Consider the following 114,255-nt stretch of genomic DNA (forward strand, 5'->3'; position numbering starts at 1 on the left):
GGAATGCGGGCGCCGAGCGAGTGGAAGCGTTCGGGGTTTTTGAGGAACTCCACGACTTCCACCAAGTCCGCTTTGGCTTCGTCGCATCCCGCCACGTCCGAAAACGAGAGCTTGATAGAGCCTTCGGCGAGCATGTGCGCGCGAGACTTGCCGAAGTTGCCCGCGGCGTCGCCCGCACCGCCGCCTCGATTGCCGCGCAGCAAGTAGATCAGCAGCACGCCGATGAGCGCGATGGTGAGCAGGGTGGACAGAATGGAAACCCACGAGAATTGCGAGATTCTCGCGACGTTGACCGAGCCGTCTTGCGGAATCTTGGCGTTGAGGTTGTCGAGGTCGATGAGGGGATCTCCGGCGAAGGTACGCGTCTCGAAGCGCGCGCCGTTTCGAAGTTCGGTCGTGAAGTTGCCCGTGAGGGCGACGGTCGCTCCCTCGTTCGTGAGGGTGACGACTTGGACTTGACGTTTGTCGAGGGCGTTCGCGAAGGTGGACAAGCTGACGGCGTCGCTGTCGGGTCGGGGAGCGGCGACGGTGACGATGACAATGACGGCGACGACTGCGCCGAGCAGCCACCACACCCATGTTCCCTGCTTCATGCCCTCAGTGTAGGCCTTGGCGCCGAGGCGCCATGAGAACTCCACGACGAAATTCGTGAAGATAGGGGTTTGGCGCACGTCCTGTGGAGCATTCCTTAACTTGATACGACCACGCTCAAGTCTGTTGACAGAGTGTAACTGTATGCTTATGATGGATGCGTTTCAGAACTGTTTCCACGTCGGGAACAGAAATTCAGCACCAGGAGAACACTTCATGCCTAAAGCTGTCGGAATCGACCTCGGAACCACCAACTCCGTCATCGCCGTGATGGAAGGCGGTCAGCCTGACGTCATTGTCAACGCCGAAGGTGCTCGCACCACCCCGTCCGTCGTGGCGTACAAAGGCGAAGACCGCCTCGTCGGTCAAATCGCCAAGCGCCAAGCGGCGCTCAACCCCAAGGCGACGCTCTTCGAAGTCAAGCGTTTCATCGGACGCCGCTGGGACGAAGTCAGCGAAGAAGCCGCGCGCGCACCCTTCACCGTCAAGGAAGGCCCCGGCGGTTCCGTTCGCATCGAGGCGAACGGCAAGGACCTCGCGCCGGAAGCCGTGAGCGCCGAAGTGCTGCGCAAGCTCGTGAACGACGCGTCCGCCAAGATCGGCGAGTCGATTCGCGACGTCGTCATCACCGTGCCCGCCTACTTCGACAACTCGCAGCGCGAAGCGACTCGCCAAGCCGGTGAAATCGCCGGGCTCAACGTTCTGCGCGTCATCAACGAGCCCACCGCCGCTGCGCTCGCGTACGGTTTGAACAAGAAGGGCAACGAGACGGTGCTCGTGTTCGACCTCGGGGGCGGTACGTTCGACGTCACGATCCTCGAGCTCGGCGAAGGCGTCTTCGAAGTCAAGTCCACCGCGGGCGACACGCACCTCGGCGGCGCGGACTTCGACCAGCGCATCGTGAAATGGCTCGCCGAAGAATTCCAAAGGGAACACAACTTCGACCTTCGCAAAGATCCGCAAGCGCTGCAGCGTCTCATCGAAGCGTCCGAGCGCGCCAAGATCGAGCTCAGCCAAGCGACCGAGACGACCATCAGCCTTCCGTTCATCACCTTCGATCCCGAGACCCGCACGCCGCTGCACCTCGAGCGCGCCCTCACGCGCGCCAAGTTCGAAGAGCTCATCGGCGACCTCCTGCGCCGCGTGCGCGAGCCTGTCACGACGGCCTTGAACGACGCGAAGCTCAACGCCTCGCAGATCGACGAAGTGATCCTCGTCGGCGGTTCCACGCGCGTTCCGGCCGTGAAGCGCATCGTTCGCGACCTCACGGGCAAGGAACCCAACGAGAGCGTCAACCCCGACGAAGCCGTCGCGCTCGGCGCGGCCGTGCAAGCGGGCATCATCCAAGGTGATGCCACCCTCGGCGACATCGTGCTCGTCGACGTCACGCCCCTCACGCTCGGCGTGGAAGTCAAGGGCGGCATGGTCGCGCCCCTCATCACGCGCAACACCACCGTTCCTGCCAAGAAGACCGAGATCTTCACGACGGCCGAGAACAACCAACCCGGCGTCGAGATCAACGTGCTGCAAGGCGAGCGCCCCATGGCCGCCGACAACAAGAGCCTCGGACGCTTCAAGCTCGAAGGCATTCCGCCCATGCGCGCGGGCACCCCGCAAATCGAGGTGACCTTCGACATCGACGCGAACGGCATTTTGCACGTCACGGCGCGTGAGAAGACCAGCAGCAAGGAAGCCAGCATCCGCATCGAGAACACCACGACGCTCGACAAGACCGAAGTCGACCGTCTCGTGCGCGAAGCCGAGCAGAACGCCGCCGCCGACAAGGCGCGCCGCGAAAAGGTCGAAGCGCGCAACAACCTCGACTCGCTGCGCGTCCAAGCTCTGCAGCAACTCGAAGAGAAGGCCGACGCGCCGCAAGAACTCAAGGACCGCGTCAAGGCCCTCGCCGACGAAGCCGAATCGGCGGTGCGCGACGAAGACGACGCCAAGATCGCCGACGTTCAAAAGCGGCTCGAGGACGCCTTGCGCGAACTTATGACCGCGCAAGGCAGCGGCGGACAAGGCGGCGCGGCGGGCCAGCCTCAGCAGGACGACGTGATCGACGCGGACTTCAAGCCCGCCGACTGATCGCGCACCGCGACGGCCCTCAGGGGCGGGTTTGATACCCGCCCTTTCTCATAGGTCCCGTGCCGTAGGCTAGGACGATGTTTCGACGCAGGAGAAAAGACATGACGCAAGACGAGAAGAACAACACCGACCTCAGCCCTGAGCAGGAGGCGCAGGTCGTCGAGGTCGAGCAGGAGCAGGCGACGAGCGTGGAAGACGAGGACGACGCGTTCGACCCGGCGATGTTCGCGCAGGTGCAGGAAATGATGGAGAAGTTGCAGCGCGCCGAGGAACTCGAGCGGGAACTGGGCGACCTCAAGGGCCGCTACGCGCGCCTCTTGGCCGACTTCGAGAACTACCGCCGCCGCACGAACCAAGACGTTCTCGACGCGCAAGGCGTCGGCGTCGCCAAGGCCGCCGAGGAGATGATGCCGATCTACGACGACCTCACGCGGGCGTTGGAATTCGGCAAGAACGATCCTTCCAAGATCGTGTCGGGGCTCGAGAGCGTCTCCGCGCTCATTCTCCGGACCTTCGAGAAGCTCGGCCTCTCGCCGACCGGCAAAGAAGGCGAAGCCTTCGATCCCGCCTTCCACGAAGCCCTCAGCGTCGTGCCGGGCGAACAGGACGGCGTGATCCTGCAAGTGTACCAAGTGGGATTTCGCATGGGCGACCGACTCGTGCGTCCCGCGCGCGTCGTGGTGAGCCAAGGCAGCAACTGAGAATTCGAGGGGCGGCGGTCGCTGTTCGGCAACGAGCAGGGCCGCCGCGTCGTACTAAGGAAAGGAGAGGCGACGAGGTCACTATGGCTTACAAGGACTACTACGAAATTCTCGGAGTGCCCAAGAGCGCGTCCGAGGCCGACATCAAGAGCGCGTACCGCAAGCTCGCCAAGCAATACCATCCCGACAAGAACCAAGGCGACGAGGCCGCCGCCGAGAAGTTCAAGGAGATCGGCGAGGCGTACGCCGTGCTGTCCGATGCCGAGAAGCGCAAGCTCTACGATCAATACGGCCACACGGGCTCCATTCCGGGCGGAGCGTACGGAGGCGGCACGGGTGACTTCGGCGGCTTCGACCCCAGCCAGTTCAGCGACTTCTTCCAAGGGCTGTTCGGAGGGCGTGGCAGCGGATTTCGCAGCGGCAACATCGACCTCGACGAGTTGCTCGGCGGCCTCGGCGGAGGGCGGCGCTTCGTGCAGAACGTCGAGGGCGAGCTCAACATCACCCTCAAGGAAGCCTTCTCGGGCACCGAGCAGACCATTCAAGTCGGGGACCGCCGCATTCACGTGCGCATCCCGGCAGGCACGCGCGACGGCGCACGGCTACGCCTCGCGGGGCAGGCGCCGGGCAACGGCGACGTGCTGCTGACGGTGCGCGTCCTCGACGACGCGCGCTTCGAGCTGAACGGCGACGACGTCACGACCGTCGTGGACGTTCCCGTGACGACCGCCGCCCTCGGCGGGAAAGTGAAAGTGCCGACCTTGCGAGGCAACGTCGAGATCACCGTTCCGGCGGGCAGCAGCGGCGGACGGACGCTGCGCCTCCGCGGTCAAGGCTGGCCGCGCGCGGGCGGCGCGGGCGACTTGTACGTCAAGCTCAATCTCACGCTGCCCGCCGCGTTGACGCCCGAGGAACGGGAATTGTACGAACGGCTCGCGCAACTTCGTTCCAACGCCGCCGCGAGTTGACGCTGCCCTACGTTCGGGCCGTGTCGAGGCTCAAAGCGTGAGGCGTGAGATGTCGAGCCGGAAAGGACGCAAGGGCGACGGGCCGCCGTGCACCAACGTTGCACGGCGGCCCGCGCGTGCTTCGAGCGGAGACTCTTCGTGACCGCCCCACCGGAAACGCGACTTGAAACTCGCGCGGGGAATCCACTGCACGATCCGCTCGGCTCGCGACAACGACATCACGGCTTCCCGCGTCTCGGCTCGACGTCGGCTTGAGTCACACTTCTTCCTGGGCGAACGCCGCAGTCACGCCGAAAGGCCTTTGGTAAGGTGCGCGGTATGCGCCTCGTTTTCGCCGCGATCCTCACGCTCTCGCTCGCCGCCTGCGCGCCCCGAGCGACCGCGCCCTTCGATCCGAACCGTGCCTTGAATCCTGATGATTTCGGACCTCAGCCCGCGCGCGTGGAATGGTGGTACGTCAGCGGCTACCTGCCCGACGACGCCATCGCCTTTCACTGGGCCCAATTCAAGGTGACGGCGCGCGGCATTCCTTACACAGCGTCACACGTCGCCGTGACGGACTTGCGAACCGATCGCCTCTCCTTCCAAGAGCAAAATCGCGGACTCGTCACGTACCGCTTTCCTCCGCTCGAGATCGGGCAGGGACGATGGAAGCTTCGGCAAGAGGGAAGCGCCTACACGTTGAAGGCCGAATCGATCGACGTTCGCCTCACGCCCACGAAGCCCAACGTCATCCACCCGCCCGGTTACTCGGGAACCGCCGAGGTCGGACGCCTCTACTATCAATCGAACACCCGCATGACGCTCGAAGGAACCATCGCGGGCCGACCCGTGAAGGGTCTCGCGTGGCTCGATCACCAGTGGGGCGACCAACTCGCCGGGACGGCCGCGCTGTGGGACTGGTTCGGACTGCACCTCTCGAACGGCGTGGACCTCATGGTGTACCGCGTGAAGGATGGTCGGGGCCGAGTCGTTCAGCAGTTCGGTTCGTTCGTGGATCCGTCGGGCGTCGCGCGCAATCCCACGAACGTGCAACTCACGCCGATGAGAACGTGGACTTCGTCCTCGAGCCACACGTACGGCACCGCCTGGACCTTGAGCGCCGACGAGTTCGAACTGCAAGTCGAAGCCGTCCGAGAAGACCAGGAGTTGCGGTCACGCACGACGTACGTCGCGTACTGGGAAGGTCCCATGAAAGGACGTGGCCGTTGGCGCGGCGAACCGGTCGAGGTCGTCGGCATGGGCGAGTTCGTAGGGGGTGCCCTGCCGGGCTCGCCGATCGCGCCGCGCTGAAATTTTCACGTGCGGCCGCAAGGAACTTGCTAGCTTTTGCTTCATGCGCTTCGCCGCCATCGCCATGACATTTCTCTTCGGCGGCGCGCTCGCCGCGCCGAACCTTCCCGCCCCCCTCGCCCACGAAGAAGTCCGCGTGCCCAATCCGTTCGGTGACGCGTACCTTCTGCGGCCCACCTCCTGCCCCGTCACGGGCTGTCCGCTCATCATCGTCGCCAACTCACGCGGCCTGAGCGCCGAGAAGGCGCTCGAGCGTCCCAACTTGCAAAGCATCTTCTCGGAACTCACCCGCGCCCGCTTCGCGGTCCTCGTGTCGAACGATCCGACCGGTCGCGCGTGGGGCCGTCCGGACTTTCTGCGCTACCTCGGCGAAATTCGCACCGACGCCAGCAAGCTCTTCGAGTTCAACGGCCACACCTACACGCTCGGGTACTCCATGGGCGGCATCGCGGCTCTGATGGCCGCTTACAAGAACGTCTTTCCGGTCTCGGGCGTCGTCCTGCTCGACGGCCGAGTGAATCTTCTCGACGCGTGGCAAGGTTCCGACGCGGCGCGCGTGCGAGAAATCGCCGACGCGTACGGAATTCGTACCAACGATCCGCTGCCCGTCGCGGACGATCCGCTGCACGGCTACAAGGGGCCGCGCGAGGCGAGCCTTCCGATCCTCATAGCGGGCAGTCCGGACGACAAGACGGTGTCACTGTTGCACAACGGGGAGGCGTTGTTCGCCCGGACGACCTCGCGGGAAAGTCGATTCGTGCGCTTGACTGGCCCGCACTTGGGGGCGTCGCACTTCGGGCCGGAGTTCACGAAGCCGATGCTGGCCTTTTTGGAGAGGTTGGAGCATTTGGCCCGAGCGTCGAAGAGAGAGGTCGGGCAGCCTTGAGGAGCGTGGAGGGCCCGGAAAGGCTCTCCACGCTCAAGGCGCCACGGCTCGTCTCAAGGCGTGAGTCGTTCGATCTTCCACCCTTCGGCCTGCCGGGTGTACTGAAAGCGGTCGTGCACCCGACTCGGTCGCCCTTGCCAAAACTCGAAGGTGTCGGGCACTACGCGGTAGCCACCCCAGTGACCGGGTCGCGATACGTCCTGTACGAATTGCGTTCGCAGTTCCTCGAAGCGAGCTTCGAGCGCGTCGCGGTCTGCGATAGGGTGGCTTTGGCGTCCGCTGGCGTGGGCTCCAATCTGCGAGTCGCGCGGACGGGAGCGCCAGTACGCGTCGGACTCCTCGGAACTGACTTGTTCGACGCGTCCCTCGACGCGCACTTGGCGCTCCAAGCCGGGCCAATAGAACAACAGGGCCGCTTGGGGATTTTCGGCGAGGTCCTGGCCTTTGCGCGACGTGTAGTTCGTGTAGAACACGAAGCCGCGAGCGTCGAAGCCGCGCAGCAGGACGGTGCGGGCGCTCGGCCGGCCGCTCGCGCTCGCCGTGGCGACGGTGGTGGCGTACGGTTCGGGCAAGTCGGACGCGAGGGCTTCGTCGAGCCATGCGCGAAACTGCTCGACGGGATCGCCGTGAAGGTCGGCGCGGCGCAATTCGCCCTTGGCGTAGGTCAAGCGGAGCTTCGTGAGGTCCGTCATGCCTTCAATCTTGCCTCAGGACTTGGCAGGTGGGGCAGTGGTGCGTGCCGCGCTGTCCGACGACGCTCTTCTCGATGGAGGTGCCGCACCTCGGGCAAGGTTGGCCGTCCTTGCCGTAGGCGTTGTGATGAAACTGGAAGCCGCCCGCTTCACCGCTCGGCTGCGCGTAGTCTCGCAAGGTGGAGCCTCCGGACTCGATGGCGGCGGTCATGACGGCGCGAAGGGCGGCGTGCAGGCGCCTGGCTTCGTCGGGCTCGAGTCGCGTTTGCTTGGGATGAACGCCCGCCATCCACAAGGCTTCGTCGGCGTAGATGTTGCCGACGCCCGCGACGGGCAGTTGCGAAAGCAGCCACGGCTTCACGGCGGGCGCGGCGGCGGCGGCGCGGGCGAACGCGTCGGCGTCGAAGTCGTCGGACAGAGGTTCGGGGCCCATCTTCTGCAAGGTCGGCATGCTTCGGTAATTCCCGGCGGGCACGACCGCGACCTTGCCGAAGCGGCGAGCGTCCTGAAAGTACGCGGCGGTGCCGTCGTCGAAGTGGAAGGTGACGCGCGTGTGCGGCGTGTGGGTGGGGCGAAAGCTTCCTGTCATGCCGAGGTGCACCACGAGTTCCAAGGCGGGCTCTCCCGACAAGCGAGCGATGAGGTACTTGCCGCGCCGATCGAGGTGCTCGACGGTGCGTCCGTGCGCGAGATGCGTGTCGCGGTAGCGATGCGGCGCGTCGTGCTCGACGCGAACGATCGTGCGCCCGACGAAGCTCGGGGCCAACAGGCGGCGCGTGGTTTCGACTTCGGGTAGTTCGGGCATCGAAGCCAGCCTAGCAATCCTCACGAAAAACGATTGTATACAGGATGCACTCACGCGCGTGAAGCCGTGTCGTCTACCCTGAACTCGTGGGTTCTTCCCCTCGCTTCGCTTGGTGGCGCCTCGGGGGCTTCGCGGTCTTGGCGGTGTTCGTCGCAATCGGGCTTGTGCGGCCCGAAACGACGATGAACCGCGCGAATCCCCTGAGCGCCATCGACCTCGTGATCCACGAGGCGGGGCACGTCTTGTTCGGCTCGTTCGGAAACGAGTTGATCATGTTCCTCGGCGGAAGCGCGCTCCAAGTGCTGGTTCCCGTGGGGTTCGCCGCGTCGTTCGCGCTTCGCCGCGATTCCTTCGCCGCCGCCGTGATGGGCTTGTGGGCGGCGTACAACCTCGCCGACGTCGCCGTGTACGTCGCGGACGCTCCGCTTCGCGCCCTTCCCCTGCTGACGGACGATCCGGACACGCACGACTGGTACAACATCTTCTCGAGTGTCGGCCACCTGGAGTTCGCCGCGCCGACGGCGCGCGCCCTGTTCGCTTTGGCTTGGGTGACGCTCGCGATCGCGACGTTCGCGGTCCTTTGGAGCCATCTGCCGCGCGACGAAGGATGACGAAGGCGCGGGCCGCGCTATACCCTGAGCCATGACGACGATTCTTCTCACGGGCTTCGAGCCGTTCGGTGGCGACCACGTCAATCCGTCTCAACTCGCCGCGCACGCCCTCGACGGTCGTGTCTTCGGAAGCGTGCACGTCCGCTCGAAGTTGCTGCCCGTCGAAGCGAGCCGAGCGCCGAGCGCGTTGGTTCAAGCGATTCGGGACACGCGACCGAGCGCCGTCCTGCTGACGGGCCTCGCGGCGGGCCGTCCCTGGTTGACGGTAGAGCGCGTGGCCGTGAACGTCCTCGACTTCCGAATTCCCGACAACGGCGGCGTGACCCGCACCGACGACCCCATCGTCGAGAGCGGACCCGCCGCGTACCTCACGACCCTGCCTGCGCGCGCCCTCGTGGACGCTTGGCGCGCCGCGCGCGTTCCGGCGGCGATCAGCGACACGGCGGGCTTGTACCTGTGCAACATGGTGATGTACCTCGCGCGGCACGAACTCGGCGAAGGCGTGCCGTGCGGCTTCGTGCACCTGCCCGCCAACGAGGACGTGGCCCTCAACGCCAAGACGATCCTCCCCTACCTGCCGCAAAGCGAAATCGAGCGTGGCATCGGCGTCGCCCTCGCGCTCCTCGCGCGTCACGTGGCCGGCGAGGAAAGCGTGTCGCGCGTGAGCCGATCGCCTCGAACGAGCTTCGAGGTCTAGAACGCGGTTCTCAGGGAAACCGCGCCTTTCCGGGCCGCCAAGCACCATTCGGACCTCCCGACCAGTGCCAATCGCCGGGAGGTCTCGACGTGAGGCGGGCCACGACTTCGTGCAGGGGAACGCGGCGCGCGAAGCGTGTGCGGGCGTGCCACTCGCGCAAAGCCGCGTCTTCGTCCGTGGGCCGCGCGCCACGCAAAAGCGTGGCCGCGCGGTTCACGGCGAGGTCGAACAGGGCGTCGGGAGCGCTCACGGAAGGGCGCTCAGGGCAGGCGGTACGTGTCGCCGTCGCGGCGCACTTGACCGCTTTCCAGCAGACGGTCGACGGCATGACGCGCTTGGGGTTCGCCGAGCGGAGACCGCGACAAGACGTCTTGGAAGGTGAACGTCCCGCCTTGGCGGTGCGCGACGCGCAAAACCATGCGGTCGGCGATGTCGGAGCGCGGCTCGCCTTGCTGCCGACGCTTGAAAGCGCGGAAGGTGAAGAGGCCCACGACGAGGCCCACGACGAGTTCCAACGGTAGGAGGGTGAAGGCGAGGTCGGGATCGGGCGCGTTCGGGTGGGGGTTGCCGTGCGTGTACGCGATCGCGTACGCGACGAGCGCCGCCCCGGCGCCCGCCACGAGGGACAGCAGGAGACGAAGGACATCCACGCGGTCATGATAAGGCGTGCGGAAAGACGCGACCGTCGACTACGGCAGTTTCGTCGCGCCCGACGCGTTCACCAGCCGTCCGGGAACCGAGTGGCCGGAAAGATCGCCCGCGCCTCTTGCAAAAGCGCGGCGCGCTCGGCACCGTCGTAGCGATCCGAGACGTGGAACAACACGAGCTCGCGAACGTCCGCGTCACGCGCGAGCCGCGCCGCCTGAACGCTCGTGACGTGATGGTTGAGGGCAGCGAGATCCGCGTCGTCGTGGCGGTACTGGCTTTCGCACACAAGGGTCGTGACGCCCGACAGCCACGGCGTGAGGGCCGCGTGCGCGTCGTCGTCGAGACGCAGGTCGGTCAGATACGCGACGCTCGCGCCGGGCGTCTGCGTGAGGAGGGCGGTTCGCAACGCGGCGAGGTCGTGTCCTTCGTGAAGCCCGCTTTCGCCGTTCTTGAGGCGGGCGAGCCACGGGCCGGGCGCGAGGTTCATGGCCGCGAGGCGATGGGCGTCCACGTTGACGCGGGGAGCTTCGCGAACGAGGTACGCGGCGCTCGGCGTTCGGTGGTCCAGCAGGCGCACCTCGACGGTGAAGTCGGCGTGCGAGACGAGCGGCCCGTCGAGCAGACGCTCGCCGAGATCGTGACGCGTCTCGAAGCGCTCGGGCAAGGCGAAGCGGGCGGCGCGGACCCTCGGCGGGTCGACGTCCGACACGAGCCAGTCGCCGCCCGAAGTCGGCGCCAGGTTCCACATCACGCCGCGCAGCCGGTGATGCACGAACTCGCTCGTGCGCGGCGGACCCCACACGTGCACGGGCCGTTCTCGCGCCGCGTTGACGCGCAAGAACGCGTCGAAGCCCGCGACGTGATCCATGTGGAAGTGCGAGAAGAACAAGTGGTCGGTCGCCGTCACCTCGGGCCTCGCGACACCGTCGAGGACGCCTTGCCCGACATCGAAGAGCAGGCGGTGGGTGGCGCGGCCCGTGTTGACGCGGACGAACAGGGCGTTGTCGCTCGACGGGCCGCCCAGGACTTGCACGTCGAGCCCCATCAGGTGAGCCTCGAGAACACGACGGGCGCGGCGGCGTGCAAGGCGAGCGGATGCTCGCTCGGAACGCTCGTACGAACTTCGCCGCCGCCGAGTTCGCACGCGGCGTTCAGCAATGGAAGCAAGGCCGCCTCGTTCGTCACGCCCCACAAGTGGGCCCGCCCGCCTCTTTCCAGCAAGGCGCCGACGGGTCGGTCTTCGTAGGCGAGGTAGAGGGTGACGTCCGAGCGACCCTCCAGAGCGGCGGCGAGCGCCCGCGCGACGTCTTCTTCCCAGTCGGGCACGTTCCACGCGTCGCACAACACCTCCGCGAAGATCGCGACTTGCAAGCGCGAAACTTGCTCGGCGACGATGGTCGACGCGAGCGGCAAGGCTCGGAACGTTCCGACGCGCAGCGACAGGACCTCGTCGCCGTCGGGATGGGACGACGCGGACGCGAGCACCGTCGGAGCGCCCTGAGCGCGGTACCAGGTGTCGGCGCGTACGGCGCCTTGCTCGTCGAAGACGTACGCGGCGTTCGCGCCCAAGACCGGGTGGGCGGGCGCGTGCAAAACGGCGGCGCCGCGAAGCACGCGCCGCACCTTGGCGAGCGGCGTGAAGAAGTCGAGGAGTTCGCGCAGGACCTCGGGCGTGCCGATCGTCATGCGCCGATTGTAGGTGACCGCGTGCCCCGAGGCGGTGGCAAGCGGCGCGTTATTCGGGCTCGAGTTCGAAGTCCTCGAGTTCGAAGGTGTCGGGCAAGTTGTCGCTCGCCGAATCGATGGAGGGCGTGTCGAGGAAGTGCGTGCGCCAAAACGCGCGAGCTTCCTCGTCGCTCTTGAAATTCGGTACGTCGTCGAGGGACCGCACGGGCAGGAAGATCAAAGTGCTTTTCGCGTCCACACTAAAATTGAAAAACTTCACATCTCACAGTATTCTTACAAGCTTCTCCGGACACAGCGTCTCCTCAAGAAGGGTCGTGTTCGGGAACCTCGACGTCGAACAACGCCTTGATGAACTCACGGGCGTCGAAGGGCTGCAAATCGTCGGGTCCCTCGCCGACTCCGATGAATTTGATGGGCACGCCGAGCTCGCGCACGATCGGTACGACGATGCCGCCCTTGGCAGTTCCGTCGAGCTTCGTGACGACGACGCCCGTGAGACCGATCGTCTCGTGGAACTTCTTGGCTTGCGCGAGACCGTTTTGGCCCGTCACGGCGTCGAGGACGAGCCACACCTCAGCGGGTTCGCCCGGATCCGCCTTGTCGATGACGCGCTTGACCTTCTTGAGCTCTTCCATGAGGTTGTGCTTCGTGTGCAAACGCCCCGCCGTATCCACCATCAGAAGATCGAAGCCGCGCGATTTTCGCGCGGACGCTCCGTCGAAGGCGACGGCGGCGGGATCTCCCCCGTCCGCGCCTTGCACGACCGGAATGCCGAGCCGTTCGCCCCACACGCCGAGTTGCGCGCCCGCCGCCGCCCGGAAAGTGTCTCCGGCGGCGAACATCACGCGCTTGCCTCTCGAGGCGTAGTACCGGCCCAGCTTCGCAATGGTCGTCGTCTTGCCGACGCCGTTCACGCCGATCATCATGATGACGCTGCCGCGCGGCTCGACCGTGGCCCGCCGAGCGTCGGGCGTGAAGCCGAGCTTGCGCAACTGCGCGCGTCGCGCGTCGGGCTCGAGTTGCAACGTCATCGCCTCCATGAGGGCTTCTTGGAGGTCCTTCTTGCCCGAGTTCTTGACGTCCTCCAGAATCTCGGCGGTCGCGGCGCTCCCGACGTCGGCGGCGATCAGGGCGTACTCGAGGTCTTCGAGGGTCTCCAAGCGGTTGGTGAAGACGTCTTTGACGTCCACGCCAAGGGGACCCGCCATTTCATTGAGTTGCTGACGCGTCTTGGACAAGCCTTGACGCAAGCGATCGAACCAGGACATGTGCTCAGAATACTTGATGGACAAACGCGCAATGGTGCGCGTCAGGGAAGGAAAACGCGAACGCGCTACGCTGAAGGAATGACTCGCCTTCTCGTTTCCCTCACGTTGCTGTTGCTGAGCGACGTCTGTGCGCAGTCCGTCCAGGGCGTCACGTGGACACTGACGCGCATCGGCAATCTCAGCGAGCCCAAGTCCACGGTGGAAGTGGAGCGCGAAGACCCGCCCACCTTGCGCCTCGAAAACGGGCGCGCGAGCGGCTTCGCGGGCTGCAACTCCTTCACGAGTACGTACACGATGCACGGCCGCGACCTCTCGATCGCGGCGCTCGCCACGACGAAAAAGGCGTGCGAATCCAGCGTGAGGACGATTCTCGAAAGCCGGTTTCTACGAGACCTTCAGCGCGTCAACACCGCGACGATTTCCGGCAGCGTCCTCGTCCTCACGACGGACGACGGAACGATCTTGGCGTTTCGCCGCGCTCCTTAAGACGCGGCGCGACCTTCGATCGCTCGGTTCAGGCGAGCGACGACACGCCCGCGCCCGAGGGTCTCGAGCAATTCGAACATCCCCGGGCTTTCCATCGTTCCGGCGACTGCCGCGCGAAGCGGCTGCATCACCTTGCCGATCTTGAGACCCGCCGAGTCCGCGAACGCCCGCAGCGTCGCCTCGAGCGTGCCCGCGTCGAACGCGGGCGCGTCCGCGAGGGCGTCGCGCAACTCGCCGAGAACGTTCGCGCCGTCCGCGAGGGCCTTTTGCGCCTTGGCGTCGTACGTGAAGGCGTCGTCGAAGAAGTAGCTTCCCCGCTCCATGAACTCCGAGAAGGTCTCGATGCGCGGCGTCATGAGCACGACGACCGCTCGGAAGTACTCGTCGTTCGGCAAGGCGTACCCGCCCGCCGCGAGAAAGGCGTGGAGACGCTCGGCGACGTCGGCGGCGCTCAACACCTCGCGCAAGTACTTGCCGTTGAGCCACTTGAGCTTGGCGAGGTCGAACACCGGACCGCCCAGGGACACGCGATCCCACGAAAACAGGCGAACCATGTCGTCCACCCCGAACACCTCGGCTCCGTCCGGGTGGCTCCAACCCATCATGCCGAGGTAATTCAAAAGCGCCTCGGGCAAGACGCCCATCTCGCGGTACGACTGCACGGACGTGTTGCTTTTGCGTTTGCTGAGCTTGGACTTGTCCGGATTGCGCAGCAGCGGCGTGTGAATCCACGTCGGCTCGTCCCACTCCAGCGCGCGCAGGATCAGGACGTGAATGGGCGTGCTCGTGAGCCACTCCTCGGCTCGGATAACGTGCGTGACGCCCATGAGATGATCGTCCACCATCGCCGCGAGGTGGTACGTCGGAAAGCCGTCGGCCTTGAGCAGCACCTTGTCGTCGAGTTGGCGGTTGTCGAAGCGCACCTCGCCGCGCAGTTCGTCGTTCACGATCGTCTCGCCGTCGAGCGGAACTTTGAGGCGAATCACGAACGTTTCGCCGCTCGCGGCGCGGCGCTCGGATTCTTCTTGGGGCAAGTCGCGGTCGCGGCGGTCGTAGCCACGGTAATCCTCGCCGCGCTCGATCGCCGCCTTGCGGCGCGCCTCGAGCTCCTCGGGCGTGTCGAAGGCGCGGTAGGCGTGCCCGCTTTCCACGAGCTTCACGGCGTGCTCGCGGTGAAGCTCGGCGCGAAGGCTTTGCGTGTAGGGCCCGAGGTCGTCTTCACGAGCGGGCGAGGCGTCGGGCGTGAGGCCCAACCAGTCGAGCATGGCCAAGATCTGCCCTTCGGACGCCGCGTTGTAACGCGTGCGGTCGGTGTCTTCGATGCGTACGACGAACTTGCCGCCGTGCTGACGGGCAAAGACGAAGTTGTACAGCGCTTGGTACGCCGTTCCGACGTGAGGATCGCCCGTCGGGGACGGCGCGATGCGAGTGGTGACCCTGCGGGACGTGACGAACGACATGAGGCTCAGCCTAGCGGGGAACGCGAACGCGAACAAGATGAGCGAAGCGGCGTACCAGAAGCGGAAGGCGGGTGGCGTGCCGCGCTGATGAACGCGCCCGTCCTACGAAGCTCATGAATCACCTTTAGCATGCCGTGGTGACTGTGCCTCTCCGCGTTCTGACGCTGCCCATCCTGCTCGCCTCCACCTTGGCCGCCGCTCAATTGCCGCCACAAGCGGTGGCGAACGCTGCCGTCGAGGTGAGCGGGGCGATCGGCGGTCGCATCGTCGACTGCCCGAAAACCCTCAACGTGTCCAGCAGCGCCGTTTGTCTCGTCGCCAAAGGAACCTTGGACACCACGAAACCCAAGATCAAGGCGAAGCTCGCCAACCGGGTCGTGGAGGACTGGGCCTCGCGGCCCGGCTCTACGAGCGCCAACTTGCTGTTCCGCACGGGAGACGCGATCACCTACGTCCTCGTCGCTTCCGCCGGCAAGGACGCTGTGGTCGCCGTGATCGACGCACCGGCGGCCAAGGCCGCCGCCACGCCCGTCGTCTACGCCAGCGCGCAAAGCCTCAAGGGAGTCTTGACCGTCACGCCGAGTACGAACGCCGTGACGCTCGCCCGGACGGGCCAAAGCCTCGCGTTGACGGTCGGGGCGACGAGCGCGCGGCTCAACGGCGGCGCCGTCACGCTCGCGAGCGCGCCTTACGCGCAAGGCGGGAACGTGTTCGTGCCCGTCACGGCCCTGCGGTCGTTGCAGTGCACCGTGGCGACGGGCGCCAAGAACGAAGCGACGGTTACCTGCGGCGACAAGAGCGCCAAGGTCGCCACCGTGACCCGCTGAACTCGCGTCTATACTGCGCGGCGTGACGAAACTTCGCACGCCGCGCTTTTTCGGCTACTATCCCGGCACCGTCGCCCTCGTGACGGCGCGGCACCAAGACGACCGCAACGTGATGAGCGCGGGTTGGCACACCGCCTTGTCGGTCGACCCGCCGTTGTACGGCGTCCTGATCGGACGCGAGCGCGCCACCCACCCTCTCGTGACGGCGTCGGGGCGCTTCGGCGTGAACTTTCTGAACGCCTCGCACGCCCGCGTGGTGCAAGGCGCGGGCGTGCTGAGCCTCGCGGACGGCGCCGACAAGTTCGAGACGTTCGGCCTTCGAGAGGACGCGGACGAGACGTTGGTACTGGAGGCCGCGTACCTCACGTTCGTGTGCGACGTGGCGGACATCGTCACGACGGGCGACCACGACTTGTTCGTGGGTCGGGTGCGCGACGTCGTGTACGATCCACGCGCGTACGACGAGCAGTTTTTGTTGCGCGACGAGGCGCCCGTGTACCTCGGTCGGGGAACGTACGTGAAGCTCGACACACGCGCCGAGCGCGTAACCTTCGCGCCAGAGTCGTTCGTGAAGGTGACGGAACGCTAGACTGGCCGTCATGCGCCTTTCGATCCTTCTCGCCACGCTCGCCCTCGGTTCGGCGAGCGCCGCGCCCCTCAAGGTTCCGTTCTGGCATTCCATGGAGAGCGTCGCGAACCTCGTGAAGTCGTACGCCGACGACTTCAACAAGTCCCAAGACGAGTTCGAAATCGTGCCAGTCGTGGCCGGGAATTACCGCGAGGCGCTCGCGAAGCTCGACGCGGCCTTCAAGACGAAGTCGGAGCCCGTGCTGTTCCAGGCGGAGCTCACGGATTTCCCCAAGCTCGCCGCCGACGGTCGCCTCGCCGTTCTCGACCGCTTCGAGCGAACGCTGCCCGACGACCTCGTGAAGGATTTCTACCCGGCCGTGTGGAATTACGGCGAGCTCGGCGGCAAGCGCTACGGTCTGCCGTGGAACGTGTCGCTTCCCGCGCTGTACTTCAACGCGTCGAGCCTCTCGCGGGCGGGCGTGAATCCGCCCAAGACCTACGCGGAACTCGAAACGGTCGCGGCGAAACTCAGCGGACGCGGACGGCGCTCGCTGCTGAGCGTGGCCGATGCCTGGACGTTCGAAAGCATGGTCGCCGCGCGCGGCGGCAGCGTCGTCGCGAACGGCGCTCCGAACTTCACGTCGCCCGAAGTCGTGGACGCCCTCGAAAGCCTCGCGAGAATGGTCTCGAATGGCTCGGCGGTGGGGCGCAGCCTTTCGGAAGCGCCGCGCGCCGCGTTCGACTTCGTGCGCGGCGCGAACAACATGGCCCTCGCGAGCGTCGCCAATTGGCCCGATTTCCAAAAGCTCGCGCTGCTCTTTCCGCTCGGCGCGGCTCCCTTACCGTGCGCCAAGACGTGTGCCGTCGCGATCGGCGGCGCGCAACTCGTCGTTTTGAACTCGGCGTCCGAGCGCGAGCAGCAAGGCGCGGTGGCCTTCTGGCGCTTTCTGATGGACCGCGAGCGCTTGCGCGGCTGGGTGGAGCAGACCTTCTACGTTCCGCCGAGGAAAAGCGTGATGGGGCTCCTCAAGCCGTTTTTGAGCGCCAATCCGTACCGCTCGGCGGTCTTCGGCCAGCTTGACGACGCGGTCGCGCGTCCGAAGGTGGCGGGCTACGCGGCGTGGCGGGCCTTTCTGGAGGAAGCGATCGAACGAACGATCAAGAACGGCGTGCCCGCACGCACCGCCTTGCAGGACGCACAACGCAAAGCGCTCGCCGAGCGGTGACACACGGCGCGTCACCCCGAATCGCTCGGATCGGCGGTCATGACGCCCTTCGTCCCGGCCCGTGTCCGACACGGCGCTTCCGACAAGCTCGTCATTGAAAGCGCCTCGTCGACGGGGCCGAGCACGCGAACCACGCCGGTTCTTCGATCAGAACAGACGACGGAAGAAGTCGCCGAGACGTTCGAACACGCTCGGCGGCTCGCGGTTGGCCGTGAGGTACGCCTCGGCGACACGCCACATTCGAGGCGTGGACGTGTGCCACAAGTCGTCGTAGATCAACAGGACGTCACGGCGTCGCAAATTCGGCAGCGTGCCCGACGAGCGCTCGCCGTCGCAGCGGCGCCACGCTTGCGGTGGAAGCGCGGCGGGCGTGCCGTCCTTCTTCTGGCGCACTTGCGCGACGTCGCGCCCCGCCGCCGTGCGAGCGTCGCGCACTTGACAGCTTTGCGCGAGGGGAATCAGCGGGTCTTGCGCGGCGGCGACGGTGAGCAGCGACGCTCGCACGCGGCCCACGACGTTCAACGGTCGGCGCGCCTCGTACGCGCCCGGCACCTCGCTCGGCGATCCGCCGAAGATCGCCGTTCGGGCGGACACCGCGTCGGGACGGGTGCGTTTCAGAAGGTCGAGTTGCTGCGCGAAGTCCGTCGGGGTGACGAAGGTCACGACGGCGGTCGCGTTCGGATCGCGCGCCGCCGCCTTCAGCGCGACGCATCCGCCGAGGGACACGCCGAGGTACGACACGCGCCGAACGTCCGTGTCGTACTTCTCTCGGGCGACCCGTGCGAGGGCGAGCACGTCATCGACTTCGCCGAGGCACAGCTCGGGGTGTCCCTCGCTGCCGTTTTGCCCACGCAAGCCGCTCTGAGCGACGACCCAACCGAGGCGCGCGAAGCGAGTACAGTTCGCGACGTCGTACTTCGTGTCCAGCCCGCCGTGCACGAAGTTCAGCAGCGGCCTCTTGGCGCGGCCGTCGGGACGGCACACGAGGGCGTTGACGTCGAGGGTTCCGACGCGGTACGAGAAGCGGTCGAGCAAGACCGCCGGAGCGCCGAGCGCCGGTTGACTCAACAGCGCGCTCAGCGCGAGGAGACGCTTTAGGTGCACGCTCCGCCGCTCACTTTCCGACGCAGAAGTTCGCGAAGACCGCGTCGAGCACGTCCTCGGACACGTCGCGTCCTGTCAATTCGGCGAGGGCGCGCAAGGCCGCCTCCAACTCCCACGCGGCGAGATCGTCGGGAAGGTCGCGCGCGGCCCGCACGGACTCCAGGGCGCGGCGAGCCGCGTCCGTCTGGCGTTCGTTCGAAAGCCACACTTCGCTGCGCGCCGCGTCGCCCAGCAATTTGGCGCGAATCGCCTCGCGAAGCTCAGGAAGCCCTTCACCGCTGAACACGGAGACGCTCAGGGTGTCGTCGTCACTCCACGCGGGCGTCAAGTCGGCTTTCGTCCGTACTCGCAGGGTGCGGTCCGCCGGAGGATCGAAGCCGAGGGCCTCGCGGGGCGCGCTTCCGTCCTCCAAGGCGAGCACGAGGTCGGCGTCGGCGGCGAGGTCGAGAGCGCGACGCACGCCCGCTGCCTCGATCTCGTCGGGCGTGTCGCGCAAACCGGCCGTGTCCACCAGGGTGATCGGCACGCCGGCGAGTTCCAAGGTCGCCTCCAGGTAATCGCGGGTCGTGCCGGGAATCGGCGTGACGATGGACCGCTCGTAACCCAACAGGGCGTTGAGCAAGCTGGACTTGCCTGCGTTCGGCTTGCCGAGCAGGGCGAGCCGCGCGCCTTTCGTCGCGACGCGGCCCGCGTCGGCGGTGCTCAGCAAGGCGAGCAGTTCGCGCTCGACGTCGCCGAGGGGCTCGTCACGCTCCTCGGGCGGCACGCCCTCCTCGGGGTAGTCGAGGAAGGCGGTGAGGCCCGCCAGAACTCGCGTGATGCGCGTCGAGATCGCGTCGACGCGCTTGGCGAGCGCTCCGGCGAGACCGAGGGCGGCTTGGCGGCGCGACGTGTCCGTGGCGGCGTGCACGAGGCCGAGGACGGATTCGGCTTGCGCGAGGTCCATGCGCCCGCCGAGGTAGGCGCGCAACGTGAATTCGCCGGGCCGTGCGAGGCGCGCGCCGAGCTCCACCGCGCGGCCCAGCAGTCGTCGCAGCACGGCGGGCGAGCCGTGGCATTGAAGTTCCACGACGTCCTCGCCCGTGTACGATTTCGGCGCGCGGAACACGAGGGCGAGTCCCTCGTCGATCGTCTCCTCTGCGCCGTCCACGAAGCGGCCGAAGAGAAATCGGCCGCCCTTGGTGGCGCTCGGCCGTCCTCGTCCTTGAAAGAGGCCGTCGGCGACGTCGAGTGCGCGCGCCCCCGAGAGGCGCACGACGCCGATGCCGCCCGCTCCCGGAGCGGTACTGATCGCGACGATGGTATCGGTGAGGCCGAGGCGGTACGTCATCGGGACGCAGGATACGGCACGCCGCGCTAAGCGAACGCGAGCGGCGTCACGGCCAGGGAAAGGGCCGGGGAGCGCCAGCGCGAGCGTTTCTGGCCGCCGGGCTTCAGGTGCCGCTGGCGGGCGCTTCGTGAACGAACGCGGCCGAGTCGTAGTACGTGCGGAACTTCTTGACCTTGCCGCCTTCCACTTCGATCACGCTGATTCCCTTGTATTCGATGGGCTTGCCGCTTTTGAGGTGGCCGCGCGCCACCCACTCCATCGTTCCGGTTCGCTCGTCGTCGCTTTGATGAAAGAATTCGCTGCGGATGTCTTGAAAGACGTCGAGGTAGCGGCGCCAGAAGTCGCGCGCGCCTTCGAGGCCGTGCAAGGGACCCACCGAGAGGTTTTCGGTGGAAGAGTCCTCGGCGTAGAGTGCGACGAGCGGCGAGGGATCGTTGCTGGTTTCGGCTTCTTGCAGGGCCCGCATGAACGCGGCCGTCACTTCGCTCGGCATGCGCACAGCTTACCCGGGCTGCCTCGAACCGTTCGGGGCTCGCTTCTTGCGCGAATCTTGAGGCTGCGAAGGTGAGCTTCAGACGGGCACGATGTCGACGTCGCTCGTGAAGAGTTGGAAGTGCGCCTCGGCGGCGTGCGCGGTGTCGCACGGTGGCGCGACGTCCACCCACTCGCCGGTGATGAGCTGGGCTTGCGGTACCCACGCTGCGAGGCCTTGCTTCTTGACGCGCAGTTGCACGACGAGGTCGACGTTGAGAAGTTGGTGGCGGCCGATGCGGCGAAAGTCAGCCATGGCAGTTCCTCTATGGAGTCCGCGCCGCGTCAGTCGGCGGCGAGGGAATGCAAGGCGGCGAACTCGGCGGCGGGCTTGGCCGAGTGCAGCTCGCAGGTGTGCGCGCTGCTGGGCGGATGGTACGACCAGGAAGTCCCGGAAAGGCGAAGGGCGTTGCGCGGTTCGATGCACGTCGGTTCGCCTTCGTCGAACCGGAAGTGGCGACATGAGAGGCATTCGTAGCGTTTCATGATGGTTGTTTCATAAAAGCATAACCGAACGAAGGGTATTCTTTCAAGGTTCTCAGAAACTCGCGGCACGGTGCCGTGCGGTCCTCCTCACAATTTCGTGCTCGTCATGTTCCAGCAAGGCAAGCTCGCGCCAAGCCTCGAAGCGTGCCAGCGCCCACGCGGCGGCCTCGCGCACCTCCCACGCGGGATCGCGGACGGCGAGGTCGAGCAGCGGGCGTCCCTGCTCGGCGCGCGTGTTGCCGATCACCACGCAGGCGTTTCGCGCCATCCCCTTGCGGCGAGGGCGCGAGAAGGCCGTGCCCGCATAGAGCTTGTCGAACTGGCGGCTCGTGAGCGTGAAAAACGGGGTGAGGTCAGGGTGCGCGAGGTTCGGATCGGGACGCAAGGTCTGTGCGAGCGGCCCCGCCTTGCGCGACCACGGGCAAACCTCCAAGCACCCGTCGCAGCCGAACAGCCACGATCCCACGCCTTCGCGCAACGCGTGCGGAATCGGCCCGCGGTGCTCGATGGTGAGGTACGAGACGCAGCGGCGAGCGTCGATCGCGCGGTCGGAACCGATGGCGGCCGTGGGGCAGGCCAACACACACCGAGCGCAGCGTCCACAACGATCCGGGTGCGCCTCGTCGACCGACGGTGTCGGCAAGTCGGTCAGCAAGACGGCGAGCGTGGTGAACGCGCCGAGCGACGTCGAGACGAGCATGCCGCTTTTGCCTCGCCAACCGAGAAAAGCCCGCCCCGCCAAGAGGCGCTCCATCACGGGCGCATGATCGACGGTGCCGCGCGCCGTGATGCCGAGCCGCGCGGCCTCCGCCTCCAGCGCGCTCAAGAGCGGTTGGAGTTGTTCGTGATAGTCGGGCGTCCACGCGTAGCGAGCGACGTTGCCGAGCCGCACGCCACCGGGCGGCGCCGTGACATCCTCAAAGGCGTGCGAAATCCCGAGGGCGAGCACGCCCGCCGCGTTCGGAAGCGTCGACGAGAGGTCGGCGCGGCGCGGCAGTTGACGCTCGAGGTACTCCATCCCGGCGTGACGAGACGCCCGCAACCACGACGCGTACTCGTCCACCGCGCTTCGCGGCACGTCGGCCGTCGTCCATCCCGCCACGTCGAAGCCGAGGCTCAAGGCGAACTCTTGGAGATGTAACGCGGCGTCCACGACCCGCCATTGTCGCAGGTACGACGAGAAGGCGTCTGAAGGCCTTGTAAGGACTTTGTGAGGAAAGGCTCGATAAGCTCGAAGCGTTCGAGGCGTCGCCTCCTTCTCGTCTTCTCGGCCGCCCTTCGCTTTCCCCTGCCCTCCAGGAGCCTTCCCTTGAAACTGCCCGATCTCCTCAAGCACATGGTCCAGATGCGCGCTTCCGACTTGCACTTTCGCGCGGGCTCACCTCCCCTCGCCCGCGTCGACGGCGAACTGCGCCGTTTCGGAGAGAATCTTCTCAGCGCCTCGACGGCGCTGGCCATCGCCAAGCAGATGATGAGCGACGAGCAGTGGACGTTGTTCGAGCGCAGCAACGAGGCGGACTTCGCCTACAGCCTCTCGGGTATCGCGCGTTTTCGCGTGAACGCCTTTCGGCAACGCGGCTCGGTCGCCGTCGTGATGCGCGTCGTCTCCGATCACATCCCCTCCATGGGAGAGCTCGGTCTGCCCGTGCCGGTCTTGCAAGAGTGGTCGAACCACGAGCGCGGCCTGATCCTCGTGACGGGCCCCACGGGCAGCGGCAAGACGACGACGCTCGCCTCGCTCATCGATTACATCAACGGTATGCACGCGCACAACATCATCACCATCGAGGATCCCATCGAGGTGCTGTACCAAAACAAGAAGAGCGTCGTGGCCCAGCGCGAGATCGGCAGCGACACCGCCGACTTCCGCGTCGCCCTGCGCGCCGCCATGCGCCAAGATCCCGACGTGATCCTCATCGGCGAGATGCGCGACAAGGAGACGGTGGAAGCCGCCCTGTCGGCCGCGCAGACGGGCCACCTCGTGCTGAGCACGCTGCACACGCTCGACTCGGTGCGCACGGTCAACCGCGTCATCGACTTCTTCGCGCCGCACGAGCGCCCACAAATTCGCTTGATGCTCGCCGAGGCGCTCGTCGGTATTCACAGCCAGCGACTGCTGAGCCGCAAGGACGGCGGGCGGGTCTTGGCGTCCGAAGTGCTCGTCGCCACCCCCCTCGTGAAGGACTACATCAAGGACGAGGACAAGACGCTGCTGTTGAAGGAAGTCTTGATGGAAGACAACGTGCGCGGCATGCGCACGTTCGATCAGCACCTCGCCGAGTTGTACGAAGACAAAGTCATCACGCTGGAGGAAGCCTTGTCCGCCGCGACGTCCCCGGCGGAAGTGCGGCTCATGCTCACTCGACGCGGCGTGGCGCTCGGAACGTGAACCTCTTCGTCGAAGTCCTACTGCTCGTCCTCGCAACGCTCGGGGTGCTGTCGTGGCTCGCCGACCGAGCCACGTACAGCAGTGCCGCGCACAGCAGCACGCGGCGAGCCTTGGCATTGACGAGGGCTCGCCGCGTCGGAACAGTGGTCGCCGCGGCGCAGACGTTGCTGCTGTTCGGCCTCACGACGCCTCAGCTCAACTGCGGCAGCTCCACGCCCGAACGTGTCCTCGTCGTCGTGGCCGTCGCGCTTTCCGCGCTCGGCGCGGGGTGGTTCGTGCGCCGCCCCTCGGGCGCCGCCGCCCTCGTGCTGTGGCAAGCGTACGCGGTCACCGTTCTCGTCGGCAGCGTCGTCGTCGCGGGCACGACGCTCGCCGTCACGCCGTGCGGTTGAGCGACGCGCTCGCCGCCTCGTCGAGCAGCCACAGCGGAGCGTCCACGTCCTCCACGGGGTAGATGCGCTTGCCTTCGTACACTTCGCGCAGTACGCCCGCCTTGCTCGCGCCCGCGACGAGCAAAACCTTCTCGCGCGCCGAGTTGATTTCACCGAAGGTGAAGGTGAGGCGCCAAACACCCAGCTTCCCGACGAAATTCGCGGTCGTCCGCCCGCCCGCCGTGAGGGCCGTCGTGCCGGGAAAGAGGCTCGCCGTGTGGCCGTCGTCGCCCATCCCGAGGAAGACGAGATCGAGCCGCTCGGGCAGCACGTCCTCGTAGCGCCTCGCGGCCTCTTCGGGCTCGCGTTCGCCTTCCATTCGGTGCACTTGTGCGTCGGGGATGGGCACGTGCTCGAGAAGTTCGTCGTGCGCGAGCTTGAAATTCGAGTCGTTCGAGTCGGGCGGCACGCAACGCTCGTCGGAGAAGTACACGTGAACGCGCTCCCAATCGACTTGGCGCGCTCGCAACGCCTCGTACATGAACTTCGGGGTGCTGCCACCCGACAAGGCGACGTGGAAGGCGCCGCGCTCGCCAATCGCTTCGCTCGCCGCCCGCTCGAACACGTCCGCGCCGCCGATGCCGACGTCGGCTGGCGAAGTGAAGACGCGCGTCCTCACGGCAGCCTCCGCGCGAAGTCGAGCGCCGAGACGAAGTTCTCGTTTTGTTCGGGTTGCGCCATCACGAACGCGAGCCCTTCGCCGATGCTGAGCGCAGGAAGGTACAGTTCCGCCTCACGGCGCACCGAACCGTAGACGCTCGTCGACCGCACGAGGTTGCCTTGATCGGACGTCAGTTGAAATTCGGCGCCATCGCCCGACAAACGCACGAAGCTGAGATCCCCGTTTTCCCGGCTCGACGCCGGGTCCGCCTCGATGACGACACCCTCCGCGTCGCGCCAGCCGAGCTTCGTGGCCGCCCAGCCCGCGTACAGACGCGCGGGCAAGTCGTTGTCGCCCGCGTAACGCAAGGTGAGCTGACGCAAGGCGGGCAGCGCCGCCGCCGCTTCGTGCGGATCGAACAGTTGCGCGAGCGCCTCGCGCCAACCCGACGTTCGGGCCCAGCCGAGATCGGTGAGGCTGCAGTGCGGTCCGAGCGGTCCGAGGTCGAGGCTCAGCGCGTTCGCGATAATTTGATCGGCGAGTTCGGCGAGCTCGGCGAGCAGGGCGCCGCCGGGCCGCTCGGTCGTCGCCCACCACACGTGGTTCACGGTCGCGGGGCGCAGCAGCGGCAAGATGGCGCCTTGCAGTTGCTCCTCGTTCGCGTCCAGCACGAGGCGCTCCACGTATCCGCCTTTTTGCGGCACGAGGCTCACGGTGACGTCCACCGTTTCGTCACCGTCCATCACGCCGATGATCTGCCGTCCCGCGTAGCGCCCCCCGAGCGTCGCGAGGGCTTCCTCGACGCGAGGCAGCGACCGTGATCGGGTGAGGGCCACGATGTTGCCCGTGTAAGCGCGCGACTCCACGTGCGTTTCGTCCCACAAGCTCTCCAGGGCGTTCGTCGCGCCGCGCACGTCGGTCTTCACGGGCCCGAGGGGTTGCAGGTTGCCGGGCATTACAAGTGCCTCCAACGTCGATCCGGACCGAGCAGTTCGTCGGCCGCGTCCGGTCCCCACGTGCCCGCCGCGTAGTTCGGCAAGTTCGCGTCGGGCTGCGACCACGCCTCGAGAATGCCGGAGACGAGTTCCCAAGCTTGCTGCACCTCGTCTTCACGCGGAAAGAGCGTGGCGTCGCCGATCATCGCGTCGAGCAGCAGGCGCGAGTACGGACTCTCGAGTTCCGCGCCGAACGCATCGTAACGGAAGTCCATCACGACTTCGCGCAAGATGTTCTCCTGACCAGGCGTCTTCGACGAGAACTTCAAGCTCACGCCCTCGTCGGGCTGAATGCGGAACGCGAGGACGTTGCGTTCCGTGCCGCCCGGAAAGAGGCCGAGCGGAGGGCGTTTGAAGACCACGGCGATCTCCGTGACCTTCTTCGGCAGCCGCTTTCCGCTTCTCAAGAAGAACGGCACGCCGCTCCACCGCCAATTGTCGACTTCGAGTTTCACGGCGACGAAGGTCGGCGTGCTGGAGTCGGGCGCGACCTTCTCCTCCTCGCGGTAGCCTTTGGCGCGCTCGCCGTACAAGGTGCCGGGGCCGTACTGGCCGCGCACGGCGACTTGCGAGACGCGTTCGACCGGAATGGGCCGCGTCGAGCGCAGCACCTTGACCTTCTCGTCGCGAATCGCGTTCGCGTCGAACGCGACGGGCGTTTCCATCGCGACGAGCGTGAACAGCTGCATGAGGTGGTTTTGCAGCATGTCGCGTACCACGCCCGCTTCCTCGTAGTAACCGCCGCGCCCTTCCATGCCGAGATCCTCGGCCGCCGTGATCTGCACGTGCTCCACGTAGCTGCGGTTCCAGATCGGCTCGAAGATGAGGTTGCCGAAACGAATCGCGAGGACGTTCTGCACCGTCTCCTTGCCGAGGTAGTGGTCGATTCGGTAGATCTGGTGCTCTTTCCAGACGTCGTGCAACGCGTCGTTGAGGGCCACGGCGGACGCGAGGTCGCGCCCGAAAGGCTTCTCGACGATGAGGCGACGCCACCCGTCGCTTTCCGACGCGAGGCCCGCGTCGCCGAGTCTTTGCGAAATCACCTCGAACAAGCTCGGCGGCGTGCTGAGGTAGAACAAGGCGTTGTCGCCCGCGCCGCGCGCCTCTTGGATTTCTCGCAGCTTCGCCCCGATCGCGTCGTAGGTGCCCGTCTCGCCGAACTCTCCGCCGACGTAGTGCGCGACGGCCGCGAACTTCTCGAGGTTGTTGCCCTCGATCTCGTCGGTCTCCTTGCTCGTCGTGAGGCTTTGACGCACGAGGGTCCGGAACTCTTCCTCGCTCATCGGGTTGCGCCCGACGCCGAGGACGCTGAACCCCGCTCCGAGTTGACCGTCTTGCCACAAGCCGAACACGGCGGGCAGGAGTTTACGCTTCGTGAGGTCTCCGGTCGCGCCGAAGATGACGAGGGTGCACGGCTCCGGGGCGCGCTTGCGGCGCATCCCGCTTCGTAAAGGATTGGCGAGCGTCTGCGTCATTGCTTCTCTCCCTTGAGGCCCGCCGGAGTGGACGCCTCGCCAGGAGTCGCGAGCGGATCGACTTCCGGCACGTGCCCTTCCACCTTCGGCTGCTGAATCGTCTTGACGGCGTGACCGCCGAACGCGCGGCGCATGGCCGACAACATCTTGCCCGCGTAGCTTACGGGTTGCTGCGTGTAGAACCGCGTTTGCACCGACGCGGCGATGACCGGTACGGGCACGCCGAGTTCGACGGCGTCCTGCACGGTCCAGCGTCCCTCGCCCGAGTCCGCCACGTAATCGCTGAGCTCGTCGAGCGCGGGATTGCCGAGCAAGGCGTCCGCCGTGAGGTCGAGCAACCACGAGCGGATGACGCTGCCCGTACGCCAGATGTCGGCGACTTGCGACACGTCGCCGACGAGTTCGTGGCGGGCGCGCATCAATTCGAAGCCTTCGGCGAGGGCTTGCATCATGCCGTACTCGATGCCGTTGTGAACCATCTTCGTGTAGTGGCCCGCTCCGCTGGGACCGACGTGGCCCCATCCTTTGCTCGGAGCGGGCGCGAGCGCCTCGAAGATCGGTCGAAGCGATTCCACGACCTGGGTGTCGCCGCCGACCATCATGCAGTACCCTTCCGTGAGCCCCCAAATGCCGCCCGACGTGCCGACGTCCACGAAGTTCAGGCCCTTGTCCTTGAGCATTTCGGCGCGGCGCTGCGAATCCGTCCACTTGGAGTTTCCGCCGTCGATGATGATGTCTCCCGGCGAGAGGCGGTCGACGAGCAACTGGATGGTGCTCTCGGTCGGAGCTCCGGCGGGAACCATGATCCACACGGCGCGCGGCGCCGCCAAGTTCGAGATCAGCGCGTCGAGGTCGAGGGCGGGAATGGCCCCCATGTCCTGCACGCTCTTGACGTTGGCGGGCGTGAGGTCGTACGCGACGACTTCCTGTCCGCCGCGCAACAGACGAGCCGTCATGTTGCCGCCCATCTTGCCGAGTCCGATCATGCCGATTCTCATAGAGGGCAGTGTACGCCCGCGAGGTCACGCCGCAGTAGAGCCAAGGCGCTCAAGGAGCGTTTAGAAACGCGAAGACACGAGGCGTCACACCCGCGAGGGTCGCGCCGCCGAACGTCCGCTTCGCCGCGAACGCCGAGGTCGGCGTGACCGTTCCTCCCGATCGGACGATCACGCGACTTACCAGAGGAACAAGCCGCGCTTCAATCCGCGGCGATCCGCTCCTCCGCACGCTCGGCGGGCATGACGCGCTTGGGCAGTTGGCGCGGTAGAGAGCGCCAGCAAGCCAGCACGACGAGCGCTCCGAGTCCGGCGAGCAAGGCGAGGCCGAGCTTCGGGCCGAAGGGACCGCGCGAGGAGATGATCCACCCGGAAATGAGCGCGCCCGGAGGTGCCATGCCGACGAGGACGAAGGTGTACAAGCTCATGACGCGTCCGCGAAGCTCGTCGGGAATGCTGAGTTGCACGGTCGAGTTCGCCGAAATCAGCACGGCGAGCATGGAAAAGCCGCACGCGGCGAGCAGCGGCGCTCCGAGAAGCGGCGACGGCGTCAAGGACAGCAGGACCGACGACGCGAGCAGCAAGAGCGCTCCGTAACGCAAATTGCGCAGCGGATTGGGCGCGGCCGCCTGCAGCAACGCGCCGATCATCGCCCCCGCGCCGAAGGTGGCGTTCAGCAAACCGAAGCCGGCGTCCTTGAGGTCGTACACGACTCGGGCGTAGTAGGGAATGATGATCTGGAAGTTGATGATCGTGAGGCTCAGGCCGCCGACGTACAGCATGATCGCGAGGACGGACTTGTTGCGCCGTACGTACTTGAGGCCTTCGAGGGTGTCGGCGACGAGGTTGCCGTGCTTCGAGGCGTCGCCGCGCGCGATGCTCGGCAAGCCCATCTGCAGCACGATCGCGACGACGAAGGCCACCGCGTTGAGGTAGAAGGGAAACGCCAGGCGCGACGTGTCATCGGAGCGACCGCCCGCTACGAGGTACACGCCGAGCGGCACGACGACGCCGAACAGCGCTTGGCCGAGCGTGCGCGAGACGTTGAACGACAAGGAGTTCAAAGCGACGGCGTTGGCGAGACTGCTTCTGGGAACGAAGTCTGCGACCATGCTTTGACGCGTGGGCATGTTGAACGCGTTGGCGGTCCCCGCCACGAGCGCCACGAGCAGCAGCAAGGGCAGCGTGACGGTATCGGTGTGGATGAGCGCGCCGAGCGCCAAGGCGCACGCGAGCAGCACGAGTTGCGTGATCTGGAGGACGCGCAACTTCGAAAAGCGGTCGATGATCGCGCCCGCGAACAGCGAGAAGGCGAGGCTCGGCGCGAATTGGGCGACGTTCACGAGGCTCAACGCGCCCGCGTCGTTGTTGGTGAGCTCCAGCACGAGGTAAGCCTGAGCCGTTCCCTGCATCCACCCGCCGACGAGCGAAAGCAGTTGCGAGTACCAGTAGCGTCGAAACGTCGGGATGGTCAGAGCTTGGAAGGTGCGTGCGCGCCAAGCGGTGAAGCGAGAGGCAGAGGTGGCGGCCATGCGGCTCAGCATACGCTCGCACGTGAGGAGTCGAAGGCGCGGGATTTTTCACTGTGAGAACTTGCTCAGGTTGTGTTACACTCCGCTCAACGTTCGATTCACATTGGAGGCTCCAGTGCGCCGCGCTGCCCTACTGCTGGTTTTGTTGTCCAATTCCGCCTTGTTTTCTGCTGCGACCGCGAGTCGAGTCGAATACCGCGTCGTCGCCGGAGACACCGCCTACTCGCTTGCTCGACGCTTCGGCGTCACCGTGGACGCGCTTCTCGCGCAAAACGGCCTCAAGGCGCCCGACCTCAAGGTGGGCCAGACGCTGCTGGTCGAGTCTTCCGAATCGGCCTCCACGACTCCGCCGCCCACGGCACCTTCCCCGACCCCCCTCGCCCCACCTCCCGCTTCGGCGCCCACCCCCTCCGCGCCCGCTTCGCCCGCCGCGACGACCGATCCCTACACGGTCGCGGCGGGCGACACTTTGTTCAGCCTCGCGCGCGCACGCGGGCTGAAAGTCGAGGATGTGATGAGGTTCAACAACCTCACGTCGCCCGACTTGCAAGTCGGTCAGGTGTTGCAGTTCACGCCGGGCGCGGCGCCCTCGCCGACAGGGTCGCCAGCCCCCGAGTCGTCCTCCGCGCCGACGGTTTCGTCGGCCACCCCGGCACCCGCGCCCTCGGCACCGAGCGCCGCGCGCGCCTTGAACGTCGTGGACAACGCGATGAAGTTCCTCGGCGTGCCGTACGTGTACGGCGGGACCACGCCGCGCGGCCTCGATTGCTCGGGACTCGTGCTGCAGGTCATGACGCCGCTCGGCGTGAGCTTGCCGCGCACGAGCGCAGCGATGTTCCGCTCGGGAGAAAAAGTAGACCGTGACGAGATCGAAACGGGTGACCTCGTCTTCTTCGACACCGAGGGCGCGGGGCAAGTGACGCACGTCGGAATCGCCATCGACGCCGACACGTTCGTGCACGCCAACTCGTACAACGGCAAGGTGACGGTCGACAAGTTGGCGGAGAAGTATTACGCCACGCGCTTTTTGGGAGCGCGCCGTGTCCTGCTGCCCGTCATCGCCGCCGGCCACTGACGTTCAGACTTGTGAATCGACGCGTATCTCCTGACCGCTCGGCAGCAGGTACGCGCGCAGCGTGCCCGTCCGCAAATCCGCGATAAGGTACGGCACATCCCACGCGGCGAGGCGGCGGTCCTCGTCGCTGGGTTGAGGCGGTCCGTGCGGATGAGAATGGTAGATTCCGACGAGTTCGAGAGCTTCGGCCCGCATCGCCCGCAACGCCCGCAGCAATTCGAGGTCGTGCGCGCGGTACGCGCGCTCGGGGTGAGGCGAGACGTTCGTGAGGGGATACAGCGACGTCACGAGCCGTCCTCGGCCGCCGAGCAAACCTACGCACTCACGCGGCGCCTCGCCGCTCGCGTGTTCCCACAAGCGTGAGCGCAAGGCGAGCGGAAGCGTCAGCCAGGACACGCTCTCATGTATACCGCGCTTCTCATGCGTCACCGTCGGCGTTTTCGCTTTTCCGCAATGAGACGAAGCTGAGCTACACTACACACATGGCTCAGCGGAGCGCGAAACGTCCCCCTTCCACAAAACGCGCGAGTCCTTCCGCCAAGAAGAAGAAAGGGCCCGCCATTCCCGTCAGCCGTTTCGACGGCGAGGCGTTCGGGCTCGTGCTGGTCGCCCTCGGCGTCTTTCTCGGCGTGACGGTCGCGTTGCCTCCCACGGGCGAAGGCTTCATGGCGAGCGCCTCGAACTTCCTCACGTTATGGGCCGGTCCGGGCGCCTACCTGCTTCCGATCCCTCCACTGTGTTACGGAGCCCTCGTCTTTCTCGGACGCGATCTCGCCAACCTCACGCGCCGCATCCTCGGCGGTGTGCTCGTCTCGCTGTCGGCGCTGTGCTTGTACGATTTGTTCGCCCCCGGTGAAGCAGGCCGACTCGCCGCGCTCCTCACCGGACCGATGTTCTCGGCCGTCGGGTACGTGGCGGGCCTCGTGCCGCTCCTCGCTCTCACGCTCGGCGTGGAGGTGTTCTTCACGCTCGCGCCGTTCACGATCGTCAAGGCGTTCGTGCGGGCCCTCAGCCTCGGCACGCTCGGCGCGGTCGGCTTCTCGCGGGACCTCGTCGAGGCGCAGCAAGGATCGCGCGGACGCGTCAAGCTGCGCTCGGCCCTGCGCGGAGAATTGATGGCGCACGAACGCGAGCTCGCCGCGCTCGACGCGCTCTTTCCCGACTCGAAAGAGCTGCGGGCGTGGCGCAAGGACACCCGAGCGGCTCTGCGCGACTTGCACAAGATCGACGAGGAGGCGCTCGAAGCGCGCCGCGAGGACCTTCAGTTGTGGCGTGAAGTCACCCGCGACTTCACGTCACGCAGCGCCCGCGATCTCGCGGCGGCGATCGAAGCGGAAGGCAGCGACCTCGCCGTCAGCATCGAGGAAATCGCGCACGACGTGCGCAAGGGACGTCACGTCTTGGCGGGCGAGCTCGCCGCCACCCACGTTTGCGCCACCCTCGAGCGCGTCCGCAAAGGACTCACCGTGGATCTCGTGCGGCTCGCCACGAAGGCCGCGAACTTGGAGCGCGACCGTGCGCGCGCCAAGAAGGCGCTCGAAGCGGTCGACGCGGCGATTCTCGCACGAGAAGTGCCGAAGCAAGTCGAGCGCGCCAAGGAGTGGGCGGAGTTCGCCAAGCGCGCCGCCGCGTGGACCGAGCAGGCCGCTTTTTACGACGGCTGGCCCGAACTCGCTTCGCGCTTCGACACCGCGCCCGCCGACCTCGGCAACGAGATGGCGGCGGCTCTCGCGAGCGATCCGGAGACGACGCTGCGCGAGCGTGAAGCGTGGCGAGCGAAACTCGACGCGGCCATCGCGACGCGCGCGGCCTTCGACTCGGCGGCGCCCGTGAGCGTCTCGGCCCTGCCCGAACCGACCGACCTTCTCATCAACCTCGACTTCGGCGTGACGAAGGCCAAGACGCCCGACGTGGTCGCGGCGCCGCCCGAACCTGAAGAAACGGCCGAACTCGTCGAGGACGAGCAAGGCGAGACCGTCGACGAGCGCGAAGAGGCGCTCGAACCGGTCGAGGTGGGGCAACGCGTCGTCCTCACGCCCGCCCCCCTCAAGCCGAGCGCCAAGAGCGACACGCCTCCCTGGGAAGACGCGCCGGAAACGGAGTCGGCCAAAGGCGCGGGCGTCGCTACCGTCGGCGCGATCGACCTGTCACGGCCGGACGTCGCCCTGCTCGACCCGTTGCCGAAAGCGGCGGCGAACCTCGCCGCGCTCGACGCGATGGCGCGCGGACGCGCGGAGCTTATCAACGAGACGCTCGCGCACTTCGGACTCAGCGCCAAGGTCGTCGACTTCGCGCGCGGCCCCACCGTGACGCGCTACGAAATCGAGCCCGCGCCGGGCGAGAAGATCAGCCGCATCGCCAGCCTCGCCAACGATCTCGCGCGCGCGCTCGCCGTGGGCGGCGTGCGCGTCGAAGCGCCCGTGCCGGGCAAGAGCGTCATCGGCCTCGAAGTGCCGAACGCCGAGCGCGAGCCCGTCACCTTCCACACTGTCATGGCGACGTCGACGTGGAAGAACACGCGCGCCAAGCTTCCGATCGTACTCGGCAAGAGCATCGACGGCGAGATGATGATCGGCGACCTCGCGAAGATGCCGCACCTCTTGATCGCGGGCTCGACGGGTTCGGGCAAGTCGGTGTGCGTCAACACCCTAATCACGAGCTTGCTCTTTCGTTACCTGCCGACCGAACTGCGCTTTTTGATGGTCGACCCCAAGATGGTGGAGCTCACGCCGTACGACGGCATTCCACATCTCGTGCGCGGCGTCGTCACGAATCCGGCGGACGCGGCGGGCGTGCTGCTCGGAGCGGTCGCCCACATGGAGCGTCGCTACAAGATGATGAGCGTCGTCGGCGCGAAGAACTTGGAGCAGTTCAACGCAAAGATGCGCCTCGTCGGCGAGCCGGAACTGCCGCACCTCGTCATCATCATCGACGAGCTCGCCGACCTCATGATCACGTCGCCGAAGGAAGTCGAAAGCGCGATCATGCGTCTCGCGCAAATGGCGCGTGCGACGGGCATGCACCTCGTGCTTGCCACGCAACGTCCGTCGGTGGACATCTTGACGTCGCTCATCAAGGTGAACGTGCCCGCCCGAATCGCCTTCGCCGTCTCGAGCAGCCACGATTCCCGTACGATTCTCGATTCGGTGGGCGCCGAGCGTCTCACGGGCATGGGCGACATGCTGTTCTACCAACCGGGCCTCGTGAAGCCGCAACGTCTGCAAGGTCCCTACATCTCCGAGAACGAGACGGTCCGTATCACCGAGTTCTTGCGCCGCCAAGTCTTCGAGGACGCCTTCGGTGAAGCGTACGGCGCCGACTTCGACGGCCTCGTGTCGAGCGACGTCTCGCCAACCAGCACGAAGGACATGGACTTCAGCGATCCGTTCTTGCGGCAGGCGGCCGAGATCTGCATCGAGGAAGGGCAAGGCAGCGTATCGCGTCTGCAGCGTCGCTTGAGCGTCGGGCACGCCCGCGCGGGCAAGCTCATGGACATGCTCGAAGCGATGGGCATCGTGAGCAAGCACCAGGGAAGCAAGCCGCGCGACGTCCTCATCTCACGCGACGACTTGCCCGAGTACTTCGGCCGCTGACGGCGAGCTCGACGACACAGCGATTTTTTGCGCCTGCACGCGATTCCGTAGCCATTGCTGCAGAGTCGGCGCGGGCGCGCGACTACGGTGATTCCACTCCCCGTCTCGACGTCGACTTGCATGAAGGTTCTCATAAGGCGAGGGAAATGAATTCGAGGGAAAGCGTGTTTGGACGCCTTGCTCTCATGAGTTAAGATTCGAGCCGAAAGGAAGTGAGAAATGAATAAGCGTGTGCTTCTCGCACTGACGTCAGCCCTCGCGCTTGGTTCCGTCGCCTCCGCTTTCGGGGGTGGAGGTGGCGGCGCGCAGCCCACGACGCGTCCCGCCACGACGACGGCCGCGTGCCAAAACGTCGTGAACATCCTCGCGTCGAACCAGAACTTCTCGACGCTGGCGGGAGCCGCCCAAGCGGCGGGACTCATCGACACCTTGCGAAACGCCAGTGGAGTGACGATCTTCGCGCCCACGAACGCCGCCTTCGCCAAAATCCCCGCCGACGCGCTCGCGGCCCTCACGAAGGACACGGCGAGCCTCGGCAACGTGTTGCGCTTCCACATCGTCCCGAGCCGCCTCAACGCACGTGACGTCTCGACGATCGACTCGGCGGGCACGCTGGCGGGATTCACGCTCGCGGTTTCCACGGTGAACGGCAACGTCTTCGTGAACGACGCGCGCGTCACGCAAACGAACATCGTGGCGTGCAACGACGTGATCGTCCACGTCATCGACACGGTGCTGCTGCCTCCGAACGTGACGCTCGCCGTGCCGGAAGTGCCGGTGGAGAACGTGACGCAAGAGCAAGCGACCACGCCGCCGCCGCCCGAGCCTCCCACGGCGAACACGCAGGAAACCGCGCAAGGGCAAGACACCACGCAAGGGCAAGCGTCGAACGCCAGCGATTCCTCGCTCGCGCCCGCCATCAGCGTCACGGCCATTCCAGCCCTACCCTTGAACGCGCCGCAAAGCACGACGGGCGGCACCACCGACACGACCGCGGCGACGTCCACGACGACCACCACGGCGGCGTCCACGAACAACGTCACGAGCGTCGTCGGGCAAACGGCGGACCTCTCGACCTTCGCGGCGGCCCTCAAGGCGGCGAACCTCGAGAAGGCCTTCGGCGCCGAAGGCACCTACACGGTGTTCGCTCCGACGAACGAAGCGTTCGCGAAGATTCCCGCCGCGCAATTGCAAGCGATCATCGACAATCCCGACGTGCTCTTCCAAATCTTGTCGTACCACGTCGCGGGCAACCAGATCGCTCAAGGGGACCTCGCGGCGACCACCAGCTACGAGCCGCTCGTCGGTGAGCCGGTCCAACTCATGGGCGGCAACATGGTCGGCAACGCGAACATCGTCGGCGAGCCGATCGTGACGGACAACGGCATCATCTACCGCATCGACACCGTGCTGCTGCCGCCCGGCCTGGAACTTCCCGCGCCTGCCGCCGCCGCTACGACCACGACCGCCGCCGCCGCGACGACGACGTCCAGCACTACCACGGCGACGACCACGACCGCGACCACGACGACCACGGCGCAAGCGACCACCACGCCCACCATCGCCCAGATCGTGGCGACCGATCCGCGCTTCTCGACGTTGCTGGCCGCCGTGCAAGCCGCGGGGCTCGTCGAAACGCTCAACTCGGGCGAGTTCACCGTGTTCGCTCCGACGAACGACGCCTTCGCGAAGATTCCGGCCGCGCAACTGCAAGCGGTTCTCGCCAACCCTGACCAACTGCGCCGCCTCCTGACTTTCCACGTCGTCGCGGGTCGGATGCCCGCCGCCGACATCGCGAGTCAGACCGTGCTCACGTCCGTCGCCGGACCGACCCTCACAGTCGCCGTCGACAACGCGATGGTGAAGATCGGCGGCGCGACCGTCACGCAAGCCGACGTCGCCGCGAGCAACGGCGTCATCCACGTGATCGACACCGTTCTCATGCCCCCGGGCAACTGAGCGAAGCGATCTTCTCGGCCCCCTCCCCCCTCGTCCGCGCGGACGAGGGGGTTTTTGTCGTTCAGACCAGTGACGTCAGCTCGAAGGTGGGAAGGACGTCGCGTTCGAATTCACGCCACGACGTCCAATCGCGCGGGCGTTCCGAGCGTTCCGTCCACTCCCAAAAGCGCGCGTAGATGGGGTACGCGACGCGCAGTTCCTCGCGAAACAGAAGCGCGCTGAGGTTGCCGCCCTGCAACAAGCCGCTCGTCTCATAACGACGCAGGATGACCGAGACGTCGTACGAAACGAAGCGAACCTCGGGCTGCCATCCGTCGTTCGTCAAGGTCAGCACCAGGTACTGGGCGCGGACGTCACGATTGAAGGGCGCCCCGACGGCGCCCGTGTTCACGGCGAGCTTGCCGTCCACGCGCGTCTCGAAAGGCAAATGCGTGTGAGAACCGACGAGGACGTCGGCGCCCGTCGCCTCGAAGATGGCGCGAAGTCGCCCTTCGGTCATGCGCCGACCGATGCCTTCACGGTAATGGTCGGGGGTTCCGTGCGAGATCGTGACGCTCGGCGCCCCGTCGATGGCAACGCTCGCCGTCATGGGCCAAGAGGCGAAGACGTCCAAGAGGCCCGCCGCGTGCAGTTGTGACGCGCACCACGTGAACGAATCGAAGAATGCCTCGTGAAACCAGCTTGGCGGAATTTCGGGTCGGCGATTCCACCACAAGCGCATGAGATCGTCGTGGTTGCCGAGGGTGAACTCGACGTCGAGCGCCAAGAGGGCTTCGAGGACTTCCACGCCGTCCGGGCCGCGGTTCACGACGTCTCCGTTCACGATCACGCGGTCGACGCCGAGCCGAGCCATGTCGGCGAGCACCGCCTGAAGCGCGGGCATGTTGCCGTGAATGTCGGCGAGAATCGCGAGGCGCACACAGGAATTCTAGTACGTCGCGCGAGGGCCGCGTATCGACGTGACAACGCGGTACGCCTTCCGAACGCGTCCCGCGCCGCCCTGTAGCATACGGGCATGATCGATTCCTTCGTCGGCCACACGCCCCTCGTGCAACTTTCACGCGTCGTCACGCCCGACATGGCGGACGTCTTCGTGAAGCACGAAGGCCTCAATCCGGGCGGCAGCATCAAGGACCGCACGGCCCTCGGCCTCATCTCCGACGCGGAAGAGCGCGGCCTGCTCAAGCCTGGAGGGCACATCGTCGAACCGACGAGCGGCAACACCGGCATCGGCCTCGCGCAAGTCGCGGCGGCGCGCGGTTACAAGCTCACCCTCACGATGCCCGCGCAGATGAGCGAGGAGCGCAAGCGGACGTTGCGCGCGTACGGCGCCGAGCTGATTCTCACGGACCCCGCGCGTCGCATGGCCGCCGCGATCGAGGAAGCGCAGCGAATCGCCGAGGAGACGGGCGCGGTGATGCTCAATCAATTCGGCAATCCCGCCAATCCCGCCGCCCACGAGCGCACGACGGGCCCCGAGATTTGGCAGCAGATGGAGGGCCGCGTGGACGCCTTCGTGTTCGGAAGCGGCACGGGCGGGACGATCAGCGGCGTGGGACGGTACCTCAAGCGCATGAATCCCGACATGAAGGTCGTGTGCGTGGAGCCCGCGCGCAGCAACGTCATCTCCGGTGGAGAGCGCGGCGAGCACGGCTTTCAAGGCATGGGGCCGGGATTCGTGCCCGACAACCTCGACCGCTCGGTCATCGACGACCTCATCGTCGTGTGGGAAGAAGACGCCTTCCCCCTCGCGCGGCGCCTCGCGCGCGAGGAAGGCATCTTCATGGGCATGTCGAGCGGCGCGATGGTGTGGTCGGCGCTGGAAGTCGCGCGCCGTCTCGGGCCCGGCAAGCGAGTCGTGACGATCGCGTGCGACACGGGCGCCCGCTACCTCTCCACCGCGTTGTTCGCCGATGGAAACGACACCCCGGCGGGCTACTTGCCGTACAGCCGCGAGAAGATCGAGACGCCGGCGTGAAGCTTAGGAGCGAATCGCCCGAACGATTCGCTCTATGGCCTCGGCGAGTACCGCCTCGCTCGTCGCGAAGTTGAGGCGAGCGAAGCCCTCGTAGCTCGGCCCGAAAGTCGGGCCGTCGTTGAGGGCGACCTTGGCGCGCTCCAGAAGAAACGCGCCGGCCGTCGTCGGCAAGTTCAAGGCGCGCAAGTCCAGCCACGCGAGGTACGTCGCCTGGGGCGCGAGAAAGCGCGCTTCGGGCAAGCGGGCGCGCACGAGGTCGGCGAGGAAGTCGCGTCGGGCGCGCAAGACGTTCAGCACGTCCCGCAGCCAAGGCTCCCCTTCGGTGATCGCCGCGTGCCACATCGTCTGCGCGAGGGCGCTCGGATGTCCGGTGCCCGCCGCGACCTTCTTCATGCGCGCGATCAGCGCGGCGTTCGACGAGACGGCCGCTCCGATGCCGAGGCCCGCCGTGTTGAAGGCCTTGCACGGTCCCGTGAGCGTCACCGTCCTCGCCGCCACCTCGGCGGCGAGACTCGCGAACGCGACGAAGCCGCCGTCGAGCGTGAGGTCGGCGTGAAGTTCGTCGGACACCACCCACAGGCGGTGCCGCAGGGCGAACTCGGCGACCCGCTCCAGTTCCTCGCGCGTCCACGTGCGGCCCGTGGGGTTGTGAGGATTGCACAGCATCAAGAGGCGCGTCGCGGGCGTCACGCTCGCTTGCATCGCGTCGAAGTCGATCTCGTAGCGATTCGCTCCCTCGACGAGCGGGACGAGGATCGGCGCGCGGTCGGTGTCTCGAATCGCCGACATGAACGGCGGGTAGATCGGAACGTGCGACATCACCTCCTCGCCCGGGGAGGCAAACGTCCGCACCGACGCGTAGAGGCCCGACACGACGCCCGGCAGCAGCATCAACCCTTCGCGGGCCACGCCGTGACGCGCCGTCAACGCGTCCACGAGGGTCTTCTCACCCTCGAACGGCGAGTAGCCCAGCCCGAGGTCGAGGCGTCGCCGCAGGGCCTCCACGATCGGCGGTGCCACCGGGAAGTCCATGTCCGCCACCCAAAGCGGAAGCACGTCCTCGGCGAACATCGACCACTTGGCGGACGCGGGATGCCGAACGACCGATTCTTCGACGTCGAAGGAGAAAGGCATGCGACAGGATACACAGGAACGCGCGACCCGGAGGGGAGGAGGGTTGCTCCTCCCTCGTGGGTCGCGGTCACTCGTTCCACGCGGGTGTGCGCTTCACGGAGAGCTTGTTCGTCGTCGGTCTTCTCGGCGCGGCGGCTTCAGGTGCGGAAGATGACTTGTTCGCGGCGGAAGCTGCGAAGCGCGAACAGCGTGAAGATCAGCGTGAACGCGAGGTTCGAGGCGATGGCGGACACGGCGTGGGAGGCTTCCAAGGTGCCGCGCACGATGTCGAGGATCGCGAGCGCGCCGCCGAAGATCGGAATGGCGTACAAGGCCGCGCTCTTGGTGAGAAAGTCCGAGAACTGCAAGGCGATCAGCGGAACGATGAGCAGCAGCATCACGGGCGTGAGGTAGGTCTGCGCTTCGCGGAACGAACGAGCGAAGACGGAGATGGCGATCAAGAGGGCCGAGAGCAGCAGCGCGCTCGTGAGGGCGATGGCGAGCAGCGTCAGGAACCCTCCGACGGACACGCTGAGCGTTCCGCCGAAGCTCGCCGTGAGCGCTCCTTCGAGTTGACTCGGGGGAATGACGAGCCGACCGACGGGTCCCGCGAGCAAAAAGCCCAGCGTGCCGAAGATCGCGGTGACGACCGCGAAGACCGTCGTGGCGAGCAATTTGCCGACGACGACTTCGAGGCGTCTCACGGGTGACACGAGCAGCACTTCGAGCGTGCCTCGCTCTTTCTCGCCCGCCGTGGAGTCGATCGCGGGCGGCATCGCGCCCGACATGATGAACTGCAGCAAAAAGAACGGAATGATGAACGCGAGGGCGCCGCCGCTCTTCTCGGACGGATTGCTGGCGTCCACGTCCGTCGTCGAGACGGGCGCGAGGAACGAGGCGTTCAAGCCGCGCGCCGCGAGGCCGCGCGCGACGAGCGAGTCGTTGAAGGCGCGCACCGCCTCGCGAATCTTGTTGGCGGCCCCGGCTTGCACGCGCTGGTTGTTCGCGTTGCTGTATACCTTGACCTTGCGAGGCGCGCTTCCGGCGGTGACGGGGAGGTTCGCGGGAACTTCGAGCGCCGCCTCGACGTCCCCGTCGCGAACGGCGCGCAGGGGGTCGGTGACGGGCACGAGCGTCACGCCCGCTTGCGTCACCGCGCCGCCCGGCGCTTTCACGTCGCGCGTCAGCAAGGTTCGCAGTTCGCTCGGCAAGGTGCCGACCACGCCGACTTTCTGCCGCGCCTCCTGCTGACCCGTGAGACTTCGGCCGATGAGGAGCGGAAAGCCGATTGTGAAAAGCGGAATCATGATGAGCGGCAGCAGGATGACGCTGGTGAGGGTGCGGCGGTCGCGCCACGTCGACAGCAGCTCCTTCGAGGCCACTTTCCAGACGAACGCGAGTCTCACGCCTTCACCGTTCCCGAAAGGGCGCTCGAGGCTCGTTCGTGCAGCAGCGCGAAGAACGCGCGCTCCAAGCTGCGTTCACCCGTTCGGGCGAGCACGCCTTGCACGGCGTCCACCACGAGCAACTCGCCATGATCGATGATCGCCACGCGGTCGCACACCTCCTCGACTTCCGCCATGACGTGCGTCGAGTACAGCACGAGCTTGCCCGGAGCGCGGTAAGCCGCCACGAAGTCGAGCAGGGCTCGCCGAGCGAGCACGTCCAAGCCCGACGCCGCCTCGTCGAGGATCAGCACGGCGGGATCGTGAATGACGGCTCGGGCGATCACGATCTTTTGCTTCATGCCGGTGCTGAACTCGCCCGTGCGTCGATCGAGCGTTTCGCGAAGGCCGAGCACCTCGTCGAGTTCGTCGATGCGGCGGTCCGTTTGGGCGTCGGTCATGCCGTAGAAGCCCGCGAAGTACCTCAAGATCTCGCGGCCCGTGAGGCGGTCGTACAAGCCCATCCCGCCGTTCACGACGCCGATCGAGCGCCGTACGCCTTCCGGGTCTTTGCGAATGTCACGTCCCGCGATGGTCGCGGTGCCGTCCGAGGCGTCGAGCAGGGTCGCGAGGATTCGGAGCAGCGTCGTCTTCCCCGCCCCGTTGGGACCGAGCAGGCCGAAGATCTCGCCTTCGGACGCGGCGAAGGAGATGTTTCGAAGCGCCTGGAAGCTTCCGTAGCGCTTCGAAAGGTTCGTGATGGTAAGCATGTTCGTTCTTCCTCCTACGAAGTTCTACACCGGATGGAAGGACGGGACGCGCGACGAACGGCGTAGACTTCGGTGTATACGAGCGCAACGCATGCGGCGTTGCAAGTCGAGAGGTGGACGTTCTGGCCGAACGTCCACCTCTCGGGCCAAGGTTCACATCGAGTGGGAAAACTCGGGCAGCAGTTCGTTCGCGTGAGGCTCGTCCGTCACCAGATCGCGAAGCGGTGAGCGCGGCGTGGCGTCGACGGTCGGCATGGCGCTGGTTCGTAGGGCGGCGAGGTCGGCGGCGTCGTCGAGGTCGGCCTCGTGTTGACGGGCGAGCTCCGCGAATCCCGCCAGCAGAGAGCGGTACTGCGCGAGGAACTGCGCGCGTTCGGCCTTGAGGCGTGCGAGCGAGTTCTCCAGGGTCGTGCGGCGAACCATCGCCTCGTGTTCGACGGCGGCGGCGCGCGCCGAGTACGTCTGCTCCAGCATGGCGAAGCGGGCCGCGTAGCTGCTTTCGAGCTCGGAGAAGCGCGTGTTGTACTGGTTTTCGAGTTCGGTGGACCGCGCGTGGAACCCGCTTTCGAGTTCGGAGGCGCGGGCGCGCGAGGCGCTTTCGAGTTCCACGATGCGCGCGCCATGTTGCGCTTCGAGTTCCGCCGAGCGCACGCGCACCTCGCCGAGGACTCGGTCGCGTTCGGCTTCCGCTTCGCGCAGCAGCAATTCCGTTTCCCGTTGGGCGGACGAGCGCATCTCGGCCGAGATGCGCTCGGCGGACACGAGGGTGCGCTTGAGCTCCTCCTCGCCCGTTCGGTACGCTTCGACGCGCCGCTCGAGGTCCAGCACGCGCTCTTGCTGCGCGAGGTTCTCGCGCAGCAAGTCCTCCATCTGCGAGGCGACGTCGGCGAGGAAGGCTCGCACGGCTTTGCGGTTGTAGCCCGTGATGGCCGTGGCGAACTCTTGGTGTCGGATGTCGAGCGGCGTCAGTTTCATGATGTCATCCTTGATGTGAGCGGGGAAACGGCGAAGCTCACGAGAAGAGAGCGCGGCCGACGCGCACGAGCGTCGCGCCGTGCCGAATCGCGAGGGGGAAATCGTCGCTCATGCCCATGCTGAGCTCGCTCAAGCCGAGGTCGCCCGCGAGGCGCTCGGCGTCGGCGAACGTGCGGTCGGCGCCTTCCGGGTCTCCTTCCGGAGCCATGATCATCACACCGCGCACTCGCAAGCCCATGAGAGACACCTGATGGTACAACGAAGACGCCTCGGAAAGCTGAACGCCGTGCTTTTGAGGCTCACCGTTGTGTAGTTGAAGCAGGACGTCGGGCGCGCTTCCCCAAGACTCGGCGAGGCGCGCGAGTTCGGCGGCGTGATCGGCGCGCGTCAACGTGTGGATGAGGGTGACGCCGCGCAGGTACTTCAGCTTGTTCGTCTGCAACGTGCCGATGAAGTGCCACTCGACGTTCGGCAACTCGACCCGCTTGTCTCTGAGCTCTTGCCCGCGGTTCTCGGCGAGGGCGAACTCACCGTGGGCGAGGACGTGCGCGCGAATCTCGTCGGGCGTGCGACCTTTCGTCACGGCGACGAGACGCACGCTTTCGGAGGGACGCTCGGCGACAAGCTCGGCTTCTCGAATGCGGCTCAGAACTTCAGGAAGGCTCACGGAACCTTCACCTGGAGAGCGGCGGGAACGTTGCGTCGTGTCACGTCACGTATTCTGACGAACGTCGGCGTCGCTAACAAGCCGAACGTTGATTCGACGTCAAGGACCGTTCACGCTTCTCAGAGCTTTATTCAACATCGTTACAAGCTAGGAGACTCATGCGGAATTTCATTACAATCGGCTTGACCGCCGCGCTCGTGAGCGCGCCCCTCGCCCAAGCTCAGCAAGCGACACTCGACGACATCGTCGTCGTCGGTGCGAACGACCTGCTCGCCAACTTTCTGCGCGTGTCGCTGAGCGTTCAGCCCGGCGTACCGTTGTCGAGCGTGAACTTGCGGGCCGTGGAACTCGAAACCGTCAACTCCGGGTTCTTCCGTTCGGCGACCGCAGAACTTCGCACGGAGAACGGACGGCAGGTCCTGAGAATCACGGTGGTGCCGAACGCCTCCATCTCGAGCGTCTCGATCACCGGCGCGAGCTTCATTCCCATCGAGCAGATCACCGCCTTTTTGGAGCAGCGACTCAACATCGCCTCGGGCGCGACCCTCAACACGGCCCGCATCGAGGAAAGCAAAGACCTGCTGCGTCAAGCGTACCGAGACAACGGCTTTCCGTTCTCGCCGGGAGTGTCCGCCGAAGTTCGACCGAGCGACGCGGGCGTCACCGTCAACTACATCATCGACGAGAAAGCCCCCGTTTCACGCGTCGAAGTGACGGGCAACACCCAGTTGCCGAACGACGTCGTGCAGGAAGCCTTCCGTCCCCTCGTGCAAGGCGGAACCTTCAATCCGCAGGCGTATCAGCAAGGCCTCTTGGCCGTCGCCCGCGCTTACTCCGACCGAGGCTTCGCGGGCAGTGGGCCCGACGCTTCGCAAGTCACCCTCGAAAACGGCGTGCTGAAGATCGCGCTACGCGAAGTGCAAGTCGCGAGCGTCGACACGAGCGCGCTCGGAAACGTCGCGGGCGTCACCCTTACGACGCGCCAAGGCGGCTTGCTCAACCAAAACGTCCTCGCCGCCGACATTCGCAGCTTGTCCAACGCCGTCGGCAAACCCGTGACGATCCAAGTGCGCGGCGACGCGCAAAATCCCTTCCTCGCCAACGTCGCGTTCGTCGTGAGCGATCAGCAAAGCGGCCCCGTGCGCGAAATTCGCATCGCGGGCGCGACGGCCGTGCCCGTCGACGACATCGCGCGCGTGCTGTCCGTGCGCGTTGGCGACACGTTCAATCAAGAAATCGCGCAGCTCGACTACCGCAACATCCAGCGGTTGTACAACTCGCGCGGCTTCGAAATTAGCACCCGCGACCCCATCTCGTATCAAGACGGCGTCTTGACGTTCGCGATTCGCGAAGTGCGCATCGGCGGGTACGAGTTGAGCTTTCAAGGCACCCGCAACACCCAAGACCGCGTGATCTTGCGCGAACTGCCCGACGTCGGCACGGTGTTCAACGCGAACGATTTCCGGCGTGGCATCGAGCGTCTCATTCGCACGGGCCTCGTGAAGCCGCCGCAAGTCACGAGCCGCGTCGACCCCCTCAACCCCGAGAACCTCATCTTCACGCTGGCGTTGCAAGAGCAGCAGACCGGCGTGTTCACCCCCTCGTTGTCGTACGACACCATCAACGGCTTCTCGGGCGAGCTCGCGCTGTCGGGCAACAACTTGTTCGGCCTCGGCTACGGATACGCGGTCGGCGTCAGCGCCGCGCCGAATCCCGTCGGTGAAGTGCTGTCGGCGAACGCGCAGTTCACCATTCCGTGGTTGGACTTCGACTTCCTCGACTTCCGCCGCAACCGCACCTCCCTCACGGTGAATCTCGCCACGACCGTCACGGCGAACAATCCGATCAACGACCCCAGCAAACCTGCCGCGCAGCAACGCACGGGGCGCGAGTACACGCAACGCGCGACGGGCGGAGGCATCTCGATCGGGCGCAGCATCACGCCGGAGCTCGCCGTGGGCTTCAACGTCTCGACGCAGTACACCACCAACCGCCTCGAGCCGCTCGCGACGGGCGAAACGAGCGACTACACCAACGAGCAGGCGAGCGCCCTCGTGCCCGAGCCGGGCCTCACGACCTTCTTCGGCGTGAGCGCCAACTACGACAACGCCAACTCACCCGAGTTTCCCACGTCGGGCGTGCGGGCCAACAGCAGCGCCGGGTACGGCTTCGGCTCGCAAGGCACCACGGGCCTGAGCTTCACGCAACTTACGGGCGGCGCCCGCACCTACTTCGGGCTCGGCAACACCCTTCCGGACGGCACCCAGCAGCAAGCGGTCGCGCTGCGCGTCAACGGCGGCACCATCATCGGGTCCTCTCCGGCGTCGCAGCAATTCATCCTCGGTGGCTCGAACACCAACGAGGCGCTCACGCTGCGCGGTTACGACGCGGGCACCTTCGCCGGCAAGAACTTCATCTCGGCAAGCGCCGAGTACCGCTACAACTTCAACCTCAACGCGGGCTTCGCGCAAGGCTTGTACGGCGTCGTGTTCGCCGACGTCGGCGACGCCTGGAACAACGCCTCGGATTTCGGCTTGAACGTCGGGTACGGCGTCGGCGTGCAGCTCAACCTCGGCATCGGCTCGACCTTGCTGCCCGCGCTGCGCTTCGACTACGGCTTCAGCCCCGCCAATCCGCGCGGCAAGTTCAGCTTCCGCCTCGGCAACTTCTTCTAAGCGAAACGAATGGAGGAGGCGCGACGTCGCGCCTCCTCCGTTCGTTTCGTCGAAGTGTCTCAGGTCACGGCACCACCAGCGGGTAGAGGTCGACGTCCGCGCCGGGGCGCACGTCGCCGCGCGCTGCGATCGCCACCTTGACGCCGATTCGCCCGCCGAGGTTCGACAAGAACTCGAACGTTTCCGTGTCGCTCAGACCGCCGCCGCGAATGTTCTCGAAGGGAACGCCGCTGCGCTCCAGCGTCACGACCGCGTCCGTGACGGCGTCGAGAAGTTGCTGGCGCGCACGGGCGTAACCGACGCTCATGTCGATGGTCGTCGTGACGATCGGCGCGGCGCGGCGGTACAGCAAACGGTTGGGGTACGCTTCGACCGCGAGTTCCACGGGGTAGCCGGGAACGACGTTCGTCGCCGCGCGAAACACGACGAGCGCGGACGTGTTGAGACCGCGCAATCTCGCTTGCAACTGCGACTGCACGTCTCTGGGCAAGAAGGCGGGCGGCGCGCCTCGCGCGCCTCGTGAGGACGCCTTGGCTTGCGCGGACGCGACCGCCTCGGGCAAGTTCAGGACCGACGCCACGACGTAAGCGTCGACGAGGTCGTTTTTCGAGTAAGCGAGGTCACCCCGCGCACGGTCCGACAGTTCCGTCTGCGCGCGGCGCACGTCGTCCTGCAATCGCTGCTGCTGCACCTGCGCGCTTTGCAAATCGAGGCGCAACGACTCGTTGTCGCTCAGAAGGCGATTACGAACTTGCTGCTGAGCGCGCGCTTCTTGCAAGGCGGCGTCACGCTCGGCGCGCAGGCGGTCGCGCTCGCGCGTCAAGCGCTGGCCTTCGACGAGGAGCGTTTGCGTCTGCTCGCCGAGGATCGCCGCGCGCTTGGCCGCCTCGGACGCCGCCTTGGCCACGTTCTCGGCGTCGAGTCGAGCTGCCTGAGCTTGCGAGGTGATGGTTCGGACTTGCTGGCGCGCGTCCGACGCTTGTTGACGCGCGAGCGCGGCTTGGCGCTGCGCCTCGGTCGATTGCTGCCGCGCGAGCGTGGCTTGACGGCGTGCGTCCTCGGCTTGACGATTGGCGACGGCCACCTGCTCGCGCGCCGCGCGAACGCGCGCCTCGGCCCCTCGCAACTGCGCGCGCGCCGACTTCAATTGCGCTTGAGCCAAGCGGGCCTGCTCACGCACGACACTCACCTCGACCCGCACCGACTCGACTTCGTCCTTCGCCGTCGCGGCGTCGGCTTGGGCGAGCTCGGCGGTCGCGCTCGCCTCGGACGCGCGAGCCTGCTCGCGCGTCGCGAGAGCCCGAGCGTCCGAGGCTTGCCGCTGCGCCTTGGAAACGCGCGCCGACGCCTGCTCGGCGGCCAATTCCAAACTGGCGCGCGCCTCTTCGAGACGAGCGAGGTCCGCCTTGGCCGTTTCGAGGTCTCCCGTGGCGTGCTGAAGGCGTTCGTTCGCGCTTCGCAAGCTCTTGGCGCTTCTTGCCGCTTGCGCTTCGAGTTCGGCGCGGCGTTTCGTGAGCGTGTCCACGCTCAAGCGCAAGCTGGCCGCCTGCGCGGCGACGCGGTCGCGTTCGGCGACCGCCGCGAGCCGTTGGCGTTCGAGTTCGCGTGATTGCCGCTCGGCTTCGTCACGTTCGCCGCGCACGACCGTCAAGGCTCGGCGCGTCTCGTCGACGGTGCGCCGCAGCGGATCGAGTTCGCCGCGCAGCACCTTCAACTCGGCGCGCAAGCGGTCGGCCTGCTCGATGTTGCGAAGGGCCTGTCGATTGAGCAGGCCGAACGCGAGGACCGACGCGAACGAAATGCCCATGCCGCTCACGACTGCCACGATCAAGGCGCTCGTCTTCGGCCGAAGTCCGAACAGCCGAACGTGCTTGCGACCGACTTTTCGGGCGATGTTGTCGGCGGCGTAAGCGACGAATCCCGACAAGACGACGACGAAGCCGAGGAACAGCAGGAACACGGCCGCGCCCCGCTTTAAAGTTCGAAGTCGTCGCCGAGGTAGCGCGCCCTCACGTCCGCGTTGCGTCCGAAGCTGTCCGGGGTGCCGCTGAAGGTCACCTCGCCGTCGTACATGAGGTACACGCGGTCGGTCAGCGCCATCGTCTCGCGGACGTTGTGGTCCGTGATGAACACGCCGAGACCGCGACGCTCGCGCAGATCGCGGATGAGCCGCTGAATTTCACGCACGCTCTTCGGATCGACGCCGGTGAAAGGCTCGTCGAGCAAGATGAAGTCGGGGTCGGTCGTGAGCGCCCGCGCGATTTCCAGGCGGCGACGCTCGCCGCCCGACAGCGACAAGGCGAGGTTGTTCGCCACTCGCGTCAAGCCGAACTCGTCGAGGAGTTCGTCCGCGCGGCGCTCCTGCTCGGCCTTCGCGAGCTTTTGGTACTCCAAGATCGCCAGGAGGTTGTCGCGCGCGGTCATGCGCCGAAAGGCGCTCGGCTCTTGCGGAAGGTAGCCCAACCCGAGGCGGGCGCGGCGATGCATGGGCAGTTTCGTGACGTCCTGACCGCCCAGCGTGATGCGGCCCGCGTTGGGCCGCACGAAGCCCACCATCATGTAAAACGTCGTGGTCTTGCCCGCGCCGTTGGGACCGAACAAAGCCACGATCTCCCCGCGCGAAATCTCGAGATCCACGCCTTTCACGACGGAACGCCGACCGTAGGTCTTGAACAAGCCTTGCGCGCTCAGCGTCGGTGTTTGAACGAAGGTGCGGGTAACCGTTTCGGTGGCCGTCATGACTGCGGCGAGTCTAGCACGAGCGTTCATGAGGCGCCTGCAAGGCCACGGGAAGCTACACTGACGCCATGAAGACCATCGTCGTCGTCCTCGACTCCGTCGGGGTGGGCGAACTGCCCGATGCCGCGCGTTTCACCGACGCGGGCGCGCACACCATCAACCACATCGTCGAGCGCACGAACCTTCAGCTGCCCGCCCTCGCGCGCTTGGGTCTCGGGCGCGTTCCCAGCGTGCACCTCACCGCGAGCGACGAGCAAACCGAGGTGATCGGGGCGTGGGGTCGCCTGCGCGAGGTGTCGCCCGGCAAGGACACGTCGACCGGGCACTGGGAGTTCATGGGCGTGCAGCTTCGACATCCCTTCCAAACGTTCCACGACGGCTTTCCAAAGGAAGTGATGGACCGCTTCACGGCCGCGACCGGTCGCGGCTACCTGTGCAACAAGCCGTACAGCGGCACCGACGTGATTTGTGACTTCGGAGAAGCGCACCTGGAGACGGGCGATCCTATCGTGTACACGTCCGCCGACTCGGTCTTCCAGATCGCGGCGCACCTCGACGTCGTCCCGATCGAGCAGCTTTACCAATGGTGCGCGGCGGCGCGTGAAATTCTGCAAGGCGAGTTCGCCGTCGCGCGCGTCATCGCGCGGCCCTTTCGCGGTTCGCATCCGTTCGAGCGCGCCAACGAACTTCGCAAGGACTTCAGCCTCACCCCGCCGCGCACCGTCTTGAACGCCCTCGCCGACGCGGGGCGTGACGTGATCGGCGTTGGCAAGATCGGCGACATCTACGATCACAGCGGCCTCACCGTGGAGGTGCACACGGGCTCGAACGCCGAGGGCATCCGCGAAACGTTGCGTCTCATGCGTGAGCCGTTCGACGGCTTGCTGATGACGAACCTCGTGGACTTCGACGCGAAGTACGGCCATCGACGCGACGTGGAGGGGTACGCGGCGTGCCTCAACGAATTCGACGCCGCCCTGCCCGACCTCATGAGCGCCTTGGAGCGTGACGACGTGCTGATCTTGGTGTCCGACCACGGCAACGACCCGACGTGGAGAGGCACGGACCACACGCGCGAGTACGGTTTGCTGCTCGCGTACGCGCCGAATCTCACGCCGCGCTTCCTCGGGGAGCGGGCGACGTTCGCGGATCTCGGTGCGACGATCGCTCAGCGGCACGGAGTTGCTTGGACGGGACCCGGCGAGAGCTTCGCGGAGGCCTTGCGGTGAACGCGCCGATCGTCGTCACGGACGCGGAGGTCCTGGCGTTTCTCCGGCGCCACTTGGAGGCGATCTTCGCGAGCGATTGGGAAACGTACGAAGCGACGACCGCGCCGGACTTGAGCTTGTACGAGCACTTCGTGACGCCGCACCGTCAACTTGGCCTCGACTTCCACCGATTCATGATCGAAAACAGTTGGGCGACGACGAACGGACGCGCGCATCACGTGTCGATCTTGGAGCCGCACGTGCAAGTGCTGGCGAGCGGAAGCGTCGTCGTCGTGACGTACACGCTCGTCTTGAGCGTCGCGGGCGAGGCGGGCATCGTCCACAAGAGTACGAACGAAACGCGCGTGCTCGAGCGAAGGGAGGGCGAATGGCGAGTCGTGCACGTCCACAAGAGCCCCGCGAATTGACGCGCGACGTGCGCCCCGAGACGTTCACCCTCGTCCTCACCCTCGGCGGTCGTCCCGCCGGGGAGATGGCGTGGCACGTGGCCCTCGACCGCGGTCTGCTCGTCGCGCGCGTCACGACGGACTTCGGGGGGGTCCTGCCGGATTTACGGCGCGTGCAGACGTCGAAGATGCATCCTCAGCGACTCGTCTCCCTCGGTTACGCGGAGGGAGACGGAAAGCGCGCGACCTTCGAGTCCCTGCCGGACGACAAGACGGCGCTGCTCACTGTGCGACAAGGACGCGACGAGGCGAGCGCGCCGCTCGTGACCGACCTGCACGACCCCATCTCGTTGCTGTGGTGGCTGCGGTCCTTGCAAGACGAGGACCGAGCGGAAGTCCGAATGGTCGGCGGCCGCGCCATCGTGCGGCGCCTCGCGAACGACACGGTGAACGGCGTCGCCGCCGTCGTCTACGAGATTCGCCCGGGCGGGGCCCTCGTTCACGTCGAGGACGCGCCGGAACGCCGTCTGCTCAGGCTCGTGCAGCCCACCGATTTCGGTCCGATCGACGCCACGTTGCGAGAAGACCGACCTCGCCGAACGCCCGAGCCGCGCCAGGAAAAGCGCGGCGAGCCCAGCCGCAGGCGACGGCGCTGACTCAAGGAGGCGGTCGGAGGCGACGGGAGAAATCGGGCCACGCTCAAGTCGAGGTGAACGCGGCCCGAAAGGCTAGTTTTCGGCCAGGCCTATCCCTATATGGTGCGTTTCGAGTTCGTGTTCGGCTACCGAGAAGAATCTCGAGCGCCCTTCAAGGGACGTGACGAGCAAGTCGCGCTTCATAGCGTTCGGTGCTACGCGGGAGCAGTCGGTCCGTTAATGCTTTCCTACGCCCAGAAAGTCGCCGACGTCCGTGTTCCTTCGGGCGGTTTGAGTGCCAGGCCGCCTTAGAGGCCTTCGCCCGGCTCGGCGTGACTGCCGGGCAAGAAGGGCCGCGTTTGAACCACCGTCTCGGCCAACCGGGAATGTCCTTCGTGCGGGTGCGGTTCGCCTTCATGTGAAGCGCGAGGGGGCGTCGCCCTTCGGCGTCACTCCCGCGTCAGTACGTACACGTCCACGCCGGAGGTTTCTCGCAGGACCGTGTGGATGACGGAGCCTCGCAAAAGCTCTTGAAAACGCGAGCGGCTCGATTCGCCCAGCACGACTTGCGTGACGTGATGTTCGCGCACGAACTGCACGAGGGTCCGGCCGACGCCCCCTCGGTTCTTGAGGGTGTGGAAGGTGCCGCCGAGATCCTCGGTCGACGCCTTGAAAGCCTCCAGAAGTTTGCTTTCGTCGCGGCCGAGCTTGCCCGTTTCGACGTACACGATGTGAAGGTCGCCGTTGAAGCGTGAGGCGATGCGACCGCCTCGGCGGATGAGGCGGCCCGACTCGGGTTCGGCGCTGATCGCGACGAGAATGCGCTCGCGCACGAGTTGAGCCTGGTCGGCATCCTCGCCTTGCACGGCGTCGGCCACTTGCCGCAACGCGAGTTCACGAAGCGCCGTGAGGTTCTCGTCGGTGAAGAAGTTCTTGAGCGCCTGGTCGACCTTGTCGGGCGAGTAGATCTTCCCGGCGCGGATGCGTTCGCGCAGCAGTTGCGGCGTGACATCCACGAGGATGACCTCGTCGGCGTCCGCCACGATTTGATCGGGCAATCTCTCCTTGACCCGTACGCCCGTGATCTTGGCGACGAGGTCGTTGAGGCTCTCGAGGTGTTGGATGTTGACGGTGGAAATGACGTCGATACCCGCGTCGAGAAGTTCGCGTACGTCCTCGTAGCGGCGGGCGTTGCGACTGTCGGGCGCGTTGGCGTGCGCGAGGTCGTCGACCATGACGACGTCGGGATGCAGCTTCAGCAGACCGTCGAGATCGAGTTCGGTGAGTCGGGTTCCCTTGTACTCGAGTTCGCGCCGGGGAAAGACTGGCAGCCCGCGCGCCGCCTCTTGCGTTTCGGCGCGTCCGTGCGTTTCCAAGATGCCCACGACGGCGTTCTTGCCGAGCGAGAAGAGCTCTCGGATTTCGCCGAGGGCGCGGTAGGTCTTGCCGACTCCGGCGGCCATCCCGACGAAGATTTTGTGATGGCCGCGGCGCGCGGGCTCGGCGGCGGGCGCGTTCTCGGTCGGGGAGCGCGCTTCCAGAGAATCTGGCATGACGGACATTGTAGCGCTTGCACCGACGAATGAGGAGCGTCACACGAAACGAGCTTGAAAAGTCGTGAGGAGATGCGACAAACTTAGACGTATCTCATGGAGTCGGGCACTGCCCGCGCTACCATGAAAAGGCGTTAGGAAAGCGCCGCGCCTGCACTTTCGCGTTCGCAGCGTGGCCGCGGACCTCAAGGAGTGGTGTGATCAAGGAACTTATCCTCAGTGGCACGGAATGCCAAGATCACCTCAAGAAGTGCGCCCGCGCTCTCGTCGCCTGCGACGGCACCGTCATCTACAAGGACAGCGTGCCTCGGTACTGGCTCGTCGACGAGGAAAGCGGCTCGATGCGCCTCTTGACGTGGAACGAAATGCAAATCAACTACCCGGAGTTGCTCGACAGCTGACGGACTGCCAAGGGCGGAACGACCATGAAGTCGTTCCGCCCTTTCTTCACGTCTCCAGCCACGCGGCAACCTCGTCACGCCAACTCGTCATGCCCTTGTACGCGAGGTGCTCGGCGGTCATGGAGCGCAAGGCGGCGGCGAGTCGAGCGCGACGATCGGCGTCGGCGGCGACTTCGCGCAGCGCATACAGGTAAGGGCGAATCGTGAAGAAGGCGCCTCGCTCGTCCGGAAAAGGCGTGAGCGTCTGGCGCTCGACGCGCACGAAGGTCGACTCGGGATCGAATGGGCGCTCGGAGCGGTCTTCGTGGTCGCGAGTCGCCGGGTGGTGCTCCAAGCGGTCTGACGTCGCGAGACCCCACGCGAAGCGCGCGAACGGCCCCTTGTGCGTCAAGGCGTGCACGAGGCGCGGCGCCGTCGCGATGAGGGCCGCGCTTCCACCCACGGGCGCGTGAACGGGACCGAACGAACGGCCGATCTTCTCGCGCGGATCCCAATGCTGCGGCGCGCAAACATGAAGGGCCGCCAGCCAGTCCTCTCCGGTGTCGTTCGAGCGCGCGACGATGCTGAAATCCTCGGAAACGTTCAAGGCGAGGAAGTCGAGCGCGTCGAGCGGTTCGACGTTCGCCACCGACGCCGAGAAGCGGGCGGGAAAGCGGGTGAGGGCGCCGATGCTGCCCTCGTCGAGGTTCAGCGTCGCCGACCAACCGAGGAGATCGTTGCGAAGCGTCTCGCCGTTCCAGGAAACGAACTCGCGCGCGTCCTCGGCGAGGCGAGGCAGCATCGCCGCGAGCACCGCTCGCCGCAACATCGGCGACAACGCCGCCTGCTGGTAGAAGAAGTGCAGCTTGGGCCGCGCCTCGATCTTGGCGGTCAGGAAGCGCTCGTACGTCGCGTCGAACGCGAACACGTGCGACTCGATGCGTCCGTGCACGCGTTGCTCGCCGAGACGCGTCAAACCCGCCGAGACGTCGTAACGGCCTGTCTCGAACGGATAGTAGCGAAGAGGCTCGCGGTCGAGAAGTGTGTCGGCGCGCGTCATGACGTCAGTTTAGGTCCGCAGCGTGTTTTGAATCACGCCGAAGTAGATGAGGGCGAGGATCACGAGGCCCGCGAGCACGCGGTAAATCGCGAAGCCCTTGAAGTCGTTCGTGGCGACGAAGCGCAGCAGCCAACCGATCACGAGGTACGCCGTCACGAACGAGACCGCCGATCCGATCAAGACGTTCGCGAGACCCGCCTGACCGAGTTTGTGGGCGTTTTTCAACAAGTCGTAGAGGGTGGCGCCTCCCAGGGTGGGGATGGAGAGGTAGAAGCTGAACTTCGTGGCGGTGGGTCGGTCGAGCCCCAAGAACATGCCGCCCAGAATCGAGCTCGCCGAGCGCGAGAAACCCGGCCAGAGAATCGCGAGACACTGGATGAGGCCGATCCAAAAGCCCTGCACGGGGTTCACGCCCTCCAACCGCGTCGTCGTGGCGGTGCGCGGCCGCAGTTCGATGAGGTACATCAAAACGCCGCCGACGATCAGGGCGGTGGCGACGACATCGGGCCGAAAGAGCGTTTCCTTGATGCGGTCTCCGAAGGCGAAGCCGATCACGACGGCGGGCACGGACGCCGCGATCACCGTCAGCCAAAGGCGCTGAACGTTCTTGTCGCTGCGAATCGAGCGGGCTTGGCCGAGCAGGTCGCGCAAGTAGTAGACGAGGACGGCGAGGATCGCGCCGCCTTGAATGACGACCTCGAAGGTTCCTTGCGTTCCGGCGGGCTCTTGAAAGCGCAACAAGTCCGACGCGACGATGAGGTGACCCGTGGACGAGATCGGGAGGAACTCGGTGACGCCTTCGACGATCCCGAGGATGATGGCTTGAATCCAATCCGGCATGGGGATCAGACTACCGGAAAAGATAAAAGTGAGGCGAAATACGGATTGTTCCACGCGTGCGCTAAGCTCGTGACATGAACGTCAAGGACAGCTTCAGCCCGCAAGAGTGGTTTCGCGTCATGAACGGCCCGGGTCGCGCGGGGCTCGCCGTGATCGCGGCGAGTCCCAGCGGCCTCACCGGCCTGCTCGCCGAGACGGGGGCCATCTCCGACGTCATTCAGGAGATGATCGCGTCGCATCCGACGACGCCGTTGCTCGCCGCGATGGCCGAGGCGTATCAGCACACGACGAGTGACGAGCTGAAGCAGCTTCAGGCGACCGAGACGGCCGAGCGTGCGCGCAACCTCGACGAGACGAAAACCCAAGCCTTCGAAGGGGTGCGTCAAGCGTTGTGGGCCGTGTCGACGAAGGCGACGCCCGAGGACGTCCAAGCGTACAAGACCCTGCTTCTTCGCGTCGCCGAGCGCGTCGCGGGCGCGGCGAAGGAAGGCGGCTTTCTGGGCTTGGGCGGCGTGCAGGTGAGCGACGCGGAAAAGGCCGCCATTCAAGAGCTTCGAACTCTCGTGGAGCCTTCGACCACGCCGTGACGACCGCGCGACGCGTTCTTTGAAGCGCCGAGCCTCGAAGGTCACGACCGGCGGGGCGTGATCTTCTAGGCTCGTAGAGGTGTTGCCTAGGAGAAGTGTCACGGACGTCGTTGAAGACTTGGCGTCACTCTGACACAATGACGCGTATCGCGCGACGCGTTTCGTTTCGATTCGCGCGGTTTCATCTCGAGCGCCCGAGGGACTTGGCCCGGCGACGGCGCGGCAACCGACCCTCATCGCGGCACGGTGCTTTCCAACTCGCGCGGTCGCCGACGATGGCATGGAGGCGCGCGAGAACGATGGAGCCAGTCGATTCGCGTCCCATGGCGCACGAGCCCGGCGGCCCGCGCGCTTTTTTCATTTGGAGTCTCCTTGCAACAACTCAGAGATATTCGAGCGCAGCTTCGGCAGCGCATCCTGATCCTCGACGGCGCCATGGGCACCATGATTCAGCGCGAAGTCCTCACCGAGGAGGACTATCGCCGCGAGGACTTTCCGGACACGCGCCTCAAAGGCAACCACGACCTTCTGAATCTCACGCGGCCCGACCTCATCGCGGCCATTCACCGTGCGTACTTCGAGGCGGGCGCGGACATCGTCGAGACGAACACCTTCAACGCGACGAGCGTCTCTCAAGCCGAGTACAAGACGGCCGCGTTCGTGCGCGAGCTCAACGTGGAGGGCGCGCGGCTCGCGCGACGGGTCGCCGACGAGTTCGAGGCGCGCGACGGACGGCCGCGCTTCGTGGCGGGCGCCGTCGGGCCGACGGCGCGAACGGCGAGCCTCAGCCCCGACGTGAACGATCCCGGCTTTCGCGGCGTGACCTTCGACGAGCTCTCGGAGGCGTACCAAGAGCAGATCGAGGGTCTGCTCGACGGCGGCTCGGACTTGCTGCTCATCGAGACCGTGTTCGACACCCTCAACGCCAAGGCGGCGGTGTTCGCCGCGCAGGAAGTGTTCGCGCGGCGCGGCGTGGCAGTTCCGGTGATGGTGTCTGGAACGATCACGGACGCGTCGGGACGCACCTTGAGCGGTCAGACGCCCGAGGCGTTCGCGATCAGCCTCGGGCACGCGAACTTGCTGAGCCTCGGGCTGAACTGCGCCCTCGGCGCGGACATGCTGCGGCCGCACCTGCGCGCCCTCGCGTCGAACACGTCGGCGTTCGTGTCGATCCACCCCAACGCGGGCTTGCCGAACGAGTTCGGCGATTACGACGAGAGCCCGGCCTACATGGCGCGCATCCTCGGCGATTTCGCCCGCGAAGGGCTGCTGAACATCGTCGGAGGCTGCTGCGGCACGACGCCCGAGCACATCGCGGCGATTGCGGCGGCGGTCGAGGGCGTCGAGCCGCGTCGGCCGTCTCCCCTGCCGCCCGCCTTGCGCTTGTCGGGCTTGGAACCGCTCGTCGTGCGGGCCGGCGAGGCGGCTCGGTTCGTGAACGTCGGGGAGCGCACGAACGTCACGGGCAGCCCGAAGTTCGCGAAGGCGATCCTTTCGGGTGACTTCGACACGGGCTTGCGAATCGCGCGACAGCAAGTCGAGAACGGCGCGCAAGTCATCGACGTGAACATGGACGAGGGCCTGCTCGACGCCGAGGCGGCGATGGGCCGCTTCGTGAACCTCGTGGCGAGCGAGCCCGACATCGCGCGCGTGCCCGTGATGCTCGACTCGAGCCGCTTCGAGGTGCTCGCCGCCGGCCTCAAGAAGGTGCAGGGCAAGGGCGTCGTGAACTCGTTGTCGCTGAAGGACGGCGAGGAGGAATTCCTGCGTCGGGCGGCGCTCGTGAAGCGGCTCGGCGCGGCGGTCGTCGTGATGGCGTTCGACGAGCGCGGCCAAGCGGACTCGTTCGAGCGCCGCGCCGAGATTTGCGAGCGCGCCTACCGCCTCCTCGTGAACGACGCGTGCTTCGAGCCGACCGACATCATCTTCGATCCGAACGTCCTCACCGTTGCCACGGGTCTCGTCGAACACGATCGGTACGCGCTCGACTTCATCGAGGCGACGAGGTGGATCAAGACGAACTTGCCCGGAGCGCTCGTGTCGGGCGGCATCTCCAACGTCTCGTTCGGCTTTCGAGGCAATAACCCGGTGCGCGAGGCGATGCACTCGGTCTTCTTGTACCACGCCACGAAGGCGGGCCTCGACATGGGCATCGTGAACGCGGGCATGCTCGCCGTGTACGACGATCTCGACGCCGAGCTTCGAGATCGCGTGGAGGACGTGATCTTGGCGCGGCGGCCCGACGCGACCGAGCGGCTCTTGGAAATCGCGCCGAAGTTCGCGGGCGAGAAGAAGGCGAAGGTGGACGAGGCCGCTTGGCGCTCGCTGCCCGTTCGAGAGCGGCTGTCGCACGCCTTGGTGCACGGCATCACGGACTTCGTGGAGTCCGACGCCGACGAAGCGTTCGGCGAGCTCGGCTCGGCGCTCGCGGTGATCGAGGGTCCTTTGATGGACGGCATGAACGTCGTCGGGGACTTGTTCGGAGCGGGCAAGATGTTCTTGCCGCAAGTCGTGAAGAGCGCGCGCGTGATGAAACGGGCCGTCGCGCACCTCGAGCCGCACATGCAGCGCGTCGAAGGCAGCGCGAAGGGCCGCGTCGTCTTGGCGACCGTGAAGGGCGACGTTCACGATATCGGCAAGAACATTGTCGGGGTGGTCCTCGCCTGCAACGGCTACGAGGTGGAGGACCTCGGGGTGATGGTGTCGTCCGAGCGGATCTTGGAGGCGTCGAAGCGAGCAGATCTCGTCGGACTCTCGGGCCTCATCACCCCGAGCCTCGACGAGATGGCGAGCGTCGCCGGGGACTTTCAACGCGCGGGCCTCTCGGTGCCCTTGCTGATCGGTGGAGCGACGACGAGCCGGGCGCATACCGCGCTTCGCATCGCGCCGAAATACGCGGCTCCCGTCGTGCACGTCCTCGACGCGAGCCGCGCCGTCACGACCGCGTCGAGCCTGCTCGGCAGCGACCGCGACGCCTTTTTGGTCGAGGTCGAAGCGCAGTACGACGCGGCGAGGGCTCGCCACGGCGAGAAGAAGGTGCGGTTGCTGACGCTCGCCGAGGCCAGAGCGAGGGCGCCGAAGTTCGAGGCGGCCACGACGGCGCCCGCTCGCGCAGGGCGGCACGTCGTTCGTCCCTCGCTTGACGAGTTGGTGCCCTACATCGACTGGACACCGTTCTTCATCGCCTGGGAATTGAAGGGCGTGTATCCGAAGATCTTCGCCGACCCGGTCGTCGGGCCGGAAGCGCGCAAACTCCACGACGACGCCTTGCGGCTCTTGAAGCGGGTGTCGAAAGACGAGAGCTTGCGTGCGCGAGGCGTGCTGGGCTTGTACCGAGCGAGCCGCGTCGGTGACGACGTCCACTTGCCGGAAGCCGACGTGACGTTGCACACCCTTCGGCAACAACGCGACCAGCGCGGACCGAACATCGCGTTGGCGGACTTCGTCGGCGAGGAAGACTTCGTGGGCGCCTTCGGCGTCACGATTCATGGAGCGGAGGAACTCGCCGCGTCCTTCGAGGCGGCGCACGACGACTACTCGGCGATTCTCGTGAAGGCGCTCGCCGATCGGCTCGCCGAGGCGTTCGCCGAGAAGCTTCACGCGGACGTGCGCCGCGATTTCTGGGGCTACGCGGCCGACGAGGATCTGTCGACCGAGGACCTCGTGAAGGAGCGTTACCGAGGGATTCGGCCCGCGCCGGGCTACCCCGCGCAACCCGATCACACGGAGAAGCGAACGATTCTGAAGTTGCTGCACGCGGACGAAATCGGCTTGACGCTCACGGAGTCGTGCGCGATGACGCCCGCCGCGAGCGTGTCGGGCTTGTACTTCGCGCATCCGGACGCGGCGTACTTCGCAGTGGGACGCATCGGGCGCGATCAAGTCGAGGAATACGCGCGGCGCAAGGGGTGGACGGTGCGTGAAGCGGAACGGTGGCTCGCGCCCGTGCTCGGGTACGAGCGCGAGGAGGTGACGGCATGACGGTGAAGTTCGCGGACAAACTCGGTCGATCGTTCGTCGTGACGGCGGAGCTCGATCCGCCGCGCGGTCCGGACCCGACCCCGACGATTTCGGAAGCGACGGCCCTCGTGGGGTTGGTGGACGGGGTGAACGTGTCGGATTCGCCGATGGCGAACCTGCGCATGAACTCGACCGTCACGGCGAGTATCGTTCAGCGTGAAACGGGCCTCACGACGATCGCGCACCTCACGTGCCGCGATCGCAACGTCCTCGCGCTGCAAGCGGACTTGCTGGGCGCGCACGCCCTCGGGGTGCGCTTCGTGCTGTGTCTTCGAGGCGACCCGCCGACGCGCGGCGACCATCCGGACGCGACGGGCGTGTTCGAGCTCGGTGCCGACGGGCTGGCGAGCCTCGCGCGGGGCCTCAACGAGGGGCGGTCGCTCACGGGCCGCGACCTCGGGGGGCACACGGATTTCGGCGTCGGCGTGGCCCTCAATCCCACGAATCCAGACTTGCAAGCCGAGGCGGTGAGGTTGCGCGAGAAGTTGGACGCCGGAGCGACCTTCGCGCAGACGCAGCCCGTGTTTTCGAGAGACGACGTGGAGCGCTTCTTGGACGTCATCGGTACGCCTCCCTTACCGATTCTGTTCGGGGTGCTGCCGATCCGCTCGGCGAAAATGGCGCAGAACGTGTCGAAGTGGGCGAAGGTGCCGACCGAACTGCTGACGCGCGTGGAGGAACGAGGCAAGGCGGCGGGCATCGAGTGGAGCGCGCGCCTCGTGGAGGACTTGCGCGACCTCGGGGTGGCGGGCGTGCACTTGTACCCGCTCGGCAAGCCGGACGTGGCGCGAGAAGTCCTGGGCGCTACACTGCCGGTATGACGAGGCCGAAACGACCTTCCAAGACCGCGGCGCGGCCCGGCAAGCCTGCCAAGACAGATCGACCGACGAGCGTGAAGAGCGCCGACAAACCGCGTCGCTCCGGACCGCGCTTCACGCCCGTGCAACTCAAGGCGCCGCCGCCCGACGCGGTCTTTCGTGATCGTGACGGGCGACCGCACTCCTTTCCCGAGTCCAGCCTCAAGCGCGTCGCGGCCGCGATTTTGACGGAGCGCCGAAAGCCTTGGCGCTATCGTCCGTTTTCCTTTCCGCTTTTCACCGACAAGGGGAACGAGCAGGCGTTTCAATTCGACTTCTACGTGTACGACAACATGGACCAGATTCTGCGCCTCGTCCTCGTGGTGGGCCGCGACAACGCCGAGATTTGGGACAAGGTCGGCCGCTTCAAACGGCAGTTTCCGATGTACCACTACGAGTTGTGGACGCCCGAGAAGCTCGCCGAGTTGCAAGGTCCGAGAGGACGGCTGGGTTTTTAAGGTTTTGTCGTGAGTGAATTAATGTTGTATGTACACCAAGCCCTATAGACCGGCACTAATCTGAAATCGAGCCCTGGCGGGCTCGATTTTTCCTTGCCTCAAGCCCAAGGTCGTCTGTGAAGACGACCTTGTTTCGACGCTTTTCCAGCTCGACCGCCGACCCTTCACCCTGGAGAGAACATGACCCTCACGAAGACGCCCCTCAAAGTTCGACTCGGCCAACCTTACCCGCTCGGCGCACGCTACGACGGAAAGGGGGTGAACTTCGCGCTGTACTCCGAGAACGCCAAGGGCGTGGAGCTTTGCCTGTTCGACGAAACGGGCGTCGAAACGCGCGTGCCCGTCCGCGAGCAGACGGCGTTCGTATGGCACCTGTACATCGACGGCCTCAAGCCCGGGCAGATGTACGGCTACCGCGTTCATGGCGAGTACGCTCCGGAGCGCGGCTTGCGCTTCAATCCGAACGTCGTCCTGCTCGATCCGTACGCCCGGGCCCTGTCGGGAACCGAGCAGTTCGACGCGGGCGTCTTCGCCTACAAGATGGGCAAAGACGACTTGACGATGGAGACGAACGATCAGCGCGGCGCGCCCCTCGGCGTCGTCATCGATGACCGCTTCGACTGGAGCGGCGACCACTCGCCGAACGTCCCCTTCCACAAAAGCGTCATCTACGAGGCGCACGTCAAAGGCCTCACGATGACGCATCCCGAGGTGCCCGAAGAACTGCGCGGCACGTACGCGGGCCTCGCCCACCCGGCGGTCGTGTCGTACCTCAAGGACCTCGGCATCACCGCCATCGAACTGATGCCCGTCCACGCGCACCTCGACGATCCGTTCTTGCTGCACAAGAACCTCACGAACTACTGGGGTTACTCCACGCTGAACTTCTTTTCGCCCGAAGTGCGCTACTCGGCCGCCTTCCGCGCCGGAGATCCGGTGGGAGCGGTGACGGAGTTCAAGGAGATGGTCAAGGCGTTGCACGCGGCGGGCATCGAGGTGATTCTCGACGTCGTCTACAACCACACCGCCGAGGGCAACCACATGGGGCCGACCTTGAGCTTCAAGGGCATCGACAACCCCACGTACTACCGCCTCGTGGCGGGCGATCAACGCCACTACTTCGACTACACGGGCACCGGGAACTCTCTCAACGTTCGTCATCCCCAAACGCTGCAGCTCATCATGGACTCGTTGCGGTACTGGGTGACGGAGATGCACGTCGACGGCTTCCGCTTCGACCTCGCGTCCACCTTGGCGCGAGGTCTGCACGAAGTCGAACAGCTTTCCAGCTTCTTCACGATCATCCACCAAGACCCGACGCTCAGCCACGTCAAGCTCATCGCCGAGCCGTGGGACGTCGGCGAGGGCGGCTATCAAGTCGGGAACTTCCCGGTGAAGTGGGCCGAGTGGAACGGCATCTACCGGGACGACATGCGCGCCTTTTGGAAAGGCGAGGGCGGCCTCGCGAGCGAAATCGGCTACCGCCTCACGGGCTCCTCGGACCTTTACAAGGACGACGGTCGCAAGCCGTGGGCGAGCATCAACTTCGTCACCGCCCACGACGGCTTCACGCTGCGCGACACCGTTTCGTACAACGACAAGCACAACGAGGCCAACGGCGAGAACAACCAAGACGGCCACAACCACAACCTCTCGTGGAACTTCGGCGCCGAAGGCCCCACGACCGACCCGGACATCGAAGCGCTTCGCTCGCGCCAGCAGCGCAACTTGCTCGCGACGCTCTTCTTGTCGCAAGGCGTACCGATGCTGCTCGGCGGAGACGAGATGGGGCGCACCCAGCACGGCAACAACAACGCCTACTGCCAAGACAACGAGATCTCGTGGTACGACTGGTCGAGCGTCGACGAGAAGCTTCTGGAGTTCACGCGGCGCCTCATCCATCTGCGCCAATCGCATCCCGCGTTGCATCGGCGCAAGTTCTTCTCCGGTCGGCCCATTCGCGGCACGGACATTCGCGACATCATGTGGTTGCGTCACGACGGCGCCGAGATGACGGACGAGGATTGGCAAAATCCTGGCACGCAAAGCCTCGGGGTGTTCCTGGCGGGCAACGGCATCGCCGACGTCGGCGAGGACGGCCAACCGTTGCAAGACGATCACTTCCTGCTGCTGCTGTCGGCGTCGAGCGAGAACTTGCCGTTCACCGTGCCCGACTTCGGCGGTTGCACCGCGTGGGAACTCCTGCTCGACACGTCGAACGACGAAGCGCAGGAAGTCGTGGCCGCCGGCACCGAAACACAATTGATCAACCGCAGCTTGAAGCTGTACCGCTGCGTCCGCTGACGTTCGCGCCGCGACGCTTTGCCTTCCTCGCACGCAACCACGAGGAGGCGGAGCGCTCGGCGACGCCCGAAGAGGCGGTCGACGCGGAACAACCGACGAAAAACATTCCCTCTCCCCGCGCGGGAGAGGGTTGGAGTGAAGGATTTTACCAATGACGCAAATCCAATCGGCAAGCCAACGGCAAGTTCCGCTGCTCGGCGCGCACGCGGACACGAACGGCACGACCTTTCGCGCGTGGACGACGCAGGCGGACGCCGTGGACGTCGTGCTCTTCGACCGTGATCAGAACGAGCTGGAGCGCCGCTCGCTGCGGCGCGTGGCGGACGGGTTGTTCGAAGGCACCTTCGAGGACGTGAAGGAAGGCGCGCTGTACAAGTTCGCGCTCGGCGGCGACGCGTGGCCCGATCCGTACGCGCGTTGGATGCCGTACGGCGTGCACGGCCCCGCCGAGGTGTGGGCGCCTTCGTACGAATTCAAGCACGACCACCCGAAGGTACGCCGCGAGGAACTCGTGATCTACGAGTTGCACGTCGGGACGTTCACGGCCGAGGGAACGTACGCGGCGGCGACGGAGAAGTTGTCGTACCTCGCGCACCTCGGAGTCAATTGCCTGGAGTTGCTGCCGCTCTCGGCCTTTCCGGGCCGTTGGGGCTGGGGCTACGACGGCGTGGCGCACTTCGCGCCCTTCAAGGAGTACGGTTCGCCCGAGGACCTCATGCGCCTGATCGATGAGGCGCACGGACTCGGCCTCGTCGTGCTGCTCGACATGGTGTACAACCACTTCGGGCCGAGCGGCAACTACCTGCCCGTGTACTCGGATCGCTACTTCACGGCGCGGCACAAGACGCCGTGGGGAGACGCGCTGGACTACACCAATCCGTACTTGCGCGCGCTCGTGACGGACTCGGCGCAGCATTGGCTGAAAACGTACCGCTTCGACGGCTTTCGTCTCGACGCCACCCAAAGCATCCAAGACGACTCGCAGTACCACATCCTGCAAGAGCTCGCCGACAAGGTGCACGCGTTGGGCGGCTCGCACTTCCTGTTCTGCGAGGACTACCGAAACTTACCCGACCTCGTCACGCAGTTTCACATGGACGGCATCTGGGCGGACGACTTCCACCATCAGGTGCGCGTGTGCCTCACGGGCGAGCAAGACGGACACTTCCGGTGCTACGCGCCCAAAGTGGATGAGCTCGCCCGAGGCATCGCCGAGGGTTGGTTGTACTACGGGCAGTGCGAGTGGCCGCTGGAGCCGGGGTTCATTCGCGGAAAGCCGGCCGACGAGCTCGAAGCGTCGAACTTGATCTACTTCGTCCAGAACCACGATCAGATCGGCAACCGCGCCTTCGGCGACCGCTTGCAGGAAACGGCGGGCGAGGACGGCTTTTTGGCGGCGTCGATGCTGCTGCTGTTCTTGCCGACCGTGCCCTTGCTGTTTCAAGGCCAAGAATGGATGGCGAGCACGCGCTTCGCGTTCTTCAGCGACCATGAAGGCGAACTCGGGCACGCGGTCAGCACGGGCCGCTTGGAAGAATTCGGGCACTTCGAGGCATTTCAGAAGCCCGAGTTGCGCGCGCAGATTCCCGATCCGCAAGACGAGACGACCTTTCACTCGTCGAAGCTCGATTGGGACGAGGCGAACGACGGCGTGCACGCCAAGACGCTCGGCTTGTACCGAGAGCTGCTGCGCCTGCGCCGCGAAGACCCCGTGCTGACGCACCGCTCGCGGCGTGACCTCGCGGCGGGCACCGAAGGGGACGTGCTGTGGGTGCGCCGTTGGAACGACGATCAGCAGCGGGTGCTGCTCGTGAATTTCGGCCACGAGGAAGTCGAGATTCCCGCGCGCTTCCGCGACCTCTCCCCCGTCGCGGCGACGCACGAAGGCAGCGGCCTCGCGGCGCGCTCGGCGACGATTTTGGTAGGAGCGCGCTGATGCCCGCGCGGATTCCCAGAGCGACGTATCGCTTGCAGCTCCACAAGGACTTCACGTTCGCCGACGCTCGACGGATCTTGCCTTACTTGGAGCGGCTCGGCATTTCGGACGTGTACCTCAGTCCGCCCTTTCAAGCCGTGGCGGGCTCGACGCACGGCTACAACCTCGTGGCGCACGACCGTTTGAGCGCCGAGCTGGGCGGCGAGGAGAACTTCCGGGCGCTCGCGTCCGAGCTTCGTTCGCGCGCCATGGGCTGCGTGGTGGACTTCGTGCCGAACCACATGGGCATCGCGGGCGGCGAGAACCGCTTGTGGGAAGACGTCTTGGAAAACGGGCTGTCGAGCCGCTTCGCGGACTTCTTCGATATCGAGTGGCAACCGCTCAAGCGCAGCCTCGACGGCAAGGTCTTGCTGCCGACCCTCGGCGATCAGTACGGTCGGGTGCTGGAAAACGGCGAGTTGAAGTTGGAGCGCACGCACGGCCGCATCTTGCTGCGCTACTACGAACGCGTCTTTCCCGTGTCGCCGAAATCGCTGACGCCCCTGTTGGAGCGCGCGACGCGACTCACCGAGTTGCCCGAAGATCACCCCGACCGCATGGAATTCGAAAGCATTGCCCTCAGCGCGCGCAATCTGCCCGACGCGGCCGACTCGGATCTCGCGGCGCGGCGGACGCGCGCCCGCGAAAAGGAGGTGCTGCGGCGGCGGTTGCGGACGCTGTCGCAATCCTCGGCGGAAGTCGGCGCGGCGCTCGACGCGGTGATCGCCGAGTACAACGCGCCCGACAACGTCGATCTTCTCGACGAGCTCATCCAGCGGCAGAACTACCGCTTGGCGTTTTGGCGCGTGGCAGGCGAGGAAATCAATTACCGTCGCTTCTTCGACATCAACGATCTCGCCGCCCTTCGCATGGAGGACCCCGCCGTCTTCGAGGAGACGCACGGCTTGCTGTTCGACCTCGTCGAGGAGGGACTCGTGACCGGGGTGCGCCTCGACCACACCGACGGCTTGTACGATCCGTTGGGCTACTTCCGCGCCCTGCAAGAGCGCCGAGCGAGGCAGGCGGGCGAGGAAGCGCGCGACTTGCCGCTCTACGTCGTCGCCGAGAAGATCCTGGAGCCCGGCGAGACGCTGCCGGACCGCTGGCCGATTCACGGAACGACCGGATACGACTTTCTCGCGCAACTCAACGGCGTGTTCGTGAAGCGCGACGTCGAAGGCGACTTCTCGGCGTTGTACCGACGGTTCACGGGTGAAACCCAGCCGTACGAGGAGCTTCTCTACGAAGGCAAGCGCCTTATCATGCGCTCGGCCCTCGCGTCCGAGATCAACGTTCTCGCCGAGCGCCTCGAGCGCCTCGCCGAAGCCGACCGCCGTTCACGCGACTTCACCCTCACGGCGCTTCGCACGGCCATCATCGAGACCATCGCGTGCTTCCCCGTGTACCGCACGTACGTGCGACCCGACGGCACGCGCGAGCGCGCCGACAACGGGCACATCGAAAAGGCCATTCGGGGCGCGAAGCGACGAGCGCGCGAACTCTCGCCCGCCGTGTTCGATTTTCTCGCCGAGGTGCTTCGGGCGCGCGACGGGCGCTACCTCGACTTCGCGTTGAAGTTTCAGCAGGTGACGGGACCCGTCACGGCCAAGGGCGCCGAGGACACGGCGTTTTACCGCTTCGCCCGCCTCGTGTCGCTCAACGAGGTCGGCGGCGACCCCGGCCACTTCGGAATGCCGCTCGAAGACTTTCACAAGGAAGCGGCTCGGCGCGCGAACAAGTGGCCGCACGCGATGATCGCCACGTCGACGCACGACACGAAGCGTGGCGAGGACACGCGGGCGAGAATCAACGTCTTGACGGAGTTGCACGACTCTTGGGTGGCGTACCTGTCGTCGTGGGGCCGACTCGCGCGTTCGTACGCCCGCGACGTGGAGGACGTTCGCGCGCCGAGCCTCGCCGACGAGTACTTGTTTTACCAAAACGTTCTCGGCGCGTGGCCGCTCGACGGCAACTTCGACGGCTTCGCCGACCGCCTCGTGGATTACATGATGAAGGCGATTCGCGAGGCGAAGCGCTTCACGAGTTGGACGAACCAGAACGTCGAGTACGAGGAGGGCGTCGAGGCGTTCGTGCGCGGCATGCTCGCCGACGAGGCGTTCACGCGCGACATGACCGCCTTGCACGAGCGCGTCTCGCCGTACGGAGCGCAAAACGGCTTGTCGCAGGTGCTCGTGAAGTTCACGGCGCCCGGCGTGCCGGACACGTATCAAGGCAGCGAGGTGTGGAACCAGAGCCTCGTGGATCCCGACAACCGCCGTCCCGTGGATTACGCGAAGCTCGAGGAGTTCACGCGGCAAATCGACGGGGGTCAGGACGACAAGATCGGCTTGGCCGACCGTTTGTTGCAGGCGTACGAAGACGGAGGCGTGAAGCTGCTCGTGTCGCACGTCGCCCTCAACGCGCGCCGAGAGCACGCGACGTTGTTCTCGGAAGGCGATTACGTGCCGCTCGACGCGGGTGAGCACGTCGTGGCGTTCGCGCGCGCCCTCGGAAAGCAAGCGGCGGTGGTTCTCGCGCCGCGCCTCACCCTGACGCTCACCAAAGGGCAAGCGCCGTGGGCGCTCGGCGACGGGTGGAGTGACTTGTCCGTGCCTATGCCGACGAGCGGCACCTACGTCAACGTCTTCACGGGCGAACAGCACGCGGTCGGACGCGGCAAAATCCTGAGGCTCGCCGACGTGTTCGCGCACTTTCCGCTGGCCTTGCTGATTCGCGCGTGACGCTCAGCCTTCGGCCTCGCTCGGCAGGGCGGGCGGCACGATCAAGCCGCTCAGGGCGAGGCCGCCGAGGGCCGCCATGACGCACACCCCGAGCCAGAGTTCGAGGCTGATGGACAACAAGCCGAGCGCTTGGGCGCCTCCGAGGTAAGGCAGCCACACCGTGAGCGGCAAGGCCGTCGCGAAGATTCGAAGCTCGACGGTCCGCTTCGGAGAAGGGCGCAGCACGGCGATCAGCACGTCCGTCAAGAATCCCGCGACGAGCCCGACGAGCAGGACGCGCCACCGCGCGTCGCCGAGCCACGGCGCGAGGACGATCATCAACGCGGAGTTCACTCCGTACAGTACGGTGACGGCTCCGAAGGGAAGCTGCCAGCGCTTCACGAGCAGCAAGACGGGCGCCGCGAGCATCACGGCCGTGAGCAGGATCGACGCGAGATCGCCGCTCGACGCGTTCTCGCCGTAGCCCTGCGGAACGCGGTAGAGCGCCCACAAATACATGTTCATGAACGACGCGAAGGACAAGGCGGCCGTCGCGGACAACACGGCGGGCCACACGTTCGCGGCGGGCGCCTTTCTGGACGTGCGCGCTCGCCACGAAGCGACGAGCGGCGAAACGGCGATGAGTTCGGCGCCGAGGAACAGCAGGAGGTGCGTGGGGCTCAAGAGCGCCTCGATGCCCACTTCGATGCCGAACGCGATGTGCCACAGCATGTCTCCGACACCGCCGAAGGCGAAAACGGGAATGCCAAGCAGGGCCATGCCGTACCCGACGGGAACGGCGCTAAGTCCTCGACGACCTTCGCGCCAGCGACGCCACACGAGCGAGCCGATCCACAAGGCGGTCACGAGGTAGCCCGAGTAGAACACGGCGTGCCAAGGAGTGAAGAAGGTTTCGAGTTCTTCGCCGAGGGTGTTGTGCGCCCATCCGTCGATGAAGATGCCGATCATCAGCCACCAGCTCACGAGGATCGTGACGAGGTTCTGCGCGGGGGTGGCCTCGGGCCGATCGGGTTGGACGGCCGGGGTGGAGCGGCCGGGTAAGGTCGTCATGAGGCTCACTATGAGCGTGGAACTTTCCGAGGACAAGGGCGCGGGCAGCTTGTCGTTCCTCATAATTCGCGACCGTTTTATGACAAGAACCTGATTCCGGGCTACCATACCTCCATGCGGATTCGCCTCGACCCTTGGCCCATCGACACGCTGGACGCGCAGCTCAGCCTCAAGAACGCCTTTCCCGGCGACGTCGTGGACGTGGAGCAGGACCGCTGGGCCGCCGTGGACGCGCGCCCCATTCCGACGAATCTGCACACGGTGTACGTCGTGGACGGCAAGCCGAGGATGGAAGCTCGCCTGCTCGTCGAGGACGACGGCGAGGCGATCTTCGGCGGGTACGGCGCGTACGCCGTCGGCGCGGTCGAGCTTTGCCCGCACGGAAGCCGCGAGGCGAGGCTGCACGAAGTGAAGGCGCGGCGTGTCCTGGCGGTGTGCGGCGAGTGGAAGGGCGACGACGTGCGCCTCGTGCCGCGCGATCCACACTCGGGCGAGCTGTTGTACACGCCATACAAGGTGCCGGGAAGCGACCAGAACGCGCCGCAGCAGTTCCTGCAAAGCATCATGCTCAAGACCGAGCAGGAACTCTCTCATCGCTACGCTTCCCAAGTGCCGTTCGACGAGGACGACGAGCAGGAAGCCCTCGCCGTGTTGACGCTGCAAGACGGACCGCTGCGCTTCGGAACCGGCAAGGGCGGCGGGGCGGTCGTCGGGTGCGTGAAGACGATGCAGACCTTGTACGTCTCGGCGGACCGGGCGTATCTGCTGGCGGAGTTGAAGCCGGGCGAGCGCTCGCCGATCTTGCACTTCCGCTACGACAAGCAAGGCGGGCGGGCCGAGGAGGCGCGCTTCACGTGGTACGTGCGTTTGTGCGAAGCGGAGTTCTACCAGCATCCGTACGCGGGCGTGATGCGCCTCGAGATGCACGCGCCGTTCGAGCCCGACTTCCTGCCGCCGATCGTGAAGGCGATCGCGGACCTCAGCGGCAGCTTGCTGTGCCGTCTGGGCTCGAAGAGCTTCAAGGACCCGCGGGCGCCGCAAAACCTCATTCCGACGCGCGCCTTGGAGCAGGCGATGGGCCGCGCCATGGGCGACCAGTCGCTCGTGATGCGCCGCATTCGCGCGCACATCGGCGCCGAGCTCGGGGTGGCGTCGTGACGATCGGAACCGTCCTCGGCATGGAGGGCGCGACGCCGTACGAGTTTTGGTTTCTGGTCGCGGCGGGCGTGACCGTGCGGCTCGACGACGTCGTCGTCGCGCGAACTCGCAAACCCGACGGAAGCGAGGTCGCCTTCTACGGCATGGTGGACGAGGTCGTCAAGAAGCACGAGGGCGTGACCTTCCAAAGCGACGTGGAGGACGTCAAGGCGGGCTTGCTTCCCGTGAACACCGCCTACTCGGCGCACGTGCGCGTCATTCGCCTCGATCCGGAGGAGTTCATTCCGATCCAGCCGGGCGACACGGTGTCGTTCGCGCAAGGCGACGACTTCAAGAAGGCCTTGTATCAGGACAAGCAGGAGGTGCCGCGTGTCCCGGCGGGCTTGTTGCCGAACGGCGGCATACTGGAGCTCAACTTCGAGTTTCTCGACGGTTCGAGCGGCGCGCACGTCAACATCTCGGGCGTTTCGGGCGTCGCCACGAAGACGAGTTACGCGCTGTTCCTGCTGTACTCCATCTTCAACTCGCAAGCGCTCGGCACACGCCGCGCGAACGCCAAGGCGCTCATCTTCAACGTGAAGGGCGAGGACTTGATGTTCCTCGACTTGCCGAACGCGAAGCTCGACGAGAAGGAGGCAGCGGCGAAGTTCGATCGGTACGAGGCGCTCGGCTTGCCGAAGCGTCCTTTTCAGGACGTGCAGCTTTTGGCGCCGCCTCTCAGCGAAGGCGGAACGCTCGTGCCCGCCACGGGACAGCGCAATGACGGCGTGACGCCGTTCGCGTGGACGGTGCGCGACTTCTGCGCGAAGCGTCTGCTGCCTTTTTGCTTCGCGGACCGCGACGCGAGCGTGAACCTCGGGTTCATCATCGGGTCGATCGAAGACAAGCTGTATCGCCTCGCCTTGAGCGGCAAGGAAACGCCTTACCTCACCGTCTCCGATTGGAACGCCGACGAGGAGGACACCCTCGACCTCGACATCCAGTTCGACGACATGGGCAAGAAGCGCATCACCGGCTTTCGCGAGCTCGTCGCCTACTTGGAGTACAAGCTCACCGTGGAAAACGACGGCGCGGGCGATCGCCGCTGGGTCGGTTCGCACACGTCGGGCACCGTGCAGGCGTTCATTCGTCGCCTCAAGGGCGTTCAGAAGCACCTCGCGAAGCTCGTGCGCGGCGACCTCTCGCAACGGCAGGCGGACGCGTCGTTTCCGAATCCCATGCGCCGAGGCGTGCAGCTTAGCGTCGTCGACATTCACGACCTGTCGGCGCACGCGCAGATGTTCGTCGTCGGGGCGTTGCTGCGAGATTTGTTCGAGTACAAGGAGAAGACCGGCGACCGTAGCCCGGTGTTCATCGTTCTCGACGAGCTCAACAAGTACGCGCCGCGCGATGGCGAGAGCCCTATCAAGGACGTCTTGCTCGACATCGCCGAGCGCGGGCGAAGCCTCGGCATCATCCTCATCGGCGCGCAGCAGACGGCGTCGGAAGTCGAGCGCCGCATCACGTCGAACGCCGCGATTCGCGTCGTGGGTCGCCTCGACGTCGCCGAGGCCGAGCGGCCCGAGTATCGCTTCTTGCCGCAGAGCTTTCGTTTGCGGGCGGGCATTCTGCAACCTGGCACGATGCTCGTGACGCAACCCGAACTGCCCTCGCCGGTCCTCGTGAAGTTTCCCTTTCCGGCGTACGCCACGCGCAAGGACGAGGTGAAGACGGCCGTGAAGGACGAGGACGTCGAGGCGGTCGGAGCGACGCTCCTCGGCTTGTAGCCGTGATGAAGGCGTAGGAGCGTGTCCGTGCCGCCGCGCTCGGTCCATGCTTCTCGCGTGGACCCGCTCCTCTCTCCTAACTATCTTCATTCAACAAACTTGACACATACGCACTCAAGTTTGTAAACTCGTGTCAGTTAAGGCAAACGTCCTTCTGCCGGAGGCACGACTGACATGAATCCAGACCGTTTCACCGAAGCCGCCCTGCAAACCATCGCGGCCGCCCAGCAAGACGCCCTCTCCAAGGGCCACCAACAGCTCATGCCCGCGCACGTGCTGCTCGCCGCGCTCGCCCAAGCCGACTCTCCCGCCGTGAGCGGCGTCGAGCTTGCCGGAGGCGACGTCCGAGCGGCCCGCGCCGCGCTCGAAACCGACCTCGCCAAGCAACCGCGCGTGTCGGGAGACGGCGGCCAGTTGTACATGGACCCCGCCCTCGCCCGCGCCCTCGGTGAAGCCGAGAAGCTCGCCACCGAGTTCGGCGACGCCTTCGTCGCGATCGACACCTTGTTCCTCGCCGTGCGCGGGCAGTACAAGGGCGCGGCGGGCAACGACCTTCCCACCCCCGATCGACTCAAAACAGCGTTCACTCAGCAACGTGGAGGTAAGAAAGTGGACAACAAATCCGCCGAAAGCACCTTCGACGCCCTCAACAAGTACGGGCTCGACCTCACCCAGCGCGCCCGTGAAGGCAAGCTCGATCCCGTCATCGGACGCGACGAGGAAATCCGTCGATCCATGCAGATTCTGCTGCGCCGCACGAAGAACAACCCCGTCCTGATCGGCGAGCCCGGCGTCGGCAAGACCGCCATCGCCGAAGGGCTCGCGCAGCGCATCGTCAAGGGCGACGTGCCCGAAGGCCTGCGCGGCAAGAAGATCGTCTCGCTGCAAATGGGCTCTTTGCTCGCCGGCGCGAAGTACCGCGGCGAATTCGAGGAGCGGCTCAAAGGCGTCATTCAGGAAGTGGTCGACTCGGCGGGCGAAGTCATCTTGTTCATCGACGAGATCCACACCATCGTCGGCGCGGGCAAAGCGGAAGGCGCGGTCGACGCGGGCAACATGCTCAAGCCCGCCCTCGCGCGCGGCGAACTGCACCTCATCGGCGCGACGACCCTCGACGAGTACCGAGAGATCGAGAAGGACGCCGCCCTCGAGCGCCGCTTCCAGCCCGTGTTCGTGGACGAGCCGAGCGTCGAGGACACCATCTCGATTCTGCGCGGCATCAAAGAGCGCTACCAACTGCACCACAACGTCGAGATCACCGACTCGGCCCTCGTGGCGGCGGCGACCCTCAGCAAGCGCTACATCGCCGACCGTCAACTGCCCGACAAGGCGATCGACCTCATCGACGAGTCTGCCGCTCGACTGCGCATGGCCTTGGAGTCCAGCCCCGAGCAGATCGACTCGCTCGAACGCCGCAAGCTGCAACTCGAAATTGAACGCCAAGCCCTCAGCAAGGAGAAGGACGAGGACAGCCAGCAACGTCTCCTCGACATCGAGGACTCCTTGCGCGCCATCACCGACGAGCTCACGAGCCTCAAGGCGAAGTGGGAAGCCGAGCGCGGCGAACTCGCCCAACTGCGAGAAAAGCGCGAGCAACTCGACTCGGTGCGCGTCCAGATCGAGCAGGCCGAGCGCGACTACGACCTCTCCAAGGCCGCCGAACTTCGCTACGGCAAGCTGCCGCAACTCGAAAAGGAAGTCGCCGATCTCGAAGCCAAGCTCAAGGGCGCCGAGTTCGCGCATCAGGAAGTGACCGAAGAGGACATCGCCGCGATCGTGAGCCGCTGGACGGGCATCCCGGTCAGCCGCCTCATGGAAGGCGAGCGCGAGAAGTTGCTGCGCCTCGAAGAAGAGCTTCACAAGCGCGTCATCGGGCAGGACAACGCTATCGTGAGCGTCTCCGACGCGTTGCGGCGCGCCCGCGCGGGTCTCGGCGACCCCCGGCGGCCCATCGGCTCGTTCATGTTCCTCGGGCCGACCGGCGTCGGCAAGACCGAGCTCGCCAAGGCGCTCGCCGCGTTCTTGTTCGACACCGAGGACGCCATGGTGCGCCTCGACATGTCCGAGTACATGGAGAAGCACACGGTCGCCAGGCTCATCGGAGCGCCTCCGGGATACGTCGGGTACGAGGAAGGCGGTCAGCTCACCGAGGCCGTGCGCCGACGCCCGTACAGCGTCATCCTGCTCGACGAAATCGAGAAGGCGCATCCCGACGTGTTCAACGTGCTGCTGCAAGTCCTCGACGACGGTCGTCTCACCGACGGTCAAGGACGCACGGTGGATTTCCGAAACACCGTCGTCATCATGACGTCGAACATCGGTTCGCCCATCATCTTGGAGGCTCAAGCGCGCGGCGAAAACCCCGAAGTCATCCGCGAGCGCGTCCTGGGCGCCCTGCAAAGCGCCTTCCGCCCCGAGTTCCTCAACCGCGTGGACGACATCATCGTGTTCGACGCGCTCACGCCCGCCGATCTGCACAAGATCGTCGACATCCAGCTGGGCGGTTTGCGGTCCCGTCTCGCCGAGCGCCGCGTGACCTTGCACCTCACGGAAGCTGCCAAAGACCACCTCGCCGCGATCGGCTACGACCCGAGCTTCGGCGCGCGGCCCCTGAAGCGCGCGATCTCGCGCGAAATCGAGACGCCGCTCGCCAAGAAGATCCTCGCCGGTGACCTGCAAGACGGCAGCAGTCTCACCATGGACTACGTCAACGGACGGCTGAGCTTCGACACGGCGCTCGTGAACTGATCCTCCTCGCCGCGCCTCCTCTTCCCGCCGGAAGAGGAGGCTTTTCGTTGACCCCGCCCGATCCGCGTGTGTTGCGGCACCTGACCGACCGCGCCTTCACGTTCCCGGCGAAGCGAAGGGGGGTGGCGGCGAAGTCTTTTCGAAGCTTCACGCTTTCTTCGGAAGGTGCACGATGCAGCAGAAGGGAAGCGCCGTGACTGGCGAGACTCGGCTCATGACGCAGAACCAGCAGTCTTCCATGACGCGCGAAGAAGGCATCGAGAAAATCGCCGAACTCGTCAAAGGCATTCGCATCGCCATGTTCACGTCCGTGAGCGAGGACGGCCGTTTGCACTCGAGGCCCATGGGCACCCAGTCGGCGGAGTTCGACGGAACACTGTGGTTCTTCACGTGGAAGAACACCGAGAAGGTCGACGAGTTTCAGCACAATCCTCACGTCAACGTCGCGTACAGCGAGCCGAGCAAGCAGACGTACGTCTCCGTCTCGGGCCGCGCGAACCTCGTGCTCGACAAGGCCAAGATGCAGGAGCTTTGGGAGCCGCCCCTCAAAGCGTGGTTTCCCGACGGCCTCGACGACCCCAACATCGCCCTCATTCGCGTGGACGTGGAGAGCGCCGAGTACTGGGACTCGCCGAGTTCGAAGATGGTGCACCTCTACGGCATGGTGAAGGCCGCCGTCACGCACAAGCCCGCCACGGACATCGGGGAAAACAAGACCGTCGATTTGAAATGAACTCATGACGAACCCACCGCGCTCGACAGGGCGCGGTTTTTTTGTCAGGATGCGCCAATGTTGCAACGAGACTTCGGCAAGACGGGACTCAAGGTGAGCGTTCTCGGGTTGGGCGCGGGGCAAGTCGGCGCGGAGCAGTTGCCGGAAGCGGACGCCGAGCGTCTCCTTCACGAAGCGCTCGACCTCGGTGTGACCTTGATCGACACGGCGCGAGGCTACGGGCTTTCCGAGGAGCGCATCGGCAAGTACCTTTCGTCTCGGCGCGGCGAGTTCGTGCTGTCCACGAAGGGCGGGTACGGCATCGAAGGAGTGGAGGACTGGACGCCCGACGCGGTGCGCCTCGGAGTCGAACGGGCGTTGCGCGTCATGCGCACGGACGTCCTCGACGTCTTCCACCTGCACTCGCCGCCCTTGCACACGCTGCAACGCGAGGATTTGCTGGCAGAGCTCGACCGAGCCCGGGAGCGCGGTCAAATCCGAGTCGCGGCCTACAGCGGCGAGAACCAGGAGCTTCGCTGGGCGGTCGACTCGGGTCGCTTCGGCAGCGTGGAAACGAGCGTGAACTTCGCCGATCAGTGGAGTTCGCGCCACGTCCTGCCCGACGCCGAGCGGCATGGCCTCGGCGTGATCGGCAAGCGGCCGATCGCGAACGCTCCGTGGAGGTACGCGGAGCGTCCCGTGGGGCAGTACGTGGAAGTCTACTGGGAGCGCGCGCGCACCATGAATCTCACGCCGGGCGACTTGCCGTGGGACGAGTTCGCCTTGCGCTTCTCGGCCTTCGCGCCTTGCGTCCACAGCGTCATCGTCGGCACGGCGAGCATCGATAACTTGCGCAACAACGCGCGCATCGTCGAGAAGGGCGCGCTCGCCGAGAGCGACGTGCGCCGCGTCATGAACGCGTTCGAATCGCATGGAACGCACTGGGGCGGCGAGGTGTGAAGCGAGGAGCCGACCGCGTTCGCGGTCGGCTCCTCGCTTCACGGTTTACTTCTTGAGATCGTTCGCGACGTCCGTCGCGCCTTGCCTGACGTCGTCGGTCGCGTCCTTGCCGTGGTTGTGTGCGTCGCGCATCGCCTTGCGGATGTTCTCCTTGAGGTCGGCGGCGGGTTCCTTGTCACGGCCGCCGCTCACGACTTGCTGAGCGGTGGACTGCGTCTTGTCGGCGGCGTCTTTGGCTCCGTCGAGGGCCGTCTGGGCTTGCTGCTTGCCTTCGTCGACGGCTTGTTGCACGTCGCCCTGCGCTTGCTGCATTTGGTCCTTGGCTTGGGAGGCGACGTCCTTCGCGGCGTCTTGCGTGGCCGACTTCACGTCGCCCACCGCTTCCGTGGCGGCGCTCTTCACGTCCTGCGCAGTCTTTTGGAGGTTGTCGGCGTTGCTCGCCACGGCTTCCTTGACTTTCTGGACTCCGCTCGTAGCGGCGCTCGCGACGCTCTTGGCGGCGTCGCCGACGCCGAGTTCGTTCGCCTTGTTCATGAGCGCCTCGCGGTTTTCGGGCTTCATGAGGTAGTACGCGGCGGCGGCGGCGCCGGCGAGCAGGGCGAGCGACAAAAAGGAGGATCCGCCACGCTTCGTTTCCAAATCGACTTCCACTTCATGGTGCTTCGTCATAGTGCCAGCCTAGAAGCGGCCGTTTCTCATGAGGTGAGGTGAGCCTTCAGACACATTCGTTCAGGAAGACTCGCCCAGCAGGCCGAGGCGCTCCGCGAGGTTCTCGGCGAGCACGTACTCGTCGTCCTCGACGCGCAGCACGACGCAACCGCGCGTCAGGTACCACGTCTTGATCTTCTCCCACGCCTCGTCCTCGCCGTCCGCTTCGAGTTCGAGGTCCGCCAAGGTTTCCATGACCTCGCCGTCGATGCTGTCGGAGCGCAACGCCTCGGCGTGGCCGCTGAAGACGTAGTCGTTGACCGCTTCGTCTTTGTTGGCGGGCTCGCCGAACTCGAGGCGGTCGTCGCGCTGGCGCAGGCGACCGAGAAACGCGTCGAAGTCGTCGGGACTGAGCTCGATGATCATGCCGTCACTTTAGCAACACGCACCGCGCCCCGACCTTCAACCATTGCTTCGCGCATGCTTCCGACGAGACGCATAAACTGACCGCATGAAACGACGCGATTGGATCGTGCTGCTGCTCGCCTTGCTGCTCGGCATCGCCCTCGCTCAATCGGGCGGCGGCTTCGGCGGAAGCGGCGGGGGAAGCAGCGGCGGAAGTGGTGGGGGCAGCTTCGGCGGCGGAGGCGGGAGTTACGGCGGTGGGTACGGAGGCTACGGCGGAAGCTTCGGCGGAGGCGGCTTCGGATTCGGCGTCCCGGTCTTCTACGGCGGCGGCGGTGGCGGAGGCGGCCTCATCGGCACGATTCTCGTCATCGTCATTCTGTTCGTCGTCTTCGGGGCGATGCGCCGCGCCCTCTCGGGCGGTTCGCGCGGCGCGCTCGGCGGCGGACTTTCCGGCGGCGGAGCGGCGCACGCGGTGAAGGCGCAACTCATCCTCACGGAAGGGGACGAGGTGAAGGCCGCGCTTCAGCAAGTGGCGCGCAGCGGCGATCCGGATTCGAACGAGGGCCTCGCGCGCATGCTCGCCGAGGCGGCGCTCGTCGTGCTGCGCCACCCCGAGCGCTGGACGTACGGCGCCGTCGAGTACCAGCGGCTCGATCCGACGAGCGCCGCCTCGCGAGTCGGGGCTTGGGCGACCGAGGCGCGCGCCGCCTTCACCGAGCAGACGACGAGCAACTATCAAGACAACAGCCTCACGACGGGCTTTCAACATCGAGGCGACTACCAAGCGAAGCAGGGCGGGTTGTACCTCGCCGTGACGATCGCCGTGGCCGCCTACGCCCTTCCGACCGTGCCGCAGCAGGGCGCGGCGAACGCGGCGGCGGCGCGCGACGCCCTGTTGGGCATCACGGGCATCTCGCCGAGCGACTTGGTGCGCGCCGAGGTCGTGTGGAGCCCCGACGCGCCCGGCGAGTTCCTCAGCGAAGACGAGGCGATCATGAAGTACCCGAAGTTGTCTCGCTTGTGACGAACGTCCGCGCGCAAAGGTGCGGCGCGCCCTTGCGCCCCACGGGCAAACGTAAGCTATACTCCCGAAATGCACAAACTGATCATGACCGCCATCTTGGCGGTTTCGACCGTGGGTTTCGCGGCCAGCCTCAACGAAGCTCAAGCGTTGCTCGACCAAGGAAAGTTCCGCGAAGCGGCCGAGATGGGCGAAGACCTCGCGACGTCCGATAGCCTCGCCCTGGCCGCACAAGCCGTCACGCTCGGCGCGTCCATCTCGGCCGAGTCGAGCCGTCAAGGAATGTTCGACCGCGCCGTGAACTTGGCGAACAAGGCGATCGCCGCCGACAAGAACAACGCCAACGCGCACTTCGAACTCGCGCGCGCGCAAGGCCGCCTCGCGCAGTACAAAGGCATCATCGAAAGCCTCGGGCTCGCCGGAAGCGTCAAGAACGAGCTCGAAACGGCCCTTCGCCTCGACAAGAACCTCGCGGGCGCCTACGTCGCGCTGGGCCTGTGGAACGCCGAGCTCGCCTCGAAGGGCCTCATCGCGACGCTCCCGACGGGCGCGAACGCCAACAACGTCGCGCCGAACTTCGAGAAGGCCATCTCGCTCGAACCTCAAAATCCCACTCACCGCTTCGAGTATGCCAACGCCTTGTTGAAGCTCGCCAACGCGCGCAACAAGAACAAGGCCAAGGCGATCGCGGTTCTCGAAGGCGCCGTGAAGCTCGACGCGAAGGGCTTTTGGCAGCAGCGGGACCTCGACGCGGCGAAACGGCTCCTCGCCAGCCTCAAGTAACGAGCGACAAGTCACGAGACGAGGGGGAAGGCATGATGCCTTCCCCCTCGTCTTCCAGCAAGTCGGTTTTACGCTAAGCTGCCCTCGACTCATGGTGCTTCGTCGTCCCTTCGACGTCCTCTCGGCTCCGCTGCCCGCCCTCGTGGTCGTCGCGCCGCTCGTGTGGTGGGGCGCGTTCGCTCCTCCCCTGCTGTGGATTTTGCCCGTCACCAGCTTGCTGCTGTGGCACGAGCGCAAAAACGTGCGCGCGCTCGACGTCGCGCAGTTCGCGTTCGTGCTGCTCGGCTTGTTCGTGGCCTTCTACGAAGCGCTTCCTTGGTTCCCGGCGACGACGCTCGTGCTGCGCTTCGCGATCACCGGGTACCTGTTGTCGTCGAGCTTGAGGATCGTGACGAGTTCTCGGCCCAACCGCTTCGCGTGGGGCCTCGGAGCGCTCGGCGTCGTGTGGCTCAGCGCTCCGAGCGGCGTCGGGCTGTGCGCGCTGCTCGCGTCGGCTTTCCTCGCGGCGGAAGTCGGCCACCGTGCGCGTCAAGACCGAGCGCTCGTCGTGCCTCGCGGCGTCGGGCCGCTGCTGGTCGGCGTGCTCGCCCTCGGTCTCGCCGGAGGTCTCGTGTCGCTTGCCCGCGTCGACGTGACGTACCGCGATCCGGGCGGTACCGCGTCGCCCTTCACCGGCTTCCGCTTCGGATGGCCGAGCGAAATTCGCTCGAATCCACCCCAGTGGCTGTCGTGGCTACCGAACGCCGCCTACGCCCTCGTCGTGATCTTCGTGCTGCTCGGCCTCGCCGCGCTCTTGTGGACGCTGTTCGCGTACTCTCGCACCGCCTTGGAGGATTGGCAGTTGCGATTCGCCAAACCCAAGCCCACCTTGGAAGAAGCGCCGCCGCCGAGCGCGCCGTCGCCGGAAGGCGTGAGGCGCCTCTACGCCCGCTTTCTCGCCATCGCCCGCACCGAGGGCTTCACGCGGCGCGCGGACGAGACGAGCTTGGAGTTCGAAGCGCGTGTCAAGTCGCGCCACCCGGCGTGGAGCGGCGCGATCGACGACCTGAGCCGCGCTTACCACGAGGTTCGCTACGGCGAGGTGCCGTCGCGCGACGTCTTCGACGCGGCCAGCGCCGCCTTGCGAAGCATGGAGGGCGACGCGTGAAGCTACTGGGGCTCGCCGTGATCGGAGCGTCGCTCGTGGCGTACGGACACGGGCCGTGGTGGCTGGTGTTCGTGTGGGCGCTCTTGCTGTGGAGCGTGCGAACGTCCGAGACGGCGAGCCGCGTCGCCGTCACCGCCCCCATTGTCGTCGCGCTGATCGGCGCGCTCGCTTCCTGGCCCGACCTCTTGGTGACCGCGAATCAATTCATCCGGCTCGCCCTCGTGGGCTTGGCGTTGCACTTCGGCCTCAACGCGGTCGAGGAGCGTCGCCGAAGCGGCCTGCTGCTGTTCGCGGCCGTGTGGCTGGCAACGCCCACTCCCCTTGGCCTGCTCGGACTTGCGCTCGGCGGCCTGGGCCTCGGGGGCATCAAGCAGCGTGGCGTCCGGGTCGTTTCGGCGCCACGCGCCGCGATCGCGCTCGGCGTCGCGGCGGCGGCCGTCACGCTGTTGGCGTTCGCGTTGCCGCGGCCCGTTCCCTGGTCCTTCGCCCGCCCGACCCCGGTGGCGAGCGCGAACGGCCGCGCCGAACCCGCCGCGGCGCCAAGTTCGAGAAACGTCGTGACGACGACGAGGCGCGCGGACGACGCGCCGCCCGTCTTGGCGCAAAACCGGACGGGCCCAGGCCTCGACGTCCTGGTGAACGTGCTGCTGTGCTCGTTCGCCCTGTTCGCCTTCGCGATCGCTTGGCAAACGTGGCGTGTGCGCGCACGACGGCTGGGCGCGAAACCCCATTGGAGCGACGCCTTGCCGGTCGTTGCGCTCGTCGGCGGACTCGCGATGCTCGTCGCGTGGGCCGGACTGCAAAATCGTGGAGCGGCGGGCAGGGCGAGCGGCGCGAACGCGGTAACGAACCTCACGACCTCGGCGGTGGACGGCGCGCGCCATCTACCGCCGCCTTGGAACGCGCTGTTCGCGACGCTCGGCTGGCTCGGAATCGTCGGAACGCTTCTCGGAATCGTGCTGCTGACCGTCCTCACGATCGTGATCCTGCGTTCGCGCGCCGACGACGAAGTCGCCAAACTCAAAGCCGACGGACCTGACGCGGCCGCCGTGATTCCCCCGCCGCTTCACCGAGTGCGCGAAGCGTACCGCGCCTTGCTCGTCGCCCTCGAACACCTCGGCCTCGGACGTCGCGCGGACGAGACGCCTGAAGAACTCGCTTCGCGCGTGACCTCCGCGTATCCCGGCGTGGCCAACGACCTCGCCGTTCTCACCTCGCTGTACGAACCCGTGCGGTACGGCGGCGTCCTCACCGAGCAGGACGCCGACACGGCCGAGCGGGCGGCGCGCAGCATCACCGCTCGCCTCGAGGAGCAACGCGACCTCGAACAGCGCCTCAAGGAGCAGCATGACCAACATGAATAATTCCACGAACGACTTCGCCAGCCGTATTCTCGGCAACGTCGCCCGCGTCCTCGTGGGCAAGGAGGACGTCACGCGCCTCGCCCTCGCGGGCATTCTCGGCGGCGGGCACCTCTTGTTGGAAGACGCGCCCGGGACGGGCAAGACGATGCTGGCGCGCGCCCTCGCCGTGAGCCTCGGGCTCGGGTTCAAGCGCGTGCAGTTCACGCCCGACCTGCTGCCGTCGGACATCACGGGCGTCAGCGTGTACCGCGCGGCGACCGCCACCTTCGAGTTCGTGCCCGGCCCGATCTTCACGGGCGTCCTCCTGGCCGACGAGATCAACCGCGCGACTCCCAAGACGCAGTCCGCCCTGCTCGAAGCCATGGGCGAAGGGCAAGTCACGGAAAGCGGCGTCACGCACCGCCTGCGGCAACCGTTCGTGGTGATCGCCACGCAAAACCCCATCGAGCACGAAGGCACCTTCCGGCTGCCCGAAGCTCAACTCGACCGTTTCCTCGTCAAGCTTTCCGTCGGTTATCCCAGCGAAGTCGAGGAAGCCGAGATGCTCGGCCGCTTGCAAGAGCGCCATCCCATCGAGAGCCTCGGACCCGTGAGCGACGCGGCGGAACTCGAGGCGGGGCGCGCGGCGGTGCGCCACGTGCACGTCGCGCCGGAAGTGCGCGCCTACATCGCCGGGCTCGTCGCCAAGACGCGCGAGCACCCCGACCTCGCCCTCGGCGCGGGACCGCGCGCCAGCCTCGCCTTGCAAAGCGTCGCGCAAGCCCTTTCGATGCTCGCGGGGCGCGGCTTCGTCATCCCCGACGACGTGAAGCGCGCCGCGTCGAGCGTCCTCGGTCACCGACTCGTGCTGCGCACCGAAGCGAGGCTGCGCGGCCTCACGTCCGCCGAGGTCGTGGACAACGTCCTCGGGCAAGTGCCCGTTCCCGTCGAGGCGACGACCGCTTGATCACGTACCTGCTGTGGCTGGGCGTCCTAGCGCTGATCGTGACGGCGACGCTTCTGCTTTACCGCCGCCCTCCGAAGGTGGACGTCACGCGGACGTTGCCGAGCAGCATCTTCGCCAATCAAAGCATGGAGCTCGCCGTGCGCGTGCGGGTGCGCGCCTCGCTTCCGACGCGCGTTCACTTGGAGGACGCGCCGCCGCGAACGATCGTTCCCGACGCCACGGTCGACTTCGGCGGCTTGCTGCTCGGCGACAGCGAGCACGAGCTTCGCGTGAAACTCACCGCGAATCGGCGAGGCGTCTTCGAATGGCAAGACGTCAAGCTCGCGTGGGCGGATCCGTTCGGCTTGAAGTGGCGCTCGGTGACGCTTCCCGTGCGCTCGGTCGTCGAAGTCTATCCGCGCACGCACGGCCTCGTCCTTCCGAACCTCCTGCGGCCCCTGCTCAGCGAAGGTAACTTGACGCGTACCATCGGCCTCGAAGATCCCATGAGCTTGCGCGGCGCACGCCCTTACGTGCCGGGCGACGCCCCTTCGCGCATTTCGTGGAAGCTTTCCGCCCGCTCGGGCGAACTCATGCTTCGCGAACTCGAACGCACGGCGAGCAGCAGCTTGCAAGTCCACCTGGACTTGCACGGCAACGACACGTACGTCGAGAGCGCCGTGCGTCTCGCGGCGAGCCTCGTCGGCGAAGCGCTCGACCTCGGCTTGCCCGTCAGCGTCAGCGACGCTTCGGGCGCCACCGAGACGGGTCACACACCCGAAGCGCTTCGCCTCGCCCTGCGAAAGCTCGCCCAAGCGAAAGCCGAGACGGGCCCGCAACGCGTTCCGCCGCCGAAGCTCGGCAGCAACGTCGTCATCATCACGGGCGCCGCTTCCGACGACCTCGTGCGCGAAGCCCTCGGCGCGAGGTCGGGCGCGAGCCGCGTCGTCATCGTCGCCTTGCCCGAAGGGTTCTACTTGGAGCCCGGCGAGAAAGGCCGTCCGATCCGCTCGGCGCCGCCTGACGAGATTCGAGCGTTGGAGCGGCGAGCCGGCGTGCTGGCGGAAAGTGGCGTGCTGGTGTTCGTTTTGCGTGGAAATCAAAGCGTGCTGAAGTTGGGCGGATAGGCGACGCGACGAGCCGAGACGCACCTCGCGGGGTGCGTCTCGACTCCAACGTTCGTTACGCCTGCCCCTCGTCTTCCACGAGGTGCAAGCGCACCTCCACGTTTCCGCGCAAGGCCCTGCTGTACGGGCACAACTTGTGCGCCTCCTCCATCACGTGCTGCGCCTGCTCTCGAGGCAACCCGGGCAGTTTGACGTGCAACTCCACGTCAAGCATGTACCCGAGGTCGTCGCGCGCGAGGCCCACGTCCGCCGTGACCTCGGTCGTTCCGAACTGCTGGACTTTGTCGCGCCGTGCGACGGCCCCCACGGCGCTTTGGAAGCACGCGGCGTAACCTGCCGCGAACAATTGCTCGGGGTTCGTCCCGACGCCGCCACCGCCACCGAGTTCTTGCGGAACGCTGAGTTTTGCGGCGAAGTGATGGTCGGGCGTGTCGATGTGTCCCGCGCGGCCGCCGTGCGCGGTGGCGCGGGTGCGGAAGATGATCTTGTGCGTCGTCTGGCTCATGCGTTGGAGCGTAAGGTGCGGGCGCGGCCCCGGTCGGTCAGCATGCGCACCGTTTGAAGACTTGCGCAGGGCCGGCTCATGCACGCGCCGTTCAGTCCCAACGTGCGTGCATGTCCTCTTCGGCGCGGCGCCAGCGAGGCGAGGCGCGATCGATGGTCTCGAGGGCGCTCAGATCCTCGGCGTGAAGTTCGTCGAACTCGCCGGGCCTGAGGTCGCCGAGCCACAAGCCTCCGAAGCGAACGCGAACAAGGCGCGTGACGTCGGCGCCAAGCGCTTCGACCATGCGGCGCACTTGTCGGTTGCGGCCTTCGCGGAGGGTGATATACAAGCCGCCCGCGGCGCGCTCCACCACGGCGGGCGAGGTGCGACCATCGTCGAGATCGACGCCTCGCTCGAGTCGTTCGAGGTCGCGGTCGGCGAGATCGACGTCCGTCCACGCGCGGTACTGCTTTTCGTGTTCGTAGCGCGGATGGGTGAGGCGCAAGGTGAGGTCGCCGTTCGTGGTGAGGAGCAGCAGTCCCTCCGAGTCGCGGTCGAGACGTCCGACGGGGTGCAGGCCGGGCACGCGCGGCATCTTGTCGAGGACGCCCGCGCGGCCCAGTTCGTCTTTCGCGGTCGTGACGACGCCCTTGGGTTTGTACAAGGCGAAGGTGGTGTGCTGTCCCGTGGGCGTGTCGAGAAGGTGGCCGTCGACGCGCACGTCGTCGGCGTCCGTGACGCTCGCCCCGAGGGTCGCGACGATTCCGTTGACGGTGACGCGCCCTTCGCGAATGAGGTCTTCGGCGGCGCGCCGACTCGCCACGCCGAGGCGCGCGAGTCGCTTTTGCAATCGTTCGCTCATAAGCGGGTGCGCTCCTTGGGCAGCACGACGGCGAGCACGGCGAGTACGGCGAGCAGGCCGGCTACGACGAGCGGCGCGAGCAAAGGCAAATCGCCGAACAGAGGCGCGCCGCTCAACACGGCGGGCACGAGGGTCGCGGCGACGAGGAGGTTGCCCGCGACGAGTCCCGTGACGAATCCGACCGAGGGGCGGCTCGAGGAAACGGCGAGTTGAAGACCCCAAGCGACGAGCACGGCGCCCGCCAGCCTCGGAAGCCACGCGGGCGAGAACGTGATTCCGGCGACGCCCGTCGCGGGAAGGAAATACAAGGCGCCGCCCACCACGAGGTAGAAGACGGCGCTGAGAAAGAACACGAAGCGAAGCACGCGGTCAGTGTAAAGCCTCGGAACGCGCTACTCTCAGGTCGTGCCGATCTTCGTCGTCGACAAGCCGCTTCGCCTCACCTCTCACGACGTCGTGAGCCGCGCTCGCCGTTCGCTGTCCACGAAGCGCGTCGGACACACGGGAACTCTCGATCCGCTGGCGACGGGCGTGCTCGTCTTGTGCGTGAACGACTCGACGAAGCTCGTGCAGTTCATGGAGCACGACTCCAAGGACTACCTCGCGTGGATCAGTCTCGGCGCGAGCACGCCGACCTTGGACGCAGAGGGACCGATCGAGGAGCGGGTGAGCGTGGACGTACCGAGCGAGATGCGCGTACGTGAAGTGCTCGGTCGGTTCCTGGGACGGCAGCAGCAAGTTCCGCCTCAGTACAGCGCCCTTCAAGTCGGGGGGCGACGTGCGTACGACGTCGCCCGTCAAGGCGGCACGCTCGATTTGCCCGCTCGTCACGTCGAGATTCACGACCTCGCCCTGCTCGGCGTGTTCGAGAACTTGGACGCCAGCCCGAGGAATCTCGACGGCCGAACGTTCGCGTTGCCAGAAGCGCTCGGGGCCTTCCCCACCCTGCTCGTGCGCGCGAGCGTCGGAAGCGGCACGTACATTCGCTCGCTCGCCCGCGACATTGGAGCCGCCTTGGGCGTGCCCGCCCACCTCGCCGGCTTGGTGCGAACGCGCGCTGGGAAGTTCCACCTTCGGCAAGCGAGCGGACTCGACGATTTGGCGAGCGCCGCGCCGCACGGCGACCTCGACGCGGTGAACTTGCCGCGCATCGAGGCGGACGCGCGGCTTGCCAAGGCCTTGCGGGACGGCAAGAAGCCCGAGTCGCTTCTGACGGGTCGGTACATCGTGACGTGCGACGGAGCGCTCGTCGCCGTGGTGGACGGGGATGGAGAGCGGTTGCGGGTCGTGCGGGCGTGGGCCTGAGGAGCCCTCACTCCAGAATCAGCTTCGTCGTGTGCTTTTCTTCCTTGGCGGCGATGGTGGAGTTCGTCTTGCTGACTTCGGGCATGGCGGCGAGAACGTCGACCAGGAAGCGCTGATACGTTTCGAGGTCGCCGACGACGACTTTCAGCAGGAAATCGTATTCACCGAGGCAGAAGTAGCACTCGAGCACTTCTGGGCGGGCGCGCATCTTTTCGGCGAAGGTCGTGAAGCCTTGCTTCGTCTGCTTGTCGAGGGTGACGTGCACGAACACGGTGAGGTCACGGCCGACCCTGGGCTTGTCGAGCAGCGCGACGTACCGTGAGATGACGCCTTCGTCTTCGAGACGTTTGACGCGCCGAAGGCAAGGAGCGGGCGTGAGGCCGATCTCGTCGGCGAGTTCCGTGTTGGGGATGCGGCCGCGTTCCTGCAGGATGTCGAGAATGCGACGGTCGATCGCGTCGAGGCTGACTTCGGCCATGATGTCTCTAAGGATATGCTATCTTCGGCAACTCTGTTGCGCGAAGGAGGCGTGGAGAGGGCAATGGCGCAATCCTACCTAACGAGCGTTTTGCTACCCTGGTCTCACTTATGAAAATTGGCTTGCCGAAAGAGATCAAGGTCAAGGAGAACCGCGTCGCCCTCACGCCCGGTGGGGTCGCCACGCTCGTCCGCCGAGGACACACGGTCCTCGTGGAGCGCGGCGCGGGAATCGGGTCGGGCTTTCAAGACGGCGAGTACGAAGCGGCGGGCGCTTCCATGGGCACGGCCGCCGAGGCGTGGGCGGCCGAGATGGTCGTGAAGGTCAAGGAGCCCATCGAGGCGGAGTACGGCTTTCTGCGCGAAGACTTGCTGCTCTTCACGTACCTGCACCTCGCCGCCGACCGCCCCCTCACCGAGCGGCTGCTGGAAAGCGGCACGACGAGCGTCGCCTACGAAACGGTGCAAGTCGAGGACGGTTCGCTGCCCCTGCTCACCCCGATGAGCGAAGTGGCAGGCCGCCTCGCCGTGCAGGCGGGCGCGTACTACCTGCAAAAACCCAACGGCGGGCGAGGCGTCCTGCTCGGCGGCGTGCCGGGCGTTCAACCCGGCCACGTTCTCGTGATCGGCGGCGGCGTCGTCGGCACGAACGCCGCGAAGATGGCGATGGGCCTCGGCGCGAAGGTGACGGTCCTCGACGTGAACCAAAAGCGCCTCGCGTACCTCGACGACGTGTTCTTCGGGCGTCTCACCACCATGATGAGCTCCGAGGCGAACATCCGCGCCTTGCTGCCCGAGACGGACTTGCTGATCGGCGGCGTGCTCATTCCGGGCGCGAAGGCCCCGCACCTCGTGACGCGCGACATGCTGAGCCTCATGCAAGAAGGCAGCGTCATTGTGGACGTCGCCGTGGACCAAGGCGGATGCGTCGAGACGATCAAGCCGACCACGCACGACGATCCGGTGTACACCATCGACGGCGTCATCCACTACGGCGTGGCGAACATGCCGGGCGCCGTGCCGCGCACGTCCACCTTCGCGCTCACGAACGCGACCTTTCCGTACGTGGCGATGCTCGCCGACCAGGGCCTCGACGCGCTCGCCCGCTCCGCAGCGCTGCGCAAGGGACTGAACACGCGCGGCGGCAAGCTCACGTTCGCGGGCGTCGGCGAAGCGTTCGGCTTGGAAAGCGTCGAGCCGGAAGCTGCGCTGGCCTAAGGCGCTTCGGCGCAGTTCGCCCCCTCCCGCGTCAAGCGGGAGGGGGCGTCGCCTTGATCGACCCACCTGCGGCGCGTTCTCGGCGCCCCTGCTACTATTTCGACTCGGTACAAATGAGCGTCGATACGCTTTTGTATACTGCCCTGTAACCTGGAGGGTTCCTCTTGAACGGACAAATTATTATCACGGAGGCGGCCCTCGCCTCTCTCATCGGCTTGACGGCCCACGAAGTCCCAGGCGTCGTCGGCATGGCCCCCGCGAACTTCCGAGACGGCATTCTCAAGGTTCTCGGCCGCGCGCAATCGCGCGAAGGCGTCGTCATCGCGAAGGAAGACGGGCGCTTCACCGCCGACCTCTACATCGTCGTGGCGTACGGCGTGAACATCCCCACCGTCGCCCGAAACATCACCGATCGCGTGGAGCACGCCGTGAAGACCATGGCGGGCATCGACCTCAAGGCCACGCGCGTGCACGCCGTCGGAGTCAGCCATGGCTAATCTCAGCGCTTCTCAAATCGCCGGAGCTTTGCGGTACGCCACCGATTGGCTTGGCGTGTTCCGCGAGCAAGTCAACGCTCTCAACGTCTACCCCGTCCCGGACGGTGACACGGGCACGAACATGCACCTCACGATGCAAAGCGTGCGCCGCGAACTCGACACCTGCGACGAGAACGACATGCGAAGCGTCGCCCGCGCCATCTCCTACGGCGCCCTCCTCGGCGCGCGCGGCAATTCGGGCGTGATTCTCAGCCAGCTTCTCAAAGGCTTCTCCGAAGCCATTCGCGACTTGCGCGACGTGTCCGCGCAGCAGCTCACGCACGCCCTCGAAGCCGCGCAGAAAAGCGGGTACGGCGCGGTCATGAAGCCTGTCGAAGGCACGATCCTCACGGTCGCCCGCGAAACCGCGAAGGGCGCGCGCGGCGGTACCGTCACGGAAGTCCTGCAAAACGCTCTGCACGCGGGTCGCGAGGCCCTGGCGCGCACTCCCGAGCAGCTCCCGGCGCTCAAGCAGGCGGGCGTCGTCGACTCGGGCGGGCAAGGCTACCTGTACGTCATCGAAGGCATGCTCGGCCACCTCGAGGGCCGAGAGTTGCCCGAGGCTCCGAAAGTCGAGTCGTACGCGGGCGAGCAGTTCGAAACCGAAGAGTTCGGTTACTGCACCGAGTTCCTCATGGCCGACGCCACCATGCCCATCGAGCAGATTCGCGAACTCGTCGCGCCGTTCGGCGACTCGCTGCTCGTCGTCGGCGCGGAAGGATACGTCAAGGGCCACATCCACACGAACGAACCCGACGACCTACTCGCCACGGTCGGACGCCACGGCCGCATGATGCGCACGAAAGTCGAGGACATGAGCGAGCAGCACACCGAGATTCTCGCGATGGCGGGCGCCGCGAGCCGCGCCGAGGAGGAGGTTCCCCAGTCGGGCCTCGTCGCCGTCGCGAGCGGCTACGGACTCGTGAAGCTCTTCCGCTCGCTCGGCGCCCGTATCGTCTCGGGCGGGCAAACGCAAAATCCCAGCGTGCAGGACATCGTCGACGCCGTACGGTCCGTCAGCGCCGACAAGGTCATCGTCTTGCCGAACAACAAGAACATCCTGCTCGCCGCGGGCAAGGCCGTCGAGCTTCTCGGTGACAAGGCCGTCGTCGTGCCGACGCGCACCCTGGGGCAAGGCATCGGCGCCGCCTTGGCGTTCACGGCGGAAGCGACCGCCGAGGATCTCGTGTCCGCCATGGAGGAAGCGGCGAAGCGCGTCACGACCCTGGAGGTGACGCGCGCCAGCCGAACCACCAGCATCGGCGGCCTGGACATCAACGAAGGAGACGTCATCGGCTTGCGCGACGACGAGCTCGTGCACGCGGGCGGCTCGTCGGAGGACGCCGTTGTGGCGATGCTGCAAGCGGCGTTTGAAGGTCAGGAGATCGTGACGATCTTCAGCGGACCGCAAGTGACGGCGGAACGAGTCGACGCCCTGAAAGCTCGGATCGGCGAGGAGTTGCCGGAAGTCGAAGTCGAATCGCATCCGGGCGGCCCTGATTTGTACGATTACCTCGTGACGTTGGAGTGAGGTGGCGTGGGTGGTCGGAGCCGAAGCACAGCTCGTGAGCTCGCCAGGGCCCGCCCCCACTCCCAACCCCCCGACCCTTGCAGGGATCGGGGGGCTCAAGTTGCACCGGACCGGTCGGAGAACGCGTGCCCATGGGAACGCCACGAGGAGCTTGCCTTCTCGCTGCTCGCCCGATCCACCCGTCCAATCGGCGTTCCTCGTCATCGACACTCCCGGGCCGGCCGCGACACGACGAGACCCAGTTCCTGGCAGGGCAGGCCGAGTCCAGAGTTCGGCTCCTTCCCGGCCTTCTGCCATGACCAGATGCACGGCCTGATTCAATCAAGGAGCTTCATGATCGACCCCAACATCTTCTCCACCGCCCATCCCGACGCCCGGCCTGCCCAGCGCATCACTTGGGACTCGCGCCTCGTCGACGAGGCCACCGCGTTCGCCGCCCTCGCCGGAGAACGCATGCACGGCAACGCGTTCATCTCCCAGGCCCTCGACCGAGGCGCCCCGTTCATCCTCTCGAACTTGGACGTGGAGCGAGGCGTGAAAGTAGACGACGCGACGACGGCCCTACGGCAATGGGCGAGGGCGACCCGCGACCGACTCGGAGTTCCCGTGGTCGGCGTCACGGGCAGTGTCGGGAAAACGACCGCCAAGACGTTCGCGGCGGCGGGACTGGGCGGTGTGACGACGCCCGGCAACCTCAACACCCTCAACGCGATCGCGTGCTTCTTACTCGAGCACGGGGAAAGCCGCGAGCCGCTCGTGATGGAGATGGGCATCGACCGCGTCGGGGAGATGCGCGAACTCGTCGACCTCGTGGCGCCGAGCGTGGGTGTGGTGACGGTGATCGGCGAATCTCACCTCGAGGCGTTCGGTTCTCGCGCGGTGATCGCGCGAGAAAAGGGCGTGATCCTCGAAGCGCCAGGCAAGCTCGTCGGCGAGGCGGCGGCGGCGGAGTGGTATCCGGGCGTGCCATCTTATGGCTTCGGGCAGGCGGCGTCATTTCGCGGCGAGGCGTTGCAGGTGTCGCCGAGCGGCGCGACGTTCTCGTTTCGCGGCGTGGACGTTCAAGTTCCCAACGGTCGCCGACCGGAGGCGGAGGCGGCGCTGCTGGGCATGATCCTCGCGGAGATGCACCAGTTGGACTTGTCGGCGGCGGCAACGCGAATCGGGCGCGCGAACGTGCCCGGCGGACGCAACCGCGTGCTTCCAGGGGCGTTCACGATCATCGACGACGCCTACAACGCGGCGCCGACGTCGATGCGCGCCGCGCTCGACGCGCTTGCGGTGCGTGAAGGCCGCCGAATCGCGGTGCTGGGGGACGCGCTGGAACTCGGGCCGACCGCGCCGAAGTTGCACCGGGAAGTCGGCGAGTACGCGCGGTCGAAAGCGCACCTGACGTTCGGCGTGGGCGAATTCGGGGCGCTGCTGGCCGAGCGCTCTTTCGATTCGCGTGAGGCGTTGATCGAGGCGTTGCTGGCAGAGGTGCGCGCGGGAGACGTGGTGCTCGTGAAGGCGTCGCGAGGCGTCGGTCTGGACGTCGTGGTGGAAGCGTTGAAGGAGCGTCAGCGTGCGCTGGCGTGACGTGCTGGCGATCGTCTCGGTACTGCTCGCCCTCGCGGGGTGCGCGCCGAGCGCGACGAACGCCGGGACCGGGACGTCGAGTCGCGGGCCGGTGCGCGCCGCGTTCTCGAATCTCGGGGTGATCTGGACGCAGGGCGGCGGCGCCTTCATCGCGCTCGCACCCGACTTTCGTCCGCAAGGCGTGGTGCCGAGCGGGGTGAATGACGTGGCGTGGGTGGCGGGTGACGCTTGGATCGCCTCTCCCCTGTCGGGCGTGGTGAGGAAGGTGACGGGCCGACCCGACTCGGTGCGGGCAGGTCGCGTGGTGCTGCTCAGCGCGACGCGCGTGTACCGCGAGGACGGCAGCGCCGTGACGTACTCGGGCGAGCCCACGGGCGGCCTCATCGGCACGCCGAGCGCGGTCGTGACGGGAGGAGATGGCTTCGACTACGCCTTGCAAGGTGGGCGCGTGCTGCGCGTGGGTTCGGCGGCGGTCGTGGTGGACGCCTCGGCGCGCGGGCCTTTCTTGGCGGCGACTTCGGCGGGAGCGGTCTCGACGCTGTTTCCGACGGTGTTCGGAGCGAGCGGTTCGTACCGAATCGCGAACGGGCGTTTGGAGCGCCTCGACGCGGCGGGCGTCGTGCGCGCCGGTGTGCCGCACGAGCCGGGCGTGGCGGGCCTCGTCGCGGAGTTCGTGGTGACGATCGGGGAGAGTGGACGGCTGCGGGTTTTCCGCTACGATCTATCGGAGGTCGATCGGTGAACGATTCTTTCGGTAGCTTGCTCTTCGGTAGGTCGTGGTCTTGATCGCGACCGCGCTTCTCTCTTGGTTTCTCGTCGGTCTGTTCGTCCGTGTGTCGAAGGCGCGCGGTTGGGGGCAGCCCATTCGTTCGGACGGGCCGCAATCGCACTTGTCGAAGGCGGGAACACCGACGGCGGGCGGCATCGCCTTCGTCGTGGCCCTCTCGGTCGTGTTCGCTTGGATCTTCGTGCGTTACGACGTGTCAGACCGTGACCTCACGGTGATGCTGACCGCGCTCGGGATGGGCTTCATCGGTCTCGTGGACGACTTGCTCAAGATCCGCTCGCGCATGGTGGGCGGCGGCAAGAAAGAGTTGCTCGCCCGCGAAAAGTTCCCGTTGCAGTTCCTCGTCGGAGGCGCGTTCGCGTACTTCGCTTGGCGCCTCGGCGCGCAAGTGCCAGGCAGTCCGGGAGCGTGGTTCGACATCGGCTTGTGGACGCTCGTGATGGTGGGCTCCGTGAACGCCTTCAACTTCACCGACGGGCTCGACGGTTTGCTGGCGGGCGTCACGATCATCGTGCTACTGCCGTTGCTCGGCGTGACACCCTTGGCTAGCCTCATGATCGGCGCTCTCCTCGGTTTCATGTGGTTCAATCACCACCCCGCGCGGGTGTTCATGGGTGACATGGGGTCGCACGCCATCGGCGGGCTCGTGGCGGGCGCTTACGTGATGAACGACTGGACGTGGTACCTGCCCATCGCGGCGCTCATTCCGGTCGTGGCGGTTCTGAGCGTCGTGCTGCAAGTCGTGTACTTTCGTCGCACGGGCGGCAAGCGGCTGTTCAAGATGTCGCCGATCCACCATCACTTCGAGTTGTCGGGCTGGCCCGAGTCGAAGGTGACGGTCCGCTTTTGGCTGGTGACCGCCGTGGCATGCGGTCTCGTATGGACCTTGGCGCGCTGAAGCACGCGGTTCCCATCCATCGGCGCTCGCCGCGCCTTTAGACTGTCTTCGGCATGGCGGACATACTGATTTACGGCCTGGGGCGCAGCGGGCGTGGCGCGGCGCGATTCGCGCGCCGCCAAGGATGGTCGGCGTCGTGGCTGGACGCGAAGCCGACCGCGGAGGATCTCGCCCTCATGGACGAGTTCGGTTTTCGGCGTGGAAGCGTGGAGGCGCGGTACGACTTCGTGGTCGCCGCGCCGGGCGTACCGATCGATCACCCGGACTTGAGGCGGTTGCGGGAAAACGACGTGGAGGTGATCGGCGAGGCGGAAGTCGCTTTTCGGTTTCGATCCGCGCCGATCGTCGGAATCACGGGCACGGCTGGCAAGGGCGGCACGTCGAGCCTCGTGTCGCAACTCTTGACCCACGTCGGCGTGAAGGCTCCGCTCGGCGGAAACTTCGATCCACCGCTGCTGGACGTGATAGACGACGCCGAGGTGGCCGTCGCGGAACTGTCGAGCTTTCAACTCGAGCGCGTGGCGTCCTTTCGGCCCATCGTCGCCGTCGTGACGAACCTCGGCGTGGACCACTTGGACCGCCACGGCAGCGTCGAGGCGTACCACGCGGCGAAGCGCAACATCACGCGGACGCAAGGACCGACGGACGTCTTGGTGCTGCCCGAGGGGCTGCACGTTCCGACGAACGCGGCGGTCGCGCGCTTCTCCAACGACCGGATCGCGCTTTCGGACGGTCGCGAGGTGCTGAAGGGCGGCGAGCTTCCCGAAGAACATCATCCCGCGAACGCGGCGGCGGCGGTCCTCGCGGTGGAAGCGGCCCTGAAGCGCCTCGGCCGCGCCGTGGACGTCGCGGCCTTGCGAGACGGCCTGCTCGCGGCTCGGCCGGTCGCGGGGCGATTCGAGACGGTCGCGCGCCGAGGCGGCGTGCGCTTCGTCGAGGACTCGATCGCGACGCGCGGCCTCGCGGTGCGCGCGGCGTTGCAGCGCTCGGCCGCTCCCGTCGCGTGGATCGTGGGCGGGCGAGACAAGGGCGCGGACCTCGCGGAACTCGTAGACGTCGCTCGTGAGAAAGTGAGCGTCACGGTAGGGTTCGGCGAGGACGGCGAGAAGTTCGCGTCGTACTTCCACGAGCACGCGAGCGTTCCGATGAAGCTCGTGACGGCGCGCGACGGCGAGGCGGCGATGCGGGAGGCCGTGCAAGTCGCGTTCGAGGCGTTGGGCGGCGCGGGTACGGTGCTGCTCGCCCCGATCGGGACGAGCTTCGACTTGTACAAGGACTACAAGGCGCGCGGCGAAGCGTTCAAGCGCGCGGCGCGGCAAGTCGCTTTGGAGGTGGGCGCGTGAGCTTGCAACTCGTGCTCGCCCAGGTGCTCCTGCTGGTTCTCGGCGTGATCGGGGTGGGCACGGCGCGGCCCGACCTCATCGTCGATCACGGATCGAAGGCGGTCCTCGCGCTGGGTTTGACGTTTTTGCTGTCGAGGTTCAAGCCGAAGTTCTTCACGTCGGTCGCCCTGCTCGGATTTCTCGTGTGCATCGCGCTGCTGATCCTCGTGTTGTTCGTCGGGGAGGGCGGCGAGTGGGGCGGCGGGAAGCGTTGGCTGGACTTCGGCGGGCCGTTGCGCTTCCAGCCGTCGGAGTTCATCAAGCTCGCGCTCGTGCTGCAGCTCGCGTCGTTCTTCGCGCGGCGCGGCGTCGCGAAGAAGCTCATCAGCGCGACGGCGATGATCATGCTGTCCACCGTCCTCGTGCTCGTAGAGCCCGACGTCGGCTCCACCGTGCTGATCTTCTCGCTGGGCCTCGTGCTGATGTTCGCCGCCGGCGTGAAGTTCACGTCCATCGGCGGATTCGTGGCGGCCCTGGGGTTGCTGGCGTTGCCGTTCGCGTCGAACTACCTGGAGCGCCATCCGTATATCACCGAGCGGTTCTTCGGACACGTGGCCGAACTGAAGGACACGAACACGAAGGAGGCCACGCAAATCGATCTCGCGCACCGCGACATGACGCAAGGCGGCTTGTACGGTCGTGGGCCTGACGGTCCGAAGTACAGCCTTCCGGCAGGACACACGGACATGGTGATCGCGTCCGTGGCGTTCAGCACGGGTCTGCTGGGCGTCGTGACGGTGATCTTCGCGTACTGGTTGATCGTACAAAGCGGTCTCAGCGTGGCCGAGCTCGCGGGGCGAATACGGCCGATGACGCCCGAGATTCACGCGGCGAGCATCATGGCGGTCGGCGCGATGTTCATGATCGTGGCGCAGGCGTTCGTGAATCTCGCCGTGGCCGTCGGGCTTTTTCCGGTGACGGGCGTGCCGTTGTCGCTCGTGAGCTACGGCTTTTCGAGTTTGTTGTCCAAGAGCGTCGCGCTCGCCGTGATGCACTCGTCGATTCGCGAGATTCACGCGCACCTCGGCCTCACGAAGAGCGGAAAGAAGGAGCGGAAGTTCGAGCCCGTTCCCGCTCCGGCGGACTGAGGATGAGACGGAAATTGTCATGACGTGAAGCGCGTGCACGCGCTACACTCCGCAATGTGAAGCGTTTCAGGCTCGTTCCTTCGACACGGCGTTCCTCGATTCGAGGGGCGCCGTGAGTCATGTCGTCCTCGCCACGGGAGGCACCGGAGGGCACATCTTTCCGGCGGTCGCGCTCGCGCGTGAGTTGCGAGCGCGAGGCTTAGAGGTGACCCTGCTCGGTCAGCGGGGCGGCATGGAGGAGCGCATCGCGGGCGAGGCGAACTTGCCGTTCGTCGGGGTGAGCGCCGGGAAGCTCGCGCGTTCCAAACCGGATCCACGAGAAGTGCTGCGCGCCATCAAAGGCTTTCGGGAAGCGCGCTCGTTTCTGCGCAAAGCGCGTCCCGGGTGCGTCGTGGGCTTCGGCGGCTTCGCGAGCTTGCCGGGCGTGCTCGGCGCGCAGGCGCTCGGCATTCCCACGGTGCTGCACGAGCAAAACGCCCGCCTGGGCCTGACGCAACGCCTCGCGCTGCGGCGAGCCAAGTTCGTCGCGACCGCGTACCCCGACGTCAAGGGGCTCTCGGAAGGGCGCGGCGTTCTCGTCGGAATGCCCGTGCGCGAAGATCGCGTGCAGCGCGCCCAGGCGTTGCGCAAGCTCGGCTTGCAAGACGGTCCCTTGACGATCTACGTGACGGGCGGTTCGCAAGGCAGTCTCGCCCTCAACGACCAAGTCCCCGGCGTGCTCGAAGGGCTGTTCGGCGTGGAAGGATTGTGGGCGCGCGGCTCGGTGCAAGTGCTTCACTCCACGGGAACGCGCTGGATCGGCCGCGTGTCGGCGGCGACGAAGCACCTGACGTGGTACAAGACGTCGGGCTTCGTGGACGCGGTCGCGGCATGGGCGGCGGCCGACCTCGCGATTTGCCGTTCCGGCACCGGCACCCTCGCCGAGGCGGCCTTTCACGGCGTGCCCCTCGTGATGGTGCCTCTGCCTTCGAGCGCGGAGAATCACCAGCTGTTCAACGCGCGCAGCGTGGAAGCGGCGGGCGCGGGACGTGTCGTGGAGGAAGCGCACCTCGGGCGCGACCTCGGCTCGGTCGTGCTGCAGTGCCTCGCGGCCGACGTGCGCGCGGGAATGCACGCCGCCGCGCTCGCTCGGTCTTCGTCGGGCGCGCCGCAGAAGCTCGCCGACCTCGTCGTTCAGGCCATCGGCTCCTCGTCTCCTCTTCGTTCTTCCCAAGGCCTCGCATGACAACGAATCACGTCAGACCACACTCTTCCAAACAACACTTTCACTTGATGGGGATCGGCGGCATCGGCATGAGCGCGTTCGCGCGCCTGCTCAAGGCGTACGGGCACGACGTGTCGGGGTGTGACGCGCAAGTGTCGGATCTCACGCGAGCCCTGGAGCGCGAAGGCATCCGCATCTTCGAGGGGCACGATCCCGCACACATGGCGGGCGTGGACGTCTTGATCGCCACGGAAGCGATCTCGAAAGAGCACCCGGAGATCGTCGCGGCCAAAACGGCGGGCGTGACAGTGCGGCCTCGTATGGACGTCCTCGGGGAACTGCTCGCCGCGGGACCGTCGGTGGGCGTCGTGGGCACGCACGGCAAGACGACGACCACGAGCATGATCGGCATGGCGCTCGCCGGAGCGGGCCTCGATCCGTCCGTGTGGGTCGGAGGCATCATTCGCGAGTGGGATTCGAACGCCCGCGTCGGCACGGGCCCGTTCGTGGCGGAAGTCGACGAGTCCGACCCGAAGTTCGCCGACATCGTCGTGGAGACGGCCGTGGTGACGAACGCGGAGGACGACCACATCGGCACGCCCGAGCGCCGCCAAGCGACGTACTGGTCATCCGTGGAAGAGCAGCACGCCGCCTTCGCCCGCTTCGCTCGAGCGGCGAAGCGAGTGCTGTACTGCGCGGACTGGCCGGGCCTCGACGCGCTTCTGACGGGCTGCGAGCACTTGCAAAGCTACGGAACGCGGACGGGTTCGGACTACCAAGCCGTGAACGTCGAGCGCACGCCGAGCGGAACGCGCTACACCGCGATGCGGCGAGGCGAGGTCCTCGGAGACGTGACGGTGCCGATGCCCGGCGAGCACAACCTCCTCAACAGCCTCGCGGCGATCGCGGTGGCGGACTTGTACGGCGCGGACTTCGAGCGGGTCGCGGCGGCGCTCGGCGCGTTTCGCGGACCGGGGCGACGTTGGGAAGTCGTCGGTGAAGTCGGCGGGGCGCTCGTCGTGGACGACTACGCCCACAATCCCTCGAAGGTGGAAGCCGCCCTCGACGGAGCGCGGCAGACCGGGCGGCGCGTCCGCGTGGTGTTTCAGCCGCACCGTTACCTGCGCACGCAGCAGGTGTGGCCGCGCCTCGCGCACAGCCTCATGAAGGCGGACGAGGTGTTGCTGCTCGACATCGCCGCGTCGAACGAAGCGCCGATTCCGGGCGTGCACACGACCTTGATTGAACGCAAGATGCGCGAGGACGGGCACGACCTCGTGAAGTACATGCCCGATCGCAGCGAAGTCGTCGCCTACTTGCGTGAGACGGCCCGCTCGAACGACCTCATCGTGACGATGGGCGCGGGCGACGTGTGGAAGCTGTCGCGTGAAATCGTCGGGGAGGCGCGGTGACCCTCAGCGCGCCTCCTTTGAAAGTGGAGCGCCTCGCGCTCTCACGCTTCACGACCCTCGGCGTGGGCGGCGAGGCGGAGGTGTGGACGGTACACGACCACGCGCAACTCGCGGCGGCGATGCAAGCACCTTACCGCGTCCTCGGCGGCGGCTCGAACCTCGTGATCTCGGACGACGGGGTGCCCGAGCGGGTGATTCGCCTCGCCGGAGAATTTGCCGTGCGCGACCTGGAGCGTGACGCTTCGCTGTCGAGCGAGCGCGAATACGTAACGGGCTGGATCGGCGGAGGCGCCCCCCTTCCGGGCCTTGTTCGCGAGCTCGCGCGGCGCGGCCTCTCGGGCTTGGAAGGCACGGTCGGCATTCCCGCCCAGGTGGGGGGCGCCGTGTGGATGAACGCGGGAACGCGGTACGGCGAAATGTTCGACGCGCTGTACAGCCTCGAGATCGCGACGCCGGGCGGCGTTCGTGTGGTCACGCCGAACGACTTGGAGCACGGCTACCGAAAGAGCGGCATCGGACGCGACGAGATCGTGACGCGCGTGAGGCTGCGGCTCGGGTCGAGCACGCCCGAGGAAGTGACGGCGCGCATGACGTTCGCGGACGAGGCGCGCAAAGGGCAGCCGAAGATGAAGACCCCGGGCTGCGCCTTCAAGAACCCTGGCGGGGTGAGCGCGGGCAAGCTCATCGACGAGGCGGGTCTCAAAGGCTACAGAATCGGCAACGCTATGATTTCGCTCGAGCACGCCAACTTCATCGTGAACCTCGGCGGAGCGAGGGCGGCGGACGTCCTCGCGATCTTGGAGCACGTGCGGTCGATCGTGGGCGTGCCTTTGGAATTGGAGTACGAGCTTTGGCCTTGACGACCGACGAGGGCGCCCGGGCACCCGAGGCGGCGCCCGAGCCGGTCGAACGCGAGAAGCGAAGTCGGCGTTCGCTGTGGCTGTCGTTGCTGACGCTCGTGCTGCTGGTCGGCTTGGGCGTGGGCGCGTGGTACGCCTTTCCGGTGCGGTCGGTTCGCGTGACGGGCAACCACTTCCTCAGTGCCGGTCGCGTCGCCGCGCTCGCCGGCGTGAGCAAGACCTTCGGGTGGTTGTATTACGGAGCTTGGCGTGCCAGAGCGCTCGAAGAGCATCCTTGGGTGCTGAGGGCGAACATCCGCAAAGTCTGGCCCGGCACCGTGCAAGTGAGCGTCACAGAGCGCACGCCCGGCGCGACGATTCAGCACGACGGGCGATCGGTTGTCGTCGACCTCGACGGAACCGAGTTGCCGGGCGCCAAGCCGGTCGCGCCGTTCGTTCGCGGCTGGGGACCGGACCGCTCGCGCGAAGCGATCGACGCGGCGCGGCTTCTCGGACGCTTCGACGTACGAAGCGTCATCTACACTCCAAGCGGCTTCACGGTGGAGACGTCGCGCGGAACGCTGTGGAGCGGATCGCTGCTTTCCTTGCAGAAGTACGGGAGCGGTGTCACAATGTACGCGGGAAAGCGCGTCAGCATCTACCCTTGGGGGGTGAGCGTCGGGGAATGAAGGATAACTTGATCATCGTGGGGCTCGACATCGGCACCACCAAGATCACCACGGTCATTGGAGAAATCGGCGCTGACGGCGCTGTGGACATCATCGGTGAAGGCACCGCGCCCGCCGAAGGCATCAAGCGCGGCGCCGTCGTGAATTTGGAGCGCACCACGCACGCCATCAAGACGTCCGTGGCGGCCGCCGAGCGGGTGGCGGGCGTCAAGGCCTCTGAAGTGTTCGTCGGCGTGAGCGGAACTCATGTCAAAGCCATCACGAGTCACGGCCTCGCCGCGATTCGTCGTCAACAAGAAATTTCGCGGCCCGACGTGGATCGCGCGATCGAGAACGCGCGCGCCGTGCCGCTCGACCCGAACTACGAAGTGCTGCACGCGCTGCCGCAAGAGTATGTCATCGACGGCCAGGAAGGCATCAAGAACCCCGTGGGCATGCACGGCGTGCGACTCGAAGTCGACGTGCACATCGTGTCGGCCTCCTCGGGGCCGCTCGCGAACTTGCGACGCTGCGTCACGGAAGCGGGACTCACGTCGCGCGGCTTCGTGTTGCAGGCGCTCGCGTCGGGCCTCTCGACGCTCGACGCGACCGAACAGGACTCGACGGTCGTCCTCATCGACATCGGTGGGGCCACGACCGACGTCGGCGTGTTCAAGCGCGGCAACCTCGCGCACTCCGCGTCCATTCCGATCGGGGCGGATCACGTCACGCAGGACATCGCGCAGATCCTCAAGATTCCCTTCGAGGAAGCCGAGCGTGTCAAGCGCAAGTACGGCGCCGCCTTGCCGGAACTCGCCGAGCCGGACCTCACCTTGGAGATCATGTCGGGCAGCGGCACGATGCAGGCCGTGAGCGCCTTCGATTTGTCGCGCCTCATCAAGCCTCGCCTCGCCGAGATCTTCAACCTCGTGCGTGACGAGATCGACGGGGCGCTCGGTCCCGTGGAGCTCATCGCGAGCAGCGTCGTCTTGACGGGAGGCGGCAGCCTTCTCAAGGGCACGCCGGAGCTTTCTCGCGACCGCTTTCGTCTGCCCGTTCGATTAGCTCGACCGCGCGGCATCGGCGGTTTGACCGACATCGTGTCGAGCCCGACGCACGCGACGGCCGTCGGGCTCGCGCTTTTCGGTGTCGGAGCGGGCAGCGCCGTCATCACGCGCCGCCCTGACATGCCGCGCGTGGAGGTCGTGCCGGAAGTCGTGGCGCCGCCCGTGGACATTCCCGTCGCCACCGTCGCCGTGGCGGACTCGCCCGCGCCTCGCGAAGCGCGTGAACCGCGCAAGAATCCGTCGGAAGGCGGAAAGTCGTGGCTGGAACGCATTCGCGAGATGTTCCGCGACTGGCTGTAAAGTCTCGCGGGTCGGGCCTTCGACGAGGCGCCTCGAGGCGCCTCGTTTTCGTGTCTGCGCGCTCGTTGTCCTCCTTGTCGAGTCTTTCGTGCCACGATCAGCGTTCTTGCGTTACACTTGATGAAGTTTCCGAGCGGCAACTCAGCGGCGCGAGTTCGAAGTCGAACGTGCGTCGCGACCAAAAGGAGTGAGGACATGCAAGCGGCGAGAATTCGTGTGATCGGACTGGGCGGGGCGGGGAACAACGCCGTCAACCGCATGATCGAGTCGGGGTTGGAAGGTGTGGAGTTCATCGCGGGCAACACGGACGCGCAAGTGCTCGCCAAGAGCCACGCGGAAGTGCGCATTCAGCTCGGGGATCGCCTCACCCGCGGCCTTGGCGCGGGTGCCGATCCCGAGGTGGGCGAGAAAGCGGCGCTCGAAGACCGCGAGCGCATCAAGGAATACCTCGATACCACCGACATGCTCTTCATCACGGCGGGCATGGGCGGCGGGACGGGCACGGGCAGCGCCCCCATCGTCGCTGAGATCGCCCGTGAAATGGGCATCCTCACGATCGCGATCGTGACGCGACCCTTCAAGTTGGAAGGTCCCAAGCGCATGCGCGTCGCCGAGGAAGGCATCGCGAAGCTCACGGAGCGGGTCGACGGCATGATCATCGTGAACAACGAGAAGATCCTCACGGCCGTCGACAAGAAGGCGAGCGTGCGCGACGCCTTCTTGATCGCCGACCGGGTGCTGTATTACGGCGTGAAGGGCATCAGCGACGTCATCAACGTGGACGGCATGGTCAACTTGGACTTCGCGGACGTGCGCAACTTGCTGGCGAATGCAGGTCCGGTGCTGATGGGCATCGGGGCGGGACGCGGCGAGAAGCTCGCCGAGGAAGCGGCGGCGAGCGCCATCAACTCGCCGTTGCTGGAGCGCGGCATCGAAGGCGCGCGCCGTATCCTCGTCAACGTCACAGGAGGACCGGACCTTTCGATTCACGACGCGACGGAGATCGTCGAGAAGATTCGCGAAGCGACGGGCTACGAAGACCCCGACCTTCTGTACGGGATCGCGTCGGACGAAAACGCTGGCGACGAGGTGCGCGTCACTGTTATCGCGACGGGCTTCGGGGACGGCGGCAAGCCGATCGCGGGCCTCGCGACGAGCATGCCGGCGCGTCCGAGCGCCGTCGATACTTTCGTGCGTCCGGTGCGAAGCGGCGCCAAGTTCGATCCGAACGACTACGAGATTCCCGCGTTCCTGCGAAACGGCGGACGCGACTGAAGTCAAGAATCGAGGGTCGAGAGTCGCAAGCTCTCGACCCTCGATTCTTGACCTTCGACTGGAGGGTCCTTTGACCTCGAACGAGACACCCGACAAGACGATTTACGAAGGACACATCGTCAAGCTGGAACTGCTCGAAGGCAAGTGGGAAGCGGTGCGGCACGCGCCCGCCGTCGTCATCCTCGCGTTGCGCGACGGCAAGATGTTGTGTGTGCGGCAGCAGCGGCGCGTCGTTGGCGCGGACACGCTGGAAGTCCCGGCGGGCCTCATCGACGAGGGCGAGACGCCCGAAGCAGCAGCGCGCCGTGAGTTGAGCGAGGAGACGAACTTCGACGGGGACATGACCTTGCTGACGCGCTTTTACTCCAGCCCCGGCTTTTGCGACGAGGAACTGTTCGTGTTCCGCGCCGAGAACCTCGTCGACAAGCCGGGCACGCCCGACGCGGACGAGGACATCACCGTGGAGTGGCACGATCCGTCGCACGTCCTCGAAGCCTTGCGCACGGGCCGCGAGAAGGGATCGGCGTCCACGATCACGGCGACGCTCTTCGCCTTGCGTGAACTCGGGCGGTAAGCGCGTGAAGACGTACCAAAGTCCTCACCAACGGCCCGATACGGACACGGTCGTCGCGATCGGATCATTCGACGGCGTCCACCTCGGCCATCAAGCGCTGATTCGCGTGCTGCGCGAGCACGCGCGGGCGGCGCGCGTGCCGAGCGTCGTGTACACCTTCGATCCTCCGACGCGCGTGTTGACGCAAGGCGCCGAGTATCTGTCCACGCTGCCCGAGAAGTTGGCATTGCTGCAGCGCTTCAAGGTGGACGAGGTGATCGCTGTGAGCTTCACGCGAGAGTTCGCGGGACGCACGAAAGAGGAATTCCTGCGAGACATCGCGACGCTTCGGCCACGCACGATCGTCGTCGGCGAAGACTTCGGCTTCGGCAAGGGACGTGCGGGCAAGCTCGATGATCTGCGAGAAGTCACGCCGAACGTCGTGGCGTTGCCGATGTTTCAGTTGACGGGACGCGACATCAAGAGCACCCGCATTCGCGAGTTGCTCGGCCAAGGCGACGTGGAAGGCGCGGCGGAACTCCTGGGGCGCTCGTACGACGCGGTGGGCGTCGTGGTGGGCGGCGATCAGCTTGGTCGTACCATCGCCTTTCCGACGGCGAACGTCAAGGTGCCGAGCGGCAAGCTTCTGCCGCCCGGCGTGTTCGCGGTGACGGTGTACGTGGACGGCGAGCGACACACCGGCATGGCCAACGTCGGCAAGCGCCCGACGGTGAGCGGCACCGAGACGCGTTTGGAAGTGCATTTGTTCGACTTCGACGCGGACTTGTACGGGCAGGAGGTGCAGGTGAAATTCAAGCGTTTCCTGCGCGGCGAGCAAAAGTTTTCCGGCTTGGACGCCCTCAAAGCGCAACTCGCCAAGGACAAGGAACAGGCGCGCGAATTGCTGGGCGTTTGAGCCGAAGCGCGTTCGGAAAACCGGGGCGCACGCGCCCCGGTTTCTCGGCGTTCTCAGAAGTTCGGTTCGATCACACCGTAGTTGCCGTCCTTGCGACGGTAGACGATGGCGCACTGTTCGGTCGCGGCGTTCAGGAAGAAGTAGAAGTCGTGGTGCAGGGCTTCCATCTGGATGACGGCGTCCTCGGGCGACATGGGACGCATGTCGACCTTCTTCGAGCGCACGATCTCCGGCATGGTGATGTCGATGTCGTCCGTGTCGTCGGTCGTTACGACGACGTCGTCCGTGACGGGCGCGCCGACCATGCCGTTTTGCTCCTCCACTTCGCCTGTTTGACGGCGTTGCAGATAACGCGTCTTGACTTTGCGCAGTTGCCGCTCTAGAACGTCGCCGACCATGTCGATCGCGGCGTACATGTCCGCGTGGTGCTCTTCAGCGCGAATGATACCGTTGGGCACGTTGATCTGGACTTCGACGCGGTTGCGGCGCATGTTGTCGCGCACGTCACGAACGGTGAGAACGACCTTGGCGTCGGTGATGTGGTCGTGGAAGCGCTCGAGCCGGTCCATTTTCTCGTTCACGTAGTCCTTGAGGGCGTCCGTGACGTCGACGTTGCGGCCAATGAGCTTGTAAATCTGCATGGAGCCACCTCCACCGGGGACCGTCTCAGGTTGCGGGCCTCTCGGTGTCTCATTGTATAGCAGACCAGATCCTCACATGACGAGTTCATGATTCCCTGGTTCTTTCGAGAACATGCCCTCAGGGACGGAACTTAGCGTGAAGATATGAATGAGACGCTGGGTCAACAAGCGGTCGCGGCGAACGCGAGCATGAAGAAGCTCCTCGACCTCCTCGTGGCCAAAGGCGTGCTGTCGAAGGAGGAGGCGTTCTCGGTGCTCGCCGAGGGCGCGGACTCGGCGCAAGACCGACTCGACGAGATCCAGACCGAAGCGGGCGTTCAAGGCTGACGACGTGACGCTCGATTCGTGCGACACTGAACGTCATGCGGGCGTGGGCGTTCGGAGTCGCGCTGACATGGACGGCGTTCGCGTGGACGAGCGCGCAGACAACGTCTTCCACGCTTTGCTCGGCGTGCGACGAGGCGATCGTGGAAATGCGCGGCAAGGCCGTCACGCCGAGCGATCCACGCGCGTTGTTCGTGCGCGTGCAGACGTGCATCGCCGAGAGCGGATGCGTGTCGAAAGACGAGCTGGAGGACCCCGCGTGGTTCGAGCGCGTCGTGAGCGGCTTCGTACGCGGCTACGTGCGAGGCCTGGGCGAGTGGCCCCGCTTGGAGCGTGATTGCACGCTCCTCGCCTTTCTGGACGGCGCGCTCTGTCTCGACGCGATGGTGCGCTATCACATTGAGACGGAGCTCGTGAGCGTGTTGCGTGCCGAAGGATGCGGCACGCAACACGATTGGGACGCGGTCGGGCAGGTGATCTTGCAGTGCTTGGCGCGAGAGGACGCCTGGACGGCGCGCTTCGGCGAAGTCATCTTGGCGGCGTACCGCTTCAACGCGCGCTACGCGTGCCAGCACCCGGCGTGACCTTCACTCCCACTCGATGGTGGCGGGCGGTTTGGACGTGACGTCGTACACGACGCGGCTCACCTCGTGCACGTGGTTGACGATGCGCGACGACACCGCGTCGAGGAAGTCGTGCGGTAACCGAGCCCACTCGGCGGTCATGCCGTCCACGCTCGTCACGGCGCGCAAAGCCACGAGGTTCTTGTACGTGCGCTCGTCGCCCATCACCCCGACCGACTGGATGGGCGTGAGGACCGCCAAGGCTTGCCACGTGGCGTCGTAGAGGCCGAATTCGCGCAAGCCCGAGATGAAGATGTCGTCGACGCGCTGCAGGATGTCGACCTTCTCGCGCGTCACGTCCCCGAGGATTCGAATGGCGAGCCCCGGCCCCGGAAAGGGATGACGGGTGCGAATCGCCTCGGGCAGACCCAGCAGGGCGGCGATTTCGCGCACCTCGTCCTTGAAGAGCGTTCGGAAGGGCTCGACGAGCTTGAATTGCAGATCGTCGGGCAAGCCGCCCACGTTGTGGTGGCTCTTGATGTTCGCCGCGCCTTCGCCGCCCGCCGACTCGATGACGTCGGGGTAGAGGGTGCCTTGCGCGAGGAAGTCGAACGGACCGTACGTCGCGGCTTCACGCTCGAAGGCGCGGATGAACTCGCGCCCGATGATCTTGCGCTTCGCCTCGGGGTCGCCGACGCCCGCGAGGGCCGACAGGAACTGCTCGGACGCGTCGACGGTCACGAGGTTCACGCCGAGGGGCCGCAAGGCGTGCTCGACTTGCTCACGCTCGCCGAGGCGCAAGAGGCCGTGATCGATGAACACGGCGGTGAGCTGGTCGCCGACGGCGCGGGCGAGAAGCAAGGAGAGCGTGCTGGAGTCCACCCCGCCCGAGATGCCGAGCAGGACCTTGCCGCTTCCGACGGTCGCGCGAACGTCTTCGACGAGCTCGTCCACGATGTGCTGCGGCGTCCAGTCGCGCTTCGCGCCGCACACGTCGATGAAGTTCGACAGCAGGGCGGTGCCTTTCGGGGTGTGGACGACCTCGGGGTGGAATTGAACGCCGTAGCGCCGAGTCTCCTTGTTCTCGATGGCGGTGACGGGCGTGTCGTCGGTGCTCGCCACGACCTCGTAGCCTCTCGGAAGGTCCGTGACGGAGTCGGAGTGGCTCATCCACGCGACGAATTCGCCGGTGACGCCCGCGAAGAGGTCACCGCCGAACGATGTCAACTCGGCCTTGCCGTACTCGCGCTTCCCGGCCCGCTCGACCTTTCCGCCCGCCGCTTGCGCGAGAAACTGCATGCCGTAACACACCCCCAGAATCGGCACGCTCAAGTCGAGGACGCCGTCGGCGGGTTTCGGCGCGTTCGTGTCGTACACGGAGCTTGGCCCGCCCGACAAGACGAGGCCGACGGGCGCTTCGCGCAGAATTCGCTCGAGCGGCGCCGTGCCGGGCAGGATGACGCTGTACACGCCGAGTTCACGGAACCGGCGCGCGATCAGGCGGGTGTATTGACTGCCGAAGTCGAGAATGACGAGACTCACCGGGCCATTTTGGCACGGTGACGAAGGTGACGTTCGAGGTGGTGCGTCAGCGCTTGAGCTCCACGAGCGCTCGCGTGTCGCGCGGAAGACGCAACTCCAACTCGCCCGCCGCGTATCCGGGCGCCGTCACCCGCACTCGGTACGCGCCCGATTTGTTCGGAAACCGGATGGCGCCGGGAATCACGCCGAGACGCTGGCCGACTTCGAGGCCGCTTCCGTCGGGCGCGCGCATCACCTTCACGACCGCGCTCTTCGCGTCGCCGTCGACCGTGAAGAGCACCGTGCAGCACGCGGTGCTCGTGGAGCGCAAACTCAGGAACAAAGCAAGGACGACGAGCGCGAGCCCGCCGATCACGGCGGGCAAAAACCACGCTGGCGGTCGCCCTTGCGCGGCCGGAGGCGGCGCTCCCTCCTTCACGACGCGCCACGAGTGGTCCTCTTCCCAGCCGATTCGGATGGCACGCGAGCGCGGCGAATCGACGGGGGGCGGGGCGGCGGGCGGCGCATCGACCTTCGTAGGCGCGGCCGAAGCGCTGCCCTTGACATCGTTCCAGCCGTACGGAATGCGCGGGCGCTCGGGCGTGTCGCGGCTCGGCGGTTTGGAGGGCGTCACGACGACGACGTTCGACGCGGGCTCGACCGATTCGGCCATGGAAGGCACGTCGTCCTCGAAGCGATCCTCGATTCGCGCCGTCTCGGTCGGAGCGGGCTCGGTCGGGACGGTCACGGCGGGCTTGTCGGGAAAGTCGGACGGCGAGAGAACCACGGTCATGGCGAGCGCGGGCGAGCGTTGAAGGGCGAGAGCCTCCAACGCCGTGCCGCGCGTCACGGGATCGCTTGCGAGGAGGCGCGACAAACCGCTCGGCACTTCGCCGAGGTCCTCCAGAATCCGGCCGAGCGCGAAGAGGTCGGCCGCCGCGGACTTGCCACCCTCGGGCGCGTCGTACCCACCGTCGAGCGCGCCCCACGGCAAGGCGGCGCCCGACACGACGACGCCGCCCGACACTTCCCACACCTGCTCGCGCGTGAGGCCGCCGTGAACGAGGTTTCGTGCGTGCAACCACGCGAGGGCTTCCAGGACGCCGACGGCGACCGAAGCGGGATGGACGGCCGGACGACTGCCGGGCGGCAGCGTCGACACGGCGTACATGCCGTCGCTCCACAATCCCAGGTCCGAGTAGCCCAGCAACATGGGGTGCTGAAGGTTGGGCAGCAGCACGTCGCCGCGCACGAGGAACAGCACGGCTTCCAAGCCGGTGAGGCGGTCCACGCCCGACAACGTCGTCACGACGCCTTCACGCAGGGCGCGCGTGACGACGTACGGCCCGAGGGTCTTCACTCCCCGAGTATAAAGCGTTCGTGAGGCGGCCTTGGCCGGAATTTGGGCGCCGTTCTTTTGTGACGACTCTCCTTGCCCCCCCTTCACGGCTGCGCTAGGTTACTCTCACTATGCCCGACGCCGCCCTTCTCGCCGCGCTTCGCACGGTGAACGATCCTGAACTGCACCGCGACCTCGTGTCCCTCGGCATGATCGAGCGGGCCGAACGCGTAGGCGGTGTCGCCGACGTGAAAGTGAATTTGACGACGCCCGCGTGCCCTCTCAAGGCGACCATCGAGGCGGACGTGCGGCGCGCGGTGATGAACGTCGAAGGCGTCGAGGACGTACGCGTGGAGTTCGGCTCGCAAGTTCGCATGCCGTCCACGCCTCCCCTGCCGGGCGTGAAGCATGTCGTCGCGATCGGAAGCGGCAAGGGCGGCGTCGGAAAGTCCAGCGTCGCGGCGAACGTCGCGGCGGCCCTCGCGCGTGACGGCGCGGCCGTCGGTCTGCTCGACGCGGACGTGTACGGCCCGTCGGTCGCGCACATGATGGGCGCTTCGGCCGAGCGCGTCACGGCGACCGAGGAACGCAAGATGCGCCCGATCGAACGGCACGGCCTCAAGTTCTTGTCGATGGCCAACCTCATGCCCGCCGGTCAGGCGCTCGTATGGCGCGGCCCGATGCTGCATTCGGCCGTCAACCAGTTTCTCAAGGACGCCGCGTGGGGCAACCTCGACTACCTCATCGTCGATTTGCCGCCCGGCACGGGAGACGTGCAGCTCAGCCTCGCGCAGACCGTGACGATCTCGGGCGCCGTCATCGTGACGACGCCGCAAGAAGTCGCCCTCATCGACGCGTCGCGCGCCATCGACATGTTCAAGAAGGCGTCCGTGCCGATCCTCGGCGTCGTGGAGAACATGAGTTACTTCGTCGCGCCCGACACGGGACGCGTGTACGACATCTTCGGTCGCGGCGGCGCGGTGCGCCTCGGCGGTTATCCGATTCTCGGGGAGATTCCCCTCGACATGGAGGTGCGCCAAGACGCGGACGCGGGCACGCCCGCCGTGCTCTCGCATCCCGAGAGCCCCGCCAGCCTCGCCTTGACGAGCGTCGCTCGCAACCTCGCGGGTCGCCTTTCCGTGCAGGCCCTCGAAACGCTGCCGATGGTATGACGGTGACACTCGCCGCTTCCCTGCCGCCGCAACAAGACCGCACGAAAGCGCGGGTCCTGGGTTTGCTCAAGGGCGGCGACTGCACGACGGCGCAAAGCGTCGCCGAGAAGTTGTGCATCTCCGTCCCGGCGGCCCGCAAGCACTTGCAAGACCTCGTGGACTCGGATCTCGTGCGCGCGCACACGTCAAAGCCGGGCGGACGCGGGCGACCGCAGATCGTGTACTCGCTCACTGAGCGCGGCGAAGCGCAGTTTCCGAAGAACTACGCGTCGCTGTGCGTCGATATCCTCGCGCACGTGCAAAGCTTGTTCGGGCAAGGCGCGGTGCTGAGCGTCATGGACGCCCGCAAATCCACGCTCGCCGCCGAGTGGGCGCCACAACTCGTGGGCACGCTGGAGGAACGCGCTACGAAGCTCGCCGAGTTGCTCAGCGCGCACGGTTATGCCGCGCGCGTGGTGCACGAGGCGGACGCCTTGTACCTGGAGCAACGCAACTGCCCCAACCTCGACGTGGCGAGGTCGTATTCGGAGTTGTGCGCCGCGGAGCTCGACTTGTACCGCGACTTGCTCGGCGTGCCCGTACGCCGCGAGACGCGCATCGCGTGCGGCGCGCCGAGTTGCCGCTACCGCCTCGGATAGCAGGTCGATGGCGTGGCCCTCTACAGCCTCGTCGCGTGGCCCCCGGCGGAACTCGCCGCGTGGGTGCGCTCCGTGCAGCGCACCCACGGCCTCGCCGCGTTCGGCGCGCCGCACCTGAGCCTTCGCTCGCCCTTCGAGTACCACGGAGACGAGGCGCGGTTGCTGGAGCGCTGCGAACGCATCGCGGCGGGCACGCGGGCGTTCGAAGTGACGTGTGACGAGGTCGTGCGCTTTCCCGGCATGATCTTCCTCAATTTGCGGCGCACTCCCGAATTGCTCGCCGTGCACGAACGCACCCTCGCGTGCCTGCCCGCCGCGCCGACCGAACGCGACGGGGAGGGGTTTTTACCGCACGTCACGCTGGCGCTCGGCGTGTGCTCTTGGGCCGAGGAGGACACGTGGCGCGCCGTGAAGGACTTGCGTCCTCCCGTGGAACGCTGGACGGTGAGAAACGTCGCCCTCACGCGCGAGCGCTCGGGCGACGTCTTGGAGCTCGCGCGTTACCCGCTCGTGTCGTCGGAGTTGACCATGTGCTGAGCGACCTTCGTGAGGGCGGCGTAGAGCTCGGCGGCGTCCTCGCGCCGAATGTCGGGCGTCGCCTCCAACGCCGCCTTCATGCACGCGAGCCAAGCGCGGGCGCGCGTCGGCGTCACGGGAAACGGCAGGTGACGGGCGCGTAACCTCGGATGGCCGTACTTCTGGTGGTAAAGAGGCGGCCCTCCAAGAAAGCCCGTCATGAACGCGTACTGCTTGTTCAGCGTCTCGTTCCAGTCTCCCGGAAAGATGGAGGCGAGGTCGGGGTGAACGCGCACGCGGTCGTAAAAGTGCCGCAGCAAGGTCAAGAGGTTGTCCGGGCCGATGCGGTCGTAGAGGGTGCCTTCCTCGGTGAGCTGCATTGCCTCAAGGTAGCGTCTCCAAGTTCCCCGAATCGTTACTTGCGGCGTTCCAGGCCGTACAACTTCAATCCGAAGCTCATGGCAGGGCCGATGCCGAGGGCGAAGGCGAGCGTGCCGAGTCCGAGGTGCCCGCCGAGCGCCCAGCCCGACAACAGCACGATTGCCTCGATGGCAGTGCGAACACGACCGACGGGAACGCTGTACTTCGAGCTGAGCCCCAACACGGTGGAGTCGCGCGGTCCCGCCCCCATGCTGGCCGCGACGTACGTGCCCGTCGCGAGGCCCAAGAGGACGACGCCGAACGCGAACTGCGCCCACTGCAGCCACAGCAAGTTGGGGGTCGGTACGTGTCCAGCGAGCAAGTCGATGAAAAAGCCGATCAGCAGCATGTTCAGCACGCTTCCGACGCCCGGCTTCATGCCAAGCCAGAACCACGCCACCCCGACGAGGAGCACGCCGACGAGAACGCTCACCGTGCCGAAGGTCAGCCCGGTCTTGCGCGAAAGGCCCTGATGAAAGATGTCCCACGGCGCGAGGCCGACGGACGCGTCGATTTGCAGGCGAATGGCGAAGCCGTAGAGAAACAGGCCCGCGAGCAGGACGAACAGACGCGCGGGAAACGGCCAGGAGCGAACGGAGGCGAGCGGCGCGGCAGTCACGACGGCCAGCTTAGCGCTTCGCTTCTGAAAGAAGCGCGGGCGCACGGAGCAGGCGGGCTTGCAGAGCGTGCGCGACGGGCGCGAACGAGCGGCGGTGCTCCGCGCACGGCCCGAGGTCGAGCAGGGCGGCGCGGTGGGCGTTCACACCGTAGCCTTTGTGCGCGGCGAAGCCGTACCCGGGAAAGGCGTCGTCCAAGGTCGTCATGTACGCGTCACGCGCCGTCTTGGCGAGAAGGCTCGCGGCGGCGACCGAGAAGGAATCGCGGTCGGCTTTCGGCGGCGCGAGAAAGGGCAGCGTCGTGTCGAGCTTGAGGTAATCCGTCACGAGCGCTTGCGGCGCGGGCTCGAGGCGGGCGATCGCGCGCGAGGCCGCCGCCTTCGTGGCGTTCAGCACGCCCTTCGCATCGACTTCCGAGGCGGACGCGAACTCCACCGTCCACGCGACGGCGACGCTTCGGGCGATTTCGGCGAGTTGTTCGCGCCGCGCCGCGCTCAGCGTTTTCGAATCGCGAAACGGAAAGGACTCGGACAGCGCCGGGAGGATCAGCGCGCTCACGGCGACCGGTCCGGCCCATGCGCCGCGGCCCGCCTCGTCCACGCCCGCGACGAGCGTGAGGCCTTGATCCCAGAACGATCGCTCGAGGTCGAAGTGCGGCACGATTCGCAGGATAGCGCTACACTCCACGCCATGGCCGACCCCAGCGCCTACACCGACATCTTCCGCGCAAAGCTTCCCCCCAAGCTCGCCGACCTCGACGCGGTCGGCGGCGTCCTCACGAAGGCGGGCGTGCGAGGCGCACCGGGCGTGGACGACGCGCAAGCCCTTCTCGCGATTGCCATGCGAAAAGACGGCGCCGAAGGCAAGCTCATCGACCTGACGGCGATGGGCGGCCTGCTCGGGCTCGCGCTCGACGTCCAGCCGAGGCTCGTGGAGCGCTCCATGGCGGCCCTACTCGTGCTCGACGAGCAGTTCGACGTCGTGCACGCCGCGCTTCCCGGAGAGGACGTCGGCACGGCCCCGACCGTGGCGCTCGTCTTGTCGGGCGACCGCGGCAACGCGCACACCGAGGCGATGCTGGCTTGGGCACACAGCGCGACGGACCTCGGAGGCACGCTGTACCTCGCGGGCGACAAGAGCAAGGGATTCGAGCGGTACTTCAAGTGGGCGCGCGAAGCGTACGGAAGCGGCGAGGTGATCGCCCGCGACGGCGGGATGCGCGTCGGACGGCTCGTGAAAGAACGACCCGACCCTCCTGCCTTTCCCGCTGTGGCGACGTACGAAGCGCACGGCCTGCACGTGCACGTCCTGCCCGGGGTGTTCAGCGCGTCGGGCGTGGACGTCGCCTCCGAACTGCTGCTCGAACACCTCGGCGACGTGAGCGCGAAGCGCGTCCTCGACTTGGGATGCGGCGCGGGCGTGCTCGGCGGCGTGGCGGCGCGGCGCGGCGCGGGGGCCGTCACGCTGCTCGACGACGATCTGCTCGCCGTGGAGAGCGCGCGGCGCACCTTGAGCGCGAGCGAGTTCGCCGGGGACGTACGGCACAGCGACGTCGCAAGCGCCTTGCAAGACGGCGAGACCTTCGACCTCGTCGTGTCCAATCCGCCGTTTCACGTCGGGCGGCGCGTCGTGCTGAGCGTGGCGCGCGAGTTCGTGCGCGCCGCCGGGCGACACCTCACTCCGGGCGGTGAGATGCGGCTCGTCGCGAACGACTTCTTGCCCTACGAGGACGAGCTTTCCGCGTGGGGCCGCGTGTCGACCCTCGCGCGCGCGAAGGGCTTCAAGGTTCTGCGGGCGGTGAAGTCGTGACGGAAGCGAGCGTGATGACCCTGTGAAGATGCACTGTCACGCGGCAGCGACGCAAAAATGACAAACTTTGCTAGACTGACCCCTTGACGTACTCGGAACGAACGCCCACGATCGACCGTACCCTCAAGAGGAGACAACGGAGCGAGCATGACTGAAGCGAGAAACGCACGCACCCGCAAGAAGAACGAAGGCCAGCCGCTCGACGCGAGCCTCGGCGACACGGTCGACGACACACAAGCCACGAGCCCCCCGCCCGCCCCGAAGGCGAAGAAGACGAAGGCGGACGGCGCCGCGAAGAAGACGAAGGGCAAAGGCGACGACGACGCCACGCCCACCAAGAAAGCCAAAGGCAAAGGTGACGACGCCACGCCGAAGGTCGCGCCGACCGTGGCCGAGCGTCCCTACCTGCAGCACGTCGCTATCACCGACCTCGTGAAAGCCGGCAAGGCCGCGGGCGTCGTTTCCAGCGAGGACGTCGCAGCGGCCCTCGCCACCGCCCTGGAAGGCTCGGGGCTCGACCCGGAGTCCGCCGACGCCTTCGAGGAGCTGCAGCTTTATCTCACCGCGCAGTCGATCGAAGTGCAAGATCTCGACGCGGACGACGACCTCGACGAAGATCTCGAAGCGGACGACGAGGCGGAAGGCCCTGCCGAAGGCGAGGAGGACGAGGAGCGCTTCCTCGACGACATGCCGCGCGCGGTCAGCAACGACCCCGTCCGTCAATACCTGCACGAAATCGGCCGAGTGCCCCTGCTCACCCTCGAAGAGGAAATCAGCCTCGCGCGCCGCATCGAGGAAGGCGAGGAAGCCAGGAAGCAGCTCGACACCGAACCCGACCTCGAAGAGCGCGCCCGCCGCCGCTTGCAACGCCAACTCGAAGACGGCGCCGCCGCGCGCCAAGGATTGATCGAGGCGAACTTGCGTCTCGTGGTGTCCATCGCCAAGAAGTACACGGGGCGCGGCCTCGGCTTCCTCGACCTTATTCAGGAAGGCAACCAAGGCCTGATCCGCGCGGTCGAGAAGTTCGAATACCGCCGCCGCTACAAGTTCTCCACGTACGCCACGTGGTGGATTCGTCAGGCCATCAACCGCGCGATCGCCGACCAGGCGCGCACCATCCGCATCCCGGTGCACATGGTCGAGACGATCAACAAGTTGACGCGCACCGCACG

110 protein-coding genes and 1 riboswitch (1 of these 111 only partly in view) are annotated in these 114,255 nt (G+C 66.3%); of the genes, 64 read left to right on the forward strand and 46 right to left on the reverse strand.

The features are described 5' to 3' along the window. The coding region (locus DES52_RS00005) for an ATP-dependent metallopeptidase FtsH/Yme1/Tma family protein (protein ID WP_342767061.1) at positions 1–593 on the reverse strand (593 nt) is incomplete at its 3' end. A 214-nt stretch (positions 594–807) separates the two neighbouring features. On the opposite strand from DES52_RS00005, the gene dnaK reads away from it, so the two are divergent. The 5 genes from dnaK to DES52_RS00035 all read left to right on the forward strand — a co-directional run bounded on the left by dnaK (position 808) and on the right by DES52_RS00035 (position 6,527). Then, the gene (gene dnaK / locus DES52_RS00010; RefSeq protein WP_110884727.1) at positions 808–2,679 is read left to right on the forward strand and encodes a molecular chaperone DnaK; all 1,872 of its coding nucleotides are present in this window, start codon (positions 808–810) and stop codon (positions 2,677–2,679) included. 101 nt (positions 2,680–2,780) lie between these two features. Beyond that, a complete protein-coding gene (locus DES52_RS00015) occupies positions 2,781–3,380 on the forward strand; it encodes a nucleotide exchange factor GrpE (RefSeq protein WP_110884728.1) in 600 nt (199 codons plus the stop codon). Positions 3,381–3,463: 83 nt separating this feature from the next. After that, positions 3,464–4,348 carry a DnaJ C-terminal domain-containing protein gene (locus DES52_RS00020; RefSeq protein ID WP_110884729.1) on the forward strand — a complete coding sequence of 295 codons (885 nt, stop codon included), beginning with the start codon at positions 3,464–3,466 and terminating at the stop codon, positions 4,346–4,348. Positions 4,349–4,666: 318 nt separating this feature from the next. Next, positions 4,667–5,641, forward strand: coding sequence for a lipocalin family protein (locus DES52_RS00030; RefSeq protein WP_110884731.1), 975 nt, complete (start codon positions 4,667–4,669; stop codon positions 5,639–5,641). 43 nt (positions 5,642–5,684) lie between these two features. Further along, entirely contained in the window at positions 5,685–6,527 is an 843-nt protein-coding gene (locus DES52_RS00035) for an alpha/beta hydrolase family protein (protein ID WP_110884732.1), read from the forward strand. A 53-nt stretch (positions 6,528–6,580) separates the two neighbouring features. Here DES52_RS00035 and pdxH read toward each other — a convergent pair whose 3' ends face one another. Continuing rightward, positions 6,581–7,219 (reverse strand): pyridoxamine 5'-phosphate oxidase, encoded by a 639-nt coding sequence (gene pdxH, locus DES52_RS00040; RefSeq protein ID WP_110884733.1) that lies wholly within the window; start codon positions 7,217–7,219, stop codon positions 6,581–6,583. A 4-nt stretch (positions 7,220–7,223) separates the two neighbouring features. Further along, positions 7,224–8,024 carry a bifunctional DNA-formamidopyrimidine glycosylase/DNA-(apurinic or apyrimidinic site) lyase gene (gene mutM, locus DES52_RS00045; RefSeq protein ID WP_110884734.1) on the reverse strand — a complete coding sequence of 267 codons (801 nt, stop codon included), beginning with the start codon at positions 8,022–8,024 and terminating at the stop codon, positions 7,224–7,226. 86 nt (positions 8,025–8,110) lie between these two features. Between mutM and DES52_RS00050 the strand changes: the two genes are divergently transcribed. Both DES52_RS00050 and DES52_RS00055 read left to right on the forward strand, forming a co-directional pair. Beyond that, positions 8,111–8,635: a hypothetical protein gene (locus DES52_RS00050; protein ID WP_110884735.1), complete on the forward strand. Its 525-nt coding sequence runs from the start codon at positions 8,111–8,113 to the stop codon at positions 8,633–8,635. 31 nt (positions 8,636–8,666) lie between these two features. Beyond that, a complete protein-coding gene (locus DES52_RS00055; protein WP_110884736.1) occupies positions 8,667–9,332 on the forward strand; it encodes a pyroglutamyl-peptidase I in 666 nt (221 codons plus the stop codon). A 10-nt stretch (positions 9,333–9,342) separates the two neighbouring features. On the opposite strand, the gene DES52_RS00060 is transcribed toward DES52_RS00055, so the two are convergent. The 6 genes from DES52_RS00060 to ftsY all read right to left on the reverse strand — a co-directional run bounded on the left by DES52_RS00060 (position 9,343) and on the right by ftsY (position 12,934). Then, positions 9,343–9,582 carry a hypothetical protein gene (locus DES52_RS00060; RefSeq protein WP_110884737.1) on the reverse strand — a complete coding sequence of 80 codons (240 nt, stop codon included), beginning with the start codon at positions 9,580–9,582 and terminating at the stop codon, positions 9,343–9,345. 10 nt (positions 9,583–9,592) lie between these two features. Further along, positions 9,593–9,982 (reverse strand): hypothetical protein, encoded by a 390-nt coding sequence (locus DES52_RS00065; protein ID WP_110884738.1) that lies wholly within the window; start codon positions 9,980–9,982, stop codon positions 9,593–9,595. A gap of 68 nt (positions 9,983–10,050) precedes the next feature. Further along, positions 10,051–11,025: an MBL fold metallo-hydrolase gene (locus DES52_RS00070; protein ID WP_110884739.1), complete on the reverse strand. Its 975-nt coding sequence runs from the start codon at positions 11,023–11,025 to the stop codon at positions 10,051–10,053. Further along, complete coding sequence (locus tag DES52_RS00075) at positions 11,025–11,666, reverse strand: hypothetical protein (protein ID WP_110884740.1); 642 nt, start codon at positions 11,664–11,666, stop codon at positions 11,025–11,027. Before DES52_RS00075 ends, DES52_RS00070 begins: the two co-directional genes overlap by 1 nt. 49 nt (positions 11,667–11,715) lie before the next feature. Beyond that, positions 11,716–11,904: a hypothetical protein gene (locus tag DES52_RS00080; protein WP_110884741.1), complete on the reverse strand. Its 189-nt coding sequence runs from the start codon at positions 11,902–11,904 to the stop codon at positions 11,716–11,718. A 64-nt stretch (positions 11,905–11,968) separates the two neighbouring features. Further along, positions 11,969–12,934: a signal recognition particle-docking protein FtsY gene (ftsY, locus tag DES52_RS00085; protein WP_110884742.1), complete on the reverse strand. Its 966-nt coding sequence runs from the start codon at positions 12,932–12,934 to the stop codon at positions 11,969–11,971. A 78-nt stretch (positions 12,935–13,012) separates the two neighbouring features. Between ftsY and DES52_RS00090 the strand changes: the two genes are divergently transcribed. Beyond that, on the forward strand, positions 13,013–13,420 hold the full coding sequence (locus tag DES52_RS00090; protein ID WP_110884743.1) for an META domain-containing protein: 408 nt from the start codon (positions 13,013–13,015) through the stop codon (positions 13,418–13,420). Here DES52_RS00090 and gltX read toward each other — a convergent pair. After that, complete coding sequence (gene gltX, locus DES52_RS00095) at positions 13,417–14,880, reverse strand: glutamate--tRNA ligase (protein WP_110884744.1); 1,464 nt, start codon at positions 14,878–14,880, stop codon at positions 13,417–13,419. The two genes, DES52_RS00090 and gltX, sit on opposite strands and share 4 nt — an antisense overlap. 137 nt (positions 14,881–15,017) lie before the next feature. Between gltX and DES52_RS00100 the strand changes: the two genes are divergently transcribed. From DES52_RS00100 to DES52_RS00110, 3 genes are read left to right on the forward strand one after another with little or no spacing between them, the layout of a single operon-like run. Beyond that, positions 15,018–15,707, forward strand: a complete 690-nt coding sequence (locus tag DES52_RS00100) for a stalk domain-containing protein (RefSeq protein WP_170130823.1) — start codon at positions 15,018–15,020, stop codon at positions 15,705–15,707. Positions 15,708–15,729: 22 nt separating this feature from the next. Further along, positions 15,730–16,296, forward strand: coding sequence for a flavin reductase family protein (locus tag DES52_RS00105; RefSeq protein WP_110884746.1), 567 nt, complete (start codon positions 15,730–15,732; stop codon positions 16,294–16,296). A 10-nt stretch (positions 16,297–16,306) separates the two neighbouring features. Then, positions 16,307–17,503, forward strand: a complete 1,197-nt coding sequence (locus DES52_RS00110) for an ABC transporter substrate-binding protein (protein ID WP_110884747.1) — start codon at positions 16,307–16,309, stop codon at positions 17,501–17,503. A gap of 147 nt (positions 17,504–17,650) precedes the next feature. On the opposite strand, the gene DES52_RS00115 is transcribed toward DES52_RS00110, so the two are convergent. The 6 genes from DES52_RS00115 to queG form a co-directional block, all read right to left on the reverse strand. Beyond that, positions 17,651–18,607, reverse strand: a complete 957-nt coding sequence (locus DES52_RS00115) for an alpha/beta hydrolase family protein (protein WP_110884748.1) — start codon at positions 18,605–18,607, stop codon at positions 17,651–17,653. A 10-nt stretch (positions 18,608–18,617) separates the two neighbouring features. Then, positions 18,618–19,937, reverse strand: coding sequence for a tRNA uridine-5-carboxymethylaminomethyl(34) synthesis GTPase MnmE (mnmE, locus tag DES52_RS00120; RefSeq protein WP_110884749.1), 1,320 nt, complete (start codon positions 19,935–19,937; stop codon positions 18,618–18,620). Positions 19,938–20,040: 103 nt separating this feature from the next. After that, positions 20,041–20,430, reverse strand: a complete 390-nt coding sequence (locus tag DES52_RS00125) for a nuclear transport factor 2 family protein (RefSeq protein ID WP_110884750.1) — start codon at positions 20,428–20,430, stop codon at positions 20,041–20,043. 78 nt (positions 20,431–20,508) lie between these two features. Beyond that, positions 20,509–20,724 (reverse strand): hypothetical protein, encoded by a 216-nt coding sequence (locus DES52_RS00130; protein WP_110884751.1) that lies wholly within the window; start codon positions 20,722–20,724, stop codon positions 20,509–20,511. A gap of 29 nt (positions 20,725–20,753) precedes the next feature. Continuing rightward, a complete protein-coding gene (locus DES52_RS00135; protein WP_110884752.1) occupies positions 20,754–20,954 on the reverse strand; it encodes a hypothetical protein in 201 nt (66 codons plus the stop codon). Positions 20,955–21,006: 52 nt separating this feature from the next. Further along, a complete protein-coding gene (gene queG / locus DES52_RS00140; protein ID WP_110884753.1) occupies positions 21,007–22,107 on the reverse strand; it encodes a tRNA epoxyqueuosine(34) reductase QueG in 1,101 nt (366 codons plus the stop codon). Positions 22,108–22,263: 156 nt separating this feature from the next. On the opposite strand from queG, the gene DES52_RS00145 reads away from it, so the two are divergent. Then, entirely contained in the window at positions 22,264–23,343 is a 1,080-nt protein-coding gene (locus DES52_RS00145; RefSeq protein ID WP_110885145.1) for a type IV pilus twitching motility protein PilT, read from the forward strand. Beyond that, complete coding sequence (locus tag DES52_RS00150; RefSeq protein ID WP_110884754.1) at positions 23,340–23,735, forward strand: hypothetical protein; 396 nt, start codon at positions 23,340–23,342, stop codon at positions 23,733–23,735. The genes DES52_RS00145 and DES52_RS00150 overlap by 4 nt, the downstream gene beginning before the upstream one ends. On the opposite strand, the gene pgl is transcribed toward DES52_RS00150, so the two are convergent. From pgl to DES52_RS00175, 5 genes are all read right to left on the reverse strand, one after another. Beyond that, positions 23,719–24,393: a 6-phosphogluconolactonase gene (gene pgl / locus DES52_RS00155; RefSeq protein ID WP_110884755.1), complete on the reverse strand. Its 675-nt coding sequence runs from the start codon at positions 24,391–24,393 to the stop codon at positions 23,719–23,721. The two genes, DES52_RS00150 and pgl, sit on opposite strands and share 17 nt — an antisense overlap. Beyond that, the gene (locus DES52_RS00160; protein ID WP_110884756.1) at positions 24,390–25,331 is read right to left on the reverse strand and encodes a glucose-6-phosphate dehydrogenase assembly protein OpcA; all 942 of its coding nucleotides are present in this window, start codon (positions 25,329–25,331) and stop codon (positions 24,390–24,392) included. The genes pgl and DES52_RS00160 overlap by 4 nt, the downstream gene beginning before the upstream one ends. Further along, positions 25,331–26,845 (reverse strand): glucose-6-phosphate dehydrogenase, encoded by a 1,515-nt coding sequence (gene zwf, locus DES52_RS00165; RefSeq protein ID WP_110884757.1) that lies wholly within the window; start codon positions 26,843–26,845, stop codon positions 25,331–25,333. The genes DES52_RS00160 and zwf overlap by 1 nt, the downstream gene beginning before the upstream one ends. Then, the gene (gene gnd / locus DES52_RS00170) at positions 26,842–27,852 is read right to left on the reverse strand and encodes a phosphogluconate dehydrogenase (NAD(+)-dependent, decarboxylating) (protein WP_342767066.1); all 1,011 of its coding nucleotides are present in this window, start codon (positions 27,850–27,852) and stop codon (positions 26,842–26,844) included. The genes zwf and gnd overlap by 4 nt, the downstream gene beginning before the upstream one ends. Positions 27,853–28,043: 191 nt before the next feature. Then, positions 28,044–29,372, reverse strand: a complete 1,329-nt coding sequence (locus DES52_RS00175; RefSeq protein ID WP_110884759.1) for an MFS transporter — start codon at positions 29,370–29,372, stop codon at positions 28,044–28,046. A gap of 115 nt (positions 29,373–29,487) precedes the next feature. On the opposite strand from DES52_RS00175, the gene DES52_RS00180 reads away from it, so the two are divergent. Then, positions 29,488–30,447 carry a C40 family peptidase gene (locus DES52_RS00180; protein WP_245900523.1) on the forward strand — a complete coding sequence of 320 codons (960 nt, stop codon included), beginning with the start codon at positions 29,488–29,490 and terminating at the stop codon, positions 30,445–30,447. A gap of 3 nt (positions 30,448–30,450) precedes the next feature. Here the strand turns inward: DES52_RS00180 and DES52_RS00185 are convergent, their stop codons facing one another. Continuing rightward, complete coding sequence (locus DES52_RS00185; protein WP_245900525.1) at positions 30,451–30,843, reverse strand: M67 family metallopeptidase; 393 nt, start codon at positions 30,841–30,843, stop codon at positions 30,451–30,453. Positions 30,844–30,929: 86 nt separating this feature from the next. Between DES52_RS00185 and DES52_RS00190 the strand changes: the two genes are divergently transcribed. Beyond that, a complete protein-coding gene (locus DES52_RS00190) occupies positions 30,930–34,040 on the forward strand; it encodes a DNA translocase FtsK (protein ID WP_110884761.1) in 3,111 nt (1,036 codons plus the stop codon). 219 nt (positions 34,041–34,259) lie between these two features. Continuing rightward, the gene (locus DES52_RS22460) at positions 34,260–35,999 is read left to right on the forward strand and encodes a fasciclin domain-containing protein (RefSeq protein WP_146237153.1); all 1,740 of its coding nucleotides are present in this window, start codon (positions 34,260–34,262) and stop codon (positions 35,997–35,999) included. 61 nt (positions 36,000–36,060) lie between these two features. On the opposite strand, the gene DES52_RS00210 is transcribed toward DES52_RS22460, so the two are convergent. Then, a complete protein-coding gene (locus tag DES52_RS00210; RefSeq protein WP_110884762.1) occupies positions 36,061–36,918 on the reverse strand; it encodes a metallophosphoesterase family protein in 858 nt (285 codons plus the stop codon). 96 nt (positions 36,919–37,014) lie between these two features. Between DES52_RS00210 and cysK the strand changes: the two genes are divergently transcribed. Continuing rightward, the gene (gene cysK, locus DES52_RS00215) at positions 37,015–37,977 is read left to right on the forward strand and encodes a cysteine synthase A (protein WP_110884763.1); all 963 of its coding nucleotides are present in this window, start codon (positions 37,015–37,017) and stop codon (positions 37,975–37,977) included. A gap of 3 nt (positions 37,978–37,980) precedes the next feature. Here the strand turns inward: cysK and DES52_RS00220 are convergent, their stop codons facing one another. From DES52_RS00220 to DES52_RS00240, 5 genes are all read right to left on the reverse strand, one after another. After that, complete coding sequence (locus tag DES52_RS00220; protein WP_110884764.1) at positions 37,981–39,111, reverse strand: MalY/PatB family protein; 1,131 nt, start codon at positions 39,109–39,111, stop codon at positions 37,981–37,983. A 137-nt stretch (positions 39,112–39,248) separates the two neighbouring features. After that, on the reverse strand, positions 39,249–40,496 hold the full coding sequence (locus tag DES52_RS00225; RefSeq protein ID WP_110884765.1) for an ABC transporter permease: 1,248 nt from the start codon (positions 40,494–40,496) through the stop codon (positions 39,249–39,251). Next, the gene (locus tag DES52_RS00230; protein WP_110884766.1) at positions 40,493–41,245 is read right to left on the reverse strand and encodes an ABC transporter ATP-binding protein; all 753 of its coding nucleotides are present in this window, start codon (positions 41,243–41,245) and stop codon (positions 40,493–40,495) included. The genes DES52_RS00225 and DES52_RS00230 overlap by 4 nt, the downstream gene beginning before the upstream one ends. 153 nt (positions 41,246–41,398) lie before the next feature. Next, the gene (locus tag DES52_RS00235) at positions 41,399–42,220 is read right to left on the reverse strand and encodes a DivIVA domain-containing protein (protein WP_110884767.1); all 822 of its coding nucleotides are present in this window, start codon (positions 42,218–42,220) and stop codon (positions 41,399–41,401) included. Positions 42,221–42,257: 37 nt separating this feature from the next. Then, positions 42,258–42,887 (reverse strand): YggS family pyridoxal phosphate-dependent enzyme, encoded by a 630-nt coding sequence (locus DES52_RS00240; RefSeq protein WP_110884768.1) that lies wholly within the window; start codon positions 42,885–42,887, stop codon positions 42,258–42,260. A gap of 158 nt (positions 42,888–43,045) precedes the next feature. On the opposite strand from DES52_RS00240, the gene DES52_RS00245 reads away from it, so the two are divergent. Continuing rightward, entirely contained in the window at positions 43,046–45,562 is a 2,517-nt protein-coding gene (locus tag DES52_RS00245; protein ID WP_110884769.1) for a BamA/OMP85 family outer membrane protein, read from the forward strand. 64 nt (positions 45,563–45,626) lie between these two features. On the opposite strand, the gene DES52_RS00250 is transcribed toward DES52_RS00245, so the two are convergent. Continuing rightward, positions 45,627–47,522: a DUF3084 domain-containing protein gene (locus DES52_RS00250; protein ID WP_110884770.1), complete on the reverse strand. Its 1,896-nt coding sequence runs from the start codon at positions 47,520–47,522 to the stop codon at positions 45,627–45,629. Between the two features lie 14 nt (positions 47,523–47,536). Then, the gene (lptB, locus tag DES52_RS00255) at positions 47,537–48,301 is read right to left on the reverse strand and encodes an LPS export ABC transporter ATP-binding protein (protein WP_110884771.1); all 765 of its coding nucleotides are present in this window, start codon (positions 48,299–48,301) and stop codon (positions 47,537–47,539) included. Between the two features lie 68 nt (positions 48,302–48,369). Here lptB and DES52_RS00260 point away from each other — a divergent pair, with 68 nt between their 5' ends. The 3 genes from DES52_RS00260 to DES52_RS00270 are packed head-to-tail and all read left to right on the forward strand — an operon-like array spanning position 48,370 to position 50,572. Beyond that, on the forward strand, positions 48,370–49,530 hold the full coding sequence (locus DES52_RS00260) for a phosphopentomutase (RefSeq protein WP_110884772.1): 1,161 nt from the start codon (positions 48,370–48,372) through the stop codon (positions 49,528–49,530). Beyond that, complete coding sequence (locus DES52_RS00265; protein WP_245900527.1) at positions 49,527–49,937, forward strand: nuclear transport factor 2 family protein; 411 nt, start codon at positions 49,527–49,529, stop codon at positions 49,935–49,937. The genes DES52_RS00260 and DES52_RS00265 overlap by 4 nt, the downstream gene beginning before the upstream one ends. Next, a complete protein-coding gene (locus tag DES52_RS00270; RefSeq protein ID WP_110884773.1) occupies positions 49,898–50,572 on the forward strand; it encodes a DUF3108 domain-containing protein in 675 nt (224 codons plus the stop codon). The genes DES52_RS00265 and DES52_RS00270 overlap by 40 nt, the downstream gene beginning before the upstream one ends. Before the next feature lie 428 nt (positions 50,573–51,000). On the opposite strand, the gene DES52_RS00275 is transcribed toward DES52_RS00270, so the two are convergent. Further along, positions 51,001–52,104: a universal stress protein gene (locus DES52_RS00275; protein WP_110885149.1), complete on the reverse strand. Its 1,104-nt coding sequence runs from the start codon at positions 52,102–52,104 to the stop codon at positions 51,001–51,003. A 197-nt stretch (positions 52,105–52,301) separates the two neighbouring features. On the opposite strand from DES52_RS00275, the gene DES52_RS00280 reads away from it, so the two are divergent. Continuing rightward, the gene (locus DES52_RS00280) at positions 52,302–52,505 is read left to right on the forward strand and encodes a hypothetical protein (RefSeq protein ID WP_245900529.1); all 204 of its coding nucleotides are present in this window, start codon (positions 52,302–52,304) and stop codon (positions 52,503–52,505) included. A gap of 46 nt (positions 52,506–52,551) precedes the next feature. Here DES52_RS00280 and DES52_RS00285 read toward each other — a convergent pair whose 3' ends face one another. Then, positions 52,552–53,544 carry a heme-dependent oxidative N-demethylase subunit alpha family protein gene (locus DES52_RS00285; RefSeq protein ID WP_110884774.1) on the reverse strand — a complete coding sequence of 331 codons (993 nt, stop codon included), beginning with the start codon at positions 53,542–53,544 and terminating at the stop codon, positions 52,552–52,554. Positions 53,545–53,553: 9 nt separating this feature from the next. After that, positions 53,554–54,384: an undecaprenyl-diphosphate phosphatase gene (locus DES52_RS00290; protein ID WP_110884775.1), complete on the reverse strand. Its 831-nt coding sequence runs from the start codon at positions 54,382–54,384 to the stop codon at positions 53,554–53,556. Positions 54,385–54,458: 74 nt separating this feature from the next. Here DES52_RS00290 and DES52_RS00295 point away from each other — a divergent pair, with 74 nt between their 5' ends. The 7 genes from DES52_RS00295 (at position 54,459) to treY (ending at position 67,326) form a co-directional block, all read left to right on the forward strand. Next, on the forward strand, positions 54,459–54,971 hold the full coding sequence (locus tag DES52_RS00295; RefSeq protein WP_110884776.1) for a hypothetical protein: 513 nt from the start codon (positions 54,459–54,461) through the stop codon (positions 54,969–54,971). Between the two features lie 178 nt (positions 54,972–55,149). Continuing rightward, positions 55,150–55,277: riboswitch (SAM riboswitch) on the forward strand. 66 nt (positions 55,278–55,343) lie between these two features. Further along, positions 55,344–58,952 (forward strand): methionine synthase, encoded by a 3,609-nt coding sequence (metH, locus tag DES52_RS00300; RefSeq protein WP_110884777.1) that lies wholly within the window; start codon positions 55,344–55,346, stop codon positions 58,950–58,952. Further along, positions 58,949–59,812 carry a methylenetetrahydrofolate reductase gene (locus DES52_RS00305; RefSeq protein WP_110884778.1) on the forward strand — a complete coding sequence of 288 codons (864 nt, stop codon included), beginning with the start codon at positions 58,949–58,951 and terminating at the stop codon, positions 59,810–59,812. The genes metH and DES52_RS00305 overlap by 4 nt, the downstream gene beginning before the upstream one ends. Continuing rightward, positions 59,809–60,306, forward strand: a complete 498-nt coding sequence (locus DES52_RS00310; RefSeq protein ID WP_110884779.1) for a hypothetical protein — start codon at positions 59,809–59,811, stop codon at positions 60,304–60,306. Before DES52_RS00305 ends, DES52_RS00310 begins: the two co-directional genes overlap by 4 nt. Positions 60,307–60,486: 180 nt before the next feature. Beyond that, positions 60,487–62,610, forward strand: a complete 2,124-nt coding sequence (gene glgX / locus DES52_RS00315; protein WP_110884780.1) for a glycogen debranching protein GlgX — start codon at positions 60,487–60,489, stop codon at positions 62,608–62,610. 151 nt (positions 62,611–62,761) lie between these two features. Beyond that, the gene (gene treZ, locus DES52_RS00320) at positions 62,762–64,546 is read left to right on the forward strand and encodes a malto-oligosyltrehalose trehalohydrolase (RefSeq protein WP_110884781.1); all 1,785 of its coding nucleotides are present in this window, start codon (positions 62,762–62,764) and stop codon (positions 64,544–64,546) included. Then, entirely contained in the window at positions 64,546–67,326 is a 2,781-nt protein-coding gene (treY, locus tag DES52_RS00325) for a malto-oligosyltrehalose synthase (RefSeq protein WP_110884782.1), read from the forward strand. The genes treZ and treY overlap by 1 nt, the downstream gene beginning before the upstream one ends. 3 nt (positions 67,327–67,329) lie before the next feature. On the opposite strand, the gene DES52_RS00330 is transcribed toward treY, so the two are convergent. Beyond that, a complete protein-coding gene (locus DES52_RS00330) occupies positions 67,330–68,376 on the reverse strand; it encodes a hypothetical protein (RefSeq protein ID WP_110885151.1) in 1,047 nt (348 codons plus the stop codon). 114 nt (positions 68,377–68,490) lie between these two features. On the opposite strand from DES52_RS00330, the gene DES52_RS00335 reads away from it, so the two are divergent. The 5 genes from DES52_RS00335 (at position 68,491) to DES52_RS00355 (ending at position 75,720) form a co-directional block, all read left to right on the forward strand. Further along, positions 68,491–69,534 carry a DNA double-strand break repair nuclease NurA gene (locus DES52_RS00335; RefSeq protein ID WP_110884783.1) on the forward strand — a complete coding sequence of 348 codons (1,044 nt, stop codon included), beginning with the start codon at positions 68,491–68,493 and terminating at the stop codon, positions 69,532–69,534. A 20-nt stretch (positions 69,535–69,554) separates the two neighbouring features. Then, on the forward strand, positions 69,555–71,300 hold the full coding sequence (locus DES52_RS00340; protein WP_110885152.1) for an ATP-binding protein: 1,746 nt from the start codon (positions 69,555–69,557) through the stop codon (positions 71,298–71,300). Between the two features lie 174 nt (positions 71,301–71,474). After that, positions 71,475–74,048, forward strand: a complete 2,574-nt coding sequence (gene clpB / locus DES52_RS00345; protein ID WP_110884784.1) for an ATP-dependent chaperone ClpB — start codon at positions 71,475–71,477, stop codon at positions 74,046–74,048. A 214-nt stretch (positions 74,049–74,262) separates the two neighbouring features. Further along, on the forward strand, positions 74,263–74,781 hold the full coding sequence (locus DES52_RS00350) for a pyridoxamine 5'-phosphate oxidase family protein (RefSeq protein ID WP_110885153.1): 519 nt from the start codon (positions 74,263–74,265) through the stop codon (positions 74,779–74,781). 57 nt (positions 74,782–74,838) lie between these two features. Further along, a complete protein-coding gene (locus DES52_RS00355) occupies positions 74,839–75,720 on the forward strand; it encodes an aldo/keto reductase (RefSeq protein WP_110884785.1) in 882 nt (293 codons plus the stop codon). Positions 75,721–75,765: 45 nt separating this feature from the next. Here the strand turns inward: DES52_RS00355 and DES52_RS00360 are convergent, their stop codons facing one another. Beyond that, positions 75,766–76,389 (reverse strand): hypothetical protein, encoded by a 624-nt coding sequence (locus DES52_RS00360; RefSeq protein WP_110884786.1) that lies wholly within the window; start codon positions 76,387–76,389, stop codon positions 75,766–75,768. Between the two features lie 60 nt (positions 76,390–76,449). After that, a complete protein-coding gene (locus DES52_RS00365) occupies positions 76,450–76,794 on the reverse strand; it encodes a hypothetical protein (RefSeq protein ID WP_110884787.1) in 345 nt (114 codons plus the stop codon). Between the two features lie 85 nt (positions 76,795–76,879). Here DES52_RS00365 and DES52_RS00370 point away from each other — a divergent pair, with 85 nt between their 5' ends. The 6 genes from DES52_RS00370 (at position 76,880) to DES52_RS00395 (ending at position 83,143) form a co-directional block, all read left to right on the forward strand. Further along, on the forward strand, positions 76,880–77,800 hold the full coding sequence (locus DES52_RS00370) for a DUF1517 domain-containing protein (protein ID WP_110884788.1): 921 nt from the start codon (positions 76,880–76,882) through the stop codon (positions 77,798–77,800). Between the two features lie 69 nt (positions 77,801–77,869). Continuing rightward, positions 77,870–78,580, forward strand: a complete 711-nt coding sequence (locus DES52_RS00375; RefSeq protein ID WP_110884789.1) for a tetratricopeptide repeat protein — start codon at positions 77,870–77,872, stop codon at positions 78,578–78,580. 91 nt (positions 78,581–78,671) lie between these two features. Then, complete coding sequence (locus DES52_RS00380) at positions 78,672–79,727, forward strand: DUF4129 domain-containing protein (protein ID WP_110884790.1); 1,056 nt, start codon at positions 78,672–78,674, stop codon at positions 79,725–79,727. Continuing rightward, a complete protein-coding gene (locus DES52_RS00385; protein WP_110884791.1) occupies positions 79,724–81,091 on the forward strand; it encodes a DUF4129 domain-containing protein in 1,368 nt (455 codons plus the stop codon). Before DES52_RS00380 ends, DES52_RS00385 begins: the two co-directional genes overlap by 4 nt. Beyond that, positions 81,084–82,037 (forward strand): AAA family ATPase, encoded by a 954-nt coding sequence (locus DES52_RS00390; protein ID WP_110885154.1) that lies wholly within the window; start codon positions 81,084–81,086, stop codon positions 82,035–82,037. Before DES52_RS00385 ends, DES52_RS00390 begins: the two co-directional genes overlap by 8 nt. Next, entirely contained in the window at positions 82,034–83,143 is a 1,110-nt protein-coding gene (locus tag DES52_RS00395) for a DUF58 domain-containing protein (RefSeq protein ID WP_245900531.1), read from the forward strand. Before DES52_RS00390 ends, DES52_RS00395 begins: the two co-directional genes overlap by 4 nt. A 55-nt stretch (positions 83,144–83,198) precedes the next feature. On the opposite strand, the gene DES52_RS00400 is transcribed toward DES52_RS00395, so the two are convergent. The 3 genes from DES52_RS00400 to DES52_RS00410 all read right to left on the reverse strand — a co-directional run bounded on the left by DES52_RS00400 (position 83,199) and on the right by DES52_RS00410 (position 84,854). After that, complete coding sequence (locus tag DES52_RS00400; protein ID WP_110884792.1) at positions 83,199–83,648, reverse strand: organic hydroperoxide resistance protein; 450 nt, start codon at positions 83,646–83,648, stop codon at positions 83,199–83,201. 91 nt (positions 83,649–83,739) lie between these two features. After that, positions 83,740–84,489: a pseudouridine synthase gene (locus DES52_RS00405; protein WP_110884793.1), complete on the reverse strand. Its 750-nt coding sequence runs from the start codon at positions 84,487–84,489 to the stop codon at positions 83,740–83,742. Next, positions 84,486–84,854: a hypothetical protein gene (locus DES52_RS00410; protein WP_110884794.1), complete on the reverse strand. Its 369-nt coding sequence runs from the start codon at positions 84,852–84,854 to the stop codon at positions 84,486–84,488. Before DES52_RS00410 ends, DES52_RS00405 begins: the two co-directional genes overlap by 4 nt. A 40-nt stretch (positions 84,855–84,894) precedes the next feature. Here DES52_RS00410 and truB point away from each other — a divergent pair, with 40 nt between their 5' ends. After that, positions 84,895–85,794: a tRNA pseudouridine(55) synthase TruB gene (gene truB, locus DES52_RS00415; protein WP_110884795.1), complete on the forward strand. Its 900-nt coding sequence runs from the start codon at positions 84,895–84,897 to the stop codon at positions 85,792–85,794. A gap of 7 nt (positions 85,795–85,801) precedes the next feature. Here truB and DES52_RS00420 read toward each other — a convergent pair whose 3' ends face one another. Further along, a complete protein-coding gene (locus tag DES52_RS00420) occupies positions 85,802–86,272 on the reverse strand; it encodes an Lrp/AsnC family transcriptional regulator (protein ID WP_110884796.1) in 471 nt (156 codons plus the stop codon). Positions 86,273–86,382: 110 nt separating this feature from the next. Here DES52_RS00420 and ald point away from each other — a divergent pair, with 110 nt between their 5' ends. The 16 genes from ald to ribF all read left to right on the forward strand — a co-directional run bounded on the left by ald (position 86,383) and on the right by ribF (position 103,523). Further along, positions 86,383–87,489 carry an alanine dehydrogenase gene (gene ald, locus DES52_RS00425; RefSeq protein ID WP_110884797.1) on the forward strand — a complete coding sequence of 369 codons (1,107 nt, stop codon included), beginning with the start codon at positions 86,383–86,385 and terminating at the stop codon, positions 87,487–87,489. Positions 87,490–87,653: 164 nt separating this feature from the next. Next, positions 87,654–87,986 (forward strand): Asp23/Gls24 family envelope stress response protein, encoded by a 333-nt coding sequence (locus DES52_RS00430; RefSeq protein WP_110884798.1) that lies wholly within the window; start codon positions 87,654–87,656, stop codon positions 87,984–87,986. Continuing rightward, positions 87,979–89,556 carry a DAK2 domain-containing protein gene (locus DES52_RS00435; RefSeq protein WP_110884799.1) on the forward strand — a complete coding sequence of 526 codons (1,578 nt, stop codon included), beginning with the start codon at positions 87,979–87,981 and terminating at the stop codon, positions 89,554–89,556. Before DES52_RS00430 ends, DES52_RS00435 begins: the two co-directional genes overlap by 8 nt. 333 nt (positions 89,557–89,889) lie before the next feature. Then, on the forward strand, positions 89,890–91,134 hold the full coding sequence (locus DES52_RS00440) for a UDP-N-acetylmuramoyl-tripeptide--D-alanyl-D-alanine ligase (protein WP_110884800.1): 1,245 nt from the start codon (positions 89,890–89,892) through the stop codon (positions 91,132–91,134). After that, entirely contained in the window at positions 91,121–91,876 is a 756-nt protein-coding gene (locus DES52_RS00445; protein ID WP_245900533.1) for a hypothetical protein, read from the forward strand. The genes DES52_RS00440 and DES52_RS00445 overlap by 14 nt, the downstream gene beginning before the upstream one ends. A 34-nt stretch (positions 91,877–91,910) precedes the next feature. Next, positions 91,911–92,819: a phospho-N-acetylmuramoyl-pentapeptide-transferase gene (locus DES52_RS00450; RefSeq protein ID WP_245900535.1), complete on the forward strand. Its 909-nt coding sequence runs from the start codon at positions 91,911–91,913 to the stop codon at positions 92,817–92,819. Positions 92,820–92,872: 53 nt separating this feature from the next. Beyond that, positions 92,873–94,162, forward strand: coding sequence for a UDP-N-acetylmuramoyl-L-alanine--D-glutamate ligase (gene murD, locus DES52_RS00455; protein ID WP_110884801.1), 1,290 nt, complete (start codon positions 92,873–92,875; stop codon positions 94,160–94,162). Then, on the forward strand, positions 94,159–95,289 hold the full coding sequence (locus tag DES52_RS00460) for an FtsW/RodA/SpoVE family cell cycle protein (protein ID WP_110884802.1): 1,131 nt from the start codon (positions 94,159–94,161) through the stop codon (positions 95,287–95,289). Before murD ends, DES52_RS00460 begins: the two co-directional genes overlap by 4 nt. Positions 95,290–95,401: 112 nt before the next feature. Continuing rightward, positions 95,402–96,514 (forward strand): undecaprenyldiphospho-muramoylpentapeptide beta-N-acetylglucosaminyltransferase, encoded by a 1,113-nt coding sequence (gene murG / locus DES52_RS00465; RefSeq protein WP_110884803.1) that lies wholly within the window; start codon positions 95,402–95,404, stop codon positions 96,512–96,514. A 47-nt stretch (positions 96,515–96,561) separates the two neighbouring features. Continuing rightward, positions 96,562–97,905 (forward strand): UDP-N-acetylmuramate--L-alanine ligase, encoded by a 1,344-nt coding sequence (murC, locus tag DES52_RS00470; RefSeq protein ID WP_110884804.1) that lies wholly within the window; start codon positions 96,562–96,564, stop codon positions 97,903–97,905. Then, positions 97,902–98,765: a UDP-N-acetylmuramate dehydrogenase gene (locus DES52_RS00475; RefSeq protein WP_110884805.1), complete on the forward strand. Its 864-nt coding sequence runs from the start codon at positions 97,902–97,904 to the stop codon at positions 98,763–98,765. The genes murC and DES52_RS00475 overlap by 4 nt, the downstream gene beginning before the upstream one ends. Then, positions 98,762–99,433 (forward strand): cell division protein FtsQ/DivIB, encoded by a 672-nt coding sequence (locus DES52_RS00480; RefSeq protein ID WP_110885158.1) that lies wholly within the window; start codon positions 98,762–98,764, stop codon positions 99,431–99,433. Before DES52_RS00475 ends, DES52_RS00480 begins: the two co-directional genes overlap by 4 nt. Next, entirely contained in the window at positions 99,430–100,779 is a 1,350-nt protein-coding gene (ftsA, locus tag DES52_RS00485) for a cell division protein FtsA (protein ID WP_110884806.1), read from the forward strand. The genes DES52_RS00480 and ftsA overlap by 4 nt, the downstream gene beginning before the upstream one ends. 120 nt (positions 100,780–100,899) lie before the next feature. Then, a complete protein-coding gene (gene ftsZ / locus DES52_RS00490) occupies positions 100,900–102,054 on the forward strand; it encodes a cell division protein FtsZ (protein WP_281268551.1) in 1,155 nt (384 codons plus the stop codon). 70 nt (positions 102,055–102,124) lie between these two features. Further along, a complete protein-coding gene (locus tag DES52_RS00495) occupies positions 102,125–102,628 on the forward strand; it encodes an NUDIX hydrolase (RefSeq protein ID WP_110884808.1) in 504 nt (167 codons plus the stop codon). Between the two features lie 4 nt (positions 102,629–102,632). Further along, positions 102,633–103,523, forward strand: coding sequence for a riboflavin biosynthesis protein RibF (gene ribF / locus DES52_RS00500; protein WP_110885159.1), 891 nt, complete (start codon positions 102,633–102,635; stop codon positions 103,521–103,523). A gap of 53 nt (positions 103,524–103,576) precedes the next feature. On the opposite strand, the gene hpf is transcribed toward ribF, so the two are convergent. Further along, positions 103,577–104,164, reverse strand: a complete 588-nt coding sequence (hpf, locus tag DES52_RS00505; RefSeq protein WP_110884809.1) for a ribosome hibernation-promoting factor, HPF/YfiA family — start codon at positions 104,162–104,164, stop codon at positions 103,577–103,579. 144 nt (positions 104,165–104,308) lie between these two features. Here hpf and DES52_RS00510 point away from each other — a divergent pair, with 144 nt between their 5' ends. Both DES52_RS00510 and DES52_RS00515 read left to right on the forward strand, forming a co-directional pair. Continuing rightward, positions 104,309–104,491 (forward strand): hypothetical protein, encoded by a 183-nt coding sequence (locus DES52_RS00510; RefSeq protein ID WP_110884810.1) that lies wholly within the window; start codon positions 104,309–104,311, stop codon positions 104,489–104,491. A 35-nt stretch (positions 104,492–104,526) separates the two neighbouring features. Then, positions 104,527–105,072 (forward strand): hypothetical protein, encoded by a 546-nt coding sequence (locus DES52_RS00515; RefSeq protein WP_110884811.1) that lies wholly within the window; start codon positions 104,527–104,529, stop codon positions 105,070–105,072. Between the two features lie 3 nt (positions 105,073–105,075). Here the strand turns inward: DES52_RS00515 and guaA are convergent, their stop codons facing one another. Further along, positions 105,076–106,593 carry a glutamine-hydrolyzing GMP synthase gene (gene guaA / locus DES52_RS00520; RefSeq protein ID WP_110884812.1) on the reverse strand — a complete coding sequence of 506 codons (1,518 nt, stop codon included), beginning with the start codon at positions 106,591–106,593 and terminating at the stop codon, positions 105,076–105,078. A gap of 46 nt (positions 106,594–106,639) precedes the next feature. Next, on the reverse strand, positions 106,640–107,932 hold the full coding sequence (locus DES52_RS00525; RefSeq protein WP_110884813.1) for a hypothetical protein: 1,293 nt from the start codon (positions 107,930–107,932) through the stop codon (positions 106,640–106,642). Between the two features lie 110 nt (positions 107,933–108,042). On the opposite strand from DES52_RS00525, the gene DES52_RS00530 reads away from it, so the two are divergent. Genes DES52_RS00530 through DES52_RS00540 form a run of 3 tightly spaced genes read left to right on the forward strand, consistent with a single transcriptional unit; the run spans position 108,043 to position 110,258 of the window. Then, complete coding sequence (locus DES52_RS00530) at positions 108,043–109,083, forward strand: Mrp/NBP35 family ATP-binding protein (RefSeq protein WP_110884814.1); 1,041 nt, start codon at positions 108,043–108,045, stop codon at positions 109,081–109,083. Then, complete coding sequence (locus tag DES52_RS00535; protein ID WP_110884815.1) at positions 109,080–109,721, forward strand: helix-turn-helix transcriptional regulator; 642 nt, start codon at positions 109,080–109,082, stop codon at positions 109,719–109,721. The genes DES52_RS00530 and DES52_RS00535 overlap by 4 nt, the downstream gene beginning before the upstream one ends. A 12-nt stretch (positions 109,722–109,733) precedes the next feature. Beyond that, positions 109,734–110,258: a 2'-5' RNA ligase family protein gene (locus DES52_RS00540; RefSeq protein ID WP_110884816.1), complete on the forward strand. Its 525-nt coding sequence runs from the start codon at positions 109,734–109,736 to the stop codon at positions 110,256–110,258. Here the strand turns inward: DES52_RS00540 and DES52_RS00545 are convergent. Genes DES52_RS00545 through DES52_RS00555 form a run of 3 tightly spaced genes read right to left on the reverse strand, consistent with a single transcriptional unit; the run spans position 110,222 to position 111,937 of the window. Next, on the reverse strand, positions 110,222–110,617 hold the full coding sequence (locus DES52_RS00545; RefSeq protein WP_110884817.1) for a globin domain-containing protein: 396 nt from the start codon (positions 110,615–110,617) through the stop codon (positions 110,222–110,224). The two genes, DES52_RS00540 and DES52_RS00545, sit on opposite strands and share 37 nt — an antisense overlap. A gap of 35 nt (positions 110,618–110,652) precedes the next feature. Beyond that, on the reverse strand, positions 110,653–111,276 hold the full coding sequence (locus tag DES52_RS00550) for a YczE/YyaS/YitT family protein (protein ID WP_245900538.1): 624 nt from the start codon (positions 111,274–111,276) through the stop codon (positions 110,653–110,655). 10 nt (positions 111,277–111,286) lie between these two features. Then, positions 111,287–111,937 carry a ribonuclease HII gene (locus tag DES52_RS00555; protein WP_110885161.1) on the reverse strand — a complete coding sequence of 217 codons (651 nt, stop codon included), beginning with the start codon at positions 111,935–111,937 and terminating at the stop codon, positions 111,287–111,289. Positions 111,938–111,964: 27 nt separating this feature from the next. On the opposite strand from DES52_RS00555, the gene DES52_RS00560 reads away from it, so the two are divergent. Together DES52_RS00560 and rpoD are read left to right on the forward strand one after the other, a co-directional pair. Then, the gene (locus DES52_RS00560; RefSeq protein ID WP_110884818.1) at positions 111,965–113,083 is read left to right on the forward strand and encodes a class I SAM-dependent methyltransferase; all 1,119 of its coding nucleotides are present in this window, start codon (positions 111,965–111,967) and stop codon (positions 113,081–113,083) included. A 147-nt stretch (positions 113,084–113,230) separates the two neighbouring features. Next, positions 113,231–114,255 carry the 5' portion of an RNA polymerase sigma factor RpoD gene (gene rpoD, locus DES52_RS00565; protein WP_170130825.1) on the forward strand. It continues 445 nt past the right edge of the window, so the window shows 1,025 of its 1,470 coding nt (coding positions 1–1,025); the start codon lies at positions 113,231–113,233; its stop codon lies beyond the right edge, outside the window.

Source organism: Deinococcus yavapaiensis KR-236, assembly GCF_003217515.1.
Lineage (GTDB): Bacteria > Deinococcota > Deinococci > Deinococcales > Deinococcaceae > Deinococcus_A > Deinococcus_A yavapaiensis.

Coding starts and splice junctions, on each gene's coding strand:
- dnaK (WP_110884727.1), top strand. CDS start 808: ATGCCTAAAGCTGTCGGAATCGACCTCGGAACCACCAACTCCGTCATC.
- ftsZ (WP_281268551.1), top strand. CDS start 100,900: ATGAAGTTTCCGAGCGGCAACTCAGCGGCGCGAGTTCGAAGTCGAACG.
- DES52_RS00340 (WP_110885152.1), top strand. CDS start 69,555: ATGGAGGGCGCGACGCCGTACGAGTTTTGGTTTCTGGTCGCGGCGGGC.
- mnmE (WP_110884749.1), bottom strand. CDS start 19,937: ATGACGTACCGCCTCGGCCTCACCGATACCATCGTCGCGATCAGTACC.
- DES52_RS00515 (WP_110884811.1), top strand. CDS start 104,527: ATGCGGGCGTGGGCGTTCGGAGTCGCGCTGACATGGACGGCGTTCGCG.
- DES52_RS00370 (WP_110884788.1), top strand. CDS start 76,880: ATGAAACGACGCGATTGGATCGTGCTGCTGCTCGCCTTGCTGCTCGGC.
- DES52_RS00055 (WP_110884736.1), top strand. CDS start 8,667: ATGACGACGATTCTTCTCACGGGCTTCGAGCCGTTCGGTGGCGACCAC.
- DES52_RS00365 (WP_110884787.1), bottom strand. CDS start 76,794: ATGATCATCGAGCTCAGTCCCGACGACTTCGACGCGTTTCTCGGTCGC.
- murC (WP_110884804.1), top strand. CDS start 96,562: ATGGGGATCGGCGGCATCGGCATGAGCGCGTTCGCGCGCCTGCTCAAG.
- DES52_RS00435 (WP_110884799.1), top strand. CDS start 87,979: ATGGCTAATCTCAGCGCTTCTCAAATCGCCGGAGCTTTGCGGTACGCC.
- DES52_RS00305 (WP_110884778.1), top strand. CDS start 58,949: ATGACGGTGAAGTTCGCGGACAAACTCGGTCGATCGTTCGTCGTGACG.
- DES52_RS00090 (WP_110884743.1), top strand. CDS start 13,013: ATGACTCGCCTTCTCGTTTCCCTCACGTTGCTGTTGCTGAGCGACGTC.
- DES52_RS00270 (WP_110884773.1), top strand. CDS start 49,898: ATGGCGAGTCGTGCACGTCCACAAGAGCCCCGCGAATTGACGCGCGAC.
- DES52_RS00125 (WP_110884750.1), bottom strand. CDS start 20,430: ATGCCGAGCGAAGTGACGGCCGCGTTCATGCGGGCCCTGCAAGAAGCC.
- DES52_RS00420 (WP_110884796.1), bottom strand. CDS start 86,272: ATGGCCGAAGTCAGCCTCGACGCGATCGACCGTCGCATTCTCGACATC.
- DES52_RS00560 (WP_110884818.1), top strand. CDS start 111,965: ATGGCCGACCCCAGCGCCTACACCGACATCTTCCGCGCAAAGCTTCCC.
- ftsA (WP_110884806.1), top strand. CDS start 99,430: ATGAAGGATAACTTGATCATCGTGGGGCTCGACATCGGCACCACCAAG.
- DES52_RS00440 (WP_110884800.1), top strand. CDS start 89,890: ATGATCGACCCCAACATCTTCTCCACCGCCCATCCCGACGCCCGGCCT.
- DES52_RS00230 (WP_110884766.1), bottom strand. CDS start 41,245: ATGCTTACCATCACGAACCTTTCGAAGCGCTACGGAAGCTTCCAGGCG.
- DES52_RS00110 (WP_110884747.1), top strand. CDS start 16,307: ATGCGCCTTTCGATCCTTCTCGCCACGCTCGCCCTCGGTTCGGCGAGC.
- DES52_RS00545 (WP_110884817.1), bottom strand. CDS start 110,617: ATGCAGCTCACCGAGGAAGGCACCCTCTACGACCGCATCGGCCCGGAC.
- DES52_RS00020 (WP_110884729.1), top strand. CDS start 3,464: ATGGCTTACAAGGACTACTACGAAATTCTCGGAGTGCCCAAGAGCGCG.
- DES52_RS00400 (WP_110884792.1), bottom strand. CDS start 83,648: ATGAGCCAGACGACGCACAAGATCATCTTCCGCACCCGCGCCACCGCG.
- DES52_RS00335 (WP_110884783.1), top strand. CDS start 68,491: ATGCGGATTCGCCTCGACCCTTGGCCCATCGACACGCTGGACGCGCAG.
- DES52_RS00135 (WP_110884752.1), bottom strand. CDS start 20,954: ATGAAACGCTACGAATGCCTCTCATGTCGCCACTTCCGGTTCGACGAA.
- DES52_RS00130 (WP_110884751.1), bottom strand. CDS start 20,724: ATGGCTGACTTTCGCCGCATCGGCCGCCACCAACTTCTCAACGTCGAC.
- ftsY (WP_110884742.1), bottom strand. CDS start 12,934: ATGTCCTGGTTCGATCGCTTGCGTCAAGGCTTGTCCAAGACGCGTCAG.
- DES52_RS00235 (WP_110884767.1), bottom strand. CDS start 42,220: ATGAAACTGACGCCGCTCGACATCCGACACCAAGAGTTCGCCACGGCC.
- zwf (WP_110884757.1), bottom strand. CDS start 26,845: ATGACGCAGACGCTCGCCAATCCTTTACGAAGCGGGATGCGCCGCAAG.
- clpB (WP_110884784.1), top strand. CDS start 71,475: ATGAATCCAGACCGTTTCACCGAAGCCGCCCTGCAAACCATCGCGGCC.
- DES52_RS00535 (WP_110884815.1), top strand. CDS start 109,080: ATGACGGTGACACTCGCCGCTTCCCTGCCGCCGCAACAAGACCGCACG.
- DES52_RS00290 (WP_110884775.1), bottom strand. CDS start 54,384: ATGCCGGATTGGATTCAAGCCATCATCCTCGGGATCGTCGAAGGCGTC.
- DES52_RS00380 (WP_110884790.1), top strand. CDS start 78,672: ATGGTGCTTCGTCGTCCCTTCGACGTCCTCTCGGCTCCGCTGCCCGCC.
- DES52_RS00310 (WP_110884779.1), top strand. CDS start 59,809: ATGACGAGGCCGAAACGACCTTCCAAGACCGCGGCGCGGCCCGGCAAG.
- DES52_RS00275 (WP_110885149.1), bottom strand. CDS start 52,104: ATGCCAGATTCTCTGGAAGCGCGCTCCCCGACCGAGAACGCGCCCGCC.
- DES52_RS00015 (WP_110884728.1), top strand. CDS start 2,781: ATGACGCAAGACGAGAAGAACAACACCGACCTCAGCCCTGAGCAGGAG.
- DES52_RS00160 (WP_110884756.1), bottom strand. CDS start 25,331: ATGCCCGGCAACCTGCAACCCCTCGGGCCCGTGAAGACCGACGTGCGC.
- DES52_RS00330 (WP_110885151.1), bottom strand. CDS start 68,376: ATGACGACCTTACCCGGCCGCTCCACCCCGGCCGTCCAACCCGATCGG.
- DES52_RS00075 (WP_110884740.1), bottom strand. CDS start 11,666: ATGACGATCGGCACGCCCGAGGTCCTGCGCGAACTCCTCGACTTCTTC.
- DES52_RS00285 (WP_110884774.1), bottom strand. CDS start 53,544: ATGACGCGCGCCGACACACTTCTCGACCGCGAGCCTCTTCGCTACTAT.
- DES52_RS00035 (WP_110884732.1), top strand. CDS start 5,685: ATGCGCTTCGCCGCCATCGCCATGACATTTCTCTTCGGCGGCGCGCTC.
- DES52_RS22460 (WP_146237153.1), top strand. CDS start 34,260: ATGAATAAGCGTGTGCTTCTCGCACTGACGTCAGCCCTCGCGCTTGGT.
- hpf (WP_110884809.1), bottom strand. CDS start 104,164: ATGCAGATTTACAAGCTCATTGGCCGCAACGTCGACGTCACGGACGCC.
- DES52_RS00350 (WP_110885153.1), top strand. CDS start 74,263: ATGACGCAGAACCAGCAGTCTTCCATGACGCGCGAAGAAGGCATCGAG.
- DES52_RS00510 (WP_110884810.1), top strand. CDS start 104,309: ATGAATGAGACGCTGGGTCAACAAGCGGTCGCGGCGAACGCGAGCATG.
- DES52_RS00295 (WP_110884776.1), top strand. CDS start 54,459: ATGAACGTCAAGGACAGCTTCAGCCCGCAAGAGTGGTTTCGCGTCATG.
- DES52_RS00375 (WP_110884789.1), top strand. CDS start 77,870: ATGCACAAACTGATCATGACCGCCATCTTGGCGGTTTCGACCGTGGGT.
- glgX (WP_110884780.1), top strand. CDS start 60,487: ATGACCCTCACGAAGACGCCCCTCAAAGTTCGACTCGGCCAACCTTAC.
- DES52_RS00405 (WP_110884793.1), bottom strand. CDS start 84,489: ATGAGCGAACGATTGCAAAAGCGACTCGCGCGCCTCGGCGTGGCGAGT.
- DES52_RS00190 (WP_110884761.1), top strand. CDS start 30,930: ATGGCTCAGCGGAGCGCGAAACGTCCCCCTTCCACAAAACGCGCGAGT.
- DES52_RS00360 (WP_110884786.1), bottom strand. CDS start 76,389: ATGACGAAGCACCATGAAGTGGAAGTCGATTTGGAAACGAAGCGTGGC.
- ald (WP_110884797.1), top strand. CDS start 86,383: ATGAAAATTGGCTTGCCGAAAGAGATCAAGGTCAAGGAGAACCGCGTC.
- DES52_RS00175 (WP_110884759.1), bottom strand. CDS start 29,372: ATGGCCGCCACCTCTGCCTCTCGCTTCACCGCTTGGCGCGCACGCACC.
- DES52_RS00260 (WP_110884772.1), top strand. CDS start 48,370: ATGAAGACCATCGTCGTCGTCCTCGACTCCGTCGGGGTGGGCGAACTG.
- DES52_RS00530 (WP_110884814.1), top strand. CDS start 108,043: ATGCCCGACGCCGCCCTTCTCGCCGCGCTTCGCACGGTGAACGATCCT.
- gltX (WP_110884744.1), bottom strand. CDS start 14,880: ATGTCGTTCGTCACGTCCCGCAGGGTCACCACTCGCATCGCGCCGTCC.
- mutM (WP_110884734.1), bottom strand. CDS start 8,024: ATGCCCGAACTACCCGAAGTCGAAACCACGCGCCGCCTGTTGGCCCCG.
- lptB (WP_110884771.1), bottom strand. CDS start 48,301: ATGACGGCCACCGAAACGGTTACCCGCACCTTCGTTCAAACACCGACG.
- DES52_RS00070 (WP_110884739.1), bottom strand. CDS start 11,025: ATGGGGCTCGACGTGCAAGTCCTGGGCGGCCCGTCGAGCGACAACGCC.
- treZ (WP_110884781.1), top strand. CDS start 62,762: ATGACGCAAATCCAATCGGCAAGCCAACGGCAAGTTCCGCTGCTCGGC.
- cysK (WP_110884763.1), top strand. CDS start 37,015: ATGATCGATTCCTTCGTCGGCCACACGCCCCTCGTGCAACTTTCACGC.
- treY (WP_110884782.1), top strand. CDS start 64,546: ATGCCCGCGCGGATTCCCAGAGCGACGTATCGCTTGCAGCTCCACAAG.
- pdxH (WP_110884733.1), bottom strand. CDS start 7,219: ATGACGGACCTCACGAAGCTCCGCTTGACCTACGCCAAGGGCGAATTG.
- DES52_RS00245 (WP_110884769.1), top strand. CDS start 43,046: ATGCGGAATTTCATTACAATCGGCTTGACCGCCGCGCTCGTGAGCGCG.
- DES52_RS00355 (WP_110884785.1), top strand. CDS start 74,839: ATGTTGCAACGAGACTTCGGCAAGACGGGACTCAAGGTGAGCGTTCTC.
- DES52_RS00390 (WP_110885154.1), top strand. CDS start 81,084: ATGAATAATTCCACGAACGACTTCGCCAGCCGTATTCTCGGCAACGTC.
- DES52_RS00030 (WP_110884731.1), top strand. CDS start 4,667: ATGCGCCTCGTTTTCGCCGCGATCCTCACGCTCTCGCTCGCCGCCTGC.
- murD (WP_110884801.1), top strand. CDS start 92,873: ATGGCGGACATACTGATTTACGGCCTGGGGCGCAGCGGGCGTGGCGCG.
- DES52_RS00220 (WP_110884764.1), bottom strand. CDS start 39,111: ATGCCTTTCTCCTTCGACGTCGAAGAATCGGTCGTTCGGCATCCCGCG.